This is a genomic window from Streptomyces sp. NPDC002144 (genome assembly GCF_053593695.1).
This window is the reverse complement of record NZ_JBSFDB010000026.1, coordinates 56,401-158,601: the sequence shown is the minus strand read 5'-3', so window position 1 is coordinate 158,601 and position 102,201 is coordinate 56,401. Positions and strand designations below refer to the sequence as shown.

Sequence of the window (102,201 nt, the reverse complement as noted above, 5' to 3'; positions counted from 1 at the left end):
CCGGCCTGGGGTGGGGGCGGGGCCCCGGCGGGGGGCCCCCGCCCGAAGCGTGCCCGCGTCCGGGGAGGGGGGTGGAATCACCTGCAATCTGCCGCACCGGAGCACCCCGGGTCCATCGAGGTTTTCTTAAGCCGCGCCGCAGCCTGGCTTCACGCCTGCTCGTCGGGGCGGGAGGCGTGGTGGTGGGCGAGGTACCACTCCCCCACCCGGGTCGCCAGGACGCCGGCTCGACCTTCACGAGGCCGCCGGGGCCCATCGCCGGGCTGCGGACCGGCTTCCCGCACCACATGGTCGTAGAAGGACACACAGCAGCCTCGGGGCGGCGAGAATCGAGCAAGGACGCGGACGCTCTCGCCCCGCACTCGGCCAACTGACGTGGAGTCGCTCATGACCACCGCACGGGACCTCGCGATCGTCGCCCTCAAGGCGGCACCGGACCGGCCCGTCGAGCAGGGCGACCTGTCGCTCGCGCTCGCGGGAGCCGAGGTGTTCGACCTCATCGAGGCCAAGGCGCTCGTGCTGGACGGTGACCGGATCCTGCCGAGCGCCCAGGCGCCCACCGGTGACCGGCTGCTGGACGAGGCCGCCGCAACGCTCGTACGGCAGGAGCCGTACGAGTCGGTCGAGGACTGGCTGTGGCGCCGGGGCCGCGGACTGTCCTCCGCCTACGTCGCGGACTTCGAACGGATCGGACTGACCGCCCGCCCGCGCGGTCAGCGTCTTCCGCTGCGCACCTCGCGCACGGAGCTGGTCGACTCGGCGGCCCGACGGGAGGCGGAGGACCGCTGGGCGGCGGGCGAACCGGTCCTCGCCGCCCTGGCGGCCGCGGCCGGCATCCGGGACGAACCGGCCGAGGACGCGGAGGCCCTCGCCGGCGAGACGGTCACCACGGTCCTGGCCGCGGTTGGCGACGCGGTGATGGAACTGGAGGCCGTACGCCAGCGCAAGGCGATCGAGGACGCCGCGTTCGACAACGTGTGGCGGGGTTACTAGCGGAACCCGGTGAAGTCCGCCGCGGTTCGGTAGCGCCCCCGAAGGGGCGCGGGGAACTGCGCGACCAGCCACGACGGCGCCGCGGACGACCGGTCGGCCGGCGGTCGCGGCGCGCGTCAGAGCAGCGGCAGGCCGTCGGCCTCACGCCGTTCCAGCCGGGCCACGAGTTCCGCCGCCGAGGACTTGATGGTCTCCAGGCCGGGTTTGCCCCAGGGCCGTGGCGCGACGTCCGCCACGCACAGCGTGCCGAGCGTCATCCCCGTGCTGTCGATGAGCGGGGCGCCGAGATAGGAGCGGATGCCGAACTCGTCGACCATCGGGTTGCCCGCGAACCGGGGGTAGTCGCAGACGTCCTCCAGCACGAGCGCCTTGCGCCGGACCACCACATGGGGGCAGAAGCCGTGATCGCGGGCGAGTTCACGGCCCAGCACGGGCGTCGTGCCGTCGAGCCTCACGAACGGCGGTGCCACGTCCGGCAGATGCAGGCCCGCGAAGAACTGGCGGTGCTGGTCGATGAAGTTGACCATGGCGTACGGCGCCCCGGTGAGCCCGGCGAGCCGGCCGGCATAGGCGTCGAGATCGGGGTCCGGGCGTTCACCCAGGCCGAGTTGGCCGAGGCGCAGGGTGCGGGCGGGGGCCTCCTTGTCCTCCGGGGTGAGCAGCAGACGACCGGCGGGACGCGCGGGGTCGTACCTCATGGGCGGTCACTGGAGACGTGGGCGCCGTGGCTCGGGGCGGGGGCCGGGGCGTGCGCGATCAGATGCCGTACGAGCGTCAGCAACGTCTGCACCCCCGAACTGGAGATACGGGCGTCGCACCGCACCACCGGGATCTCCGGCGGCAGGTCGATGGCGGCGCGGACCTCCTCGGGGTCGTAGCGGTAGGAGCCGTCGAACTCGTTGATGGCGACGATGAAGCCCAGCCCGCGCTGCTCGAAGAAGTCCACCGCGGCGAAGCACTCCTCCAGGCGCCGGGTGTCGGCGAGGATCACCGCGCCGAGCGCGCCCTCGGAGAGTTCGTCCCACATGAACCAGAACCGCTCCTGGCCCGGCGTGCCGAACAGGTAGAGCACGTGTTCCGGATCGAGGGTGATGCGGCCGAAGTCCATGGCCACCGTCGTCTCGACCTTGTTCTCGATCCCGTCGAGACGGTCGGTCGCGGCGCTGACCGTGGTGAGCAGCTCCTCCGTGCTCAGCGGCGCGATCTCGCTGACCGCGCCCACGAAGGTCGTCTTGCCGACCCCGAAACCGCCCGCGACCAGGATCTTCAGTGCGGTCGGGAAGGGGTCAGAGCTGTCGTCGTAGTCCATCGAGCACTGCCTCCAGAAGGGCCCGGTCAGTCGGGTTGTGGTGGAACTCGGGGGGCTTGGTGGTCAGCGCCCCGCAGTCGACGAGGTCCGACAGCAGCACCTTGGTGACCACCGCCGGCAGCTTGAGATGGGCGGCGACCTCGGCGACCGACACGGGCGCGCGGCACAGGTCGAGCGCCTGCTGGTGCTCGGGGCCGAGATAGCCGAGAGGCGTGGCCCCGGTGGCCATCACGTGCGACAGGAGGTCGAGGGCGATGCTCGGCCGGGTGCGGCCGTTGCTGACCGTGAAGGGGCGCACCAGCCGTCCGGCCGCGTCGTCGAGCCAGGGCCCGTCGCCGGCCGTCACCACGCTCAAGGCCTCATCGCCGGGGGTTCGACGGCATGCTGCCGGGGTGCGGTGACCAGGTACGGACGGACGCTCTTGACCAGCATCGCCATCTCGTAGCCGAGGACCGCCGCGTCGGCCTCGCGGCCGGCCAGCACGGCGAGACAGGTGCCGGAGCCGGCGGTGGTGACGAACAGCAGGGTCGCGTCGAGCTCCACGACGACCTGGCGGACCTCGCCGCCGTCGCCGAAGCGCACCCCGGCGCTGCGGCCGAGGGAGTACAGGCCGGAGGCCAGCGCGGCCATGTGGTCGGCGCTGTCCGCGTCGAGGCCGTGGACCGACTTCACGAGCCCGTCGCAGGACAGGAGAACCGCACTGGTGGTGTGCGGTACGCGCTGCACGAGGCCGCTCATCAGCCAGTCGAGATCGGATACATGACCGGTCGGCGCATCGCTCGCCATGGTGGATCGACTCCTTGGGGTACGAAGGTCTGCGGGAGCGGCGGGGGTGAGTACGGGGGTGCGGGCTGGGCTCGTCATCCGGCTGGTGCGCTCCCGTCGTGCCGGGTGGGACGGTCATGGCCACGAGCCGCTGCCGGGCGCGCCTCCGCTATGTGCGCGGGGTCCATGCGCGGAACGTCCCTACGCGGTACGTCCATGCGGGATCCGTCCATGCGGGAGACATCCATGCGCGATACGTCCATGCCGTGCGGTGGAGTGGTGGCGGAGGCGTCCGTGTGGGCACCGGCCGTGTGGCGGACCGCCGTGTGGGAGGCGTCCGGGTGCCCCGATGCGGACGTGTGCTGGGCGGACATGTGGGCGCCCCCCATGTCGTCCAGGGCGTCCACATGGGAGCGCTCCATGGGCGGCGCCGCCATGGGGTCCGAGCCCATGTGGTCCGCCTCCAGGTGCTGCTGGGCCTCCGCCAGGCCGATGCCCCGTTGGAAGGCGGCCATCAGGCCCGGGTCGTGGCCGGTGTGGGCGTCGGTGTCCTGGCGGGGCGCGGGACCGTCGCGCAGCTGGGGTGCGATGTGCTCCTGGGCGCGGCGGCGCGGGAGTTGGGGCTTGCCCATGGTGCCGCGAACCGTCCCGGTGCGGGGCGTGGCCGGGGCGGCCACGTTCTCCGCGACGACCCGCCGGTCGTCGGGCCGGATCCCGGGCACGGCCTCCGCGGGATTGGGCCGCTCCCCCTGGGCATCCCGCACGGGCAGCGGCGCGGGCCCGCTCCCCTCCCCCGTGGTGTGACCACCGCGCGCGCCACCCGCCGTACCGCCGCGCGCGACGGAGAGGTCCGCCCCGGAGCCGTCCGCCAGACCGCCGTCGGCCGTGCCGCTGTCCAGGCCGGAGCCACGCGGCACGGCGCCGCCGGTGGTGCCGTCGCTCGTCATGGAACCGTTCACCGAGGTGCCGTTCGCAGCGGCGCCGACCCGCGTACCGCCGCTCGGCGTGGCGGCCGCGGTACCCGTGCTCTGCCACGGCTCTGCACGTCGCGGTGTCGGCGGTGGGGGCACGACACGGTGGCCGCCGGTCGCGGGACCCGGGCCGGACGACTGTGCCGGCGTCGCCGTGGCGCCATGCGGACGGGGTACGGCCCCGGGGAGGCCCTGCGTCGGGCCCAACAGGCCCTGCGGTACGACGAGTACGGCCTGGACGCCACCGTAGATGTTGGTCTGCAGCCGGACGTGGATGCCGTGCCGCCGCGCCAGCTGCGAGACGACGAACAGCCCGATGCGGCCGTCCGCGAGCAGGCTCGCGACATTGACCTGGTCGGGGTCGGCGAGCAGCGCGTTCATCTTCTTCTGCTCGGCGACCGGCATGCCCAGACCCCGGTCCTCGACCTCCACGGCGAGCCCCGAGGTGACGAGATTGGCCCGCAGCAGGACCTGGGTGTGCGGGGCGGAGAACACCGTGGCGTTCTCGACCAGTTCGGCCAGCAGATGGATCACGTCGGCCACGGCGTGCCCGCGCAGGGTGCCGTCGATCGGCGGCACCAGCTTCACCCGGGAGTACTGCTCGACCTCGGCGATGGCGGAGCGCAGCACCTCCGTCATGGACACCGGATGGCTCCACTGCCGGCGGGAGACGGCACCGCCGAGGACGGCGAGGTTCTCCGCGTGCCGGCGGATCCGGGTGGCGAGGTGGTCGACGTGGAAGAGGCCCTTGAGGAGGTCGGGGTCCTCCATCTCGTTCTCCAGCTCGTCGAGGATCGAGATCTCCCGGTGCACCAGCGACTGCAACCGCCGGGCGAGGTTGACGAACACCTCGAGCTTCTGTTCGCTGCCCGCCTGGCTGGACAGCTGCGCGGCCTGCACGACGGCGGTGACGGCGCCGTCGTGCGCCCGGCTCAGGTCGGCGGCGAGCAGTTCGAAGTCGTCCGCGTCGTCGGCGGGCGTGCCGCGCGGTGTGCGCTGGGGCGGGGCCTCGCCGCGGCGCAGCGCCTCGACGAGCGCGCGCAGATCGGCCTCGCCGCGCGCGGCGCTGCGGCGCAGCGCCGCGACGCGGTCGCTCACGGTCCGGGCGGCCCGGTCGGCGGCCACGGCCGCGGTCACGATGCCGGCCAGCGCCACCGAGACCGCGCCGCCCAGCACTCCCCACAACGTGAGCCCGGGCCGGACCCCGGCGGAGCGGACCGTGAACAGCACGGCCGCGCTGGCGCTCAGGGCGACCGCGATGGGGGGCAGCACGGCGAGCCGGAGCAACTGGGGCCGTATGTGGGTCTCGGGCAGCGAGGCAGCGGTGCGGGCGACGGGCCGTCCGTGCCGTCCGCCCTCACGGCGGTCTGCGCGTGCGGCCGGTGCGCGGAGGTGAGACATCGGTGTCCTCGTCGTACGGGTCCGTCGGTGCCCGGGGCGCGGGCTGCGCGGTTCGGGCAGGGGTTGCCCGATGGACACTCACAGTAGTCGCCAAGGCATCATGTGCGGTGGGCAGTTGACAAAGTCCCACGCGAAGCGTCCTGCTCTGGTATGAGGCGTCGTACGACAGACCGATAAACACAGCGGACAGTCGATCTGGCTCGAGAACGGATCGATCAGTGCTGGTCACAAGTGGTCGACAGAAATGATCGAGGGCCGGGGAGCCATCGCTCCCCGGCCCTCTCCGATTGCCGGCGATTGCCGCCGTCCGCCCGCTCGCCGACCGGGCCGGACCGTTTCGGACGCTCCCCGAACCCCGGCGAGTCACCCCCTGAACGTCACTGTCCGTGTCAACGGTCGGCGCGTACTCACGCCTTCGGCTGGGTGAAGCGGATGCTGTTGCCGAAGGGGTCCCGCAGGCCGCAGTCGATGCCGTACGGGCGCTCGGTGGGCTCCTCGGTGAACTCGACGCCCTTGGCCCGCAGCGTCTCGTAGGTCTTGCGGCAGTCCTCCGTGCCGAAGATGAGGAAGCCGCCCGTCGCTCCCTTGGTGAGCAGTTCGCGGACCTGCTCCGCGGTCTCCTCGGACAGGCGCGGCGGGCCGGGCCGCTCCAGCAGGACCTCGCGGTCGGGCTGGCCGGGGACGTTGACGGTGAGCCAGCGCATGAAGCCGAGGTCGGCGTCGGTGTTGACCTCAAGGCCGAGCTTGCCGACGTAGAAGTCGAGGGCCTCGTCCTGGTCGAGTACGTAGATCTGCGAGTGCGTGATTCCTGTGAACATGGGCATCACGCTACGAGCCCCGCCCTGCGAAAACTTATCCAAAACTGCTCAGTCGCCGACTGCTCGGTCGCCCGGACGCCGGGCAGACCGCGACCGCGGGCCGGCCGTCGGGCGGCGGTCAGGCGCTCGGCCGCATCCACGCCATGGTGAAGCAGGTCGGCACGTCCAGGGCCACGGCCTCCTTGCGGTACTCGCGCGGCGAGCGGCCGACGACGTCGCGGAAGGTGCGGCTGAAGGTGCCGGGGCTGCCGAAGCCGACCTCGAAACAGATGTCCGTGACGCTGCGGTCGGTCTCGCGCAGCAGGAACATCGCGCGTTCCACGCGCCGGCGCTGGAGGTAGCGGTGCGGGGTCTCGCCGAAGGTGGCGCGGAAGGTGCGGGCGAAGTGGGCCGGTGAGACATGGGCGATCCGCGCCAGGGCCGGTACGTCCAGGGGCTGCGCGTAGGCGCGGTCCATCGCGTCCCGGGCACGGAGCATCCGGCGGTTGGTCTCTTCGGCGGCGCGGCTCACGGCGCCATCACACCACGGGTCCGCTCAGGGCGGCGAGGTCGGGGCCGGGCAGGTGGATCCAGCCCTCCCGCAGGGCGGCGGCACGCTCGTCCGCGGAGGACGGCCACCGGGTGTCGCCCACCAGCACGGCACGGGCGACCAGGGCGCAGACCAGTGCGTCGAGGTGGTCGTGGCTGGCGGCGCACCGCGTGCGCACCTCTTCCGGCAGCGCCCGCCCCAGCCCCGCCTCGAGGGACCCGAGCACGTACTCCCGCACCGCCCGTGCGTCGGGTGTGGCGTTCTTGTAGCTGCCGGCGGGACGGATGCCCCACAGCCGCAGCGCGGCCGCGGGGTACACCTCGGCGACCGGTCCGGAGCCGTCCCGCGGCACGGATCCGGTGCCGAGGGCGTCCAGGAGGCGGGCCGCCCGGAGCGCGACCACGCCGAGGAGGTCGGTGGAGACCGACAGGGGCGGCCGCATCGCGGTCGCCTTCCAGGTGAGGTCGTCGGTGAGCCGGAAGCGCAGCGGGTCCAGTCCCGGCCTGCCGTCCGTACGATCCCCGAAGCGGGCCGGGGACGGCAGCGGCAGCCCCTGATGGTGGGCCGCGATCGTGTCCACGAAGCCGGTCGGCCAGCCGAGCGGACAGTCAAGACCCGTCTTGTCGGCACCGCGGACCAGGGCCAGCAGTTCCTCGTCCCCGTCCGGCACGACGAACTCCACCGTCGGCGCGCCCACGTGGACCCACTCCACCCGGCACACAGCGGTGCGCCGAGCGCTGGCGGCGAGATCGACCCCGAGGGTCACGACCTGCCGACGCGGCATTCCGGGCCCCTCCCGCACCTGCTCAGCCGACACCCCGCACACTGACGCCCCGGCGTCCCTCCGTCGAGCACCATCACGACCCCGGGATCACGGCCCGGACGACCTCCCCGTGGTCCCCGTCGCTCGCCGCAGCCCGCCTCACCCGGCCGGCACCGTCTCCGGATCCCCGCTCCCCTCGGCGCCCCTCGCGTCGGCCTGTTCCTTCGCAGCCGAGTCCGCGGCCGTCTTGATCGCGGCCCCGGCGACGGCCTGCGCCGTCGGCCAGCCGCCCGCCGGCTCCTGGGCCACCGCACGCCACCAGGGGTCGCCGGGGAGGGTCTCGGCGGTGGGTTCGAAGGGCTCTCCGGGACGGGGCAGGGCGATACGGGAGCCGGTGGCGTGGGCGGCGGCGACCGTGCCCTCGCCGGGCTCTGCCCAGGGGTGGGTGGCCAGGTTGAAGGTGGCCCAGTGGATCGGCATCATCACGCCGTGCGGCGCTCCGCCCTGGAGGTCGAGGTGGGCGCGCATGCCCTCCTCGGGCGTCATGTGGATGTCCGGCCAGAAGTCGGAGTACGCGCCGATCTGGATCATCGTGGCGTCGAACGGACCGTGCGCGGCACCGATGTCCTTGAAGCCCTCGAAGTACCCGGTGTCGCCGCTGTGGTAGACGCGGTGCTGGTCCCCGGCGACCGCCCAGGAGGCCCAGAGCGTGTGCTGGGTGTTGCGCATTCCCCGTCCGCAGAAGTGGCGGGCCGGGGTGGCGGTGAGGGTGAGGCCGCCGATCCTCGTCTCCTCGTGCCAGTCCAGCTCGCGGATCCGGTCGGCGGAGACGCCCCACAGCTCCAGGTGCTCGCCGACGCCCAGCGGAACGGCGAACAGGGTGTCCGTGCCGGCCAGCGTCTTGATGCTGGGCATGTCCAGGTGGTCGTAGTGGTCATGCGAGATGACGACGACGTCGACCGGGCCGAGCGCGGCGAGCGGCAGCGGCACGGGGTGCAGTCGCTTCGGGCCGACGAAGGAGAACGGGGAGCAGCGCTCGCCCCAGACGGGGTCGAACAGGACCCGGTGTCCGTCGATCTCCGCGAGCACGCTGGAGTGCCCCATCCAGGTCAGCCGCAGCCCGGTGGCGGGCGGCCTGGCGATGTCCGCGAGCGTGGTGGCGTGCACCGGGATGTTTCCCTTGGGGGCGCGGCGGGGCCGCTCCTCCTTGTCGAAGAAGACCTTCGCGAACTCCGTCATCGAGCCGGAGGGCCGGGTCCGGGCGGTGCCTCCGGGATTCTGGAAGACCCCGTCCTTGAAGTGGGGCGATCTGCGGATGCGCGCCATGCGCTCACCGCTCGGGTCCGCGCCGAAGGCCGCGGGCTGCAGCGCGCGGAGCCCGGAGCTCAGGGAACGGAAACCGGACACGGTACCTCCAGGTGGAGTCGGTGAGGCACTCCATTATGGTCGCCCCCTCGGACAACACCGGGATCGTCCCGTTCCTGCCGGACGGTTTCCAAAGAAAACCCAAAGAAACGAACCCTTCGCCGGCGGTCCCGGACCGGGCGGCGGCCCCGTTGACACGGGACCCGACCGCTCCCGATACTGACCCGCGATTCAGTAGTTTTCCCGGCGGCCCGCTGGAGGCACCGTGTCCGACCTGCCCACCGAGCTCGTCCCGCTCAGCCCGGAGCAGTACGACATCGCGGACCTCACCCGCGCGTTCGCCCGCGAGGACCCCGAGGCGGACCGGCTCGGGGCGGAGGGAGAGGGCTTCCACGGGCTGATGCGGACCTTCGACATCTCGCGCACGGTGCCGGGGGCGGCCGCGACCGGCGTGGCGCGGGCCGCGTACGAGTACGCGCGCGACTGCGCGCGTGAGCGGCGGCAGTTCGGCAGGCCGATCATCGAGCACCAGGCGGTCGCCTTCCGGCTCGCGGACATGCGCACGCGCGTGGAGCAGGCCCGGCTGATGACCTGGCGGGCCGCGCGCCGGCTGGACGCCGGTCTGGGGGCGACCGCCGAGGCGGCGATGGCGGAGCTGACGGCCTCAGAGACCGCCGCCCACTGCACCTGGGCGGCCGTGCAGACGCTGGGCGGCTGGGGCTGTTCGCGCGAGTTCCCCGTCGAGCAGTGGACGCGCGACGCCAGGCTGGAGGAGATCGAGGAGGGCACGTCCGACATCATGCGGCTCGTCATCTCGCGAAACCTGTGACGAGCGACGGCCGCACCCGCGGGGGGTGCGGCCGAGCGTCCCGGCGGCGCGCACACGTACACGCGCGTGCGCGCCGCCCCTCCCTGAGCCCCCGTCCGCCCCACCCCTGATCACCCCTGTCGAGGAGACCGCATGACCGCCCCCCTGATGTCGCTCACCTGGACCGACCACCTCACCGGACGCCAGGGGTTCCTCGTCGTCGACCGGCTGGTGCGCGGCGTCGCCAGCGGCGGGCTGCGCATGCGCGCGGGCTGCACCCTCGAGGAGGTCGCCGGGCTCGCGCGCGGGATGACCATGAAGGAGGCGCTGCACTACAACCCGGAGGGCCGCTACATCCCGCTGGGCGGGGCGAAGGGCGGCATCGACTGCGATCCCCAGGACCCGGGGGCGTACGGGCTGCTGGTGCGCTATCTGCGCGCCATGAGGCCGCACATCGAGAGCTTCTGGACCACCGGTGAAGACCTCGGTCTCACCCAGGACCTGGTGGACCGGGCGGCAGCCGAGGCGGGGCTGGTCTCCTCCATCCAGGCCGTGTATCCGCTGCTGGACGACGAGGCGACGGCCCGGCGGCGGCTCGCGGACGCGTTCGCGGTCGAGGTCGACGGCATCGGGCTGGACGAACTGGTCGGCGGCTGCGGGGTCGCCGAGTCGGCGCTGGCGGCCCTGGACCGGGCCGGTGTGCCGTACGCGGGCACGCGGGTCGCGGTGCAGGGCCTCGGCACCATGGGCGGGGCGACGGCGCGCTTCCTCACGCGCGCGGGGCTGACCGTCGTCGCCGTCGCCGACATCAAGGGCACGATGGTCAACCCGGCGGGCCTGGACGTGGAGACGCTGCTGGCCGCCCGCGACGCCTACGGCACCGTCGACCGCGCCGCCCTGCGCCCCGAGGACCGTGAACTGCCCGGCGACGCCTGGCTGTCCGCCGACGCGGAGGTGCTGGTGCCGGCGGCCGTGTCGTACGCGATCGACGCCGCCGAGCAGGAGCGGATCACCGCCCGCTGGATCGTCGAGGCGGCCAACATGCCGGTGCTGCCCGAGGCGGAGGAACTGCTCGCCGCCCGCGGGGTGACCGTGCTGCCGGACGTCGTCGTCAACTCCGGTACGAACGCCTGGTGGTGGTGGACCCTGTTCGGGGACATCGGCGCCGACGCGGACGAGGCGTTCGCCCACACCCGGCGCTCGATGCGGGCCCTGGTGGAGCAGATGCTGGCCCGCGCGGAGGCGGACGGGACGACCCCGCGCGCGGCGGCCCACGCCATCGTCGCCGACCGGCTGCCGGTGATCGCGGAGCGGTTCGGATGGTATCGGTGACACCGGCCGACCCGGCCGGTGACGGACCGGGCGTACGCGCCCTGCGGGACGCCCTGTTCGACCCCGCTTCCGTGGCCGGCGTGGGCGCCTCCGACAACCCGGAGAAGTGGGGCTACTGGCTGGCGGAGGGCGCCCTCCGGAGCTGCGCCACGCGTCCCTGCTGACCGGCTGGCGCGGCGCCCCGCCCGTCGACCTGGACGCGGCGGCGGCCGCCGTGTGCGCCGCGGCACGGGCGGCGGCGGAGGATCCGGAACTGGCCGAACTGGAGGTCGATCCCCTGCTGGTCCACCCCGTTGGGGCGCTCGCTCTGGACGCGCACGGCGTGCCGGGGGCCGGATAGGGTCGGGCGGCGTGACGGTTCGACTGTGTTGTCTGCTGTGGGCCCGGCCAGGTGCCGGCGAGGCCCTGGGCGCGTACGAGGACAAGGTGCTGGCGCTGCTGGGCGAGCACGGCGGGCGGGTGCTGCAGCGGGCCCGCGCCGACGGCGCCGAGGGGCGTCCGGACGAGATCCAGCTGATCGAGTTCGACTCGCAGGCCGGTTTCGACGCCTTCATGGCGGACGGGCGGCGCACCGCCCTGGCCGGCGAGCGCGACGCGGCGGTCGCGCGGACCGAGCTGTACCCGGTTGAACTGGTCGGACAGCGGCCCGACCCCGCGCCATCAGCGGCGACGGAATAGGGTGACCGCGTGGCGAGAGTGCGGTTGAGCGTGGCGGAGCGGCGTGAGGAGTTGCTGCGGGCCGCCATCGAGCAGATCGAGGCGCGGGGCGTGGCGGCGGTCAGGATCGCCGACGTGGCCTCGGCGCTCGGCGTGAGCAACGCGCTGGTGCTGTATCACTTCTCGACCAAGGAGAAGCTGGTGGCCGCCGCGTTCACCCACGCGGCCGAGGACGACCTGGCCCATCTGCGCAAGCTGCTCGGCCGGCGCACCACGGCGCTGCGGCGGCTGCGCTCGGCCGTGCGCTGGTACGCGCCGACCGGGCAGGCCAAGGGCTGGCGGCTGTGGATCGAGGGCTGGGCGGCCGCCCTGCGCGAACCCGTGCTGCAGGAGGTCACCCGCGACCTCGACCGGCGGTGGAAGGCGGCGCTGGCCGAGGTCATCGCCGAGGGCGTGGCCGCGGGCGAGTTCCGCTGCCCCGACCCGTTGGGTACGGCCCTGCGGCTGACGGCGCTGCTGGACGGGCTCGCCGTACAGCTGACGTCCTACCCGGGCGCGGTGTCACGGGCCCGCGCCCAGGAGTGGGTTGACGAGGCGCTGGCCCGCGAACTGGGGCTGGAGCGGGAGGCGTTGACCGCGCCGGAGCGGTGAGCTCCCGCACGCGTCGCTCTCAGGCCACCGGGGCGATCCGCATCTTGATGTCGTCCGGCGACAGCGCGCCCTTGGCCGTCACATGGTCGCCCGAGGACTCCCCGCGCAGCCGGCGCCCGATCCACGGCACCAGGTACTCGCGCGCCCAGTGCACATCGTCCCGCCGCACCTCGAGGGTGCCGCGCGGCGGCAGCGGAGGCCAGGGCTGGTCCGGGTCGGCCGGGACCTCCAGGCCGAGGACCTGACCCGCGCGCAGCGCCACGCGCGTGTGCCCCTCGGGCGAGAGATGCAGCCGGTCGTCGTCCCAGGCCCTGCGGTCCTGCACGGTCTTGAGGGACCACAGGTCGAGCACGGGACAGCCGTACCGGTCGGCGATGGCCCGGACATGTCCGTTGTAGGTGGCGATCTTGCCGCGCAGGTGCTTGAGCACGGGCACGCCACGGGTGTCGAAGCCGGTCGTCACCATGACGGTGCCGGCGGCCCGGGTGAGCCGGGCGACCGCGCGCTCGAAGCGCTCGGCGACCTCGTCCGGGTCGGTGCCGGGCCGGATGATGTCATTGCCGCCGGCACAGAAGGAGACCAGGTCCGGGGCGAGTTCCTCGGCCTGCGGGACCTGGTCCGCCACGATCTGGTCGAGCAGCTTGCCGCGCACGGCGAGGTTGGCGTAGGCGAAGTCGCCCTCGGGCCGCCGGTCCGCGAGCAGCACGGCGAACCGGTCCGCCCAGCCGACCATGGCTCCGTCGGGGCCGGGATCGCCGACGCCCTCGGTGAAGCTGTCCCCCACCGCGACGTACGACCCGATCACTGCCCTGCTGTCTCTGCTGTCACTTTTCGAATCGTCTGCCACGGCCGCCATGATTCACCTTCGAATGTGACCTACGCGACCGTAAGAATGAGTTGACGGTCGGTGAGATAAGCCACGTCCAAAGGGTTGCCCAAGGCAGGAATAACTCTCGCATCACCGACGTTGGACAGCCGACGACCGCAACACCGAAGGCCGGACCCGGGGATCGGGGTCCGGCCTTCGGCAGCGTGTCAGGCGCGCGGTCGGCGGGGGGTCAGCCGACGGCGACGCCCTTCGAACGGAGGTAGGCGACCGGGTCCACGTCGGAGCCGTAGTCCGGCGTGGTGCGGATCTCGAAGTGCAGGTGCGGGCCGGTCACGTTGCCGGTCGCACCGGAGAGACCCAGCTGCTGACCCGCGCTCACGCTCTGGCCGACCGAGACGGAGATCTGGGAGAGGTGGCCGTACTGCGCGTAGTGGCCGTCGGCGAGCTTGATGACGACCTGGTTGCCGTACGCGCCGCCCCATCCGGCGGTGACGACGGTGCCCGCGCCCACGGCCTTGACCGGGGTGCCGGTCGGGACGACGAAGTCGACGCCGGTGTGGTAGCCGCTGGACCACATGCTGCCGGCGACGTGGTAGCCGGTGCCGATGGTGCCGCCGGTCACCGGGAGGGTGAACCCGGTGCTGGTCGACTCGGCGGCCTGGGTGGCCTTCGTCGCCTTCGTCGCCTCGGACGCCTTCGACGCGGAGGAAGCGCTCGACGAGGAGGAGGACGAAGCAGCGGAGGTGGAGGACTTGGTGGCGCCGGTCGTCGCCTTGCCGCCGAGGGTGAGCTTGAGGCCCGGGTGGATCAGCGACGGGTCGTCGCCGACGGCCCGGCGGTTGTCCGCGTACAGCTTCTGCCAGCCGCCCCGGACGTGCTGCTCGTCGGCGATCTTCGCGAGGTAGTCGCCGGCCCGGACCGAATAGGTGCGCACACCCGTGTTGTTGGCGTTCGCCTTCTTCTCGGTCGCCTTCTTCTCGGCGGCCGGAAGCGACTGGACGGTCTTTTCGGAAATCGACTGGGAAGCCGACTGCGCGGTGGCCGCGTGGGCTCCGGTGGCCCCTATGAGCGGGAGGGCGAGAGCGGCGCCGCCGGTTCCGGCGACGGCGATGGAGCGGGTGAAGCGCTTGGGCTTCGGGCGGCGGTGCTTACCCTTCGCGGGCATGGCGAATTCCTCTCCGTCGCCTGCGAGGTGAGCTGTCGGGTGCGGGCTGGAGATGCCCGGCCGCGTTTTTCGGCGCGGCTTTACCCCTAGCCGTTCCGGAGACCGGAACAGGCGTCGTACCTGTGGGTCCCCCGCTCCTGCCGTTCACGGGTGAGTTGTGCGGGCTCCGGGCGGCGGCAGGACTGGGCGTCCGTCCGGATTGGTGGCGAACGTAAGCGACCAGGACGCAAAGGGACAAGCGGCGGTTCCCTGTGCATGCGTTTCTGTTGATCGACTGCGGGAATTCACGGTCACCCTCCGTGAATTACAGCTCCATCCCTTTGTCCAAAGCCCCTTGAAACCCTTATGAATTACGTGAACATGACGGGCCACGCACCGTCACGGATATGACGCTCCTCACGTGACGGTGCTCCAGCATTCCCCATTCCAGAGCGAGTTGGAATGAAGGCTCCAATTCGGGCAGAAGACTCAGATGCGACGCAGCCGGACGACTTTCGCATCGAGGTCGCCGCGCAGCCCGGTGTCCAGTCCGTGATGCAGTAGTACGGCCCCACGGTGAATTTCGCCCGTTTCAGGGCATTCGTAGGAGGCTGTCGGGTCGAGTCCGCGCAGCCGCAGGGCCGGTACGGGCTCGCCGTAGCTCTGTGCCTGGAGCCAGGCCAGGACGACCGACTCGTCCCCGCGCACGTACTGCACGGCGCTGAGCCCGCCCGTCGGGGGCCGCAGCCGGTGGAGGTCGCCGTGCTGCACCAGGGGCCGGATCTCCTTGTAGAGGCTCACCCAGTCACCGGCCTCGGCGAGCTCCTCCTCGGTCCACTGGGTGAGGTCTCCGCCGACGCCCAGCACACCCGCCATGGCGCTGACGAACCGGAAGCGCAGGGAGCTGACCCGGTCGTTGAGCTGGGTGTTGGGGCTGTCGGTGACCCAGGCGGCCATCACGCGCGCGGGGTGGATCTGGCTGAAGCCGTGCTGGATGGCGAGCCGGTCGAGCGGGTCGGTGTTGTCGGAGGTCCACACCTGGTCGGTACGGCTCATGATGCCGAGGTCGATCCGGCCGCCACCGCCCGAGCAGGACTCGAAGACGACGTCCGGGTGGGCCGCCCGCAGCCGGTCCAGCAGCGCGTACAGCGCGCGGACGTGGTCGACCCACAGGCGCTGCGGGTAGGGGTCGCCGGGCCAGCCGGCGTCGGTGAAGCAGCGGTTGAAGTCCCACTTGACGTAGTCGACGGGGGCGCTGGACAGGAGCGTGTCGAGCTGCTGCCAGAGGTACTCCTGGACGTCCTCGCGGGCCAGGTTCAGTACGAGCTGGTTGCGGAACTCCGTGCGCCTGCGGCCCGGCTGGAACTGCACCCAGTCGGGGTGGGCGCGGTAGAGGTCGCTGTCCGGGTTGACCATCTCGGGCTCGACCCAGATGCCGAACTGCATGCCGAGGGCGTGCACATAGTCGGCGAGCGGCGCCAGGCCCTTGGGGAAGCGGTCGGGGTTGGGCGTCCAGTCGCCGAGCCCGGCACGGTCGCTGGTGCGCTTGCCGAACCAGCCGTCGTCGACGACGAACAGCTCGACGCCGATGGCGGCGGCCCGGCGGGCGAGCGCCCCCTGCTGCTCCTCTGAGATGTCGAACTCCGTGGCCTCCCAGGAGTTGAACAGCACCGGACGGTCCCGGTCCGCGTCCGGGATGACGTAGGCGCGCTGGTAGGCGTGCCAGGCGCGGCTCGCGCCGCCGAAGCCGCCGTCGCTCCACAGCCCGGCGAAGACGGGGGTGGTGTACGACTCCCCCGCGCCCAGGAGCAGCAGCCCGGAGTCGTCGTACCCGGCGCCGCCGGTGATCTGCACGCGCGCGTCCGGGAGCTGCGCCACCGCGATCCGCCAGGAACCGGACCAGCCGAGCGCGCAGCCGTAGACCTCGCCGCGCTCCTCGGTGGCGTCGGTGTCGAGGGCGACCCAGGGCAGGTGCTGGTGCCCGGTGTGGCCGCGGCGGCTGCCGATGACCTTCTCGCCGTGGGTGAGCGGCGCGGCGGTCAGCAGGGACTCGGCGGCCCAGCGGCCGTGCAGCTGGGAGAGCCGCCAGCCCTCGCGGTCGGGCAGCGTCCAGGTGGCGGCGTCGGCGCGCAGCAGCTCCAGGGGCGCCGGTCCCTCGTTGTCGAGGCTCACCCAGCGTTCCACGACGTCGTGCCGCATGCGGTAGTGCAGCGTGATGACGAGCCCGCCGTCGCGGAAGCGCAGCCGCAGATGGTCGCCCTCCGTCTCGTGCGCCTCGAAACGCCACTCGGTGCCGCGCCGCTCCTCGGTGCGCACGGACAGAGCGGGCCGCGCGAACCGGGGGCCGCCCTCGACCGGGTACTCCTCCCGGCCGTCCAGCGGCGACTCGAAGGGCCGGTAGACCGGCAGCGGGCGCACGGCGAGCGCCTCGGCGTCCGCGAGGGCGATCCGCGGGCCCCAGTGCAGGTGCAGCAGCTCGTCGTCCTCGGTCAGATGGACGGCGTACCCGCTGGCCGGACCGGTCAGGAGCCAGGTACGGCCGTTGTCGGAGATCTCCAGCATCAAGCCCTCACACGTTCGAACAGGTCCGATCAAGCGGCAACATCATCAACGTCAGCGGGCCTCGGCGGCAACGCCTGTGGACAACTCATTGCCTGGGGAACCCATGTCGTATCGTCGAGGAGGTGCCCGTCGTCGAGCCGCGCCGGCGGGGCCGACCCCGAGGAGGCCCCGTGACGCAGCAGGTCCCGTCGACCGAGCCCGAGCTGACCGCCGTGCGCAACTTCCGCGACGTCGGCGGGCTTCCGACGGCGGACGGGCGGCGGGTGCGGCACGGAGTGCTGTTCCGCAGCGGCCATCTCGCGCACGCCACGGAGGAGGACGCCGCGTTCCTCTCGTCGCTGGGACTGCACACGATCTTCGACTTCCGCAACGCGGCGGACCAGAAGCTGGAGGGCCCGGACGTCGAGCTGCCGGGCGTGCGCAATGTGAACCTGCCGCTGACGGATCCGGCGGACGGCTCCCGGTTCTGGAAGATGGTCCGGGACGGCGAGATCGACCAGCTGCGGGAGATCCTCGGCGACGGCAAGGCGGCCAACCGCATGATCGTCTCCTACCGCACGATCATCCGGGAGCGCACCGCCGAGCACGCGCGGGTGCTGCGTTCGCTCGCCGAGGACAGCGTGCCCGCGCTGATGCACTGCGCGGCGGGCAAGGACCGCGCGGGCCTGTCCATAGCCGTGACCCTGCTCGCGCTGGGCGTCGAGCGGGAGGCGATCGTCGCCGACTACCTGGAGTCCAACGCGAGGCACCGCCGCTACAAGGTGCGGCGCAGCAGCTCCTCCGGCGCCGGCTACTCCCCCGAGGTCATGGAGCTGCTCAGCCCCCTGTTCGAGGCGCGCGTCGAATACCTGGAGGCGGCCTTCGAGACCATTGAGGAGACGTGGGGCGGCGTCGAGGCCTATCTGGAGCAGGGGCTCGGGGTGACACCGGAGATCCGCGAGCGGCTGCGGGAGCGGCTGCTCGACTGACCGCGGGCTACTTGGCGCCGAGAGCGAACAGCAGATAGACGAAGGCCGCGAACAGGTGCCCGACGGCGATGTAGATGATCAGCCGCACCCACAGGGCGCGGGGGAACTTCTCTTCCATGTTGCTGTTGCTCATGGCATGTCTCCGGTGACGGGGCCCAGGCACAGCGCGGCCGTGGGACTCTGCAGCAGGGTGTGGACGAACAGGAGCTCGACGCCGTCGGCGTCCTGGGCGGCGATCCGGTGCGGGGTCAGCGAGTCGAAGTGCGCGCTGTCCCCCGGTCCGAGCCGGTGCGTGGTGTCGCCGAGGCGCAGCCGCAGCCGTCCCTGGAGGACGTACAGCCACTCCTCGCCGGGATGCACCCGCACGATGTCGCCCTGCGAGCCGTGCGGCACGCGCACCCGCAGGGCCTGCATCCCGCGCCCGGACGCACCGGTCTGCCAGTACGTCCAGCCGCCCGCGACGGTCGGTTCCATGTCGGCGGCGCGTACCACGGCGTCCCGTTCGGCGACCGTCTCGCCGAGCAGCTCCGAGACGGTCGTACCGTAGATACGGGCGAGGGCGAGCAGCACCGGCAGTGAGGGCTGGCGCTGCCCGGTCTCCAGCCGGGAGAGATGGGCCGGCGACAGCCCCGCGGTGCGCGCCGCCGACTCCAGGGTGAGGGCGGCCCGCCGACGCAGGGCGCGGAGCTGCGGCGCGACGGCGGGCAGGACCTCGTCCGGCCCGGCCGGGGGCTCGGTCTCGGGAGAGCTCATGCTCTCCATTCAGCACCACTATTGCCTGTGCGGCAAATTCATTGCCTCAGAGGCAAAAGCGCCTCGGGAGATCACTCCGAAACGGTCGTCGTCTCGTACGCCTTGTGCCGTACGTCGGGGTCCGGGTGCCTGCGCAGCCGCCGCAGCAGCGACCGCCACTCCTCGGGCCAGCCGAAACTTCCGGCCGTTCCGGAGACCAGCTGTGCCGCGAGCAGGCCGCGGGCGGTGCCGCCGTCGTCGGCCAGTCGCTCGGCCGCCGCCAGCACGACCGCGCCGCGCTCCGGCCGGGCCCGGTGCGCCCAGCCCGCCTCCAGCCGGCTCGCCACCTCGAGCGCGACGGCCGTTCCGGTGCCCTCCAGCGCCTCCGCGAGGTCCAGCAGCCGCCCGAGCAGCCGGTCCGGTTCCTCGGTGAGGTCGACCAGCCGGCGCAACTGGCCCGCGCGTTCGGCCGCCAGCAGCGGTTCCGGCGCCAGCAGCGCGACGATCTCCTCCAGGGCCTCCGGCGGCTCGGCGCCGCTGAAGGACGGTGCGACAAGTTTCCTGAGCCGTTGCAGCGCCGGCAGGTCACGGTCCTCAAGCGCCTCGGCCCCGCCCTCGGGCGTGTGCATCGCGGCCAGCAGCCCGGTCACCGCGTCCCGGTAGGCACTGCCCGGAGCCACGCCACCCACCGGATGCGGAACGTCGGAGAGGGCCAGCTCACGCAGCACCCACGCCGCGTACTGCCAGTGCTCCCGGCCCCCCAGGTCGCACACCGTGCCGACGATGCGGCCGATCAGCCCGGGTGCGTAGCGGGCCCAGGGAGCCACATCCCGGAAGAAGCCGTAGGCGACGAGGCCGTCGTAGGACGCGAGGGCGGCGTCGTAGACCGCGTCGACCACGGCCGCGTACCGGCCGCGGTGCGCCTCGGCCAGTTCCCAGGGCACCACCTCCGTCAGGGACCAGAGCACCGTCGGGGTGTCGTCCCGTGCGGCCGCGTCCAGCAGGTGCCAGGCCTCCGGCACGCCCAGCAGGGGCGGAAGCGCGCGGATCACGGCGGTCCGGACGTCGGGGTGCGTGTCGGGGGCGAAGCCGCGCGCGAGCAGCGCCACCGCCTGACGCGGCGGCAGGAAGCGGGCCGCGAGGCGCACGGCCTCCTTGCGGGAGGTCACCTTCGCGGGCCGCTCCCCCGTCAGCAACGGGCTGAGGGCGGCGGCGAGTTCGGAGGGGGCGGTGAAGCGGGCGGCGCGGCTCGCCGCGTACACCGCGACCCGGGCCCGGTCACCGGCCGCCTCTTCCAGGAGCACCGGCAGGGCGTCCTGCGGACGGTCGGTCCAGGGCAGCGCGGCGAGCGCCGCCTCGGCGACGACCACCTCCTCGTCGTCCTTGTGCCGCATGGCGAGGGCCAGGCCCAGCTCCGGCACCGGGGCGGCGGCGCGGAGCGCGGCGGCCCGGTCGTCCAGGGACCGGGAACGGTCCTCGGTGATCTGCTCCGCGAGCCGTGCCGCGACCCGCTGCTGGCGGGGCAGCCAGCGGTCGGCGGCGCCGAGGTCCGGCAGCGGACGCGCCGCCCCGGCGACCAGGAAGCGCCCGTACGGCGGGGTGTCGGCCAGCAGGGCGTCCAGCAGGTCCGTGCGCTCGCGGGACAGTACCCGCCGTACCGGCGCCAGGACGACCGCCGACGGCTCCCGTCCGACGATCCGGCCCGCCCGTTCCCCGCGGGTGGCCGGTGCGGCCAGCCACAGTGTCGCGGCCGCCTCGAACGTCATGTCGTCGCCGCGCTCCAGCGCAAGGGCGAGCATGTCCTGCAGCGCGGGCATCCGCCGGGCCCGCGGGCCGAACGCGGCGGCCAGGCCGAGGAGCAGCCGGAAGTCGGACCGGTCCGCCGCCGCCTCCAGCCAGGGGCGCAGCGCCTCGAACACCTCGTGCTCCTGGCCGCGCCGCAGGACGCGGTGCAGCGGTCCGAAGTCGGGTACGCCGACCCGGCCCGTGATCCGCTCCAGCGTGCTCAACGCCCAGGCGCGCAGGGCCGTTTCGTCGTCGCCGGCATGCTCGACGAGGACGCGCTCGGCGAGGGTGCGCAATGCCTTCAGGGTGCCGGCCGAACAGTCCCGGGCCTGAAGGGTGTCGAGGGCGACACGGCCGAGCGGCTCGGCGTCCGCGGAGGTGAACAGGCGCGGATGCGTCTCGGCGAGCGCCTCCAGCGCGGCCGAGCGCACGAGGTCCTGGTCGTTGCGGAGCCGGCCCGCCGCCTCCAGCACCTCGGTGATCGCCTCCCGGCCGCCGTCCCGGGCCGCGCAGGCCACCAACAGCGGCCAGGCGGCGGCGCGGTCGTCGGCGTCGGGCCGCCGGATCGCGGCGATCAGGAAGGCGCGTGCCTCGTCGTACGGGCCGTGGGCGAGCGTGTCCAGGTCGTCCCAGGCGTCGACCCGCTCGCCGAACTCGGCGGCCGCCCTGCGCACTTCGGCCCAGCGGCGCTCGCGCGGCAGCAGGCCGAACACGGACAGGGCCGGATCCCAGGCCGTCCCGTCCGCGGTGACCGCGTCGAGGAAGGCCGTCCGCCGTCCCGGGGCCATGGCCCTGAGCAGCCCGGCGAGGTGGTCGCGGCGCTGTATCCAGTGGCGGCCCAACCGCGGCAGGGACGGCGGCTCGGCGCGCACCAGCCGGCGCAGCACGCCGGGCGGCGGCACCGGCTCGTGGCGCGGTGGGTCCCGGCGCGGGGAGATGATCCAGCGCACGACCCGCTCGGCGTCGGCGTCGACGAGCGCGCCGAGGCCGCCGAACAGGCCGGGCGGCAGGGCGGCAGGGCCGTGCCGTTCCAGCAGGGCCAGGACGCCCTCGGGCAGTCGTGGGGCGAGTGCCGCGACCGTCGTGGCGTTCAGCCGCCACCACTCCTCCCGGGTCCGGTGGTCGGTCCGGTCGGCCAGGGCGCGTTCGGCGTGGGCCAGCACCGGGCCGGGGTGGCGCCGGGCGAGCCGTGGCCAGTTGTCCACGGCGTGCGCGAGCCGGGGCAGTTCCTGTGCGACGAAGGGCGTGGAGCAGGCGGGCAGCAGACGTGCGGCCTCGGCCTCGCCCCACTCCTCGCCGAGCCGCGTCACCAGCCGCTCGGCGAGCGCGCCGCGGCCACCGGAGGCGAGCAGACGGGCCAGCCGGCCCCGCAGCGCGGCCGGTGCGTCGTCGTACGCCGCCTCCACCGCCGCGTCGGGCACGGGCAGGGTGCGGGCGGCGCGCTGGGCGTACCCGGCGACGACCGCGTCCGGGTCGGCGAGCCGGGCGGCGAGGAAGCCTGCGTCCCGGCCGACGAGGGCGGCCAGCGCGGCGAGGCGGCGCCCGTAGGGACCGTGGGCGTCGAGTTCGGTGAGGAGCGGAGCGAGTTCCCCCTGCGCCACGAGCCTGCGCGCGGTCTTGGCGGTGAGGGCGAGACGGGCCGGGAAAGACAGTCCTTCGAGTGCGGAGAGCAACTGCTCCGCGGTGGTCGGCATCCGGCGATTGTGTCGCACGGTGATCGCTCGCGCGATCGATTATTCGGGCGGCCGGGGGCCGTGCAGGAACCCCGGCCGCCCGGCGCGTCAGCGATGGGCCACGGCCTGCTTCACCAGCGTCTTGCTGAAGTCCCACATCAGCCCGCCGCCGCTGTGCGCGTCGTCCATGACGGCCGTGAAGGCGTCCACGAACCGGTCGACCTCCGGCTCGCCGACGACCAGCGGCGGGATCAGCTTGATCACCTCCAGGTGGTCGCCGGAGACCTGGGTGAGGATCCGGTGCCGCTGCAGCAGCGGTACGACGACCATCTGCGCGAACAGTCCCTTGCGGGCGGCCTGCAGCATGGTCCAACGGCTGCGCAGCTTCAGCGACTTGGGCCTGCCGAACTCGATGCCGATCATCAGGCCCCGGCCGCGTACGTCGGCGAGCAGCTCGTACTTGTCGATCAGCGCCGCCAGCCGGGACTTCAGGAGGTCGCCCGTACGGCGGGCGTTCGCGACGATCTGCTCGTCCTCCATGACCGACAGCACGGCGAGGCCGGCCGCCATGGCCTGGGCGTTGGAGCCGAAGCTGGCGGAGTGGACCAGCACCCGGTCCATGGACGAGTAGACCTTCTTGAAGATCCAGTCCTTGCCGAGGGTGGCGCCGACGGGGACGTACCCGCCGGACAGGGCCTTGGCGACGCAGACCAGGTCCGGTTCGACGCCCTCCTCGTGCTGGTAGGCGTAGAAGTCGCCGGTGCGGCCGAGGCCCGTCTGGACCTCGTCGGCGATGAGCAGCGCCTTGTGCCGGCGCAGGAGTTCCTGGGCGGCGCGCAGATAGCCGGGCGGGCTCTCGTACACACCCTTGCCCTGGATCGGCTCGACGATCAGGGCGGCGACGTCGCCCTTCTTCAACTCCCTCTCCAGCGCCTCGAGATCACCGAGCGGAACGGCCGTGTCGGGCAGCAGCGGGGCGAAGCCGTCGCGGAAGCCGTCCTCGCCGTTGACCGACAGCGAACCGGTGGTCAGCCCGTGGAAGGCGTGGTCGCAGTACAGGACGCGCGGCCTGCCGGTGGCGAAGCGGGCGAACTTCAGCGCTGTCTCCACCGCCTCCGTACCGCTGTTGCCGAAGAACACCCGGTCCAGGTGCGGGCTGTACGTCAGCAGCTTCTCCGCGAGCAGTCCCGGCAGCGGCTGGCAGTCGAAGCGGGTGAGGTCGGCGAGAGAGGCGTCGAGGACGTCGTGCAGCGCCTTGCGGACGACGGGGTGGTGGCGGCCGACGCCCATCACCCCGAACCCGGCGAGCATGTCCAGGTAGTCGTTGCCGTCCGCGTCCCAGAAATGGGCGCCCTCGGCCCGCTCGTAGACCTTGTCGAAGCCGATCGTGTGCAGCATGCGCGGGAGTTGGTGGTTCAGGTACTTCCCGTGCAGCTCGTAGCGCTCGGCTCCGCGCTCGGCCAAGAGTGCGCCGAGGTCGAACTCCTTGGTCATTCAGCCCTCTCCTTGACGGTGCCGTCCGCCTGTTCCTTGACGGCCAGGGTGTCCTCGGCCTCCTTGACGGCGAGGCTCGCGCTGATCCGGCCGGCCACCTCCACCGGCGTGAGACCGATGTCGGCCAGCACCTCACCGCGCTTGGCATGCGCGAGGAACTGCTCCGGGATGCCGAACCGCCGTACGGGGACGTCGACTTCGGCGTCCGAGAGGGCGAGCGCGACCGCCGAGCCCACTCCGGCGGAGCGGCTGTTGTCCTCGACGACGGCGACCAGCCGGTGCTCGGCGGCGAGCCGCACGAGCGCCGGGTCCACGGGCTTGACCCAGCGAGGGTCGACGACCGTGCAGGAGATCCCGCGCGCCCGGAGCAGTTCGGCGGCCTGCAGACACACCGGTGCCATCACACCGACGGCGACCAGCAGCACCTCCGGGGTGCCGGGGCCGCGGTGCAGGACGTCGAGGCCGCCGACCCGGTCGACGGCCGGGATCTCGGGTCCCACCGACTCCTTCGGGAAGCGGACCAGGGTCGGCGCGTCGTCGACGGCGACGGCCTCGCGCAGCTGGGCGCGCAGTTGGTCGGCGTCGCGCGGCGCGGCGATCCTGAGGCCGGGGACGACCTGGAGGATCGACATGTCCCACATGCCGTTGTGGGAGGGCCCGTCGACGCCCGTGACGCCCGCCCGGTCCAGCACGAACGTCACGCCGCAGCGGTGCAGGGCCACGTCCATCAGCAACTGGTCGAAGGCGCGGTTGAGGAAGGTGGCGTAGACGGCGACCACGGGGTGCAGGCCCCCGGTCGCCAGACCGGCCGCGCTCACCGCCGCGTGCTGCTCGGCGATGCCCACGTCCCACACCCGGTCCGGGAACCTGGCGGCGAACTTGCCGAGACCCACCGGGTGCAGCATCGCCGCGGTGATCGCGACGACGTCCTCCCGCTCCTCCCCGATCCTGACGATCTCGTCGCCGAACACCGAGGTCCAGGACGGGGAGCCGGCCGGCGTGAGCGGCTCGCAGGTGAGCGGGTCCATCACGCCGACGGTGTGGAAGTGGTCCTCCTCGTGGGCGAGGGCGGGCTCGTAGCCGCGGCCCTTCTCCGTGAGGCAGTGGACGAGGACCGGCCCGTGGAAGCGTTTCGCCCGCCGCAGCGCGGACTCCACGGCGCCGATGTCGTGTCCGTCGATCGGGCCGACGTACTTCAGGCCCAGGTCCTCGAACATCCCCTGCGGGGCGAAGGCGTCCTTGAAGCCCTTCTTCGCGCCGTGCAGGGACTCGTAGATGGTGTTGCCGACGACGGGCGTGCGCAGCAGCACGTCCTTGCCCCAGGCGAGCACCTTCTCGTAGCCGTCGGTGGTGCGCAGGGTGGCCAGGTGGTTGGCGAGGCCGCCGATGGTGGGCGCGTAGGAGCGCTCGTTGTCGTTGACGACGATGATCAGCGGCCGGTCCTTGGCTGCCGCGATGTTGTTCAGCGCCTCCCAGGCCATGCCGCCGGTCAGCGCGCCGTCGCCGATGACCGCGACGACATGCCCGTTCTCGCCCTGCACCTGGCGGGCCTTGGCGAGACCGTCGGCCCAGCCGAGCGCGGTGGAGGCGTGGCTGTTCTCGACGATGTCGTGCTCGGACTCCTCGCGCGAGGGGTAGCCGGACAGGCCGCCCTTGCCGCGCAGCTTGGAGAAGTCCTTGCGCCCGGTGAGGATCTTGTGGACGTAGCTCTGGTGGCCGGTGTCCCACACGATGCGGTCGACGGGCGACTCGAAGACCCGGTGCAGCGCGATGGACAGTTCCACCACGCCCAGGTTGGGCCCGAGGTGCCCGCCCGTCCTGGCCACCGCGTGCACCAGGAACTCCCTGATCTCCTCGGACAGTTCGCGAAGTTCGCTCTCGGACAGCGCCTTCAGGTCTCGTGGTCCCCGGATGTTCTCCAGAATGGTCACGGTCGGGCCCCCTTCGGTCCGTGCTGTTCAACTCACGGTGACGGCCGGCTCCCCCGACGCGACGCCGTCCTGTTCCATCTGCTCGGCGATCTTCATCGCCTCCTCGATGAGGGTCTCCACGATCTTCGACTCGGGGACGGTCTTGACGACCTCGCCCTTGACGAAGATCTGCCCCTTGCCGTTGCCGGAGGCGACCCCCAGGTCGGCCTCCCGCGCCTCACCGGGACCGTTGACCACACAGCCCATCACGGCTACCCGCAACGGGACTTCCATGCCCTCCAGGCCCGCCGTGACCTCGTCGGCGAGCTTGTAGACGTCGACCTGCGCCCGACCGCAGGACGGACAGGACACGATCTCCAGCCGCCGCTGCCTGAGGCCCAAGGACTCCAGGATCTGGATGCCGACCTTGACCTCCTCGGCGGGCGGGGCCGACAGGGAGACCCGGATGGTGTCGCCGATGCCCTGGGAGAGCAGCGCCCCGAAGGCGACCGCCGACTTGATCGTGCCCTGGAAGGCGGGACCGGCCTCGGTCACGCCCAGGTGCAGCGGGTACTCGCACTGGGCGGCGAGCTGCCGGTAGGCCTCGATCATCACGACCGGGTCGTTGTGCTTGACCGAGATCTTGATGTCCCGGAAGTCGTGCTCCTCGAAGAGCGACGCCTCCCACAGCGCCGATTCGACCAGCGCCTCGGGTGTCGCCCTGCCGTACTTCTGCAGCAGCCGCTTGTCGAGCGAGCCCGCGTTGACCCCGATCCGGATCGGCGTGCCGTGGTCCTTGGCGGCCCGCGCGATCTCCTTGATCTGGTCGTCGAACTTCTTGATGTTGCCGGGGTTCACCCGCACTGCCGCGCAGCCCGCCTCGATGGCCGCGAAGACGTACTTCGGCTGGAAGTGGATGTCGGCGATGACCGGGATCTGCGACTTGCGGGCGATCGTCGCGAGGGCGTCCGCGTCGTCCTGCGTGGGGCAGGCGACGCGGACGATCTGGCAGCCGGACGCGGTGAGTTCCGCGATCTGCTGCAGGGTGGCGCCGATGTCCGACGTACGGGTCGTCGTCATCGACTGCACCGACACCGGGGCCCCGCCCCCGACCGGCACCGGCCCGACATGGATCTGCCGCGACACGCGCCGCTCGGCGATCGGCCGGGCCGGTACCTCGGGGACGCCCAGGGAGATGGCGCTCACGTCGTCACTCCCGGTTTCCCGCGACCGTCTCGCGCATCGCGCGCAGGGACTCCTTCAGCGACCCCATGGTCGCGAGGACGGCGGTGGGCTCGTAGCCGCAGTGCGCCATGCAGTTGGCGCAGCGCGGGTCCTTGCCGCGGCCGTACTTGTCCCAGTCGGTCTTCTCGATGAGTTCGCGGTACGTCGGCACGTACCCGTCGCTCATCAGGTAGCAGGGTCGCTGCCAGCCGAACAGGGAGTAGTTCGGGATCGCCCATGCGGTGCACGGGAAGTCGACCTTGCCCTCCAGGAAGTCCAGGAAGAGCGGGGAGTGGTTCAGCCGCCACTTGCGCCGGTTGCCGCCCGCGAAGGCCTTCTTGAACAGCTCGCGGGTCTGCTCCACGCCCAGGAAGTGCTCCTGGTCGGGCGCCTTCTCGTAGGCGTAGGCGGGCGAGATCATCATCTCGTCGACCTCTAGGTCGTCGTTGAGGAAGTTGAGCACCTCGATGATGGTCTGAGGGGTGTCGGTGTTGAAGAAGGTCGAGTTGGTGGTGACCCGGAAGCCGCGCCGCTTGGCCTCCTTGATCGCCTCCACGGCCTCGTCGAACACGCCCTCCTTGGCCACCGACTCGTCGTGCCTCTCCTGCAGACCGTCGATGTGCACCGTGAAGGCGAAGTACGGGGAGGGCTTGAACTTGTCCATCTTCTTGCGCAGCAGCATGGCGTTGGTGCAGAGGAAGACGTACTTCTTCTTGGCCACCAACTGCCGCACGATCTCATCGATCTGAGGGTGCATCAGCGGCTCGCCGCCGGCGATGGACACCATCGGCGCACCGGACTCCAGCACCGCGCCCACGGCCTGCGCGACCGGCATGCGCTGCTTGAGCACGCCCGCCGGGTGCTGGATCTTGCCGCAGCCCTCGCACTTCAGGTTGCATGCGAAAAGAGGTTCCAGCTCCACGATGATCGGGAACTTGTCCCGCTTGCGGAGCTTCTGTTCGGCCAAGTATGTAGCGACCTTGATGGACTGGCGCAGCGGCATGGCCATCTGGCTCACCTCCGGGGGAGCAGCAAAGAACGGTGCCATTCGAAGAAAGCGGGAAGTACGGAACGAAGGACGCGGAAGGCTGATATTCCACCGCGCACCGTGCCGATCCGGACGAGTTCATGTTCAGGAGCGTCCACGACCACCCGTACGGCCGCAACTGGGCGCTCGCGGGTGCGCACGGCGCTCAGGAGCGTCGCCGCCGATTCCATGTCGACCGCGATCGCGCCGGTCGCGAGCAGATCCGACCGTTCCTGACCGCGGACGACATGATCGGAGCCGGTGAGCGGCCCGGTGTGGACGGTGCGGCCGGGCACGGCGCGCACCAGTGCCTCGACCAGCAGCTCGGTGCCGACGCACGGGACGGTCCCGCGCGGATGCCGGGTCTCCTCGGCGACGACCAGGTCGCCGGGGTGCATGCCGGGGGCGAGGCCGGCGCAGAAGCCGGTGGCCAGGACGGCGGCCCCGGCGAGCTGCGGCCGGGACAGCACCCGGGTGGTGGAGACCTCGGCCGCCTCGGGCCCCATGCCGGTGCGCAGCACGGTGACCGGCCCGCCGGCCCCACCCGGGTCGCTCGTGCGCAGGGCGAAGCGTTCGATGCCGAGCGCGCAGGCGATCAGCAGCGGGGCGGGGGCGGGCTCGGTGGTCATCAGCCCCCCTTGCCGACGGCTGCCACCACGGAGGGCTCTCCGTGGACGTACCGGCCGAGGGCGGTCAGCGGGAAGACCTGCCGGTAGAGGTGGTAGTTGATGGAGAAGTCCCAGGGGAAGCCGGTTCCGGTGAAGTACGGCTCGTCCCAGGAGCCGTCCTCGCGCTGAGTGGCCGCGAGCCATGCGACGCCGCGCTCGACGGCCTTGGACTCCTGCTCCCCCGCCGCGAGCAGGGCCATCAGCGCCCACGCGGTCTGCGAGGCGGTGGAGGCGCCCTTGCCGCTCCACTTCCTCGCGTCCTTGTAGGAGCGAAGATCCTCGCCCCAGCCGCCGTCGTCGTTCTGCACCGACTCCAGCCAGGCGACCGCACGGCGGATCGCCGGGTGTGAGCCGGGGAAGCCGGCCGCGACGAGGGCGGGGACGACGGACCCGGTGCCGTAGACGTAGTTGACGCCCCAGCGCCCGAACCACGAGCCGTCCGGCTCCTGTTCGGCCAGCAGCCACTCGATGCCGCGCCGGGTGCGCGGGTCGTGGGAGAGGCCCTCGACGGCCAGCATCTCCACCACATGGGCGGTGACGTCGGCGGACGGAGGGTCGATGACCTCGCCGAAGTCGCAGAACGGCAGCCGGTTGGGGAAGGGACTGGTGTTGTCGACGTCGAAGGCGCCCCAGCCGCCGTTCCTGGACTGCATGCCGAGGTTCCAGCGCACCCCGCGCCCGATGGCCTTCTCCACCCGCTCCGGGTCGTGGTGTCTGACCCGGCGCAGCGCGAGGATCACCTCGGCGGTGTCGTCGATGTCGGGATAGTTGTCGTTGTGGAACTCGAACGCCCAGCCGCCGGGCGGCAGTTGGGGTCGCTTGACCGCCCAGTCGCCGGGCCGGACGATCTCCTCGCCGAGCATCCAGTCGGCGGCCCTGACGAGTTGCGGGTGGTCGGCCGGGACGCCCGCGTCGACGAGGGCGATGGTGGCGAGGCAGGTGTCCCACACCGGCGACTGGCAGGCCTCGATCATCCGGGCCCCGTCCTCGCGCCACACCGCGAAGCGGTCCAGGGACGCCAGCCCCTCACGGATGACCGGGTGTTCGAGGTCATAGCCGAGCAGGTACAGGGCGATGACCGAGTAGACGGCCGGCGGCTGGATGCCACCCCAGCAGCCGTCGTTCTCCTGCCGCTCGATGATCCAGCGGGCCGCGGAGTTCATCGCCGCCCTGCGCAGCCGGCGCGGCACGACCTTGCGCAGCTGGTGCAGCGCCTTGTCGAGACGCTGGAAGGCACCGTCCCAACTGGCCATCGGGGCAAGGGGTCTGGGCGGATTGGGCTGGGCCGGGTCGGTGTGCAGTTCGTCGAGCGGGAAGGGCGCGGGCCGCACCGGCCGCTTCGCCGAGACGATCGTCAGCGGGACGATGGTCTGCCGGGCCCAGCACCCGAAGTCGTAGATGTTCAGCGGCATCCACTGGGGGAAGTAGATCAGCTCCGGCGGCAGTTCGGGCAGGTCCTCCCACTTCCACCAGCCGAACAGGGCGAGCCAGATCCGGGTGAAGACACGGGCCGCGGCGATGCCGCCCTGGTCCCGGATCCAGGCGGAGGCCTTCGCCATGTGCGGGGCGTCCGGCTCGTCGCCGGCCAGGCGCAGGGCGACGTACGCCTCGATGGTGGTGGACAGTTCGCCGGGTCCGCCGTAGAAGGTGGCCCAGGTGCCGTCCGCGCGCTGCTCGCCGCGGATGAAGAGTCCGGCGGCGTGCCGTGTGGAGTCGTCGAGGATGCCCAGGAACTGCCGCAGCAGCAGGTCCTCGGCGTCCATCGTCACATTGGTCTCGAGGTCGCCCTTCCACCAGCCCTGGGCGTCCTGCCGCGACAGCAGGAAGTCGGTGGAGCGTTGTACGGCGCGTACGGCGGCGTCGCGTACCCCCGCCGCCACGGGGGTGGTGCTGTCGGTTTCGCTGGCCGAGGCAGCTCGGGGCGACACGGCCCCGGTGCTTCCGTCGGTCGTCGCTGTCATGGCTTCCCCTTCGTGCAGTCGTGCGAGTCGTGCTGCTGTGGGTCCGCCGTCGGCCGGTGCCGGAAACCTCCTGCCGGCACCGGCCGGCGACTACGCGAGGGCTATTCGACCGATAATGATCATCTCTTCCGTACGACGACGAAATCGGCGAGCGCCGCGAACCGGTCCCGCACCGGGTCGGGCATGTCGATGGCGTGCAGGGCCTCCACGGCGACCGTGTGCTGGCGGCGGGCCTCCTCGGCCGTCCACTCGCGGCCGCCCGCCTTCTCGATGAGGGCGGCGCGGGCGGCGAACTCCTCCTCGGAGAAGTTCTCGAAGTCGCTGCTCTTGGCGTCGGCGGCGAGGATCTCGCCGAGCCGCTCGGAGGCCGGGCCGCCGGCCGCGAGGGCGGCCACCACCGGCAGGGACTTCTTGCGCTGGCGCAGGTCGCTCCAGGTCTGCTTGCCGGTGGAGACCGGGTCGCCCCAGATACCGAGCAGGTCGTCCACGGCCTGGAAGGCGAGTCCGAGGTGGTAGCCGTACTTCTCCAGCGTGTCCGCGGTGCGGTCGTCGGCGCCGCCGAGCACCGCGCCGATGGAGGAGGCGCAGGCGAGCAGGGCGCCGGTCTTGTTGCCCTCCATCTCCAGGCACTCCTCGACGCTGACGCGGTCGCGGTGCTCGTAGGAGATGTCCTGGGCCTGGCCGTCGATCAGGGCGCGGGTGGCGGTGGTGAGGCGTCGGGTGGCGCGGCCGGCCTCGACCGAGCCGAGTTCCAGGAGGACCTCGTTGGCGAGGGCGAACAGGGCGTCGCCGACGAGGATCGCCTGGGCGGGGCCGTGCACCTTCCACACGGTGTCGCGGTGGCGGCGCTGTTCGTCGCCGTCCATCAGGTCGTCGTGCAGCAGGGAGAAGTTGTGGACGAGTTCGACGGCGACGGCGCCGGGGATGCCGACCTCGGGCGCGGCGCCGGTGACCTCGGCGGACAGCACGGCAAGGGCGGGGCGCACGGCCTTGCCGCCGTCGCCGTCGGCGGGGTTGCCCTGCGCGTCGATCCAGCCGAAGTGGTAGGCGGAAACGGTGTCCATGGGAGGGGCCAGACGGTCCACGGCCGCCCGCAGTACCGGTGTGGCAAGGGTCCGGCCGCGCTCCAGGAGCGCGGTCACGTCCACTGCGGTCGCTCGATCGGCCGTCTCGGCCGGGGGCACAGTGGGCACAGTCTCTCCTCTTGTTGCGGTACCGGGGGTGCGGGGGCCGCCTGCCGCCTGCTGATCGAGCATCACGCGGCCTCCTCGACGTCGAAGAGGTGGTGGGGGCGGGGCCGGCCCAGGGCGGAGAGCGCGGCGTCCGCCGCGCTCACACCGCTGCGGACCGCACTCTCCATGGTCGCGGGCCACCCGGTGGCGGTCCACGCTCCGGCCAGGTAGAGGCCGGGGGCTTTCGTACGGGCGCCGGGCCGCAGCCGTCCGACGCCGGGGGTCGGAGCGAACGTCGCCGTGCGCTCCCTGGTCACGAAGAAGTCCCGCACCACGGCGCCGCGGGCACCGGGAAGCAGTCGCTCCAGTTCGGGCAGGTACCGCTCGCGCAGCGCCGCGACCGGTTCGTCGATCTCGTCCTGCGCCGCCGACTGCGACAGCGCGAGGTACTGGCCCTCGCGCAGCCCGGAGGCGTCTGTGCGGTCGAAGATCCACTGCACGGGGCTGCCGAGGGCCGCGAAGAAGGGCTTCGTGAGCACCTTGCGGTCGTAGACGACATGGACGTTGAGGATCGGCGCGGTGCCGATGCGCAGAAGATTTTCCGGAGCGTCGAGCGCGCCCTCGGGCAGCAGGTCATGCGCCTCGCGCTGGGGTACAGCGAGCACCACGGCGTCCGGTGTGAACGTCTCGCCGGGAACCTGAACGCGCGGGTTCCCGTTCTCGTCAGTAGAGATGGAGGTGACGCGTGTACGGACCTCGGTACGCACGCCCGCGGAGTCGAGCGCCTTGCGGGCCAGCCGGTCGTGCAGTTCGCCCAGCGGGACGCGAGCCCATCCGATGTCGGCCGCTCCCGGGTCGGACAGCAGACCGGTCTTGAACACCATCGCGGCGAGCCCCAGCGAGGCGTCGCCCGCGACCGCGTTGAGGGTGGCGACCCCGACCAGGTCCCACAGGGCCTCGACGGCACGCGCCGACTGACCGTGCGCGGTCAGCCAGCTGCCGAAGTCCTGCGTGTCCAGGGTCGGATCGGCGAGGTCGAGCCCCTTGAGCGCGAGCGCGGCACGGCCCACCCTGGCGCGCTCGGCGAGCGAGAGATGCGGATACGTCGCCAGGCTGCGCCCCAGATGCAGCGGCACCGGCAGGGCGTCGCGCCGCAGCCTGCCCAGCCGCCGTCCCTCGGGCTTCGCGAGGTCGAGCACCGGCACGTCGAGACGATCCTGCAGCGGTGCGAGCTCCGTCGCCTCGATCCGGTCGAGGAACCAGCGGTAGGCGGTGCAGCAGCGCAGATAGACGTGCTGTCCGTTGTCGACGGTCAGGTCGCCGCGCTGGAAGGAGAAGGCGAGCCCGCCGAGGCGCGGCCGGCCTTCGAGCAGGGTGACGCGCACGCCGGCGTCGGCGAGGGCGAGGGCAGCGGTGATGCCGGCGAGACCGCCGCCGATCACGACGGCGTCCCGCCCGGGTCGTCCCGGGATGTCGGCGACCAGTCCCTCGGACCGCGTGCCGTCGTTCATCGTGCGCCCTCCCCTGCGCGACCGCCGTGGTGGAACCGTGCACGGTCGGCCGTCGCAGTCAGGGACGCCGTCTCCCGGCGGAGGGTTGCGTGCCGCTTTTCTCCGCCCGCATCACCTTGGACCGGATTGTCCATCAGGCGCGCCTCCTGACGGTCCGCCGTGTCACGTTCCGGGCGTCCAGGCCGGACAGCCCGCGCACGGCGACGTAGGCCTTCTCCCGGCCGGGCAGCGAGACCCGGCCGCGCAGCACGGCCTCCGGGTCGCGCTCGATGCGGTCGAGCAGTCGGCGGTAGATGCCGGCCATGGCGGCGACACAGGCGCCGCTGCGCCGGTCGAGCATGGGCAGCAGCCGGTAGCCCTCGGCGAAAAGGGCGCGGGCCCTGCGCACCTCGAAGTGCACGAGGCCCGCGAAGTCGGAGCCCTCCGGCGGGGTCGGGCCGTCGAACCCGGCCGAGCAGCCGAACTTCGCGAGATCGTCGGAGGGCAGATAGGTGCGGCCGCCCTCGGCGTCCTCGCGGACGTCTCTGAGGATGTTCGTCAGCTGCAGCGCGAGGCCCAGGGTGTCCGCGTACTCCGGGGCGCGCTCGGCGCCGCGCGCCCCCGGTTCCGTACCGAACACGCCGAGTGAGAGACGGCCGATCGCGCCCGCGACGCACCGGCAGTAGACCTTCAGGTCGTCCCAGGTCTCGTAGGTCTCGCCGCGCACGTCCATCAGCACGCCGTCGATCAGCTCGTCCAGGCCGCCGAGCGGGACCGGGAAGGCCTCGGCGGCGTGCGCGAGGGCGACCGCGACGGGATCGGTGTCGTCCTCGGCGACCTCCCCCTCGCGCACCCGGGTCAGCAGCGCCCGGGTGTCCTCGAGTCTCGCCGCCTTGACCTCGTCCGCCAGGTCACCGTCGCCGATGTCGTCGACGCGCCTGGAGAACGCGTACAGCGCCGACATCGCGCGCCGCTTCGGCGTCGGCAGCAGTCTGATGCCGTACGCGAAGTTGCGCGCCTGATGTCCGGTGACGGCCTCGCAGTAGCGGTAGGCGGCGAGTACCGGTGCGGACACGTGTTGTTCGAACTCCACGGTCCGGATCACCCCTCTCCTCGCAGAGTCACGCCCACCTCGCGCAGCAGCTGGACCTTGCCGGGCTTGGGCGGGCCGGGAAGTACGTCGTATTCGGCGGCGGCGATCGCGCGGACCGCCGCCCTTCCCCCCGCCACGAACCCCGCGAGCAGCAGCTTCAGCCTGCCCTGGACGCTACCCACCAGGGGAGCGCCTTCATTCAGGAGAACGCGGGCGCGTTCTGTTTCGTATGCGACCAGTGCGCGCACCGATGCGCCCGCGGTGGCCGTGGCGAGATCCGCCTCCTGGACATGGAACCGCTTCATGTCCTCGGCGGGCAGATAGATGCGGTCGCGGCCCAGGTCCTCGGCCACGTCCTGCAGGTGTTCGACGATCTGGAGTGCGGTGCAGACCGCGTCGGAGAGGCGGATGCGCTCGGGCGTCGAGGTGCCGGTGACGGACAGCACCAGACGGCCGACGGGGTTGGCCGACAGTTCGCAGTAGGCGAGCAGGTCGTCGTAGGTCTCGTAGCGGCTGACGAGCTGGTCCTGGCGGTTGGCGGCGATCAGTCCGCGGAAGGGCTCGGGGGTGAGCGAGCGGCGGCGGACGGTGGACTGCAGGCGGCGCAGGAGGGGGTGGCGGGGTTCCCCGGTGAAGACGCGGTTCAGGTCGGCCTCGAAGGCGTCCAGGAGCAGCAGCCGGTCCTCGGCGTCGGCAGGCGACACGCCGAGCAGCCTGGCGTCGGCGCCGCCGGGGGCGAGGTCGCCGTCGCCGATGTCGTCGACGAGGCGCGCGAAGCCGTACACGGCCATGAGGTCGTCGCGCCAGGCCCGGGGCAGGAAGAAGGGGGCCACGGGGAAGTTCTCGCCCGCGGCCTTGTCGAGCGTGCCGCGCTCCGTGTCGAGCAAGCGCGACGTGCCGGTTCCCGTCACCGCTCGCTGCCCGGGGCGGGGACGGCACAGGCTGCTGCGTTGAGCTGGGGAGTTTCCGTAGCCATTGCCGTCACATCTCCCGTTCTACACCGCCGACCCAATACACACTATTTCGGACACGCCGCCCGGCCATCCGTGCGACTGTCCCGCTTGAGGGTGTCGCGCATTATCGCCCCACTTTGCCGCGTTTCGGGACCGGTACAGCTTACGTTGTACAACGCAGCGAGCTTCCCTGGGGTGTCCTGCACATCACAACAACACACCGATTGGTGTCAAGATTCCTAAGGCGAGCCCGAGTTGACGTTTCCTTTGCAGACGCCGGGCCCCGCCGCTGGGGTTGCGGCGGGGCCCGGCGATCCGTCTGGCAGTTGTGTCCAGGCGGGAGTGGACTACTTGCCCGTGAACTTCTCGTACTCCTTGAGGACCTCTTCGGTCGGTCCGTCCATGCGCAGCTCGCCGCGTTCCAGCCACAGCACCCGGTCGCAGGTGTCGCGGATCGAGTTGTTGTTGTGGCTGACCAGGAACACCGTGCCGGCCTTCTTGCGCAGCTCGCGGATGCGTTCCTCGGAGCGCTTCTGGAACTTGCGGTCGCCGGTGGCCAGCGCCTCGTCGATCATGAGGACGTCGTGGTCCTTGGCGGCGGCGATGGAGAAGCGCAGCCGGGCCGCCATGCCGGAGGAGTAGGTCCGCATCGGCAGGGTGATGAAGTCGCCCTTCTCGTTGATGCCCGAGAAGTCGACGATCTCCTGGTAACGCTCCCTGACCTGCTCGCGGGACATGCCCATGGCGAGGCCGCCGAGGATCACGTTCCGCTCGCCCGTCAGGTCGTTCATCAGGGCCGCGTTCACGCCCAGCAGGGACGGCTGGCCGTTGGTGTACACCTTGCCGCTCTCGGCGGGCAGCAGCCCGGCGATGGCCCGCAGCAGGGTCGACTTGCCGGAGCCGTTGGAGCCGATCAGACCGACGGCCTCCCCGCGGTAGGCGACGAAGGAGACGCCCTTGACGGCGTGCACCTTGCGCACCCCGCGCTCCTCGCCGCGCTTGAGGATGCGGCTGAGGGCGGCGGTGGCGCTGCCCTTGCCGGTCTTGGCGCCGTGCACGCGGTAGACGATGTGCAGCTCGTCCGCGATGACGGTGGGGATCCGCTCCCCCTGCTGCTCGGTGCTCGGCTCAGCCACGGCCGTACCTCTCCTCCGCCTTCCAGAAGTACACGAAGCCGCCCAGGGCGAACAGCGCCGCCCAGCCCCCGGCGACCGCCCAGACGTGGTCGGGCAGGTTCTCGGCGCCGTAGCCGTCGATCAGGGCGAAGCGCATCAGGTCCATGTAGATCGCGGTGGGGTTCCACTGCAGGACGTTCGCCAGCCACTGCGGCTTGTCGGCCAGCATGACGGGGATGGAGAACATCACGCCGGACGCGTACATCCACGTCCGCATCACGAACGGCATGAGCTGCGCGAGGTCGGGGGTCTTGGCGCCCGCCCGGGCCATGATCAGCGCGAGTCCGGTGTTGAAGAGGAACTGCAGCGCCAGCACCGGGACGATCAGCAGCCAGGACAGGTCCGGCAGGCTGCCGAAGCCGGCGGCCACCGCGAACAGCACGATCATCGAGAAGAGCAGCTGCTGGAGCTGCTGGAGCGCGAACGAGATCGGCAGCGAGGCGCGCGGGAAGTGCAGCGCCCGCACCAGGCCGAGGTTGCCGGAGATCGCCCGCACGCCCGCCATCACCGAGCTCTGCGTGAAGGTGAACACGAACACGCCCGTCACCAGGAACGGGATGTAGACGTCGCGCGGCAGACCGCGGTTCGCCTTGAGGATCAGGCCGAAGATGAAGAAGTACACCGCGGCGTTCAGCAGCGGGGTCGCCACCTGCCACAGCTGGCCCAGCTTCGCCTGGCTGTACTGCGCGGTCAGCTTCGCGCGGGAGAAGGCCATGATGAAGTGACGGCGGTCCCAGAGCTGGCGGACGTACTCGGCGAGGGAGGGGCGGGCGCCGCTCACGGTCAGCCCGTACCGTGCGGCGAGCCGGCTCGCCGTGAGGCCCTCGTCGGGCGACACGGCCGCGCCGAGGGCGACCCTGTCGTCGTGCGTTGTCTCACTCACTGGTGGATAACCTTCGTCTTCCTGATGCCCGGCCTGTGCGGGCACGTCATCAGCCCGGTACCCCGCTGGGGCCCGAACGCTCTCGGGAACACTCGCTTCCGTAGGAACGAGCTTGTCAGATCACGGGGGGCCGTCCCAGTCGGGTCAGCCGCCACACGGTACGCCACTTCATGGGCCGGCGCGGGCCGCACGGGGTGCTCCAGCCCTCCCGGAACCCGCCGAACCAGGCCCTCAGCGCGGGCCGCGAGGGGCGGCGGACCAGGGTGAGCAGCATCCACACCCCGAGGTAGACCGGGACGAGGGGCGCGGGGAGGTTGCGGCGGGCGAGCCAGACGCGGTTGCGGGCGACCATGCGGTGGTAGACCGCGTGCCGCGAGGGAGCGGTCGTGGGGTGGTACAGCACCATGTCGGAGCGGTAGTCGATCATCCAGCCCGCGTCGAGGGCCCGCCAGGCGAGGTCGGTCTCCTCGTGGGCGTAGAAGAACTCGTCCGGCAGTCCGCCGACCTCGGCGAAGACCCGGGTACGGACGGCGTTGGCGCCGCCGAGGAAGGTGGTGACCCGGGAGGAGCGCATCGGGTCGGCGGCACGCAGCCGCGGGACATGCCGGCGCTGGGTGATGCCGGTGTCGGGGTCGGCGATGCGGAAGCTGACGATGCCGAGCCTCGGGTCGGCCGTGAAGGCCTGCCGGCACAGCTCGGCGGTGTCGTGGCCCGCGAGGAGGCCGTCGTCGTCGAGGAACATCAATATGTCGACGTCCCGGCCACCGGGGCCGAAGGCCTCGATGCCGACGTTGCGGCCGCCCGGGATGCCGAGGTTCTCGGGCAGCTCTATCGTCCGGACGCCGTCCGGGACCTCCGGCACGGGCGAGCCGTTGCCGACCACGACCACCTCGACCGGGTCGCCGTCCTGCTTGGCCACCGAGTCGAGGAGGGCGCGGAGTTCGTCGGGGCGGTTGCCCATCGTGATGATGACCGCGCCGACCTTCATCCCGCTCACTTCAGCCTGCTGGAGGCGAGGATGGACACCAGGTGCAGCAGGGTCTGCAGCAGCGCGATGCCGGCCAGGACGGCCACACCGAGCCGGGAGAAGAACAGGTCGCCGCGCGCCTGGTCGACGACGGCCAGCACCAGGATCAGCAGGGACGCCTCGATGCCGAGGATCAGCCGGTGGAACTTGAAGGCCGCGGCGGCCCGGCGGGCCAGCGCCATGCCGGAGGAGCGCATCTCGGCGGCGGCCTCCTTGACCGGGGGCAGACCGCCCTGGTGCCGGGCGACCTGGACCAGGTCGGTCTCGGCCTTGATCAGGATGGCGCCGAGCGCGGCCAGCGTGCCGAGGAACGCCCACAGCCAGTCGATGCGGCCGCCGCCCCACAGGTCGGCGGCGCGCAGCCCGAAGCCGACGAGCACGGCGGCGTCGGTGAGGTAGGCGCCGACCCGGTCGAGGTAGACACCATTGAGGGAGTACTGCTTCTTCCAGCGCGCGATCTCGCCGTCGACGCAGTCCAGCAGCAGATACATCTGCACGCAGAACACGCCGAGCACGGCGCCCGCGATCCCCGGCACCAGGAGCGCCGGGGCCGCGAGCACGCCGAAGACGGTCATCAGGTACGTGAGCTGGTTGGGCGTGACCCTGGTGTTCACCAGGTAGCGGTCGACCCGCAGGGACACCTCACGCATGTAGAGGCGTCCCATCCAGTGCTCACCGCTGCGCCGGTCCTTGACCCCAGCGGGGTGGACGACCGGACGGAGTTCAGCTACCGATGGCCTTGACATAGTCGGCGTAGATGTCCTTGATCTGGTCGGTTTTCAGGTCGAGGTGTTCGAGGATGGTGTAGCGGCCGGGCCGGGTCTCCGGCGCGAACTCCACGGCGCGGACGAACTCGTCCACCGTGAAGCCGATCTCCTCCGGCAGCACCGGAAGCCCGTGCCGGCGCAGCACCTCGGCCATGTCGGCCGACTCCTCGTGCGCGCCCCGCAGGAACATGGCGAAGGCGGCACCGAGGCCGCACTGCTCGCCGTGGCTCGCCGCGCGCTTGGGGTAGAGCAGGTCGAAGGCGTGGTTGATCTCGTGACACGAGCCCGACGCCGGACGTGAGTCGCCCGAGATGGACATGGCGACACCGGTGAGGACCAGCGCCTCCGCGAGCACCTGGAGGAAGCCGTTGTCGCCCACTCCGCCCGGGTGCCGGAGCACCGCCTCGCCGGCCTGGCGGGCCATGGCCGCGGCGAGACCGTCGATCTTCTCGCCCTTGATCCGGTTGGCCAGCTCCCAGTCGGCGATCGCGTTGATGTTGGAGATCGCGTCGCCGATGCCCGCGCGCACGAACCGCACCGGGGCCTCGCGGATGACGTCGAGGTCGATGACGGCCGCTATCGGGTTGGGCACGCCGTACGATCCGCGGCCCGCGTCGTTGTCGAGGGTGGCGACGGGCGAGCACAGACCGTCGTGCGCGAGGTTCGTCGGTACGGCGACCAGGGGCAGCCCGATCCGCGCCGCGGCGAACTTGGCACAGTCGATGATCTTGCCGCCGCCGAGCCCCACGACCGCGTCGTAGTGGCCGGCCTTCATCTCGCCGGCCAGCCGGATCGCGTCGTCGAGGGTGCCCCCGCCGACCTCGTACCAGGTGGCGCCGGGCAGTGAGGGCTCCAGCCGCTCGCGCAGCCGGGCGCCGGAGCCGCCGCTGACGGCGACCGCCAGCCTGCCGGAGTGCGAGATGCGCTCGTCGGCGAGCACACAGGCCAGGTCGTCGAGGGCACCCGCGCGGATGTCCACGACGACCGGTGAGGGAATCAGCCTCGTCAGTACTGGCACGCGATCTCCCGTCCGCGGGCGAGATCGTCGTGGTTGTCGATCTCGACCCACTTGACGTCGCCGATCGGCGCCACGTCGATCCGGAAGCCGCGGTTCACGAGCTCCTGGTACCCGTGCTCGTAGAACTGCTGCGGGTCGCTCTCCCAGACGGTTTTCAGGGCGTCGGCCAGCTCCGGTGCGGCGTCGCCCTCGATGAGGGTGACGCCGATGTACTCGCCGGTGGCCTCGGCGGGGTCCATCAGCTTGGTGATCCTCGTCATGCCCTGGTCGGGATCGACGACGACCTTCATCTCCTCGTCGGCGAGGTTCTTCACGGTGTCCAGGGCCAGGATGATGCGCCGGCCCTCGCCGCGCGCGGCGAGCAGGGTCTTCTCGACGGAGACGGGGTGGACGGTGTCGCCGTTGGCGAGGATCACCCCGTCCTTGAGGGCGTCACGGCCGCACCACAGGGAGTAGGCGTTGTTCCACTCCTCGGCCTTGTCGTTGTCGATGAGGGTGAGCTTGAGGCCGTACTTCTGCTCCAGGGCCGCCTTGCGCTCGTACACGGCCTCCTTGCGGTAACCGACGATGACGGCGGCCTCTTTCAGGCCGATCTCGGCGAAGTTGCCGAGGGTCAGGTCGAGCACCGTGATCGAGTCCTCTATGCCCGCGGGCCCCACCGGCACCAGCGCCTTGGGCAGGCTGTCGGTGTAGGGGCGCAGACGCCGCCCGGCGCCCGCCGCCAGCACGAGGCCGATCATGCGGTTTCTCCTTCGTCGTGTACGGCGGGCGCCCCAGCGGACACCCAGAAGCGGATGCTCTCGACGAGCACCACCAGGGCGACGGCCACGGCGAGGACCGTGAGCGCGGCCTTGAACTGCGAGGCGGTGAGCGCGGCGGCCAGGACCGTGACGAGCAGCGTCCGTCCCTCGTGCCCCCCGACGGCGCGCACCAGCCAGGCCGGGGGCGCTCCGGCATTGCCACGGATGCGGTACACCGTGTCGTAGTGATGGTAGGCGACCGCGGCCACCAGCCCGAAAGCCGCGGGCAGCGCTCCGTTTACCCCGGATTCGGCCGCCAGCACCAGGACGGTGCCGTACTCGGCGGCGCGGAGGACGGGGGGAACGAGCCAGTCGAGGGCGCCTTTGAGGGGACGGGAGACGGCGACGGCGGAGAGCAGGACGTAGCCGACGGCGGCCAGTGCGGTGGGCCAGGCGGCGCCCCAGAGTGCGGCGGAGATCACTACGAGGAGACCGCCGGCGACGGCACCGACGGATGCCGGGACGCGGGGGGCGACCCGGGCCGTCAGTTCGGCGAGCGGCCCGCTGTCCGCGAGGTCCGCCAGCGCCCGCGCGGCCCGGTCGGTGCGCCGTGCCTTGCGCGTCAGCGACCGCAGGACCCGGCCCGCCGTGGTGTAGGTCGCCGCGAACGCGCAGCCGATGAGCAGGGCGTAGAAGGTGATCCGGGGAGTCGTGGCCGCCGTGAGGACCGCGATCATCGCCCAGCGCTCGCCGATCGGCAGCACGATCATGCGCCGTACCCACACCGTCCAGCCGACGCCGTCGAGCCTGTCCGAAAGGGCCGCCGTGGGGCTGGTGTTGGCGGTGGCGTCGTGGTTGGCCTCGTTGAAGGAGAAGTCCACGACGTGCCGGCAGGTCTGCAGGACCATCGCGCCGAGGGCCAACGCCCATACGTCGTCGCCGCCCCGGGCCGCTCCCAGCGCGAGCCCGGCGTAGTACGCGTACTCCTTGATCCGGTCGAAGGTGGCGTCCAACCAGGCGCCCAGCGTGGAGTACTGCAGGGAGTAGCGGGCCAACTGGCCGTCGGTGCAGTCCAGCACGAAGGACGCGATCAGCAGGACGCCGGCCGCGACGAACCCGGGCCGGGTGCCGGTGGCCGCGCACCCCGCGGCGATCAGCGCGGTGAGCAGGGAGGCGGTGGTGACCTGGTTGGGGGTCAGTCCGCGGCGGGCGCACCAGCGGGCGATGTAGCGGGAGTAGGGGCTGATGAAGAAGGTGGTGAAGAAGCCGTCCCGGGACTTCACGGCCGACTTCAGGCGTACGGCCTCGTCGTCGACGGCGGCGACGGCCTGCCGTGCCTCGTTGCGGTCCTGCGGGTCGGCGGGGACGGCGGCGACCAGGCTGCCGAGTTCGGGGCGGTGCACCTCGGCGCCGTCGTGGGCCAGGGCGGTGACGACACGGTCGGGGAGGCTGTCCACGGCCAGGGCGATGCCGCCGCCGGTGGAGTTCACCGCGGCCAGGGCCGCGCCGCCGCCCGTCGGGTTCTCCTCGGCCAGGGCCCTGATGAGGGCCGCCCGGCCCTCGGGCTGTGCGGTGACGGCGCCGGGGACGGCGGCGAGGGCGAAGCGCGGGTCGGTCAGACCGAGGCGCAGGGCGTGCCGATGGCCGACGAAGCGGGCGTCGACGAGGGCCACCCGCTGGTCGTACGGCGTCTCGGCGACGAGCCGCTCGGCGTCGGCGGCGTCGACGGCGGTCCGCACGTCGAAGCCGAGTGACCGCAGATCGCCCTCGATCGACGATCCGGGGACCGGCTGACCGGTGAGGATGGCGGTCGACAACCGAACTCACTCCCTGGGTGCCGACGCGGGGCGCCGGTCATGTGCACGGTGGGGCGCCCCTTGGCTGCACCAGGCGGGCGGCATGTCGGCAGAGGCTATCGGATGCTTGGAGTACGCCGTTCACCGGCCGTTCATGAGCCGATCAACGCCGTCTCCCCCGGCCTTTGCCGCGATCATCATCGGTGATCCGGGGTCCCGCCCACAAACCGCGCTTCACAGACCGGGCATCCCGGACATCGGGTCCGCCCCGCGGCCTCGGCATAGGGTGGGCGTCCATGACATGGCTGATCACAGGCGGGGCGGGATACATCGGGGCCCATGTGGCGCGGGCGATGGCCGGGGCCGGGGCCGGGGACACGGTCGTCGCCCTCGACGACCTCTCGGCCGGGTACCCCGGGCGGCTGCCGGCCCACGTTCCGCTCGTCGAGGGGTCGGCGCACGAACCCTCCCTGCTCAAGCGGGTGTTCGCCGAGTACGACGTGACGGGCGTCGTCCATCTCGCCGCGCGCAAGCAGGTCGCCGAGTCGGTGGCGCGGCCCACCCGTTACTACGAGGAGAACGTCGGCGGACTCGCGAGGCTCCTGGAGGCGACCGCGGAGGCGGGGATCAGCCGGTTCGTGTTCTCCTCCTCGGCGGCCGTGTACGGCGACCCGGACGTGGAGCTGATCACGGAGGACACCCCGTGCGCCCCGGTGAACCCCTACGGCGAGACCAAGCTCACCGGCGAGTGGCTGGTGCGGGCGGCGGGCCGGGCGCACGGCATCGCGACGGTGTGCCTGCGCTACTTCAACGTCGCGGGGTCCGCCGCGCCCGAGCTGGCCGACACGGGTGTCTTCAACATCGTGCCGATGGTCTTCGACCGGCTCACCCGTGACGAGGCCCCGCGGATCTTCGGCGCCGACTACCCGACACCGGACGGCACCTGCGTCCGCGACTACATCCATGTCGCCGACCTCGCGGAGGCGCATCTGGCCGCGGCGCACCGCCTGGAGGCGGGCGCGAGCGGCGATCTCACGGTCAACATCGGTCGCGGCGAGGGCGTTTCCGTGCGCGAGCTGATCACGGTCATCGGCGAGGTGACCGGCGACGACCGGGCTCCGGTGATCGAGGGCCGCCGCCCCGGCGACGCCCCGCGTGCCGTCGCCTCCGCCGCGCGGGCCGCCGAGGAGCTGGACTGGACGGCCCGGCTCGGGGTGCGGGAGATGGTGGAGTCCGCCTGGCGGGGCTGGCAGCACCACCACGGCGCATGAACCGGCCTGCGACCTGTCCGCGCCGCGCCTTCCGGCCGGCACCGGGCGGCCATGCGGAACGCGAGGCGGGGCTGTGCCACTGAGGCCGGTGGTGCGCCCCCGGAGCGGAACGCAGCCGTCCGGCGCGCACGCGCGTCCTTAAGGACCCCTGAGCCCCACAGCCCCACCCCGGACGGTTCCCCGCCGACCGCACCGGGCACGATCACCTACCGGGCCCCTCGTCCGGCGTCGACCGGTGACGGCCGTGGCCCGCGGAGCGCGCGGGACATGCGGGCGTGCCGGGAAGTGCCGGGAGTGCCGGATTCGTGCGGCACACTTGGGGCGCGAAGACCGATGCGAAGGATGGGTATGCCGATCACACCTGCCACCGCGACGCACAGTCCGTCGAACGGCACCGCAGACGCGATTTTGCTGGAACTGGTCGACGAGGACGGCGTCACGATCGGCACCGCGGAGAAGCTCGCCGCCCACCAGCCGCCGGGCCGGCTGCACCGCGCCTTCTCCGTCTTCCTCTTCGACGAGCACGGCCGGCTGCTGCTGCAGCAGCGGGCGCTCGGCAAGTACCACTCCCCCGGTGTGTGGTCCAACACCTGCTGCGGTCACCCCTACCCCGGCGAGGCGCCCTTCGCTGCGGCGGCCCGGCGGACGTTCGAGGAGCTGGGGGTCTCCCCGTCGCTGCTCGCCGAGGCGGGCACGGTGCGCTACAACCACCCGGACCCGGACTCGGGGCTGGTCGAGCAGGAGTACAACCACCTGTTCGTCGGCATGGTGCAGACCCCGCTGCGGCCCGATCCGGAGGAGGTCGGCGAGACCGCCTTCGTGACCCCCGCCGAGCTGGCCGAACGGCACGCCAAGGACACGTTCTCGTCCTGGTTCATGACCGTGCTCGACGCGGCCCGCCCGGCGATCAGGGAGCTGACGGGCCCGTCGGCCGGGTGGTGACCCCCGTCAGGGCACCCGCGCTGGCTTGAGCGGCAGGGCGGCCCAGATCACCTTGCCGCCGGCCGCCGTGTGCTCGACGTCGCACACCCCGCCCGCCTCCCGGGCGATCTCGCGGACCAGCAGCAGCCCCCTGCCACCGGTCTGCCCGTGGTCCGCCTCCAGGGCGGTGGGACGGTAGGGATGGTTGTCCTCCACGGACACCCGCACCCACTCGGCCCCGACGGCGACCTCCACGGCGAGCATCGGCGACAGCAGCGCCGCGTGTTTGACGGCGTTCGTGACCAGCTCCGAGACGATGAGCAGCAGACCGTGTGCCAGGTCGTCGGAGACGGGTACGCCCTGGCGGTGCAGCAGGTCCCGGACGGCGTGCCGGGCCTGCGGGACCGAGGCGTCCACGGCGGGGGCGGTGAACCGCCAGACGCCCTCGTAGGGCAGTGGATCCGGCGGCTTTGGACCGGACCCGCCCCCGTGGTTCTCCATCGTCCGGTCGCCACCCTCGCGCTCGATTGTCACCACACGTCGAGTGTTGGTAACGAGACGCATCGCTCCCGAGTACTGAACAGAAGTCAGCGACTATCGAGCGTTCGCGACCGTCCGCGCACGAGCCGGTCGGTTCTCGGACCGCTCTTGTCGCCCCCGGGTGTCGTAACTCTCGCCGATCCCTTCTTGATCACGCACCCGACGTCACGGTTAGCATCCGGCCATGGAGCCCCAGCTGCTGCACACCGTCGCCGACGCGGTCGCCACGGTCGTCATCCGTCATCCGGCGAAGCGCAACGCCATGACGGCCGCGATGTGGGCGGCCCTGCCGCCGCTGCTCGACACCCTCGCCGCCGACCCGGAGGTGCGTGCGCTGGTGCTCACGGGAGAGGGCGGGACGTTCTGCGCCGGGGCCGACATCTCCACGCTGCGGGAGGCGCCGGAGGAGGCGCAGCGGCTGGCGGTGCGGGCGGAGGAGGCCCTGGCGGCGTTTCCCAAACCGACGCTGGCCGCGATCCGCGGGCACTGCGTGGGCGGCGGGGCGCAGCTGGCGGGCGCCTGCGATCTGCGGTTCGCCATGGAGGGCGCGCTGTTCGGGGTGACGCCGGCCAAGCTCGGGATCGTGTATCCGGCCTCCTCCACCCGGCGGTTGGTGTCGCTGGTGGGACCGGCGACCGCCAAGTACCTGTTGTTCTCCGGGGAGTTGATCGACACCGACCGGGCGCTGCGCACCGGCCTGGTGGACGAGGTGCTGCCCGAGGGCGAACTCGCCAAGCGGGTCGCGGAGTTCACCCGGATCCTGGTCTCGCGCTCGCAGCTGACGCAGGCCGCGGCGAAGGAGTTCGTCAGCGGGCGGACCGACCGGGACGCGCACTGGAGCGAGCAGGCCCGCACCGGCGGCGACACCGAGGAGGGGGTCGCCGCGTTCCTGGAACGCCGTCAGCCGCGCTTCACGTGGTCGGCTCCTGGCCGAGGATGAACCGGCTGCGTGAGCGCATGAGGTCGACGACGTCCGCGGGCGCCTTCTGCGGGGACCCCGCGTCGTAGGGCGGCTGCGGGTCGTACTCGATCCCGAGCTGCACGGCCTGCGCGACGAAGTCACCGGCGACACGGCCCAGCAGGGCGAGGCCCATGTCGATGCCGGAGGAGACCCCGGCCGCGGTGACGTACTTGCCGTCCGTCACCACCCGCTCCCCCGTCGGCTCGGCGCCGAGCCGCTTCAGCTCGTCCAGGGCGAGCCAGTGCGAGGTGGCGCGGCGCCCGCGCAGGAGGCCCGCGGCGGCGAGCAGCAGGGAGCCGGTGCACACGGACGTGGTCCAGGTGCTGGTGGCGTCGGCGGCGCGGATCCACTCGAGCAGGGCAGCGTTCTCCATCTGTGGGCTCTGCCCGGGCCCGCCGGGGACGACCACGACGTCGGGGGCCGGCACGTCGGCGAAGGTCCGGTCGGCGGTCAGCGCGAGCGTGCCGTTGTCGGTGCGTACGGGGCCGCACCGCTCGGCGACGAAGAGCAGTTCGGCGTCGGGGAGCCGGCCGAGGGTCTCGTAGGGGCCGACGGCGTCGAGGGCGGTGAAGCGGTCGTAGAGGACGATGGCGATCTGCATCGGGAGCCTTTCAGCCGGCGGGTACGGGACGGAAGCGGCGGCGGTACTCCGCGGGCGCCGTGCCGAGGGTTCTGACGAAGGCGCGGCGCATGGCCTCGGAGGTGCCGTAGCCGCAGGCGCGGGAGATCTCCTCGACCCCGTCGGAGGTGTCCTCCAGCAGGCGCCGGGCGTGTTCCAGCCGGACCCGGTCGACATAGCGTCCGGGTGTCATGCCGGTCTCGGCCTGGAAGGCGCGGGCGAAGTGGCGCGGCGACAGGCTCGCGCGGGCTGCGAGGGCTTCGACGCCGAGGTCGCCGTCGGGGTGCTCGGTGATGAACTGCTGGACCTCCCTGAGCGGTTCACGACGGGCCGTCTGCGCGGCGAGCTGGGCGCTGAACTGGGCCTGGTTGCCCGGCCGGCGCAGGAAGACGACCAGGTGCCGGGCGATGGACAGGGCGGTCTCGCGGCCGGTGTCCTCCTCGACCAGCGCGAGGGCCAGGTCGATGCCGGAGGTGACGCCGGCGGAGGTGGCGAGGTGTCCGTCGCGGATGTAGATGGGGTCGGGGTCGACCTCGACGGCCGGGTGGTCACGGGCGAGCATCCCGCACACCGACCAGTGGGTGGTCACCCGGCGGCCGTCCAGCAGGCCGGCCCCGGCCAGCAGCAGCGCGCCCGTGCACACGGACACCAGCCGCTCGGCCCGCGGGCCGTGCTCGCGCAGCCAGTCCACCACCCGCGGATCCGGGTCGCGGGTGCCCGCGCCGCCCGGGACCAGCAGGGTGTGCGCGGCGGGGGCGTCGGCGAAGGAGTGGTCCGGTACGAGCGTGAGCCCGCTGGAGGTCCGTACGGCCCGGCCGTCGGCGCTGACGGTGCGGATCCGGTAGGTGCCCGGGCGGTGCAGTTCGGCGCCGTTGAAGACCTCCACCGGGCCGCTGACGTCGAGGCTCTGCACGTCGTCGAAGAGAACGACCAGGACGGTTCGCATACCGTCCATCCTTGGGCGCCGCTCCGATGGCCGCAACGACGAGCACCCCACCTTTTCTGCCATCCCGTGGGGCGGGCCGCGGAAGCTGGGTACCCGCATCTTTCCGGCCGTGGCGGCCGGGAGAGGAAAGGGGAAGTTCCGTGTTCCGTGCGATAGCCGACGTACTGCGCCAGATCGGTGGCGCCATCGCCACCGTCGTGACGCTGCCCTTCCGGGCCCTGGCCCGGCTCTTCGGCGGGGCCTCGGGCTCCGCGCGGGGGCACCGAGCCTGATCCCGCCCGTCGCGGCCCGCCACGTGCCGCCCTGATCCCCGACTGTCGGTGCCACCTGCCACAATTGCGGCGCAACCTCAGTGAGAAGGCGGTACGGGATCGTGACGACACCCGGGTCTGCGGCAGCAGGGTCCATCGAAGGCAGGATCGCCGAGGAGCTCGGCGTACGGGAGCGGCAGGTCAGGGCCGCCGTCGAACTGCTCGACGGCGGTTCGACGGTGCCCTTCATCGCCCGCTACCGCAAGGAAGCGACCGAGATGCTCGACGACGCGCAGCTGCGCACGATCGAGGAGCGGCTGCGCTATCTGCGGGAGCTGGAGGAACGGCGGGCGGCGATCCTGGACTCGGTGCGTGAGCAGGGCAAGCTCACCCCCGAGCTGGAGACGCAGATCCGGGCCGCCGAGACCAAGGCGCGCCTGGAGGACATCTACCTGCCGTACAAGCCCAAGCGGCGCACCAAGGCGCAGATCGCGCGCGAGGCGGGCCTGGAGCCGCTCGCCGAGGGGCTGCTGGCGGACCCGACGGTGGAACCCCTCGCCGCCGCGGCCGCGTTCGTCGACGCCGACAAGGGCGTCGCCGATCCGCAGGCCGCCCTCGACGGCGCGCGGGCGATCCTCACCGAGCGGTTCGCGGAGGACGCCGACCTGATCGGTGAGCTGCGCGAGCGGATGTGGGTGCGGGGGCGGCTGGCGGCGAAGGTGCGGGAGGGCAAGGAGGAGGCGGGCGCCAAGTTCGCCGACTACTTCGACTTCGCCGAGCCGTTCACCGAGCTGCCCTCGCACCGCGTCCTCGCGATGCTGCGCGGCGAGAAGGAGGAGGTCCTCGACCTCGTCCTGGAGCCGGAGGAGCCGACGGACGGGCCCTCGTCGTACGAGGCGATCGTCGCCTCGCGGTTCGGGATCGGCGAGCGGGGCCGGCCGGCCGACAAGTGGCTGATCGACACGGTCCGCTGGGCCTGGCGGACCCGCATCCTGGTGCACCTCGGCATCGACCTGAGGCTGCGGCTGCGGACGGCCGCCGAGGACGAGGCCGTCCAGGTGTTCGCCGCCAACCTCCGCGACCTGCTGCTCGCCGCCCCGGCCGGCACGCGCGCGACGCTGGGCCTGGACCCCGGCTTCCGTACGGGTGTGAAGGTCGCCGTGGTCGACGCGACCGGCAAGGTCGTCGCGACCGACGTCATCTACCCGCATGTCCCGGCCAACAAGTGGGACGAGGCGATCGCCAAGCTCGCCCGCCTCGCCAAGGAGCACGCGGTCGAGCTGATCGCGATCGGCAACGGCACCGCCTCCCGCGAGACCGACAAGCTCGCGGGTGAACTCATCACCAGGCACCCGGAGTTGAAGCTCACCAAGGTGATGGTCTCCGAGGCCGGCGCCTCGGTGTACTCGGCGTCCGCGTTCGCCTCGCAGGAACTGCCCGACATGGACGTGTCGCTGCGCGGCGCGGTGTCCATCGCGCGCCGGCTGCAGGACCCGCTCGCCGAACTGGTGAAGATCGACCCGAAGTCGATCGGTGTCGGCCAGTACCAGCACGACCTGTCCGAGGTGAAGCTCTCGCGCTCGCTGGACGCGGTGGTGGAGGACTGTGTGAACGGCGTCGGCGTGGACGTCAACACGGCCTCGGCCCCGCTGCTCGCCCGGGTCTCCGGCATCACCTCCGGGCTCGCCGAGAACATCGTGGCCCACCGGGACGCCAACGGGCCGTTCAAGTCCCGCACCCAGCTCAAGGGCGTCGCGCGGCTCGGTCCCAAGGCGTACGAGCAGTGCGCGGGCTTCCTGCGGATCCGGGGCGGCGACGACCCGCTCGACGCGTCCAGCGTGCACCCGGAGGCGTATCCGGTCGTGCGGCGCATGGTGAAGACGTCCGGACAGGAGGTGGCCTCGCTCATCGGCAACACGGGCGTGCTGCGCTCGCTGCGGCCGGTGGACTTCGTGGACGAGACGTTCGGGCTGCCGACGGTCACGGACATCCTCAAGGAGCTGGAGAAGCCGGGGCGTGACCCGCGGCCCGCCTTCAAGACGGCCACCTTCAAGGAGGGCGTCGAGAAGATCTCCGACCTGTCGTCCGGGATGGTGCTGGAGGGCGTGGTCACCAACGTGGCGGCCTTCGGTGCCTTCGTCGACGTGGGTGTGCACCAGGACGGACTGGTGCACGTCTCCGCGATGTCGAAGAACTTCGTGAAGGACCCGCGCGAGGTGGTCAAGCCCGGGGACATCGTCAAGGTGAAGGTGCTGGACGTCGACATCCCGCGCAAGCGGATCTCGCTCACCCTGCGACTGGACGACGAGCCGCCCGCGCAGGGCGGCCGGCAGGGCGACGGGGGTGAGCGTCGCCAGCGGGGCGGACGTCCGCCCCAGCAGCGCCAGCAGGGACGCGGCGCGGGCGGTGGCGGTTCTCGCCAGGCACCGCCGCCGGCCAACAGCGCGATGGCGGACGCCCTGCGCAAGGCCGGGCTGCTCGATCCCAAGAAGCGGTAGCCGAAGGGTTCGTGACCGTGATGTCCGATTCACGTGCCATCACCTGGGAAGTGGCCGGCAGCCGGGGCTACGAGACCGCGTGGGTCGACTTCGGGGACGGTGAACTGCGCGCCCGTGGGCGGGCCGTGGGGACCGTCCCGGAGCCGTACTGGGTGACGTACGAGCTGGAGACAGGGGCGCGGTTCGTGACGCGCCGGCTGCGGGTGACGGCGGAGACGGAGGCGGGGGCGCGGACCCTGGATCTGGTCCACGACGGGCACGGCCGGTGGACGGCGGACGGTGAACCGCTGCCCGGTGTCGACGGCGCGCTCGACTGCGACCTGGGGCTGTGCCCGCTCACCAACACCATGCCGGTGCTGCGGCACGACCTCCATCTGGAGCCCGGGGAGCGGGAGCTGCTCATGGCGTGGGTGTCGGTGCCGGGACTGGTCGTACGGCCGTCGCTGCAGACGTACACCCACCTCGGCCGGACCAACGGCGGTGGGCACGTCCGCTTCGCCTCCGGTGACTTCCGCATGGAGTTCGACGCGGACGGCTGTGTCGTCGACTATCCGGGGCTGGCCCGGCGACTGCGCCCGGGCGCCTGAGCGGGCGAGGCCCCGCCCCTTGCCGCTCAGCTCCCTGCGGGGGGCTGGGCGGTTCCGTTCATCCGGGCCCGGTTCTCCGCGAGCAGTTCCTGGACCCGGCGTTCGACCTCCACCGGGTCCACGCCCAGCGCACGGCCCATGTGCACGGACCAGACCTCCGAGCGGACATTGGTCTCGAAGTCCAGGTCGGCGCGGACGTTCTCGCGGGCGGCCTGGCGGTTCTGGCTCACCATGACGAAGGTGGACAGGAAGATCGCCTCCAGACTGACGATCATGGTGAGCAGGCCGAAGGGGTACGGGTCCCAGACGGCCCCCTTGCCGAACGCCCCCTCGTTGCAGACGATCCACACCGCGAACCACGCGGCGTGCAGATAGACGAAGGTCATGGTCCCGGCGAACGCGGTGATCGCGTCCGCGATGCGGTCCTGGGTGCCGCGCATCCGCGCGACGACGACCTGTTCGTGCTTGATCCGCACCGTCGGCCGCTTCGCCGAAGGTCCCATGGCCTCTCCCTGACTCGAGCCGCTAGCGTTCGGTGACCTTGCCCGCCGACACGTCCAGACGGCGGGTGACACGCACCGCGTCCAGCATGCGGCGGTCGTGGGTGACCAGGAGCAGGGTGCCCTCGTAGGAGTCGAGGGCGGACTCCAGTTGCTCGATGGCCGGCAGGTCCAGGTGGTTGGTCGGCTCGTCCAGGACGAGGAGGTTGACGCCCCGGCCCTGCAGCAACGCCAGGGCGGCGCGCGTGCGTTCACCCGGTGACAGGGTCGCCGCCGGGCGCAGCACGTGCTCCGCCTTCAGGCCGAACTTGGCGAGGAGGGTGCGTACCTCGGCCGGTTCGGTGTCCGGAACCGCGGCGGAGAACGCGTCCAGCAGGGACTCCGTGCCGTGGAACAGCCGGCGGGCCTGGTCGACCTCGCCGACCAGGACGCCGGAGCCGAGGGCCGCCGCGCCGGCGTCCAGGGGGACCCGGCCCAGCAGGGCGCCGAGCAGGGTGGACTTGCCGGCGCCGTTCGCGCCGGTCACGGCGACCCGGTCGGCCCAGTCGATCTGCAGGGAGACCGGCCCGAAGGTGAAGTCGCCGCGCCGTACCTCGGCGTCCCGCAGGGTGGCCACGACGGACCCCGAGCGCGGGGCCGACGCGATCTCCATGCGCAGCTCCCACTCCTTGCGGGGCTCCTCGACGACCTCGAGGCGTTCGATCATCCGCTGGGTCTGTCGAGCCTTCGCGGCCTGCTTCTCACTGGCCTCGCTGCGGAACTTGCGGCCGATCTTGTCGTTGTCGTTGCCCGCCTTGCGGCGCGCGTTCTTCACGCCCTTGTCCATCCAGGAGCGCTGCGTCTGGGCCCGGTCCTGGAGGGCGGCGCGCTTGTCGGCGTACTCCTCGTAGTCCTCGCGGGCGTGCCGGCGGGCGACGTCCCGCTCCTCCAGATAGGCCTCGTAGCCGCCGCCGTAGAGGTTGATCTGCCGCTGTGCGAGGTCGAGTTCGAGGACCTTGGTGACCGTGCGGATGAGGAACTCGCGGTCGTGGCTGACGACGACGGTGCCGGCGCGCAGGCCCGCGACGAAGCGTTCGAGACGTTCCAGGCCGTCCAGGTCGAGGTCGTTGGTGGGCTCGTCGAGGAGGAAGACGTCGTAGCGGGACAGCAGGAGGGAGGCGAGGCCCGCCCGGGCCGCCTGGCCGCCGGACAGGGAGGTCATCGGCTGGTCCAGGTCGACGGCGAGGCCCAGTGAGTCGGCGACCTCCTCGGCCCGCTCCTCCAGGTCGGCGCCGCCGAGGTTCAGCCAGCGGTCCAGGCTCGTCGCGTAGGCGTCGTCGGCGCCGGGCGCCCCCTCCACCAGCGCCTGGGTGGCCTCGTCCATGACGCGCTGGGCCTCGGCGACTCCGGTACGGCGGGCGAGGAAGGCGCGGACGGTCTCGCCGGGCCGCCGCTCCGGCTCCTGCGGGAGATGCCCCACGGTCGCCGTCGGCGGGGACGGCCGCAGCTCGCCCTGCTCGGGTGCGAGCAGCCCCGCGAGCATCCTGAGCAGCGTGGACTTGCCCGCTCCGTTGGCACCGACCAGCCCGATCACGTCGCCGGGGGCCACGACGAGGTCGAGCCCGGAGAACAGGGAGCGGTCACCGTGCCCGGCGGCGAGGTTCTTGGCGACGAGAGTGGCGGTCACAGGGGGCGATCCTAGTCGGCGGGCGACCCTGGGCGCTTCGCGCCCCGACGGGGCGCGGGGCTGCGTCCGGCATGCGGCCGCCTCCGCGGCGTCACCGCGTCATGGCCTCCACCAGCACGCTGCCCGTCGTCCGTGCCACCACGAAGGACTCCCCTCGCACCGCCTTGGCGTCCAGGGCGATGCGGTGCCGGCCCGGTTCGAGGATGCCGTCGAAGATCTCCTGGACGTGGGAGCGGTAGAGGCGGTCCAGGCGGTACGCGGTGAGGCGGACCCGGCAGGGGGAGCTGACCTCGATGCCCGCCTCGCCGTCGGCGGCGACCAGCCGGGTCAGCCGGCGCTGTTCCACCGGCCTGCGGTCCAGGGCGTTCTCGATCTGGGCGACCAGGAGCGGGATGATCGGTGCGAGGCCGTCGACGTAGGCGACCTGGACACCGGCGTGCTCGAAGGCGCGGCGCACGGCGGCCCGTTCCTCCTGGGTGACCGCGCGGCCGAAGGCCACGGCTCCGTAGGACCGCAGTTCGTCGGCGTGGACGTCGGTCGCGTCATGGGCGATGTCGGCGCCGATGCCGATGGTGCGCAAGGCCGCCGCGAGTTTGGCCAGTACGGCGACACGGGCGCCGATCAGCAGGACGCGGCGCCGCCCGCCCTGTGCCTCGGCGGCGAGCAGGGCCTGCCGGTACTCGGCGCCCCGGAACCGGAACGGCCCTATGCCGTGGTAGCCGTTGAGCTCCAGGTCGGCGTGCTCGTCGGTCTGCCAGGCGAAGTCCCGCCAGACGTAGTCCTCGCCGTCCCGGTCGATGACCGCGGTGACGGCACCGCAGGCGAGGTCGGCGCACTCGGGGCAGCCGTAGATGACGTGCCGGCCGCCCGGAAGCGGGGCCCGAGCCTCCAGCAGCAGACCGCGGACCTGTTCGGTGAAGATGGCGGGCGGGATGTCGGAGGCGAGCGGGGAGACGGCGTCGAGGTCGGAGAGCCGGAACAGCAGCGGGCGTCCATCGACGAGGAAGTCCACGAAGTCCCGGTGCACCTGGTAGTCACCGTTGGCGAGGACGTCACCGGCACGCATCGCCGGTGCCAGGCCGAAGGTCGCGTACTCGGCAGACATGCTGTGAGTATTCCCGCCCCGGAAGCACTCCGTGCACGGCATGGGACATTCCGCTGCCGTCGGTGGGGAGCGCGTGCCGCAGGCGGCCGGAGCGGTGGCTCCGGCCGCCTGACGCTCGCTCAGCCGTGCCGGCCCGCGGGGCCGGGAACGCGGTGCGTGCCGCTCGGCTCGCGTACGCCGTCCAGGCGCCGGGGTGACGCGGTCGCCGCCTTGCCCGAGGTGGCCCGGGCGAAGGCCGCCGCGCCACCGACGAGCGGGACACGGGCCGAGGTGCGGGACAGGTCCACGGTGAGGGTCGGCTTGTCGGCCGGCGGGTCGATGAGGTCCTTGTCGGTGCCCGCGACGATCAGCGCGAGACGGTGGCCGGCCGGGACGACATGGTCGGTGGCCGCGAGGTCCAGGGTGATGGTGTACGCCTTGCCCGGGGTGAGCGGGACCCCCTTGCGGTCGGAGGCGTAGTTGCCGAGGTCCGCCCAGCCGCGGCTGAACACGGTGTAGTCGACGCTCGCCTTCTTGGCCGCGGTGTTCCGGAAGCAGGCGCTGTCGCCCGAGGTGCTCGCGCCCCAGCAGGAGCGGTCGGTGAGGGTGGTGATGCCCTCGGCGGCGTCCGCGTAGTCCCGGACGGTGTCGGGGCCGAGGTCGACCAGGACGGCGGAGAGGTGGGCCGTCGGGGTGGTCGGGGTCGCGGTGACCGTCACCTTCGAGGAGCCGGACAGACGCAGGTCGCGCGTGAGGGGCTTGGTGATGAAACCGGCCTTGTCAGGGGTCGCTCTGTCGATCTGCGCCGCCCAGTCGGTCTCGCTCAGCTGGGGGTCGTCCGTGAAGGTCGCGGTGCCGGAGCCGCTGGTCAGACCGAGGGTGCCGACGCCCGGCTGGGTTCCGGCGGCCGGGCGCAGGGTCGTGGTGGCCGTGCCCCGCGGCGGCCAGACCGTGGAGGTGACCCACTGGTCCGGGTGGCGCTCGATGTCGGCCATCGGCTCACGGTCGACGCCGTTGTCGTAGCCGAGGAGTTCGTGGTCGAACCAGCGGTGCAGGGTGTCGACCCAGGCGCCGCGCCGGTAGTCGAAGGGGTCGACGTGGCCGGTCTGGGAGAGCCAGATCTTGCGCTCGACGCCGCGCTTGGCCAGCGCGTCCCACCACTGCCCGAAGTGCTTGGTGCGGACGTTGAGGTCCTGCATGCCGTGCACCAGGAAGACGCTCGCCCTCACCTTGCCGGCGTCCTTGACGTAGTCCCGCTCGGTCCAGAAAGGGGTCCAGTCACCGGTGCGCGGAGCCCCGGCGACGATCTTCTGCTGGACGGCGGCGCACTGGGCGCGGGCGCCCGGGCTCTCGACGTAGTCGGAGAGCCAGTCGGGGCCGGAGTCGTACAGCGGGGCGCCCTTGGCGAAGTAGTAGTCGTACCAGGAGGAGATGGCGCTGATCGGGACGATGGTCTTCAGGCCCTTGACGCCGGTGGCGGCGACGCCGTTGGCGATGGTGCCGTCCCAGCTCTTGCCGATCATGCCGGTCCTGCCGTTGGTCCAGTTCGCCGTGGCGCGGACGGTTCCGGTGCGCGTCGTGTACGCCCTGGCACGGCCGTTCAGCCAGTCCACGACGGCCTTCGCGGACTGGATGTCGCTGCGGCCGCCGACGTCCACGCAGCCGTCGGAGCGGTTGGTGCCGGCGAGGTCGACACCGACGAAGGCGTAGCCGCGCGGGACGAAGTAGTTGTCGTAGAAGAGCGGCATCTGGACGACGTCGCCGTTCGCGTCGTACGTCTTCTTCTGGCTCTCGTTGCCCCGGCCGCAGCAGGAGTAGTAGGGGCTGGCGTCCATGATGACCGGGACCCGGCGGTGGTGCTGGGCGGGTTCGCGGGGGCGGACGATGTCCACGGCCACGCGGTCGGTCTTCCCGTCGCCGTCCGCGTCGAGGCCGGTGTCCACCCATACGGCCTCGCGGACGGCGTTCGCATAGGAGTAGACGGGTTGGCTCTCCCGTGGGGCCGCGTGGGCCGCCGCCGGGGTGAGGAAGGCTGCCATCAGGACGGCGATGGCCGCCGTCGCGAGCGGTCTCCAGGTCGTGAAGCGCGTGCGTGTCGGCATGCGCGGGACGCTACATCGGTCAACTCCCGTACAGAAGAGGGCAGTAGACGGCCACGTGGGGCGGGTGTGGCCGAATGACGCCCCTGGCACGGCATCGCGCGTGACGGCCGAATGGCGATCGTGTGACACATGCGGCGATGGACATGCTCCGACCCACAGGGACTCAATAGGCTCCGCACATCCGAACAGACCCATGTGCCCCTACCACTTGGAGCTTTCGTGCACCGCAGACTCATCGCGCCGGGCGCCCTCGCCGCCGCCACCCTGATGCTGGCGATCCCGGCGTCGGCCGCGAGCCACACCCCCGGCGCTCCGGGCATCGGCGATCCCTACTACCCGGCCTACGGCAACGGCGGATACGACGTCTCCCACTACGACCTGCGCCTGCAGTACCAGCCCGCCACCGACGAGTTGGAGGGCACGGCGACGATCCTCGCGAGGACCACGCAGGACCTGTCGAGCTTCGACCTGGACTTCCTGCTGGACGTCAGCGAGGTGCGGGTCAACGGCGCGAAGGCCTCCTTCACCACCTCCGGCCAGCACGAACTCGTGATCACGCCGAAGACGCCGCTGGACAAGGGCACGTCGATCACCGTGGTCGTGCGCTACAGCGGGGTGCCGTCGACGAAGAGCGCGTACGGCTTCAACACCTGGCACCGGACGCCGGACGGGGCGGTCGCCGCGGACGAGCCCGAGGCGGCCTGGTGGTGGTACCCGAGCAACGACCACCCGCTCGACAAGGCGACGTACGACGTGTCGGTGGCGGTGCCGGACGGGACGCAGGTCATCTCCAACGGGCTGCTGCAGTCGACGAGTTCGAAGCTCGGCTGGACGCGGTACAACTGGCGGGAGAACAAGCCGCAGGCGACGTACCTCACCACGCTGGCGATCGGGAAGTTCGACATCACGACGAGCACCTCCGAGGGCGGGGTGCCGGTCGTCAACGCCTACAGCAAGGACCTCGGCGACAACGACGGAGCCGCGCGGGCGAGCGTGGAGCGCACCGGGGAGCTCGTCGACTGGCTGAGCGGCTACTTCGGGCCGTATCCGTTCAGTTCGGCGGGCGGGTACGTGCCCAACACGACCACCGGGTACGCGCTGGAGACGCAGACGCGCGTGTACTACAGCCCGAAGCAGTTCGCGAACGGCTCCAACACGTCCGTGGTCGTCCATGAGTTGGCGCACCAGTGGTACGGGGACAGCGTGTCGCTCAAGGGCTGGAAGGACATCTGGATCAACGAGGGGTTCGCGCGGTACGCGCAGTGGCTGTGGTCCGAGCACGAGGGTGAGGGGACGACGCAGCAACTGGCCGACTACGTGTACGACTCGCATCCGGCCGGCGACGCGTTCTGGACCGTCAAGCCGGGGGATCCGGGGCCGGACGACCAGTTCGACATCGCTGTCTACGACCGGGGGGCGCTGGCGATCCAGGCGCTGCGGAACGCGGTCGGTGACGATGCGTTCTTCGCCATTCTGAAGGGGTGGCCCCGGGAGCACGCGTACGGCAACGCCTCCGTGGCCGACTTCGAGGCGTATGCGGAGCGGGTGTCGGGGAAGTCGCTGGGGGCGTTGTTCGACACGTGGCTGTTCCAGCCGTCGAAGCCGGGGTCGCCTGCGGCGCGGGGGGCGGCGATCGCTCGGTCCGCGGTAGCTGTGCAGCCGAAGTCATGGAAGAAGATCGCGGCTACGAACAGCGTGCACTGAGGGGGTGCCGGGTTCGGTTGTGTGGGGGCTGCGGGGCCGTTGTGGTTGGTCGCGCTCGCGCGGCGGCAGCCGCAGGTCAGACGCAGCCCCGCCCCCCCTATGGGGCGCTGTGGTCGTAGACGGTGACTTTGATGCCACGTTTTGTCAGGCGCTCGGTGATCAACGGCTCGATCCGTGACCACTTGCCGCCTGCCAGACCGCAGCCGATGCGGGGCATGTGGACGGAGGCGCCGAGTTCCAGGGCCTTGTCGGCGAGTCCGGCAAGGGCCGTGTCGATGGCCTCGTAGCGCACCGGGACGCCCTTGCTGCCGGTCCTGATTCCGCGCTGCCCGATCATGTTGGCGAGACCGACGGAACGGTGGCGTCACCCCGGACGTAAGCGATCTCCGACATGGCGCCACCGTACGGCCCGGCACTGACAACGGGCCTCTGGTCATCGCGTGGGCTGTTCGCTGTCCGCGCCTGCTTCGACGCGGCGGCGGACGCCGAACCAGCCCGCTACCAGCATCGCGGCGATCAACGGGATGAGGAGCAGGGTCTTGCGGCCCACCTCGGGGTCGTTCCACATCAGGGCGAGGACGGCGAGGAGGAAGGCGATCGTGGTGAGCTCCGTGACGGGGCTGCCGGGGAGGCGGAAGGACGGGCGGGTGAGCCGGCCCGACCGGGCCCGGCGGACGAAGACCAGATGGCAGATCATGATGATCACCCAGGTCGACACGATGCCCAGCGAGGCGACGTTCAGCACGATCTCGAAGGCCTGGCTCGGCATGAGGTAGTTGAGACCGACGCCGAGCACGCACACCGCGCAGGTCAGCAGGATGCCGCCGTAGGGGACCTGGCTGCGGTTCATGCGGGCGGTGAACCTCGGCGCCGAGCCCGCCGTCGCCATCGAGCGCAGGATGCGGCCCGTGGAGTACAGGCCGGAGTTCAGCGAGGACATCGCAGCCGTGAGCACGACCAGGTTCATCACGTCGCCCGCCGCCGGCACGCCGATCCTGGACAGGACGGTGACGAAGGGGCTCTCGTCGGCCGAGTAGACCGAGCCGGGCAGCAGCAGGGCGAGCAGGACGACCGAGCCCACGTAGAACAGGCCCACCCGCCACATGATCGAGTTCACCGCGCGCGGGACGACCTTCTCCGGCTCCGCCGTCTCGCCCGCGGCGACGCCGACCAGTTCCAGTGCGGCGTATGCGAAGATCACGCCCTGCATGACGAGCACCACCGGCATCACGCCGTGCGGGAGGACGCCGCCGTGGCCGGTGATCATGCCGACGCCGGGCGTGTGGCCGCCCACCTCGTGCCGGGTGGCCAGCAGGAAGACGCCGATCAGCATGAAACCGACGAGCGTGGCGACCTTGATGATCGCGAACCAGAACTCCATCTCGCCGAAGATCTTCACCGAGATCAGGTTCACGGCCAGGACCACCGCCAGCGCGGCCAGCGCCAGCACCCACTGCGGGATGCTGGTGAACAGGCTCCAGTAGTGGGTGTAGAGCGCGATGGCGGTGATGTCGGCGATCCCGGTGGTGGACCAGTTCAGGAAGTACATCCAGCCGGCGACGTACGCGCCCTTCTCGCCGAGGAACTCACGCGCGTACGACACGAAGGAGCCGGAGGAGGGGCGGTAGAGGACCAGCTCGCCGAGGGCGCGGACCACGAAGAAGGCGAAGACGCCGCAGACGAGGTAGGCCAGCGCGAGCGCGGGTCCCGCGGTGTGGAGGCGGCCTCCGGCGCCGAGGAAGAGGCCGGTGCCGATCGCGCCGCCGATGGCGATCATGTTGACGTGGCGGGCCTTGAGGTCCTTGCTGTAGCCGGCGTCGCCCGCGTCCGCGGGCGCCTGGGCCGCGTCGGTGCGGGACCCTGCCGTTGCCGTGGTCACGGCGTCCTTGCTCACGTGGATCCACTCTCTGGTGCGTCCGAGCGGATCACGCTCGGCTGTCCGGACGTACGAGGCCGGCGCTCCCGGTGGGGCGCGGACCATCTCGCCGCCTTCCCAGGCGCCCGGCGCCCAAGCGATGGCATGGATCACTTGGCGGCACTTCTCACAGGCCCCTCACGTCTCCGGCACAAGGTTTCGCAGCACTGGTGTGACAGCGATACTGCTGCACATGACGACCGACACCGGGGAGCCGACGCTCACCATCGACGAACTGGCCGCGCGGGCCGGCATCACGGTCCGCACGGTGCGGTTCTACAGCACCAAGGGCCTGCTCCCGCCCCCGGTGATCGGTCCGCGGCGGGTCGGCCACTACGGGCCACAGCACGTGGCGCGGCTGGCGCTGATCGAGGAGCTGCAGCACCAGGGCATGACGCTGGCGGCGATCGAGCGCTACATGGAGCAGCTGCCGGCCGACCTGAGCCATCACGACCTGGCGATCCACCGGGCGGTGGTGGCCTCCTGGGCTCCGGACACCGTGGAGACGGTGACGCCCGAGGAGCTGCGGCGCCGGGCGGGCCGGGCGCTGAGCGGGGACGAGGTCGAGCGGCTCGCCGCGATGGGCGTGGTACGGGCCGACGGGGACGCCTACCGCGTCGACTCGGGGCTGCTGCGGCTTGCCGTGCAGCTGCTGGACGTACCGCTGTCCGAGGAGGCGATCCTGGCGGCGCGCACGGTGCTGATCGAGCACTCGCGGGCGGCGGCGCACGAGCTGTCGCAGCTGTTCCGGGGCGAGGTGTCGGAGCGGGCCGAGGAGGACGTGAAGTCGCTGTCCGCGCACATGCAGCCGCTGGTGGTGCAGGCGCTGCTGACGACGTTCCAGCGCTCGCTGAAGGAAGAGGTGCTGGGCTGGCTCACGGACGCGCAGGACGGCCGGCCCGCCTGACCCGCCTGACCCGTGCGGGCCCGATCACGTCCGCACGGGTACGTCGACCAGCAGCGGGCCCGTCAACCCGCCCGCGCCCGCGACGAGTTCGCGCAGATGATCGGCGCTCTCCGCCCGTACCGCGTCGACGCCGAAGAAGCGGGCCGCCTGGGTGAAGTCGAGGTGCCCCAGGTCGGTGCCCGGGCAGGGGCCCTGGTGGCCCATCGCCTCGTAGGTCTCCTGCACGGTGCGGTAGGCGCCGTTGCTCATGACGACGAACAGGACGGGGGCGTTCTGGCGGGCCGCGCTCCACAGGCCCTGCAGGCCGAAGAGGCTGGACCCGTCGCCGAGGACGGCGACGACCGGGCGGCCGGGTTCAGCGAGGGCGCGGCCGACCGCGGCGCTGATGCCCCAGCCGAGCCCGCCGCCCACGGTGTGGGTGTAGCTGCCGGGGCGTTCGAGGCGGACGAGGCGGCGGACCAACAGGCCGGCGGTGATGGCCTCTTCGACGACCACGGCGTCGGGCGGGAGTCCGCGGGCCACGGCGTGGGCGGCGGCCCAGGGGGCGAGGGGAGCCGGGGAGTAGGCGGCGCGGGCGGCCGACTCGGTGCTGTCGCGTTCGACGGTGTGCCGTTCGCCGACGCGGAGGATGCGGGACTTGGCGGTGTGGGCCGGGACGCGCTCGCGCAGGAGGTCGGCGAGGTGGTCCAGGGAGAGGGCGAGGGCGCCCACCAGCCCCAAGGCGGCCGGGAAGTTGCGGCCGATCTCGTCCGGGTCCGAGTCGAGCTGGACGACGGTGAGACCGGGCGGAAGTGCCGGACCGGGGGTGTAGGCGTGCGGGGTGAAGGCGTGCGCTCCGGCGATCAGCACGGTGTCGTACGGGGCGAGGGCGGCCCGGATGGCGTCGTGCCGGGGCGGCAGCATGCCGGCGTACAGGGGGTGCGTGGTGGGGAAGTTCAGGCAGTCGGCCATGGGTTGGTGGTGCACGACGGCTCCGCACGCCTCGGCCGTGCGGACCAGTGCGTCGAGGGCGCCCTCGCGGCCGACGCCGTCCCCGGCGACGATCGCGGGGCGGGTGGCGGCGCCGAGGAGAAGGGCGGCGCGGTCCAGGCCGGCGGCCGGGGCGAGCGGTGGCGTGGGGGTGCGGGCCGGGACGTCGACCTCGGTGTCCTCGGCGTACAGGTCCGTGGGGACGGACAGGAACACCGGTCCGGCGGGCGGCCGTACGGCGAGGGCGAAGGCCCGGCGGAGGGCGAGCGGCAGGTCGTGGGCGTGCTGGATGTCGTACGCCGCCTTCACGGCGGGGGTGGCGATGGCGATGACGTCGCCGGAGAGCATGGGGTCCTGCTGGAGGTGGCGGCGGTCCTGCTGGCCGGCCGTCACGACGAGGGGGGTGCGGGAGCGGCGGGCGTTGAGCAGGCCGATGAGGCCGTTGGCGAGGCCCGCCGCGATGTGCAGGCTGACGAAGGCGGGGCGCCCGGTGCCGCGGGCGTAGCCGTCGGCCATGGCGACCACGGAGCCCTCGTGGACGCCGAGCACGTACTCGGGTGCGTTGGAGGTGTCCGACAGGGCTGCCAGGAAGGGCAGTTCGGTGGTGCCGGGGTTGCCGAAGACGCGGTCCACGCCCTCGTCGCGCAGGATGTCCAGGACGGCGAGGGCGGGACGGTATCCCATGGGGGGCTCCTTTGGGGGGACCTCGGGACCGGTTCACGGATCAGGGTGCGGGGGTCGGGCACCGGGGGACAAGGCGCCGTACGGCCAAGCTGTAACGGCTTGCCCACGACGGCCCTCGCCCCGTCCGGCCCTTGCCCCGCCGCCGGTCCGCTCCCGTCAGGCGTCAGTGAAGCGCTCCCCCTTCTCCGCCTTCTCCACCAGCAGGGCCGGCGGGGTGAAACGCTCCCCGTAGCGGTCCGCCAGCTCCCGCGCGCGGGCGACGAACCCGGGCAGGCCGACACCTGCCCCGGCGCCGCCGTCGTAGCCGTTGATGTACTGCAGGACACCGCCCGTCCAGCCGGGGAAGCCGATGCCGAAGATCGACCCGATGTTGGCGTCGGCGACGGACGTCAGGACGCCCTCCTCCAGGAGCCTGACCGTGTCGAGTGCCTCGGAGAAGAGCATGCGTTCCTGCATGTCCTCGAACGGGATCTGGTGGCCCGGCTTGGTGAAGTGCTCGCGCAGGCCCGGCCACAGACCCGCGCGCTTGCCGTCGTCCCCGTAGTCGTAGAAGCCCGCTCCCCCGCTGCGGCCGGTGCGGCCGAACTCGTCGACCATGCGGTCGATGACCGCCTCGGCGGGGTGCGTGGCCCAGGTGCCGCCCGCTTCCTCCACGGCCCGCTTCGACTCGTTGCGGATCTTGCGCGGGAGCGTGAGGGTCAGTTCGTCCATGAGGGACAGGACCTTGGCCGGGTAGCCCGCCTGCGCCGCCGCCTGCTCGACGGAGGCCGGCTCGATGCCCTCGCCGACCATCGCGACGCCCTCGTTGATGAAGTGCCCGATCACCCGCGAGGTGAAGAAGCCCCGGGAGTCGTTGACGACGATCGGGGTCTTCCTGATCTGGCGGACCAGGTCGAAGGCGCGGGCAATGGCCTCGTCGCCCGTGCGCTCGCCCTTGATGATCTCGACGAGCGGCATCTTGTCGACCGGCGAGAAGAAGTGCAGACCGATGAAGTCCGCCTGGCGCTCGACGCCCTCGGCCAGCGCGGTGATGGGCAGGGTGGAGGTGTTGGAGCACAGCAGCGCGTCCGGCTCGACGATGTGCTGGATCTCCTGGAACACCTTGTGCTTGAGCTCGGGGTTCTCGAAGACGGCCTCGATCACCGCGTCGCAGCCCGCCGTGTCGGCGGGATCGGCGGTGGGGGTGATGCGGGCCAGCAGAGCGTCCGCCTTCTCCTGGGTGGTACGGCCCCGGGAGACGGCCTTGGCGCACAGCTTCTCGGAGTAGCCCTTGCCCTTGAGGGCGGCCTCGAGCGACACGTCCTTCAGGACGACCTCGATGCCTGCCCGGGCGCAGGAGTAGGCGATGCCGGCGCCCATCATCCCGGCGCCGAGGACGGCGACCTTGCGGACCTGGCGGGGCTCGCCCTGGGGGCGGTTGGCGCCGGAGTTGACGGCCTGGAGGTCGAAGAAGAACGCCTGGATCATGTTCTTCGAGGTCTGGCCCGCGGCCAGTTCGACGAAGTAGCGGGCCTCGATGACCTGGGCGGTCTCGAAGTCGACCTGGGAGCCCTCGACGGCCGCCGCGAGGATGTTGCGCGGGGCCGGGTAGGGGGCGCCGCCCGTCTGCTTGCGGAGGCTGGCCGGGAAGGCGGGCAGGTTGGCCGCGAACTTGGGGTTGGCGGGGGTGCCGCCCGGGATGCGGTAGCCGGGCTTGTCCCAGGGCTGCTGCGAGACGGGGTTGGCGTCGATGAAGGCACGGGCCCGGGCCAGCAACTCCTCGGGCGTGTCGACCACTTCGTCGACGAGACCCTGGGAGAGCGCGCGCCGCGGGTCGTACTGGGTGCCCTGGAGCAGCACCTTCAGCAGCGCGTCGGCGATGCCGAGGAGGCGGACCGTGCGGACGACTCCGCCGCCGCCGGGGAGGAGGCCCAGGGTGACCTCGGGGCAGCCGATCTTGGAGCCGGGCGCGTCCAGCGCGATCCGGTGGTGGCAGGCGAGGGCGATCTCGTAACCGCCGCCGAGGGCCGCGCCGTTGATCGCCGCGACGACCGGCTTGCCCAGGGTCTCGATGCGGCGCAGGTTCCGCTTGATCGCCATGCCGCCGTCGAAGAGGTCCTGCGCGGTCTCGGGCGTGACACGGATGAGGTCGCGCAGGTCGCCGCCCGCGAAGAAGGTCTTCTTGGCGGAGGTGAGGATGATGCCGCGGATGGAGTCCTTCTCGGCCTCCAGGCGGTCGGTGATCACGGCGAGGGAGTCGCGGAACGCCTGGTTCATGGTGTTCGCGGACTGGTCGGGGTCGTCGAGGACGAGAGTGACGACGCCGGTGCGGTCCTGTTCCCAGCGGATGGTGGTGGGCTCAGTGCTCATGAGGGTGTGCTCCGTGTGATCCGTGGGAGGGGGTCAGATGCGCTCGACGACGGTGGCGATGCCCATGCCGCCGCCCACGCAGAGCGTGGCGAGGCCGTACCGCTTGTCCTGGCGCTCCAGTTCGTCGACGAGCGTGCCGAGGATCATCGCGCCGGTGGCGCCGAGCGGGTGGCCGAGGGCGATCGCGCCGCCGTTGACGTTGACCTTGTCCAGCGAGAGACCCATGTCCCTGACGAAGCGCAGGACGACGGCGGCGAAGGCCTCGTTGATCTCGACGAGGTCGATGTCGTCGATGGTCAGCCCGGCCTTGGCGAGCGCCTTGCGGGTGGCGGGCGCGGGGCCGGTGAGCATGATGGTCGGCTCGGAGCCGGAGACGGCCGCGGAGACGATCCGCGCACGCGGGGTGAGCCCGTAGCGCTCGCCGATCTCCTTGGTGCCGATGGCGACCAGGGAGGCGCCGTCGACGATGCCGGAGGAGTTGCCGGCGTGGTGGACGTGGTCGATCCTCTCCACCCAGTGGTACTTCTGCAGCGCGACGGCGTCGAAGCCGCCGAGGTCGCCGATGTCCGCGAAGGACGGCTTCAGCTTGGCCAGGGAGTCGGCGGTGGTGCCCGGGCGCAGGTGCTCGTCGTGGTCGAGGACGGTCAGGCCGCTGCGGTCCTTCACCGGGACGACGCTGCGGTCGAAGCGGCCCTCCTTCCAGGCCGTGGCCGCCCGCTCCTGGGACAGGGCCGCGTACTCGTCGACGTCCCGGCGGGAGAAGCCCTCGATGGTCGCGATCAGGTCGGCGCCGATGCCCTGGGGCACGAAGTTGACGGCCAGGTTGGTCATCGGGTCGTTGAACCAGGCGCCGCCGTCGGAGGCCATCGGCACCCGGGACATGGACTCGACGCCGCCCGCGAGAACCAGGTCCTCGAAGCCGGAGCGGACCTTGGCGGCGGCCATGTTGACGGCCTCCAGGCCCGACGCACAGAAGCGGTTCTCCTGCACGCCGGCGACGGTGTCCGGCAGGCCCGCGGCGATCGCGGCGATGCGGGCGATGTCGGAGCCCTGGTCGCCGACCGGGCCGACGACGCCGAGCACGATGTCGTCGATCGCGGCCGGGTCGAGGTCCGGGAAGCGGCCGCGGATCTCGTGGATGAGTCCGACGACCAGGTCGATGGGCTTGGTGCCGTGCAGGGCGCCGTTGGCCTTGCCGCGGCCGCGCGGGGTGCGGATCGCGTCGTACACATACGCTTCGGTGCTCACGTGGAACGCCTTTCGAGGGTGAGGGTCAGCCCAGCAGGGAACGGCCGATGATCTCTTTCATGATCTCGGTGGTCCCGCCGTAGATGGTCTGGATACGGCCGTCGGTGAAGGCCCGGGCGACGGGGTACTCGCTCATGTAGCCATAGCCGCCGTGCAGTTGGAGGCAGCGGTCGGTGACCCGCTTCTGCAGTTCGGTCGCCCACCACTTGGCCATGGAGGCGTGCACGGCGTCGAGTTCACCGTTCGAGTGGTCCTCGATGCAGCGGTCGAGGAAGGTCCGGGTGACGGCGCACTCGGTGGCCATCTCCGCTATCTCGAGCCGGACGTGCTGCTTGGTGGCGAGCGGCCGGCCGAAGGCCTCGCGCTCCTTGACGTACTCGGTGGTGATCTCCAGCAGGTGCTCGGCGGCGGCGATCGCGGAGACCGCGATGCTGAGGCGCTCCTGCGCGAGATTCGTCATCAGGTGGCCGAAGGCGCCGTTCGGCTCGCCCAGCAGGTTCTCCTTGGGGACGCGCACGTCGTGGAAGAACAACTCGGCCGTGTCCTGCGCCTTCTGGCCGATCTTGTCGAGGTTGCGGCCCCGCTCGAAGCCCTCCGTGCCCCGCTCGACGACCAGCAGCGACAGCCCGTGCGCACCGCCCTCGGGGCTCGTCCTCGCTACGACGATCACCAGGTCGGCGAGGATCCCGTTGGAGATGAACGTCTTGGAGCCGTTGAGCACCCAGTGGTCGCCGCGGTCCTCCGCGTGCGTGCGGATGCCCTGGAGGTCGGAGCCGGCGCCGGGCTCGGTCATGGCGATCGCGGTGATCAGCGTGCCGTCGCAGAAGCCGGGCAGCCAGCGTGCCTTCTGCTCCTCGGTGGCGAGCGAGGTCAGGTAGGGGCCGATGATGTCGTTGTGCAGGCCGAGGGCGAGCCCGGGGGTGCCCGCGCGGGAAAACTCCTCCGCCAGGACGGCGCTGTAGCGGAAGTCGGCGGTGCCTCCGCCGCCGTACTCCTCGGGCACGGCGAGCCCGAGCAGCCCCTGCTTGCCGGCCGCCCGCCAGGCCTCGCGCGAGACGATGCCGTCCTTCTCCCACTGCGCGTAGTGGGGCAGCACCTCCCTCGCCAGGAAGGCGCGCACGGTCTCGCGGAACGCGTCGTGCTCGGGGGCGAAGATCAGCCGCTTCATGCGGGGCCTTTCAGCAGGTCCGGTACGTCCCAGTCGCGCGCCACCTCGGCGGTGTCCGCGCCGGGCCGGGCGGGGCCGGTGCGCACGGCCGTCGGGGTCGCGGAGAAGCGGGGCGCGGGCGCCGGCTGGGTGATGCCGCCGTGGTCGGTGAAGGATCCGCGGGCGGCCAGATGCGGGTGGCCGGGGGCCTCGCGCAGCGACAGGACGGGCGCCACGCACGCGTCGGTGCCCTGGAACAGGGCCGTCCACTCGTCGCGGGTACGGGACTTGAAGCGGGCCGCGACCGCCTCGCGCAGCTCGCCCCAGCGGGTCCAGTCCTTGCGGTCGCCGGCGTGCTCGGGAAGGCCGAGCAGGGTCACGAACTCCTGGTAGAACTGCGGTTCCAGGGCGCCGACCGCCATGTACCCGCCGTCGGCCGTCTCGTAGGTGCCGTAGTACGGGCAGCCGCCGTCCAGGAGATTGGCGCCGCGCCGGTCCTGCCAGCCGCCGGCGGCGAGCATGCCGTGGAGCATCGCGGAGAGGTGGGAGGTGCCGTCGACGATGGCGGCGTCGACGACCTGGCCGGTGCCGCCCGCGCGCGCGTGGTGGAGGGCGGCGAGAACGCCGACGACCAGGTAGAGGGAGCCGCCCGCGTAGTCGCCGAGGAGGTTGGCGGGAACGGCCGGAGGGCGGTCCGGTTCGCCGATCAGGCCGAGGGTGCCGGTGACGGCGATGTAGGCGATGTCGTGGCCGGCGCGCGGGGCGAGCGGGCCGTCCTGGCCCCAGCCGGTCATGCGGCCGTAGACGAGCCCCGGGTTGCGGGCGCGGCAGGCCTCCGGGCCCACGCCGAGGCGCTCCGCCACGCCCGGGCGGTAGCCCTCGACGAGGATGTCGGCTCGTTCGGCCAGGTCGAGGACGCGCGCTGGGCCGTCCGGGGCCTTCAGGTCGACGACCACCGAGCGTTTGTTGCGGTTGGTGACGTCGCATTCGGGTGTGATCGCGAGGCCCACGCCGCCGGGGCGGTCGACGCGCACGACGTCGGCGCCCAGGTCGGCGAGGAGCATGGCGGCGAACGGGCCCGGCCCGATGCCGGCCAGCTCGACCACGCGCACGCCGGTGAGCGGGCCCTGCCCGGGCGGCGTCCCTGCCGTTGCCATCCAGCCCCCAGCGCTGTGACACAACTGATGTAACACCGGTGATGCTAAGAACACGTTCCACTGAACACAAGACCCGGGCGAGCAAGCGCTTAGCCAATTACCGGGGTCAGCGTCGGCTCCGCCCTCTCCTCACGCTAGCCTCGGCCACCGACAACGGCGCGTGGTGCGGACCGAGGAGTGTCATGAGCAGGCTGAACGGGACGGAGCGTCCGTACGACATCGTGCTCTTCGGAGCCACGGGCTTCGTGGGGACGCTGACCGCGGAGTATCTCGCCGCGCACGCCCCCGAGGGCCTGCGCTGGGCGGTCGCGGGACGCAGCGAGCGGAAGCTGGAGCAGCTGCGCGAACGGCTGCCCGCCGGCGAGAAGGTCGGGGTACTGCGCGCGGACGTGGCGGAGCCGGACTCGGTGCGCGAACTCGCCGAGCACGCGCGCGTGGTGGCCACGACCGTGGGGCCGTACGTGAGCTACGGCGAGGACCTCGTCGCCGCCTGCGCGGACACCGGCGCCGACTACCTGGACCTGACCGGTGAGCCGGAGTTCGTGGACCTGACCTACGTCCGGCACGACGCACGCGCGCGGGAGACCGGCGCCCGGCTGGTGCACGCCTGCGGATTCGACTCGATCCCGCACGACCTGGGCACCTATTTCACCGTCCGGCAGCTGCCGGAAGGGGTCCCGCTGACGGTCGACGGGTTCGTCACCGCCGACGCCACCTTCTCGGGCGGCACGTTCGCTTCCGCGCTGAACCAGTTCTCCCGGCTGGGGCCGATGCTGGCCGCCGAGCGGGACCGGCGGCGGCACGAGCCGCGCCTGGTGGGCCGGCGGGCGGCGGCGCCGACGGGTGCGCCGCGGTTCGCGAAGGAGATCGGCGCGTGGGCGCTGCCGCTGCTGACGATCGACCCGCAGATCGTGCACCGGTCGGCGAAGGCGCTCGACCGCTACGGTCCCGACTTCCGCTACCGCCACTACGCGGCCGTACGGCGTCTGCCGATGGCGCTCGGCGGGGTGGCGGCGATGGGCGCGCTGGTCACGGCGGCCCAACTGCCGCCCGCCCGGCGCTGGTTGTCCGACCGGGTCAAGCCGGGGGACGGGCCGAGCGCGGAGAAGCGCGCCAAGAGCTGGTTCTCGGTGCGTTTCGTGGGCGAGGGCGGCGGCCGACGGGTGTTCACGGAGGTCGCGGGCGGCGATCCCGGCTACGACGAGACGGCGAAGATGTTCGCCGAGTCGGCGCTGTCCCTGGCCCTCGACGACCTTCCGGAGACGGCCGGCCAGGTCACCACGGCGGTCGCGATGGGCGACGCCCTGACCGAGCGGCTGCGCCGCGCCGGGATCACCTTCCGGGTCGCCGCGAGCCGCTGACGGGCCCTACAGCGACCAGCCGGCCACGGTGTAGATCATCCCGAAGATCCACCCCAGCCCCGCCAGCACGGCGAGGACCAGCGCGACGTTCACGGCCCGCTCGACGGGACGGTTCGGGTCGGCGAGGGGCCGGGGCTTGGCGGCCCGGGCACGGTGTGTCGTCATGCGCCCCACTGTGCCGAGAGGCCCCACGCGCCCACATCCGTACAGGTACTCAGTCCGGCTACTCAGACCACCCGGGCGCCGGGTGCCTGCCCTGCGCCGGGGACGGGGGCAGGGGCGGCCGGAGGAGGCTCCCCCAGGACTTCGGCGATCCGCTGCCTTGCGGCGGCGTCGTCGGTGCCGGCGGCGAGACGCCGCGCCAGCGGGCCGATCTCCCACCCCGCGTGGTGGTCGAAGTACGGCGGGGGCCCCGCCACGTTGTGGGCGAGCTTGCCCACCAGCTCCGCGAGCCGGAACAGGATCCGCTCACTCTCGGCCGGCTGCTCGCTGTCGAGCGGCCTGGCTCTCCGCACCAGTTCGAACACCTCGCGCCCCCGGTGCCACCGGTCGCGATCGCCGGCCAGCTCCAGGGCGGCCCGGATGCCCGGTGCCGGATCAGGGCCGGCCGCCGCCGCGAGCACCCGGCCCGCCCAGGTCACCGGGTCGCGACGGCTTTCGAACAAAGCGCGCCCCCAGGCCCGGGTCGGATCGGCCGCCGCCGCTTCCGCGACCGGCTTGGCCGGCGAGGTCGCCTCCCGCAAAGCCCGGCGGCACAAGGCGTCCGCTCTGCGGGTTGTTTCCGGGAGGCGGTAGGCGGGGGTCAGAGCGAGGACCTGGGCGCAGGCGTTGTCGAGGGTGGTGCGGTGGCCCACGGAGACGAAGACCGGCTTGACGGACTCCCGGGTGCGCAGGGCGCGGCCGACCTCCTCGGTACCCGCGAGGAGCGGGGAGGCGCTGCCGCGCGGGGCGGACGGGTCGTCGTAGGCGAAGGTGAACGGGTTCTTCGCCACGCCGATGGTGGGCAGGCCGGTCAGGACCCCGAGGTGGCTGGCGAGGCCGAAGCGGCGGGGGTGGGCCAGGCCGTAGCCGTCGCAGACGACCAGGCCGGGCTCGCACGGCAGGCTTTCCAGGGCGGCGAGGACCGTGGGGAGCTCGCGGAAGGCGAGCAGGCCGGGGACGTACCCGAAGGAGACGCGGCCGACCGCGGTGGACTCGGCGACCACGTCGAGGGTCGCCGCGTCCAGGACCACCGCGGCGGCCGCCACGAGGTCCAGCTCGTCGTCGTAGGCCACGTCGACGCCGGTCACCCGTCCCCTACCGGGCGGCGGCCCGGCCTCGTCCAGCACCACCCGCGCCCGCAACTCGTCCTGCACGGCACGGGCCTGGTCCTCGGTCGCGGGCCAGCCCGCGGGAACGCTTACGGTCGTCATGATGCGACCGAGCCTACGGTCCCGCGCCGGCGCCGCGTAGGCTCGCGATCATGTTCGTACTGGAGTTGACCTACACCGCCCCGCTCGACGCCGTCGACGCCCTGCTCCCGGCCCATGTCGCCTGGCTGGACGAGCAGTTCGGCAAGGGCGTCTTCCTCTTGGCCGGGCGCAAGAACCCCCGCGACGGCGGGATCATCCTCGCCCTCGCCGAGAACCGCGCCCAGGCCGAGGAGATCGCCGCCGGCGACCCGTTCGCCACCGGCGGCGTGTGCACGTACCGCGTCACCGAGTTCGACGCGACGAGGACGGCCCCGGCCCTGGAGCGGTTCCGCGAGACCGAGGGCTGAAACACGCGGCTCAGCTCTTCTTCGAGTTCAGCGCGCGCTGCAGCTGGTCCTTGTTCATGTTCGAACGGCCTTCGATCCCGCGCTGCTTGGCCTCGTTGTAGAGCTGGTCCCGGGTCGGCCCCTGGGAGCCGGTCCGGTTGCCCGACCGCTGGCCGCCGCGCCTGCTGGAGGACATGTCCTTCGTCGAGCTGCGGCTGGCGGTCTTCGACTCGCCGGACCGGGCGCGTTCCTTGTTGACCGTGCGGGCCGCGATCTCCTTGGCGCGTCCGGTGCTCTCGCCACGGTCCTCGGCGCTCTTCTTGATGTGCTCGTACTGACGTTCACGCTTGGGGCTGGAACCTGCGGGCATCGTCGCTCACTCCTTTCGCAGACGGTGCCCGGGTACCCGGATTGCGGCACGTCACCGCTCCAGACGTGCCACCCGCCCCTGCTCCCCCGCCGCCCAGCAGCCATGACCGGCGCAGTCCACGGTGTCGTACGAGCCGGTGTCGACCGTCCGCCAGGTGCGGCCGCCGTCGGTGGTGAGGTCGGTGCCGGTGGGGCCGACGGCGAGGGCGGCGGTGCGGCTGTGCGGCAGCCAGGCGACGCCGGAGCGGTAGGCGGGCGGCGGCCGGTCGGCCGGCTGCCAGGTGCGGCCGGCGTCGCCGGTGCGGGCCGCGGCCTGCGGAGAGGTCTGGTCGGGGCGGTAGTCGCCGCCGACCGCGAGGCCGTGGACGCGGTCGCGGAAGGCCAGCGCGAAGACGCCCTTGGCGGGGTCGCCGGCCGGGATCGGCGTGTCGGCGGCCGTCCAGGTCAGTCCGCGGTCGCGGGAGTGCAGCACACGCGCGCGTGCCCCGCCTCCGGTGGCCAGCCACACGTCCGACGGTCCGGAGGCGACCAGGCACTGTCCGCTCGCCGCGAAGCCCGCCTCGCCGTCGAGGGCGGCCGGCATGCCCTTGCCGGGGAGGACCTTCCAGGAGCGGCCGCCGTCGCTCGTCGAGAGAATGCGGAACCTGCCGCCGACCGGGTCGCTCATCGCGAGGCCGTGACGGGGGTCGAAGAAGGTGAGGCAGTCGTAGAAGGCCACCGCGTCGGTGTTGCGGAAGGACTCGGTCCAGGTCGCGCCGCCGTCGTCGGTGCGGTAGACGCGGGACGCCTCGCCCTCGCCGATGGCCAGCACCACGGCCCGCCGCGCGTCGAAGGCCTCGACGTCCCGGAACTGAAGGGCCGCGGCGCCCGGCGGGGAGACGTCGCGCCAGTTCGCCCCGCCGTCGGTGGTGCGCAGCACGGTGCCCCCGGTTCCCGCCACCCACGCGGTGTCCCGGCCCACGGCCGACAGCCCGCGGAAACGGACGTCCGGTTTGCCGGTGTCCTTGAGCTGCCAGTGCGGTGCCCGGTGTCCCGGCTCGTGCGCCTGCGCCGGTACGGCGGTCAGGGCCGCCAGTGCCGCCGAGCACACGGCCACCGCCGCCATCGCCCGAACCGTCCGTCTCGTCCCTCGTGTCTTCCCCGAGCGCCTCATGGCGGGCGAAGCTAGCCGACCGCCCGGACGGCGTCCAGAGGGCCGCGCGGGCCACAAGTGCCCACCGGGGCACGGGAGGTGGGACTCGTCACTTCTGTGAATGAACGCGGTGACGGAGGTCACTCGACATTCATGTGCACGGATCGGCCGGTTCCGGCGTCTCTAGCAGTACCCGGACCGATCAGTCCGCCAGGCCCGTCCAGCCGCAGCAAGGGAGCAAGGCGTTGTCCACCGTCATCGAGCAGCCCGTCGAGGCCCGCCTCGTGGCCGCCGCGCCGCGTATGCCGAGCATCCCGGCCACCCTGCACTACGACCGCCGCGACCCGTTCGCGGTCAGAATGACCTTCCCGGCGCCTGCCACGCTGGAGGGCGTGGAGGTCTGCTGGACCTTCTCGCGCGAGTTGCTGTCGGCCGGCCTGGAGGAGCCGGAGGGCCACGGCGACGTCCGGGTGCGGCCGTACGGGTACGACCGCACCGTCCTGGAGTTCCACGCCCCCGAGGGCACGGCCGTGGTGCATGTGCGCTCGGAGGAGGTACGGCGCTTCCTCGGCGCGGCGAACGAGCTGGTGCCCGTCGGCCTGGAGCACCTGCAGCTGGACCTGGACAACGGCCTGGCAGAGCTGATGCGGGACGCCTGAGCGTCAACGCGCCCCGCCCAGCAGGGCGTTGAGCTCGCCGTACTCCAGCACGGCGACCAGTGACCCGTACGTCCCCGCGGGGCCCCGGTGGCAGGTGTCGATCCGGGCATCGCTGAACCGGGGCAGGCCCGCCTCGTCGGCGTCCGCGCGGGCTGCGGCGATCCGCTCCGCCTGCTCGGCGACGGGACACAACGCCGGGGCTCCCGGCTCGTAGAGCGCGTCTTCGATGACCGCGCGGATCGTGTCGGCGACGCCCGCCGAGTCCCTGCACAGCCGACCTCCAGGGCCCAGGCCAGGCCCGCGCCGGTGGTCGCGACGGCTGCGGCACCCGCGTCCGCCACGGTGGGGGCACCTCCCGCTCGAGCGAAGGTCGAGAAGGGATCCGGCATCAATGCGGCACGGTTGCGAGGGCGGAGCACAGCTCGGTCAGGATCCCGCTCACCCCTGTTCGTCCGATCAGTTCCTCGACGCGATCCTTGTGACGCTCCCGGTCCCCGTCCGGCAGCAGCGCGGGCAGTCCTGCCGCGACCGCCAGGGCCACGGCGGCCGCCTCCTCCTCCGAGACCTTCGCGACCGGCGTCGTCCGCTCCAGGAGGCCTCGCGCCTCCTCCCGCAGCGACTCCACGACGTCGGCGCGTTCCAGTACGTGATCCACGCTCGGGAAGACTCCGAGGACCCGTTTCCGCTCCGCCCGCAGACAGCCGTCGGCGGTCAGCTGCTCGCGTACCGCGTCGGACGTCACGCGCGCGTGCAGCGTCACCCAGGTGCGCCACCGGTGCGGCAGGGACTCGCGGACGAGTTCCAGGAGACCGTCGAGGACCGCGTCCGCGGTGAGGCTGTCCATGTCGGCCGGGGTGGCGATGCCGTCCTCGTCGGTGAGCAGGCCACGCCGGGCCAGTTCGGTGAGGGCCCCGGCCCGCACCAGATGGGCGGTGCCCATGGCCTCGGGCATGGAGTCCCAGGCCAGCAGGCACAGCCGGGCAGGAAGCGAGAGCGAACCGTGCGGCACGAGGTCTCCTTGGTGCGGTGCGATCGGCGGGGCGATCCGGGGGGCACGTTAATTCGTTGACAGCGCTCGGCGGCGCTCGTACGGTGTATGACGGTTCTGTTGCCGTCGATCGGAGAAGGACGTTGCTCCTCTGAGGTCCTGAGACACCGTGTCACCCACCACTGGTGTGTGCTGTGTGCGACCTCGGCAGGTGAGCCGTCCCCGACGGAGCAGGGCTTTCTTCATGCCCCCTCCCTTGCAGGGCTCTTTCGGCCGTCCGTGGTCGCCGGTGTCTCGATACGCGTTTGCCCCTGACCGCATCGAGCAACCGCGAGGTCCTGTATGTCTGCTTCCATCACTGTCACGTCCCTCTCCTTCGCCTGGCCCGACGGCAGCCCCGTCTTCGAGGGCCTGGACGTCTCCTTCGGCCCCGGCCGGACCGGGCTCGTCGGCGTCAACGGGTCCGGAAAATCGACCCTGTTGAAGCTGATCGCCGGTCAGCTCACCCCGGCCGACGGCCTGGTGCGCGTCGCCGGCGAGGTCGGGTACCTCCCGCAGAACGTCACGCTCGACACCCGGCTGCGGGTCGACGAGGCGCTCGGCATCGCCGAGCGGCGGGCGGCGCTGCACGCCATCGAGGCGGGTGACGTGGCCGAGGAGCACTTCGAGACGGTCGGCGACGACTGGGACGTGGAGGAGCGCGCGCTCGCCACCCTGGGCGAACTCGGGCTCGGGCACATCCAGTTGGACCGCACCATCGGCGAGGTGTCCGGCGGCGAGTCGGTGCTGCTGCGGCTCGCGGCCCTGCTGCTGCGCCGCCCGGACGTCCTGCTCCTCGACGAGCCGACCAACAACCTCGACCTGTACGCGCGGCGGAGGCTGTACGCGGCCGTGTCCGCCTGGCCGGGGGTCATGGTGGTGGTCAGCCACGACCGTGAACTCCTCGACCTCGTCGACCAGATCGCCGATCTGCGCTCCGGGGAGGTCACGTGGTACGGCGGCAACTTCTCCGCCTACGAGGAGGCGCTGGCGATCGAACAGGAGGCGGCCGAACGGATGGTGCGCGTCGCCGAGGCCGACTTCCGCAAGCAGAAACGCGAACTGGCCGACGCCCAGGTCAAACTGGCCCGCCGCAAGAGGTACGGGCAGAAGATGTGGGACCAGAAGCGCGAGCCGAAGATCGTCATGGGGGCGCGCAAGCGGGCGGCGCAGGAGTCCGCGGGCAAGCACCGCATCATGCACGAGGAGCGGCTCAGCGAGGCGAGGGAACGGCTCGACGAGGCGGTGGAGGCGGTACGGGACGACGACGAGATCCGCGTCGACCTGCCGTACACGGCCGTCCCCCCGGGCCGTACCGTGCTCACCCTGCTGGACCTGGAGCTCGCGTACGGCGCGCGCGTGGCGGGCGGGCTCGATCTGCGCGGGCCGGAGCGGGTCGCGCTGATCGGGCGCAACGGCGCGGGCAAGACGACCCTGCTGCGCACGATCGCCGGTGAGCTCGCGCCCGTGTCGGGCGAGGCGCACGCGCAGGTGCCGCTCCGCTTCCTGCCGCAGCGGCTCGACGTGCTCGACGACGAGCTCACGGTCGCCGAGAACGTGGCCCGGTTCGCGCCGGGGGCCACCAACAACCGGGTGCGGGCGCGTCTTGCCCGCTTCCTGTTCCGGGGCGCCCGGGCCGACCAGAAGGCGGCGACGCTGTCCGGCGGCGAGCGCTTCCGGGCGGCCCTGGCGGCGCTGATGCTCGCCGAGCCGGCCCCGCAGCTGCTGATGCTCGACGAGCCGACGAACAACCTCGACATGGCGAGCGTCCGGCAGCTGACCACGGCCCTGGAGTCGTACGAGGGGGCGCTGATCGTGGCCAGTCACGACCTGCCGTTCCTGGAGTCGATCGGGATCACCAGGTGGCTGCTGCTCGACGGCGAGCTGCGGGAGACGGCGCCGGAGGAGGTGGGCCGGCCCGGTCTCAACAGGGGCACAGCCTGACCGTGGGGGTTTTGTCTGCGCGGATCCGCCCTGCATGATGGCGGACCGGGTCCCGTACGGAGCCCGGTCCACTGTCCCGCCGATACGGAGTCCCGTCGTGCCCAGCAAGAAGGCCCTCGTCCGCCGCCCCAGCCCGCGCCTCGCCGAAGGTCTGGTGACGCACATCGAGCGGGAGAAGGTCGACACGGACCTCGCGCTGGAGCAGTGGGAGGGCTACGTCGAGGCGCTGCGGGAGCACGGCTGGGAGACGGTCGAGGTGGACCCGGCCGACGACTGCCCCGACTCGGTGTTCGTCGAGGACACGGTCGTCATGTACAAGAACGTGGCGCTGATCACCCGGCCCGGCGCCGAGTCGCGGCGCGAGGAGACCACGGGGGTCGAGGAGGCCGTGGCCCGCCTCGGCTGCTCGGTGAACTGGATCTGGGACCCGGGCACCCTGGACGGCGGTGACGTGCTGAAGATCGGCGACACGATCTACGTCGGCCGCGGCGGACGCACCAACGCGGCCGGGGTGCAGCAGCTGCGCGCCGCCTTCGAACCGCTCGGCGCCCAGGTCGTCGCCGTACCGGTGAGCAAGGTGCTGCACCTGAAGTCGGCGGTCACCGCGCTGCCGGACGGGACGGTCATCGGGCACATCCCGAAGGTCGACCGGCCCTCGCTGTTCCCGCGTTTCCTGTCGGTGCCCGAGGAGGCCGGCTCCCATGTGGTGCTGCTCGGCGGCGGCAAGCTGCTGATGGCCGCGAGCGCGCCGAAGACGGCCGAGTTGCTGGCCGACCTCGGTTTCGAGCCCGTTCTGGTCGACATCAGCGAGTTCGAGAAGCTCGAAGGCTGTGTGACATGCCTCTCGGTCCGGCTCAGGGAGCTGTACGCCTGACGGGTGAACGACTCACCCCTTGAGCCCCGGACCTGCGGGTCCTGGGACTCCCCGGAACACTCCCGGATGCCGTTTGACACGGGCCTGATCAGCAATCTTTACAGCGCGCTTAACCTACGGAATCGTAACCTACGGATTCGTAGCCTACGATTCCGTAGGTTCCGGCACCGCTCGCCGGTGATTCCCCTGTATCGCCCGTTGTCGCCCGTCCCCCTGGAGTCCCCGTGACGATCACTTCCCCGCACCTCGGCAGCCCTGCCGTCTGGACCGACGCCCGGCTGCTGTACGCCCTGGAGGAAGTGGTCGAGCAGGAGCTCAACCGGCATCTGAAGGTCGCCAAGGACTGGATGCCGCACGAGTACGTGCCGTGGTCGGACGCCCGTAACTTCCCCGGCCTCTTCGAGGACGGCGAGGCCTGGGACAAGGAGCAGTCGAGCGTCACCGAGATCGGCCGCATCGCGCTCGTGGTGAACCTCCTCACCGAGGACAACCTGCCCAGCTACCACCACGAGATCGCCTCGCTCTTCGGCCGCGACGGCGCCTGGGGCACCTGGGTGCACCGCTGGACCGCCGAGGAGGGCCGGCACGGCATCGTGATGCGGGACTACCTGCTCGCCTCCCGCGCGGTCGACCCGGACAAGCTCGAGCAGTTCCGCATGGCCCACATGAGCGAGGGCTTCGAGTCGGACAACCGCCACTCGATGCTGCACTCGGTGGCCTACGTCGCCTTCCAGGAGCTCGCGACCCGCATCTCGCACCGCAACACCGGCCACCAGTCCGGCGACCCGGTCTGCGACCGGATGCTGGCCCGTATCGCGACCGACGAGAACCTGCACATGGTCTTCTACCGCAACCTCCTCAAGGCCGCGTTCGAGCTCGCGCCCGACCTGACCATGCAGGCGGTCCGGGACGTCGTCGTCAACTTCCGCATGCCCGGCCACGGCATCCCCGGCTTCGAGCGGGCGGCGGCGCAGATGGCGATCGGAGAGGTCTACAACCTGCGCATCCACCACGACGACGTCCTGCAGCCGGTGCTGCGCTTCCTGAAGGTCCTGGACATCGACGGCCTCGGCGGCGAGGGCCGCCAGGCGCAGGAGGAGCTCGGGATGTTCATGGGCGGCCTCGACGCGGAGGCCTCGAAGTTCGACGAGAAGCTGGCGGCGCGCAAGGCGCGGATGGCGGCGCGGGCGGCGGGCTGACGACGGCCGCCACGGCCGTCGAATTGCGGTGCGGGGCGCCGATCGTCTGCGTCATCATGCGGCCATGCATGACAGCGGCACGACACAGCGGGCGGTCGGCTTCCTGCTGCGCCTGATCGACACCGAGGACGCCGCCGGGGTACGGCGGCGGATCGGCGTGCCCGCGGCTGCCGCGGAGGAGCGCCGGATCACCTACGCCGTCCTGAAGCAGTCCTGGGTCCCGGCCTCGGTGCTGCTGTGGATCCTGGAGCAGGACGACCCGGAGCTCAACGCCGTCGTGTACGGGCACGCCTGGGCCGACCCGGCGATGCGCCGGGCGGTTCTGCGCGGTATCCCGTTCGGGCCGGGCCGCACGGACACCCTGCCCGTGGACGACGCACTGCTCCGGCACGCGGACGAACCGCCGGAGCCGGAGGGTTTCGCCGGGCGGGGACTCGTCGCGACCCTGCGGGCCGTCACCGCCATGAAACCCGCCAGACAGGCGGCGTCGATGGTGCTCGGACACCGCGACTGGCGGACGGTCACCGAGGCCGACCGCGAGCAGCCGCTGCCCGGGTACGCCCGCTGGGCGCTGTCGCTGCGCCCGGACTGTCCGCCGGACCTGCGCGCGCAGTTCGGCAGCCACGCCAAGTTCACCCACCGCGTCCGCGAGGCCGGGATCCTCACCGGCCCCGGGGAGTACGCGACGGCGCACGGCCCCGCCGCGCAGGTGCTGAAGGTGCTCTCCCTCGGGCCCGTGATGTTCCCCGCGCGCGTGGGCGAGGCGGAGGACGCGCTGCGCCCGCTCGTGCGCGACCACCTGGCCGGCCGCGAGGAGGCCTGGGCGGTGCTGGCCCAGCTCCTCGGGACGTTCCACGGGACCGCTCCGGAACTGATCATGACGGCGGGAGCGATCGCCTGACCCGCGTCAGGAGGGGGCGGGGCGGCTGGATTCGAACCAGCGTGTCCCGGTTCTGGAGACCGGTGCGCCTGCCTCTGCGCTACGGCCCCGCCCTTGCCGCCCGAGCGTAATGCGTTGGCCCGTTGTCAGTGGGCGCTGCTACCAATGAGGCACGGGGGAGATCCGGTACGGGGGGCTCGTCATGGTGTACGGAGAGCGGGGGCGGCGTGTCCCCGTGGTCGACCTGGCCGACCGCAGGGCGCTGGAGCGGTACCGCCCGGCGGACGTGGCCGTGATCGAGGAGGCGCGGCGGCTGAAGGAGGCCGCGCTGCTGGACTTCGGGCTCACGGAGTCGGCGGTGGCGTCGTGGCTGTACGCCAAGTGCCATCACCAGATCCCGACCACCGCCGTCGACACGGCGGCCGTGGTGGCCTCCGGCGACGGCTCCTGCCTGCTGCTCTACAACCCGGACTTCTTCGCCGGACTCGGCCTGGACGGCGTCAAGTTCGTGCTGTTCCACGAGGCACGTCATCTGGTGCAGCGGCATCTGTTCGCCGACCCCGAGCTGCGCGCGGACCCGGTCTTCGGCCTGGCCTGCGAGGTGTCCATCAACCATGTGGCACTGGTCCGGCTCGGGCGGCGGGACCTGCCGCTGCTGGCGGGCCGGCCCACGGGCGTCGACCCGCGCGCGGTGTACGAGGCGTACGTCGCGGACCTGACGGCGCACGGCCTGGAGCCGGTGCCGTACGACACGTTCACCGAGACCGACATGCGGGTGTACGGCGAGCTGAAGCGGATGCACCGCCCGCCGGTGCCCGAGCGCCGGCTGTGCGTGCACCTGCTGGACGGGGCCGTCCCCACCGACCAGGAGACCGTCGACGCGGTGGCGTCCTCCGCGCTGCTGAACTCCCTGCTGGCGGCCCGGCGGGGGCACGCGGGCGCGGAGCGGGAGCTGCTGGACCTGATGGGCCGCACCGAGGACGGCAACACCCGGGCGGCGCGGATCTGGGGCAGTCTCGGCGCGGGCGCGCTGCGCGGCGAGACCACCCGCACGGGCACGGTCCACTGGTGGCAGCGCTGGCTGGTCGACGTGCTGGGCTCCAAACTCCGGGACGGCGAGCGGCTGGTGTACCCGAAGAAGCGGGGCGCGCTGCTCGCCGCGCTGGGCCAGGACCCGATGCTCTCCCGGCGCGGCCCGGTGCGGGAGAAGGTGCTCGTCATCGCCTACGACACCTCGGGCTCGATGCCGGACCACGTGGTCGAGTGGCTGACCCGGCTGGTGGGGCGGATCGACGGGGTCGAGGCGCACTGGCTGTCCTTCGACGGGCAGGTGATGCCGTTCAGACCCGGCGAGCGGGTCCACGGCGGAGGCGGCACCAGCTTCCAGGCCGTCGCCGACTACGTGGAGGGGCGCACGGAGGTGAACGGGCGACGGTTCGACGTCACCCCGGACGCCGTCGTGATGCTCACCGACGGATACGCCCAGCCGATCACGCCCGCCGAGCCGGACAAATGGATCTGGCTGATCACGGAGGGCGGCAGCGAGTGGCCCGAGACGCACGACCCGGCGATGGACTGCCATCGCGTCACGACCGGATCGAGGTGAGGGACGGATGACCACCGAGGCACGGCCGTCAGGGACGGCCGCGGACGGGCGCGGGCCCGGGGAGGTCTCGCGCCTCGAGGCCTTCATCGACGCGATGATCGACATGGAGCAGACGGGGCAGGTCTTCGGCGAGCACGGCATCGGCAAGACAGCGACGTTCTTCTCGCACATCGCCCGCGCGTATCCGGACACGAGCCTGGTGTACGTCCCGGCGGCGAACCTGACCCCGGACGACCTGCTCGTCAACGCACCGGTGCGTGACCCGCACACCGGCGAACTGGTGCTGCGGCAGCTCGTGATGAGCCAGCTCAAGCCGGGGCGGCCCTTCGTGCTGCTCATCGACGACTCCCTGCAGGCGGGCGAGACGATCCAGTCGCAGCTGATGCAGATCGCCTGCAACTGGACGCTCGGCGAGCACGATCTGCGCGCCCTGGGCTGCGTCGGCGTCTTCCTCACCGACAACGAGTCGCTGGCCGAGACCTCCGCCCGGCGCAGCGACCTCGCGCTCCTGGACCGCATGGTGACGCTGCGGATCACGGCCAACGACACCGCGTGGCGGCGGCACCTGTCGGCCAAGTACCGCGGCTGGGACCTGCGTCCGGTGTTCTCGCTGTGGGCGTCCCTGTCCCCCGCGCTGCGCGAGCTGCTGTCCCCGCGCACCCTGGACCACGTCCTGGCGAACGCCAGGGAGGGCTTCCCGCTGCGCTGGGGTCTGCCCCTGGTCGACGGGGAGCGGCTACGGCTGGCCGAGCCGGGCCCGGACGGCAGACCCGGCCAGAACCGTACGGCCGAGATCCTGGACCGTGTCGCCGAGGCGCTTGGCGTGCCCAACCCGGCGACGGTCCCCGACCCGGTGCGCCAGGTGGTGCGGGCGGCGCTGCGCAACCGCTGGACGGTCCTGCTGCAGGGGCCGCCGGGCTGCGGGAAGACGGAGCTGGTACGGGAGACGGTGCGGGCGGGGCTGGGCCGTGACGCGCTGTACTTCTCACTGCCGGTGACGAACGTCGAGGACCTGTGCGCGCCGATCCCCTCCGCCGACGGCACGCTCGACAACCTGCTGGCCGCCAAGTTCACCGGGCCCGAGCCCAAGGCGATCGTGTGGGACGAGTACAACCGGCCCAAGGACAAGGCCGCCTTCGCCAAACTCATGGAGATCACCCAGGAGTGGTCGCTGGCGGGCCGGCGGATCGAGAACCTGCGCGCTCAGATCGCGGTGCAGAACCCGCCGTACCATCTGGGCCGCAAGATGCTGGTGTCGCGCAACAACATCGCCCAGGCGACCCGTTTCACGGCCTCGCTTCAGGTGGAGCCGGAGGACATCCCGGCCAACGAGTGGCTGCTGGCCCGTTACGGCACGGACGCCGAGACGGTCCTGGAGTGGTGGAAGCACGACATCGACGACGACGGACGGGCGTGGATCACCAAGCGCACCCTGGAGCGGCTGATCAAGCTGCACCGGCGCGGTCTTCCGCTGGAGATGGGCACGGTCTACCTCGGCGACGGCGAGTACGCGCCGGTGCCGCTCACCGCGCTGATCGACCGTTTCAAGGGCCGCCCGGTGACGGGCCTGCGCGAGCTCGCCCGCGACGCGGAGCTGTGGGAGGCACGACTGCGCCGCGCCGCCGGCCACTCCACGGAGGGCGGCGACGACAGCGACCTGGTCCACCAGATCCTCGCCAACGCCGAGCTGTCCCAGCTCAAGAAGCACCGGGGCGTGGTGACCCGTCTGGTGGCCCTGCTGCCTGCGAAGCTGCGGGCCACCTATCTGGTGGGGGCGTCCGTGCCCCAGCAGCGCTTCTGGACGGAGGTGTTCATGGCGATGCGGCGGTGACGCCGTCAGCCGCGGGCCGGCGGCGGGGTGCGGTGCACGCTGCGTACGGCCGCCACGTCCGCCGGGACCGACGGCGGCGGGACATGGGCGCTGAGGGCGTCCAGCCGGCGCTTGACGCTGGCGGCGACGCCCCGGCCCAGGACGAAACGGGTGGCCGTGGTGGCGCGCGGGGCGGTGTCCAGGAGGCGGTGGGCCTCGCGGCTGCGCATGCCGGTGTGGCTGAGGACCAGATGGGTCAGCCGATGGCCGGGGGTGTCCGCGAGGGCGTCGGCGACGGACTGGGCGGCGGCGAGGTCGAGGTGGTTGTCCGCCGCGCCGAGCACCGCGGCCGCCCGTACCCGGCCGAGGTCCAGCAGCCGCACCCCGGCGGCGGTCGCCGCCGTCACCAGCCGGGCCGCCGCCGAGGGGCCGATGCCGTTGCTCGCGACGGACAGACGGGTGAGCCGTCCGTGCGGCGCCGCTTCCAGGGCCTCGGCGAGGCAGACCGCCCCGCCGTCGCCCAACCGGGCGGCGGACACGTACAGTTCGTCGATCGCGCCCGCCCTGATCGGTTCGGCGAGCGGCCGTGCTCCGGCCTCTCCCAGCGGGTTGCCGCCGACGAAGAGCCGCTCGATCCGGCGGCCGTTGCCCGCCGCGGCCAGCAGGGCGTCCGCGAGAACGGCGGCGCCCGTCGCGTCCAGGCCGGTCTGGACGAGGTCGAGGGTGCGCAAGGACCGTGCGGCGTCGATGAGTTCGGCCGCCGCCCGGCCGCCCCCCGCGCCCAGTGGATTGCGCTTGAGCCACACCCCGGTGACGACCTGCGGCGAGGCTCGCAGCTGGTCGGCGATCCGGCAGGCGCCGCCCTCGGTGATCTGGTTGCAGCCGAGGTAGAGCGTCTCGACGCCGGTACCCGAACCGGCCACGGCGGCCGCCCCGTCGTCGCCCAGCCCGTCGGTCCCGAGCAGCAGATGCTGTACCGGCGAAGCCCCCTGGGCGAGCGCGTCGGCGACCAGGGCGGCGCCCTCCGCGCCCAGCCCCTGCTTGCACAGGTCGAGGCGCCCGTCGGGCAGCGCCGTGCCCGCGGTGAAGTCCAGCCGCTCACCGGCGGGGCGGCCGGCGCGCAACCAGTCGAGCAGCGGGGCCAGTTCGGCGGCCGGGCGGGGCACGACGGACGGCACTCCGGCGAAACCGGCGGACGCCGCGTCCTCGCCCTCCTCCAGGAGGTCCTCGGGTCCATCGCTCACCACTCCGCCTCCCGGTAGTCCTTCAGGAACACGCCCGACACGGGATCGCCCGCCTCGCCGCGCACGATCGGGTCGTACACCCGCGCCGCCCCGTCCACGACGTCCAGCGGCGTGCGGAAACCCGCGTCGGCCATGCGCCGCTTCTTCGGGGCCGGGTTCTCGTCGGTGATCCAGCCGGTGTCGACGGAGCACATGTGCACGCCCTGCTCCGCGAGTTCGGCGGCGCCGGTGCGGGTGAGCATGTTGAGGGCGGCCTTGGCCATGTTGGTGTGCGGGTGGCCGGCCATCTTGTTGCGGACCGCGAAACGGCCCTCGACGGCCGTCACGTTGACGACGTAGCGGCGCGGGTGCGGCGAGGCGAGCAGCAGGGGCAGCAGGCGGTCGCACAGCAGTGCCGGGGCGAGGGCGTTGACCAGCTGCGTCTCCAGGACCTCGGCCGGGTCGAGCGCGCCGAGCCGGGCGGACCAGGAGTTGTCCGGGGACGGGTCGGGCAGCAGGCCCGCCTCGTCGGCCTCGCGCAGGGCGGCCGGCAGCGACGCCGCGCCGCCCGTCAGCGCCCGCATCGGCGTGAAGCCCGGCGCCCGTCTGGCCCCCTCGGGCAACGCGTCGTACTCGTCCCCGGCCAGCAGCGCGTACGACTCGGGCGGTCGGCGCACCGTCTGGGCGGCGTTGTTGACGAGGATGTCCAGCGGCTCGCCCTCCTGCCGCAACTCCTCGCACAGGCCCAGTACTTGACGTGGGTCACGCAGGTCGACGGCGAGGACGGTCAGCCGGTCGAGCCACTTCGCGCTGCCCGGCTCGGCCCGGAAGCGGCGCACGGTGTCGTGCGGGAAGCGGCTCGTGACCAGCAGCTCCGCGCCGTCGCGCAGCATCATCAGGGCCAGCTGGAAGCCGATCTTCACCCGGCCGCCGGTGAGCAGCGCGCGGCGCCCGCTCAGATCGGTGGACAGGCCCCGGCGGGCCGTGTTGTCCGCGGCGCAGCGGGGGCAGAGCCGGTGGTAGAAGGCGTCGACCTGTCGATAGGGCGATTTGCAGACGTAGCAGCTGCGGGGCTTGCGGAAGCGGCCGGCGTCGCCGGGGACGGCCAGGGGCGCGTCCTCGCGCCGGTCGCGGGCGCCGGTCGCGGTCGCCGCCATCGTCTCGGCGTCGGCGGCGGAGGTCTCGGCGCCGCGCGCCTTGCGGCGCCGCAGCCGTCCGTCGCGGGCGAAGGACGCGGCGACCTGCTCGGCACGCAGGCGTACGGGGTCGTCGACGGGCAGCTCGCGCAGCCTGCCGACCGTGCGGTGGAAGGCGGCCAGCTCCTCGTCGCCGATCGCCGCGCCGTCGTCCATGGGTCCCGCCCCCGTTCGTGCCGTGCCGTGGGGCGGACCGGATTCGAACCGGCGTGTCCTTCATGCCTTGACTTCTCCCCCAGCTGAAGCAGGGAGATTCTCCCCTCACGGGTTGAGCTTTCTGCTTCCCAGACAGCAGCTGCCCCGAACTAACGGCAAGGGACGTGGGTACGCCCAGCAGTCTTACGCCAGCTCCACAGACCTGACATCCCGCCAGCCCGGCGGTAGGCCCGGCCAGCTTGGTTATCGCCGACCGGACGCCAAACAAACTACCACTTACCCGAGGGTAGTTGGCGGCGAACCCCGCTCCGCCCCGGTGGCGAATCGGCTGTCCCTGCCCTGCTCCGCAGGAGTCCGTTTCCTCCCCTGCCTGAAGGCGGGGGTATCCACGGAGGAATCCCGATGAAGGTGCGCCTGCCACTGCGCTACCGCCCCCTGTGCGGTCGCGGCCCCGGCCGGATTCGAACCGGCGTATCCACCCTGACAAGGTGGCGAGTCTGCCTCTGCTCTACGGGGCCCCGTACGCAGCCCGGGGACCGGATTCGAACCGATGTCTTCCGCCTGGGCAAGGCGAGTGCGCCTGCCTCTGCGCTACGCCCGGGTGCGCCCCCGGATCGTAGCCGGTCCCCCGCCCCGGCAGCTCACCGGTTTCCGTGCCGCCTGAGCTCCAGCCGCTCCTTCTCCGACAGCCCGCCCCAGACACCGAACCGCTCGTCGTTGCGCAGGGCGTACTCCAGGCAGGCCGGGCGCATCTCGCACATGCCGCAGATGCGCTTCGCCTCGCGTACCGAGCTGCCCGGCTCGGGGAAGAAGAAGTCCGCCCCGGTCTGCGCGCACAGCGCCTGGGCGTGCCAGTCGAGGTCGGCCGGGATGATGGTGTCGATGTGCATGGACGGGATCGTGCCGGGCGGCGAAAAACGTTCGATCAACGCGGGATCAACGACGCCGTTCACGGCCTCCGGCCACCCGATGGTGACGTGTGCGCACCACGCGGCGCACGGCGGCGCGCGGAACGACCCGGAAACCGTGCGGTCCCGCACGGTGACCCACGGTCATCCCTCACTCCGCTCCGGTCCTTGGCGTGGCTCCGGCAGCGCGTTGTCAGTGGGCGGTGCGAGACTCGGCAGAACAGAGAACGGGACCCTTCCGAGGAGGGCGATGATGCTCACCACCCGTTTCGTCAACGGCGCTCCCAACTGGATCGACGTCGGTACCTCCGACATCGACGGCGCCACTTCCTTCTACGGCGGTCTGTTCGGCTGGACGTTCCGGTCGGCGGGACCGGACGCCGGCGGTTACGGCTTCTTCCAGCTGGACGGGAAGACCGTGGCCGGCGGCATGCAGACCACGCCCGAGCAGGGCCCGCCCTCCTGGACCGTCTACTTCCAGAGCGCGGACGCCGAGGCCACGGCCAAGGCCGCCGAGCAGGCGCACGGCAGCGTCCTGATGCAGCCCATGGACGTCATGGGCGAGGGGCACATGGCGATCCTCGCCGACAAGGCGAGCGTGCCGTTCGGCATCTGGCAGCCGGGGCGCACCAAGGGCATCGACCGGGCGAACGAGACCGGTTCCCTGTCCTGGGTCGAGCTGTACACCCCGGACATCGCGGCGGCGGCCTGGTTCTACCACGAGACGCTCGGCCTGGAGACGGCGGCGGTGCCCTTCCCGGGCGGCACGTACACCACGTTCAACCCCGCCGGGGGCGGCGAGGACTCGATGTTCGGCGGGCTCGTGCCGCTGGCCGACGACCCGTCCGAGGACAGCGCCTACTGGCTGCCGTACTTCGAGGTCGCCGACACGGACGCCACGGTCGCCGAGGCCGAGCGACTCGGCGGCACGGTCCGCCTGCCCGCCACGGACATCGAGGGCGTGGGCCGCTTCGCCAAGCTCGCCGACCCGTACGGCGCCCGTTTCGCCGTCATCAAGAGCGCACCGCCGCAGGGGTAAGGGGGGCGGGTCAAGAAACGGTCCTCCGACGGGAGCGCCTAGGCCGAGGCTCGCCGTACCAGTGTCGTCGGCAGTACGACACTGGACGGCGTGCCCGCGCCGTCCGTCTCGACGCCCTTGTGCCCGAGCCGGCGCAACAGCAGCCGCGCCATCAGCCGCCCCATCTCCTCGATGTCCTGACGCACCGTCGTCAGCGGCGGATCGGTCTGCTCGGCGACCGCCACCATGTCGTCGAACCCGATCACGGCCACGTCCTCGGGCACCCGCCGCCCCCGCTCGCGCAGCACCCGCAGGGCACCGGCGGCGGTGAGGTCGTTCGCCGTGAACACGGCATCCACGTCGGGATGCCGGTCCAGCAGCCGGCGCATCGCCCGTTCCCCGCCGGCCGGGGTGAAGTCGCTCTCCACGACCAGCCCCGGATCGATGTCGCCCATGACGTCCCGGAAGCCGTCCAGCCGGTCCGCCGCCGAGGTCTGGTCGAGGGGGCCGGTGATGTGCGCGATCCGGGTGCGGCCGAGGCCGGCGAGGTGACGTACGGCCTCGCGGGCACCGCCCCGGTTGTCGCTGTCGACGTACACCGCACCACCGCGCCCGTCGCTCCAGCCGGGTCGCCCGCCGAACACGGTCGGCACCCCCGCGTGGTGGATCAGTCCCGGCAGCGGGTCGTCGAGGTGCAGCGAGAAGACCAGCGCGCCGTCGACATGGCCGCCGGCGAGGTAGCGGCCGACGCGGGCGTGGTCGTCGCGGCCCTCCGTCAGCAGCAGGACCAGCTGGTTGTCGTGGGCGGTCAACTCCTTGCTGATGCCGCGGAGCTGCAGGGCGAAGAAGGGGTCCGCGAAGACGCGGGTCTCCGGTTCGGCGATGACCACGGCGACCGCGTCGTGCCGCTTGGTGACCAGACTGCGGGCGGCCTGGTTGGGCACATAGCCGAGTTCCTCGACGGCCCGGCGCACCCGGGCGACGAGCGGCTCCCTGACCCCGTCCCCGCCGTTGACCACCCGGGAGGCGGTGGCCCGCGACACCCCGGCCCGGGCGGCCACGGCCTCCAGGGTGGGACGCGGCGCTGTGTCGGTCACTTCGAGGCTCCTCATCGGCGGGTGCGGATCAGGATAGCTCCGGTGGGACGGCCCGGTGAGAGCGCTCTCGGATCGCGGCGGCCCGGCATCACGCCAGAGGACGACGAATCACGGGGATCCGGTCTCACGCCAGCAGATCGATCCGCCGCCCGGCCCCCTCCCGCTCGGCCCGCCGGTACGCCGTCCACGCCAGCGCCAGGTCCTGCCAGGGCAGCCCCACCGGCGCGTACACGGTCCGCTCCTCGACGCTTCCCCGGCCGGGGTGCTCTCCGCGAATCACCTCGCCCAGTGTCGCCGCGACAGCCGTGTCAGGAAGGCCGGAGGACGCCAACACGCCGGTCTGCGAGGCCAGTTCCCTGTCGTCGACGACGAGCAGCGCCGCCTCCAGGAGATCCGCCGCCAGCTCCCGCTTGCCCGGCTCGTCCACGCCCAGGCTCGTGAAGTGCTGCCCGGCCCTCGTCTCGCCCGTCCCGAGCAACGGCTCCCGCGACCAGGTCGCCAGCACCACCACATCGGCGGCAGCGGCGACCTCCGCCGCCGACCCCAGCACCCGTCCCCCGTGCCGCGCGGCGAACTCCTTTGCCCGCCCGCCGTCCGTGTCGTGGACGACGAGGGCGCCCGGGCCCCGCAGCGCCACCAGCCCCCTCAGGACCAACTCCGCCTGCGCGCCCGCTCCGACCACCCCCGTCACCTCGCCGCGCCCGGCGAGGAGATGCGTCCCCAGGGCCGCCGCCAGCCCGGTGCGCCAGGCCGTCACCGTGGCGGAGTCCAGCAGGGCGAGCAGTTCACCGTCCGCGCCGCTGTGCAGGCAGATCACCCCGCGCAGGGCGGGCCGCGCGCCGGGGAACTTGGCGTTGACCTTCACCGTGTACGCCTCGACGCCGGGCAGCAGGCCGGGAAGCAGGGCGGTGGCCGTCCCCGGGAACGGCAGATCGGCCCGCACCCGCAGCCCGGCCACCGGCACGGCGCCCGCCGTACGGAAACCCTCCCGCAGCGCGTCGAGACAGTCGTCGACGTCCAGGAGGGCCCGCAGGTCACCGTGGGTCAGGAGAAGCGTCACCCGTCCATGATCGGTCAACGGGTCCGCGCGAGAGCGCCTCAGGCACCCGCGGGCCCGTCCTTCCTCGCCCGGCTCGGCTGTACCCGCTTGGGCTCGCCCGGCATCTTGGGGTACTCGGGCGGGTACGGCAGATCGCCGAGCCCGTGCTCGTGCTCGTCCCGGCGCGCCAGTTCCAGCAGCGCCTCCAGGGAGTAGCGGTGGTCGTCCATGTCGGCGTGCACGTCGCCGAGTTCGGCGAAGCGCGCGGGCATGGACGCGATGTCGAAGTCCCGCGGATGCGCGACCCCGACCTCGTCCCAGCGCAGGGGCGCCGACACGGGGGCGTGCGGGCGGGGCCGTACGGAGTAGGCGGAGGCGATGGTGCGGTCGCGGGCGGTCTGGTTGTAGTCGATGAAGATCTTCTCGCCCCGCTCCTCCTTCCACCACTTGATCGTCACGTGGTCCGGCATCCGGCGTTCCATCTCCCGGCCCACGGCGATGGCGGCACGGCGTACCTGGGTGAAGGTCCAGCGCGGCTCGATCGGCACGAAGACGTGCAGTCCGCGTCCGCCGGAGGTCTTCGGGAAGCCCTTCAGCCCGCCGAACTCGTCGAGGACGGCGCGCAGTTCGTGGGCGGCGCGGACGGCGTCGTCGTAGTCGGTGCCGGGCTGCGGGTCGAGGTCGATGCGGAGCTCGTCGGGGCGGTCGACGTCGTCGCGGCGGACCGGCCAGGGGTGGAAGGTGAGGGTGCCGAACTGGGCGGCCCACAGCACGGCGGCCTCCTCGGTGGGGCACATCTCGTCGGCGCTGCGGCCGCTGGGGAAGGTGATGTGGGCGGTCGGGATCCAGTCGGGCATGTTCTTCGGAGCCCGCTTCTGGAAGAAGGACTCGCCGGTCACGCCCTCGGGATAGCGCTCCAGGGTGGTGGGCCGGTCGCGCAGGGCGCGCAGGATGCCGGGGCCGACGGCGACGTAGTACCGGGCGAGGTCCAGCTTGGTGAAACCGCGCTCGGGAAAGAAGATCTTGTCCGGGCTGGAGAGCCGGATCGTGCGGCCGCCCGCCTGAAGTTCCACCGCTTCGCCCATGCGGCCACGGTAGGCGCACCGCGCACACCGCGCACACCGGGCGAGAGCCGCCGTATGCGCGCAGAATCGGAATCATGGATCTGCCCGTGATGCCGCCCGTGAAGCCGATGCTCGCCAAGTCGGTGGCGAAGATCCCGCCGGGCATGCAGTACGAGGCCAAGTGGGACGGCTTCCGGGCGATCGTGTTCCGCGACGGCGACGAGGTCGAGCTCGGCAGCCGTACCGGAAAGCCGCTGACCAGGTACTTTCCCGAGCTGGTGGCGGCGCTGAAGGACCGGGTGCCGGGGCGGTGCGTGCTGGACGGCGAGATCGTGATCGCCCGGGAGGGGCGGCTCGACTTCGACGCGCTGACCGAGCGCATCCACCCGGCCGACTCCCGGGTGCGGATGCTCGCCGAGAAGACCCCGGCCTCCTTCGTCGCCTTCGACCTGCTGGCGCTGGCGGACGAGGCGCTGACGGGCGTGGAGCTGACCGAACGGCGGGCGTTGCTGACCCGGGCGCTGGCGGGGGTCACCGCGCCGGTCCATCTCGCGCCCGCGACGACCGACATCGAGGTGGCGCGGGGCTGGTTCGAGGAGTACGAGGGGGCCGGCCTCGACGGGGTCATCGCCAAGCCGCTCACCCTGCGCTACCGCCAGGACGAGCGGGTGATGTTCAAGATCAAGCACGAGCGCACCGCGGACGTCGTCGTCGCGGGCTACCGCTTCCACAAGAGCGGCCCGGTCGTCGGCTCACTGCTGCTCGGGCTGTACGACGACGGGGGCCGGCTGCAGCACGTGGGCGTGTCGGCCGCGTTCGCCATGAAGCGGCGCGCCGAACTGGTCGAGGAGCTGGAGCCGCTGCGGATGGACGACGTGGCGGGGCACCCGTGGGCGGCCTGGTCGGACGAGGCGGCGCACGAGACGGCCCGGCTGCCGGGGGCGCCGAGCCGCTGGTCGGGCAAGAAGGACCTGTCATGGGTGCCGCTGCGGCCGGAGCGGGTGGCCGAGGTGGCGTACGACCACATGGAGAACGGGGCGCGCTTCCGCCACACGGCCCGGTTCCGCCGCTGGCGGCCGGACCGTGTGCCGGAGAGCTGCACCTACGCGCAGTTGGAGGAGCCGGTGCGCTATGACCTGGACGAGATCCTCGGCTCCCCCGGCTGAGTCCGCTCCCCCGGGGGAGTCATGGCGTCATCAGCACCTTGACGGCGCCGTCCTGCTTCTTCTGGAACATCTCGTACGCGTGCGGGGCGTCCGAGAGCGGCACCCGGTGGGTGGCGAACTCGTCGACGCCGAGCTCGTCCTCGTCCGTCAGATACGGCATGATCTCGTCGCTCCAGCGGCGCACGTTGGCCTGCCCCATGCGCATCTGGATCTGCTTGTCGAAGAGGGTGAGCATCGGCATCGGGTCGGCCGTCCCGCCGTAGACGCCGGTCAGCGAGATGGTGCCGCCGCGGCGGACCAGCTCGATCGCGGTGTGGAGCGCGGCGAGCCGGTCGACGCTGAAGCGTTCGGCGAACGGTCCGCTGATCTTGCGCGGCAGCATCGCAGAGGCCTGCTGGGCGAGCCGGGCGGCGGCGCTGCCGTGGGCCTCGGTGCCGACGGCGTCGATCACGGCGTCGGGGCCGCGGCCGTCGGTCTCGGCCCGGATCGCCTCGACCAGTTCCTTCTCGTTGTCGAAGTGCCTCAGGTCGTACGTCTCCACGCCCCTGGCCCGTGCCCTGCGCAGTCGTTCGCTGACCAGGTCCACGCCGAAGACCTGCCCGGCGCCGCGTACCCGGGCCACCCGGCAGGCCATGTCGCCGATCGGTCCGAGGCCGAGCACGGCGACGCTGCCGCCGTCGGGGATGCTCGCGTACTCGACCGCCTGCCAGGCGGTGGGCAGCACGTCGGAGAGGTAGACGAAGCGGTCGTCGGGCGGGCCCTCGGGGACCTTGATCGGCCCGAACTGGGCCTGCGGGACCCGCAGGTACTCGGCCTGGGCGCCCGGGACGGCGCCGTAGAGCCGGGTGTAGCCGAACAGCGCGGCACCCATGCCCTCGCTGGTGACCTGGGTGGTCTCGCACTGGGTGGGCAGCCCGGTCAGGCACATCCAGCAGTTGCCGCAGGCGATCTGGAACGGCACCACCACCCGGTCGCCCGCGGCCAGGTCCGGTACCCCGGGTCCGACCTCCTCGACGATGCCCATCGGTTCGTGTCCGAGGATGTCGCCCGGTGTCATGAACGGGGTGAGCACCTCGTACAGATGCAGATCGGAGCCGCACAGACCGGAGGACGTGATGCGGATGATCGCGTCGGTCGGCTCCTGGATCTTCGGATCGGGCACGTCCTCCACCCGCACGTCCCGCTTGCCCTGCCAGGTCACAGCCTTCATCGCGTGGGCTCCCTCCGTCGCGTCGGGGTGTCCGGTGGCATGGACGGCCCGAGTACCCCGGCCCCTCCGCGCCGAAGCGCCGCCCTGTACGCCCATCGGGGTCGTTCGGAATCATTCGGGGTATTCAAACGCGCGCAACCAGAAGCGAGCGGGTATGGCCACCAATGAACCTATAAACGCACAATCACTGACACGGGATGTGGGGCCACAGTGGGCAGATCGCAACGGCGGGCGCGCAGACGGCACGCCTCGATGACGGTGGCCCTGCTGGCCGCCACGGCAACCGCAGCGCTCGCGGCGGGCTGCGCACAGTCGCACCCCTCGGACGACGGCCGCGGCCGCACCAAGCCACCGAGCCCCGTCCCGACCTCCCCGACCCCGACCCCGACCAGGAGCGCCACCAGCCACGGCCACGTCCTCGCCGTCAAGATCGACAACGCCCCCGACGCCCGTCCCCACACCGGGCTGCGGCAGGCCGACGTCGTCTACGTCGAGCAGGTCGAGGGCGGACTGAGCCGGCTGATGGCGGTGTACGCGAGCACCCTGCCCAAGGCCGTCGGCCCGGTGCGCAGCGCCCGCGAGTCCGATCTGGAACTGCTGCGCCAGTACGACCATCCGACGCTCGCCTTCTCCGGGGCACAGCACAAGCTGCTGCCGCTGATCGCCAAGGCCCCGCTGAAGGCCGAGCCGCCGGAGAAGGCGTCCGACGCCTACTTCCGCGGCAGCGACCGGGCCGCACCGCACAACCTCTATCTGCGCCCGGCCCGTCTGATGCGCACCGCCCCCGGCCCCGGCGCGCTGACCAACGGCTTCCGCTACGGCCCCGCACCGGACGGCGGACGACCGGACACCTCACTCACCGTGCGCTATCCCGCCGCCCGCTTCACCTTCACCTGGTCCGCGAGCCGCCACGGCTGGCTGGTCGCGATGGACGGCAGGCCCAGCAGGACGACCGACGGGCAGCCGGTGGCCCCGGCGACGGTCGTCGTGCAGTACGTGACGATGCGCAAGTCCCGCTTCCACGACTTCCTCGGCAACAACACGCCCTTCACCGACACGGTCGGCTCGGGCCGGGCGAAGGTGCTGCGCGACGGCAAGGCCTACGATGTCGACTGGAAGCGCGCCAAGGCCACGGACGGCACGGACTTCACGACGAACGACGGCAGGCCCGTCGACTTCGCCAAGGGCCAGGTCTGGGTCGTCTTCGCGAAGGCGTCCTGATCGGCCCCACGCGCTCAGCCCTGCGCCACCAGGGGCTCCGCGGGGTTGCGGAGCCCCTCGGCCGCGTCCGCGACCCGCTGGATCAGCTCGAAGAACACCGTCTGCTCGGCGGCCGACAGCGGGGCGAGGAAGACCTGGTTCATCCGGGCGGTGCGCACGGTCAGCTTGCGGTGGGTGCGCACCCCGTCCTCCGTCAGCCGCAGCAGGAACCGGCGGCCGTCCCGCGGGTCGCGCACCTTGTCCAGCAGGCCGCGCCTGCCGAGCCGGCTGATCACCTCGGCGATCGTGGACCGGTCGAGTCCCACCCGCTCCCCCACCGTGCGCTGGTCCAGGCCCGGCTCGGCGACGAGCGCGTTGAGCACCGCGAACTGGGGCGAGGTGATCTCCTCCGAGACCATCGTGTTCCACAGCAGGTAGTGGGCCTGCTGCAGGCGCCGGGCCAGATGCCCGGGGTGGGTGGCGAGGTCCACCGCTGCCATGTGCGCTCCCCCCGTCGAATTCGTTGGTGCACTGAACGATACCTGGCGGCCATTGCCCTGTCTTCAGCCTGCGCTCCCCTGTTTGACCTTGTTGTTCTGCGGGGTCTTGACGCCGGACGGCTCGGGTGGCAGCGTGAAGGAAACTTCACCAAAATACTCAGTGCCCTGATTAATTACCGGGGAAGCCGCCATGACTCTCACCCAGCACGACATCGACCAGGAGATCGCGGCCGAGCACGCCGCGTACGAGAAGCGAGTCGCCGACGGCGCCCCCGTCGAGCACCATCCGCGCCGCGACTACGCGCCGTACCGCTCCTCGGTGCTGCGCCACCCCAAGCAGCCGCTGGTCGCCATCGACGTCAGCAAGGACCCGGAGCTGGTGGAGCTGCACTCCCCCGCCTTCGGCGAGCGGGACCTCGGCGCCATCGACAACGACCTCACCCGGCAGCACACGGGTGAGCCGGTCGGCGAGCGCATCACGGTCTCGGGCCGGCTGCTGGACCGGGCCGGGAAGCCCGTGCGCGGCCAGCTCATCGAGATCTGGCAGGCCAACTCGGCCGGCCGCTACGCCCATCAGCGTGAGCAGCACGACGCCCCGCTGGACCCGAACTTCACCGGTGTCGGCCGTACGATCACGGACGCCGAGGGCCGCTACCACTTCACCACCATCCAGCCCGGCCCCTACCCCTGGCGCAACCACCTCAACGCCTGGCGGCCGGCCCACATCCACTTCTCCATGTTCGGCACGGCGTTCACCCAGCGGCTGGTGACGCAGATGTACTTCCCGGCCGACCCGCTCTTCCCGTACGACCCGATCATCCAGTCGGTGACGGACGACGCGGCGCGGCAGCGGCTGGTGGCCACCTACGACCACGACCTGTCCGTGCCGGAGTTCTCGATGGGCTACCACTGGGACATCGTGCTGGACGGGCCGAACGCCACCTGGCTCGAGGAAGGGCGCTGACCTGCCATGACGAAGATCGACACCAGCAGGCCGGAGAGCGTGCTGCCCACCCCCTCGCACACCGTGGGCCCCTTCTACGGATACGCGCTGCCCTTCCGCGGCGGCGAGGAGATCGCGCCCGTCGGACACCCGGACACCGTCACCGTCCACGGGTACGTCCTGGACGGGGAGGGCGAGCCGCTGCCCGACGCCTTCGTGGAGCTGTGGGGCGCGGACCCCGACGGCAACGTGCCGACCACCGACGGCTCGATCCGCCGCGACCCGGCGACCGGCGGCTATCTGGGCCGCAACGGCGTGGAGTTCACCGGGTGGGGGCGCATCCAGACCGACGCGAATGGCCACTGGTACGCACGCACCCTGCGGCCGGGCGCCCGTGGGCGCAGCGCCCCGTACCTCAGCGTGTGCGTGTTCGCGCGCGGGCTGCTGGTGCACCTGTTCACCCGGATCTACCTGCCGGGCGACGAGACGGCGCTGGCGGCCGACCCGCTGCTGGCCCGGCTGGACGGTGCGCGACGCGACACGCTGATCGCGCGGGACGAGGGCCACGGGACCTACCGTTTCGACATCCGCCTTCAGGGCGAAGGCGAGACGGTCTTCCTGGAGTTCACGTGACCTCTGTCGATCCCGACGACACGGGCCTGCTCGCCCCCGGGTGGGCGGGCTCCCCGGCCGCCTCCGCGACCTCCGACACGGCCTGTCTGCAGGCCCTCCTCGACGCGGAGGCGGCCCTCACCCGCGCCCAGGCCGCGCTGGATCTCGCCCCGCACGAGGCGTCGGCGGCGGTGACCGAGGCGGCCGACGCCGGCCGCTTCGACCTGCGCTCCCTCGCCGGGCGCGCCCGCTCCGGCGGCAACCCGGTCATTCCGCTGGTCGCCGACCTGACGAAGGCCGTGGGCGAGGAGCACGGCCCCCACGTCCACCGGGGCGCGACCAGCCAGGACATCATGGACACGGCGTTGATGCTGGTCGCCGTGCGCACCCTGGACCTCGTGCTCGCCGACCTCGCCCGTACCGAGCAAGCCCTGGCCCGGCTCGCGGCCGAGCACCGCGACACCGCGCTGCCGGGACGCACGCTCACCCAGCACGCCGTACCGACGACGTTCGGGCTGAAGGCGGCCGGCTGGCGGTCACTGGTGCTCGACGCACGGGACCGCGTCCGGACGGTACGGGACGGCCTGCCCGCCCAACTCGGCGGCGCGGCCGGAACCCTGGCCGCCTTCACCGCCTACGGCGCCGCGGACACCCGGGCGCTGACGGCCGCCTTCGCCCGCGAACTCGGCCTGCGGGAACCCCTTCTGCCCTGGCACACCCTGCGCACCCCGATCGCCGACCTCGCCGGCTGTCTGGCCTTCACGGCCGGGGCGCTGGGCAAGATCGCGGCGGATGTGCTCGTCCTCGGCCGCACCGAGATCGCCGAGGTCGCGGAGGGCAGCGGCGGCGGCTCGTCGGCCATGCCGCACAAGGCCAACCCCGTACGCTCCACGCTGATCGCGGCCGCCGCGCGACGGGCGCCCCTGCTCGCGGCCACGCTCTACGGTTCGATGGCCGCCGAGGACGAGCGGCCCGCCGGTGCCTGGCACGCCGAGTGGGAGCCGCTGCGGGATCTGCTGCGGCTGGCCGGCGGGGCCGCCCGGGACGCCGCCGAACTGGCCGAGGGACTGCGGGTGAACGCCGACGCGATGCGCGAACACCTGGGCCTCACCCACGGGTTGATCGTATCGGAGCGGCTCTCCGCCGAGCTGACGCCGGTGCTGGGCCGCGCCCGCGCCAAGTCCGTGCTGACGGAAGCCGCCCGTCGCACCTACACAGAGGGCCGTTCCCTGGGCGAACTCCTCGCCGAGGTGCCCGAGTTGAAGGACGTCGACCTGACCGGGTCCACCGACCCCGCCCACTACACCGGCTCCGCCGGAGACCTCACCGACCGTGCCCTGGAGCGACGTTGACCGAGAAACTCCTCAATCACCGCACGGAGGGCGCCGCTTCCGCGCCCCCGCTGCTGCTCGGGCCCTCGCTCGGGACGTCGTACGCCCTGTGGGACAAGGTGGCGCCCGAGCTGTCCGCCGGCCACCGGGTGGTGCGCTGGGACCTGCCCGGGCACGGCGGTTCCGCGCCCGGGCTGATCGGTCCCGGCGCCACCGTCGGTGACCTCGCCGACCTGGTGCTCGCGCTCGCCGACTCGCTCGGCCTCGAACGGTTCGCCTACGCGGGTGTGTCGCTGGGCGGGGCCGTCGGTCTGCATCTCGCCGTGCACCATCCGCAGCGGCTGTCGTCGCTCGCGGTGATCTGCTCCTCCGCCCACTTCAACGGCGCGGGGCCGTGGGAGGAGCGGGCCGAGCGGGTACGGCGGGAGGGACTGGAGTGGCTCGTGGAGAGCGCTCCGGCGCGCTGGTTCACGTCCGGTTTCACCGTTCCCGAACTCGTGCGGGACCAGGGGGCCGCCGACCCCGGGGCGTACGCGGCCTGCTGTGACGCGCTGGCCGCCTTCGACCTGCGCGACCGGCTCGCCGACATCTCCGTGCCCACCCTGCTGATCGCCGGACGTGAGGACCGGGCGACCCCGCCGCCGCATCTGCGGGAGATCGCGGACGCCGTGTCCGGCTCCACCCTCGTCGAACTGCCGGGCGCCGGCCACCTCGCCCCCGCCCAGTGCCCCCGGGCCGTGCTGACGGCGCTGCGGGCGCACCTCGGCGGGGGCTCCGGGCGTGGCATGGAAGTGCGGCGGGAGGTGCTCGGGGACGAGCACGTGGACCGGGCGCAGGCCCGCCAGACGCCCTTCACCGCCCGCTTCCAGGACTTCATCTCCCGCTACGCCTGGGGCGAGATCTGGACCGACCCCACCCTCTCGCGCCGCGAACGCAGCATGATCACGCTGACCGCGCTGGTAGCGCACGGCCACTACGACGAGCTGGCCATGCATGTCAGGGCGGCCCGGCGCAACGGGCTCACGCCTGAGGAGATCGGCGCGGTGCTGCTGCAGACGGCGGTGTACTGCGGGGTGCCCGCGGCGAACTCCGCCTTCACGACGGCCCAGCGGGTGCTGGCCGAGGAGGACGACGACCGAGGGTGACCCTGCTGGTCGTAGCTCCGGCAGCACCTCGCTCATGCCCCCGCCGCGTGCCTACGGTGGGGACATGTCCACGATTCTCATCACCGGCGCCACCTCCGGTCTCGGCCGGTACGTCGCCTTCGAGCTGGTCCGCTCGGGCCATGTCGTCCTCGCGCACGGCCGCGATCCGGACCGTACGGAGCGGCTGGTGGAGGAGCTGCGCACGGAGGGAGACGCCGAGGGCTTCGTCGCCGACCTCGCCTCGCTCGCGCAGGTCCGCGGGCTGGGGGCGCACGTGGCCGACGCGCACCCCGACCTGGACGTCCTGATCAACAACGCGGGCGTGGGCGCGGGCGCCCCCGGCACGGGCCGCGAGCTGAGTGTCGACGGGCACGAACTGCGGCTGGCGGTCAACTACTTGGCGCCCGTCGTCCTCACCCGGGCGCTGCTGCCGGTACTGCGCGCGAACACGCCCGCGCGAATCGTCAACGTCGGCTCGGTGGGCCAGGAACCGGTCGACTTCGACGACATCGAGTTCCGGCGCGGCTACGCCGGCTTCGCCGCCTACTGCCGTGCCAAGTTCGCCCTGGCCGCGCACACCTTCGCCCTGGCCGAGGAACTGGCGGGCTCCGGGGTCGCGGTGAACGTGCTGCATCCGGCGACCTTCATGGACACGGCCATGGTCCGCGAGGGCGGCATCGCCCCCTGGAACACGGTCGCCGACGGCGCCCCGGGCGTCCTGTCCCTGGCCACCGAGGACCGGGGCACGGGCGGCTACTTCGACGGCACGACCCCCTCGCGGGCGCACGAGTCGACGTACGACCACGAGGTGCAGGGGCGCCTGTCGGCGGTCACGGACCAGCTGCTGGCGCTGTGACCGACCGGACCGACTGCCCCGACTCCAGCGCCTGACGCGCCTGCGCCACCAGCCCGTCCGCCCCGCACGAACGGGCCAGCGCCAGACCCCGTTCGAGGTCGGCGTCCTGCCGTGCGGCGATGCCGTACTCGATCCGTGCCGCCGCGTGCTCGTACTGGCAGGGTGAGGCCTCCAGGTAGGCCACCGCCTGGGCGGCCAGCCGGACCGCGCGCTGTCCGCTCTCCAGCGCCGCGGCACACCGGAGGGCCTCGCCGATCGCCGTGTCCGTGCCGAACCGCTCGGCCTGCCGCCGGGCGTCCGCGGCGAGCCGGGCGGCCCGGTCCGGGTCCTTCGTGGCGAGGGCGCGCGCGAGGTCCAGCGCCCAGGGCACGATGACCGGGTTGTGCCGGCCGCGGGCGGCCGCCGCCTTCTGCGCCGCCTCCAGTTCGGCGATGCCGTCCTCGGTCCGGCCGACGGCGAGCAGCAGACGGCCCCGCACGGACCGGGAGTCCGGCATGGCGATCGTGGACGGGTACGGCGGCGCGAACCCGTACTGCTCGGCGATCTCCCACGCCTGCTCGACGTGTCCGCGGGCGAGCAGGGTGTCGACGAGGTTGCAGGTGGCGTTCCAGTACAACGGCAGCCCGCGGCCGACCCGTTCGGCGAGCCGCAGCGACTCGCGCAGGGATGCCTCCGCCTCGCGCAGGCGGCCGCGCCGCCGGTGGCCGAGGCCCACGCAGGCGTGCGCCAGGGCGAGGTGGCCGCCGCTCCAGCCGGCCGACTCGTAGGCGTGCAGGGCCTCGTTGTAGAGGCTGTCGGCGCGGTCGAGACGGTCGGTGAAGGCGTAGCAGTTGCCGAGCATCAGCAGCAGTTCGAAGCCCCACTCGGTGTCGGTCCAGCCGAGCCCGGGCGCGAGTCGGCCGTTGACCAGGGAGCGGTCGCAGAACTCGACGACCTCCTCGGCGCTCTGACCCTGGATCAGGGCGTCGAAACCGCGCAGCATCAGCAGGGCGCGCTCGGAGTTGTCGCGGCCGGCGCAGGTGCCCGCGAGCGCCGCCAGACGCTCGGAGCGGTCCGGGGAGATGGCCTCGCCGACGTAGATGGCCTCCCACATGAAGTGCACGGCCTGCAGCCGCCGTTTGGCGGGCCCCTCCTCGTGCCGGGCGGCCTCCGCCTCGGCGGTGCGGACGGCCTCCTCCAACTGGTCGTTGTGCATGAGCGCCTGGGAGAGCCGGAAGACGGCGTCCACCCGCTCGGCGCCCTGGAGTCCGGGCATGGCGAGCGCGTCGCGGAGGTGGTCGATGGTGGTGGCGGGCGGCGCCGTGAGCAGGGTGGCGCAGCCGAGTTCGTAGAGCACGTGCGCGTGGACGTCCGGGGTGGGCGGTTCCAGCAGGGCGCGTTCCAGGCAGTGGCGGGCCGCGTCGGGCGCGCCGACGGCGAGGTGCTCGCGGGCCGCCTCGCGCAGTTGCGCGACGAGTTCCTCGTCGTCGTCCGGGTGGACCCGCAGCAGATGCCGGGAGGCCATGGCGGCGCCGAGGCCGGAGTCCGTGATGACCTGGGCGGCGATGCCGTGCATGGCGGTGCGCAGGGCGTCCGGGATGGAGTTGTAGACGGCGGAGGCGATCAGCGGGTGGACGAACTCCAGCTCCCCGCCGTCCCCTTGGGTGCCGGCGGGGTCGGGCGCGGTGAGGATGCGGGCGCCCTGGAGCAGTTGGGCGCAGCGCGCGGCGTCGTCGCGGTTCATGGTGGCGAGCCGGGCGACCAGGTCGACGGTGATGCCGGTGCCGAGGATGGCGGCCGCCCAGGCGAACCGGGTGGCGTCGATGCCCAGTTCCTCCAAGCGGGCGACGAGGCCGCCGCCGCGGGCCGAGCGGTTGAGCGCGCGCAGTTCGGCGGCGCCGGTCTCGGTCGGCTCCAGCTCGCTGTCGCGGACCTTGGCGAGGAGTTCGACGGTCTCGTACGGGTTGCCGCCGGTGACGGCCCAGACCTCGCGGCAGAAGGGGGCGTCGGCGTGCGCGCCCAGGGTGGCGCGGGTGAGGCCCGCGGTGGCCTCCGGGGTGAGGGCGTTCAGTACGGCGGCGGGGCTGGCCGCGGCGGCGACTGCCTCCAGGTGGCGGGCGCTCTCACCGCTGACGTCGGCCGGCCGGCGGGCGACGACGACCAGCACCGACAGGTCCTCCAGACGCTCGGCGAACGCGGCGAGCCAGCGCAGGGTCTCCTGGTCGGCCCAGTGCGCGTCGTCGATCAGCAGCACCAACGGCCAGTCCCGCCGGGCCAGTCGGCGGACGGCGGTGACCAGACCGTCGTAGACGCCCTGCGGGTCGGCCTGGCGCTCCCCCGGTTCGGTGATGCCGAGGGCGGGGCCCGCGACGTCGTACCAGTCGCCGAGGTACTCGCGGGCCTCCTCGGGCATCAGCGAGATCAGCGCGGGCTGTAACAGCTGGCGCACCACGTTGAACGGGACGGACCTGAGGGTCTCG

93 protein-coding genes, 4 tRNA genes, 2 pseudogenes and 1 riboswitch (1 of these 100 only partly in view) are annotated in these 102,201 nt (G+C 72.2%); of the genes and pseudogenes, 33 read left to right on the top strand and 66 right to left on the bottom strand.

The window, feature by feature from the left end; all coding sequences use genetic code 11:
• Positions 1-387 precede the first annotated feature (387 nt).
• Positions 388-993, top strand: a complete 606-nt coding sequence (locus tag ACWCQ1_RS33330) for a GPP34 family phosphoprotein (RefSeq protein WP_358597048.1) — start codon at positions 388-390, stop codon at positions 991-993.
• Positions 994-1,109: 116 nt separating this feature from the next.
• Here the strand turns inward: ACWCQ1_RS33330 and ACWCQ1_RS33325 are convergent, their stop codons facing one another.
• The 9 genes from ACWCQ1_RS33325 to ACWCQ1_RS33285 all read right to left on the bottom strand — a co-directional run bounded on the left by ACWCQ1_RS33325 (position 1,110) and on the right by ACWCQ1_RS33285 (position 8,956).
• Positions 1,110-1,691, bottom strand: a complete 582-nt coding sequence (locus tag ACWCQ1_RS33325) for a GAF domain-containing protein (protein ID WP_358597045.1) — start codon at positions 1,689-1,691, stop codon at positions 1,110-1,112.
• Entirely contained in the window at positions 1,688-2,302 is a 615-nt protein-coding gene (locus ACWCQ1_RS33320; RefSeq protein ID WP_133042107.1) for a GTP-binding protein, read from the bottom strand. Before ACWCQ1_RS33320 ends, ACWCQ1_RS33325 begins: the two co-directional genes overlap by 4 nt.
• On the bottom strand, positions 2,280-2,651 hold the full coding sequence (locus tag ACWCQ1_RS33315; RefSeq protein WP_133042168.1) for a DUF742 domain-containing protein: 372 nt from the start codon (positions 2,649-2,651) through the stop codon (positions 2,280-2,282). The genes ACWCQ1_RS33320 and ACWCQ1_RS33315 overlap by 23 nt, the downstream gene beginning before the upstream one ends.
• A gap of 2 nt (positions 2,652-2,653) precedes the next feature.
• Positions 2,654-3,088, bottom strand: coding sequence for a roadblock/LC7 domain-containing protein (locus ACWCQ1_RS33310; RefSeq protein ID WP_133042106.1), 435 nt, complete (start codon positions 3,086-3,088; stop codon positions 2,654-2,656).
• A gap of 74 nt (positions 3,089-3,162) precedes the next feature.
• Positions 3,163-5,439, bottom strand: coding sequence for a sensor histidine kinase (locus ACWCQ1_RS33305; protein WP_358597041.1), 2,277 nt, complete (start codon positions 5,437-5,439; stop codon positions 3,163-3,165).
• A 407-nt stretch (positions 5,440-5,846) separates the two neighbouring features.
• Positions 5,847-6,257: a VOC family protein gene (locus ACWCQ1_RS33300; RefSeq protein WP_133042104.1), complete on the bottom strand. Its 411-nt coding sequence runs from the start codon at positions 6,255-6,257 to the stop codon at positions 5,847-5,849.
• A gap of 118 nt (positions 6,258-6,375) precedes the next feature.
• Positions 6,376-6,768, bottom strand: coding sequence for an AraC family transcriptional regulator (locus ACWCQ1_RS33295; protein WP_358597038.1), 393 nt, complete (start codon positions 6,766-6,768; stop codon positions 6,376-6,378).
• 7 nt (positions 6,769-6,775) lie between these two features.
• Positions 6,776-7,570: a DUF429 domain-containing protein gene (locus ACWCQ1_RS33290; RefSeq protein WP_451028061.1), complete on the bottom strand. Its 795-nt coding sequence runs from the start codon at positions 7,568-7,570 to the stop codon at positions 6,776-6,778.
• A 138-nt stretch (positions 7,571-7,708) separates the two neighbouring features.
• Complete coding sequence (locus tag ACWCQ1_RS33285; RefSeq protein WP_451028060.1) at positions 7,709-8,956, bottom strand: MBL fold metallo-hydrolase; 1,248 nt, start codon at positions 8,954-8,956, stop codon at positions 7,709-7,711.
• 223 nt (positions 8,957-9,179) lie between these two features.
• Between ACWCQ1_RS33285 and ACWCQ1_RS33280 the strand changes: the two genes are divergently transcribed.
• From ACWCQ1_RS33280 to ACWCQ1_RS33255, 6 genes are all read left to right on the top strand, one after another.
• Positions 9,180-9,743 carry an acyl-CoA dehydrogenase family protein gene (locus ACWCQ1_RS33280; protein WP_451028059.1) on the top strand — a complete coding sequence of 188 codons (564 nt, stop codon included), beginning with the start codon at positions 9,180-9,182 and terminating at the stop codon, positions 9,741-9,743.
• 132 nt (positions 9,744-9,875) lie between these two features.
• Entirely contained in the window at positions 9,876-11,054 is a 1,179-nt protein-coding gene (locus ACWCQ1_RS33275) for a Glu/Leu/Phe/Val dehydrogenase dimerization domain-containing protein (RefSeq protein ID WP_451028058.1), read from the top strand.
• Positions 11,042-11,218 (top strand): hypothetical protein, encoded by a 177-nt coding sequence (locus ACWCQ1_RS33270; protein WP_358597023.1) that lies wholly within the window; start codon positions 11,042-11,044, stop codon positions 11,216-11,218. Before ACWCQ1_RS33275 ends, ACWCQ1_RS33270 begins: the two co-directional genes overlap by 13 nt.
• Entirely contained in the window at positions 11,161-11,394 is a 234-nt protein-coding gene (locus ACWCQ1_RS33265) for an acetate--CoA ligase family protein (protein WP_358597020.1), read from the top strand. The genes ACWCQ1_RS33270 and ACWCQ1_RS33265 overlap by 58 nt, the downstream gene beginning before the upstream one ends.
• A gap of 11 nt (positions 11,395-11,405) precedes the next feature.
• Complete coding sequence (locus ACWCQ1_RS33260; RefSeq protein ID WP_358597017.1) at positions 11,406-11,732, top strand: DUF1330 domain-containing protein; 327 nt, start codon at positions 11,406-11,408, stop codon at positions 11,730-11,732.
• Positions 11,733-11,741: 9 nt separating this feature from the next.
• Entirely contained in the window at positions 11,742-12,362 is a 621-nt protein-coding gene (locus ACWCQ1_RS33255) for a TetR/AcrR family transcriptional regulator (RefSeq protein WP_358597014.1), read from the top strand.
• Positions 12,363-12,381: 19 nt separating this feature from the next.
• Here the strand turns inward: ACWCQ1_RS33255 and ACWCQ1_RS33250 are convergent, their stop codons facing one another.
• The 3 genes from ACWCQ1_RS33250 to ACWCQ1_RS33240 all read right to left on the bottom strand — a co-directional run bounded on the left by ACWCQ1_RS33250 (position 12,382) and on the right by ACWCQ1_RS33240 (position 16,897).
• Positions 12,382-13,167 (bottom strand): SGNH/GDSL hydrolase family protein, encoded by a 786-nt coding sequence (locus ACWCQ1_RS33250; RefSeq protein WP_358597406.1) that lies wholly within the window; start codon positions 13,165-13,167, stop codon positions 12,382-12,384.
• 253 nt (positions 13,168-13,420) lie between these two features.
• Complete coding sequence (locus tag ACWCQ1_RS33245) at positions 13,421-14,356, bottom strand: M23 family metallopeptidase (protein ID WP_451028057.1); 936 nt, start codon at positions 14,354-14,356, stop codon at positions 13,421-13,423.
• A gap of 4 nt (positions 14,357-14,360) precedes the next feature.
• Positions 14,361-14,519: riboswitch (cyclic di-AMP (ydaO/yuaA leader) on the bottom strand.
• 305 nt (positions 14,520-14,824) lie between these two features.
• On the bottom strand, positions 14,825-16,897 hold the full coding sequence (locus tag ACWCQ1_RS33240; protein WP_133042098.1) for an alpha-galactosidase: 2,073 nt from the start codon (positions 16,895-16,897) through the stop codon (positions 14,825-14,827).
• 170 nt (positions 16,898-17,067) lie between these two features.
• Here ACWCQ1_RS33240 and ACWCQ1_RS33235 point away from each other — a divergent pair, with 170 nt between their 5' ends.
• Entirely contained in the window at positions 17,068-17,865 is a 798-nt protein-coding gene (locus ACWCQ1_RS33235; protein WP_451028056.1) for a tyrosine-protein phosphatase, read from the top strand.
• 7 nt (positions 17,866-17,872) lie between these two features.
• Here ACWCQ1_RS33235 and ACWCQ1_RS33230 read toward each other — a convergent pair whose 3' ends face one another.
• The 21 genes from ACWCQ1_RS33230 to ACWCQ1_RS33130 form a co-directional block, all read right to left on the bottom strand.
• Positions 17,873-17,998, bottom strand: a complete 126-nt coding sequence (locus ACWCQ1_RS33230; protein ID WP_133042096.1) for a DUF6126 family protein — start codon at positions 17,996-17,998, stop codon at positions 17,873-17,875.
• Positions 17,995-18,618: a helix-turn-helix domain-containing protein gene (locus ACWCQ1_RS33225; protein ID WP_451028055.1), complete on the bottom strand. Its 624-nt coding sequence runs from the start codon at positions 18,616-18,618 to the stop codon at positions 17,995-17,997. The genes ACWCQ1_RS33230 and ACWCQ1_RS33225 overlap by 4 nt, the downstream gene beginning before the upstream one ends.
• Positions 18,619-18,689: 71 nt before the next feature.
• Entirely contained in the window at positions 18,690-22,076 is a 3,387-nt protein-coding gene (locus ACWCQ1_RS33220) for a hypothetical protein (RefSeq protein ID WP_451028054.1), read from the bottom strand.
• 87 nt (positions 22,077-22,163) lie between these two features.
• On the bottom strand, positions 22,164-23,549 hold the full coding sequence (locus ACWCQ1_RS33215) for an aspartate aminotransferase family protein (protein ID WP_133042093.1): 1,386 nt from the start codon (positions 23,547-23,549) through the stop codon (positions 22,164-22,166).
• Positions 23,546-25,480 (bottom strand): 1-deoxy-D-xylulose-5-phosphate synthase, encoded by a 1,935-nt coding sequence (gene dxs / locus ACWCQ1_RS33210; protein ID WP_451028053.1) that lies wholly within the window; start codon positions 25,478-25,480, stop codon positions 23,546-23,548. Before dxs ends, ACWCQ1_RS33215 begins: the two co-directional genes overlap by 4 nt.
• A gap of 27 nt (positions 25,481-25,507) precedes the next feature.
• Positions 25,508-26,665, bottom strand: coding sequence for a flavodoxin-dependent (E)-4-hydroxy-3-methylbut-2-enyl-diphosphate synthase (gene ispG, locus ACWCQ1_RS33205; protein WP_358596997.1), 1,158 nt, complete (start codon positions 26,663-26,665; stop codon positions 25,508-25,510).
• Between the two features lie 4 nt (positions 26,666-26,669).
• Positions 26,670-27,692: an adenosyl-hopene transferase HpnH gene (gene hpnH, locus ACWCQ1_RS33200; RefSeq protein ID WP_133042090.1), complete on the bottom strand. Its 1,023-nt coding sequence runs from the start codon at positions 27,690-27,692 to the stop codon at positions 26,670-26,672.
• A gap of 5 nt (positions 27,693-27,697) precedes the next feature.
• Positions 27,698-28,339, bottom strand: coding sequence for a 5'-methylthioadenosine/S-adenosylhomocysteine nucleosidase family protein (locus tag ACWCQ1_RS33195; protein ID WP_451028052.1), 642 nt, complete (start codon positions 28,337-28,339; stop codon positions 27,698-27,700).
• On the bottom strand, positions 28,339-30,339 hold the full coding sequence (gene shc, locus ACWCQ1_RS33190; RefSeq protein ID WP_451028051.1) for a squalene--hopene cyclase: 2,001 nt from the start codon (positions 30,337-30,339) through the stop codon (positions 28,339-28,341). The genes ACWCQ1_RS33195 and shc overlap by 1 nt, the downstream gene beginning before the upstream one ends.
• Positions 30,340-30,458: 119 nt before the next feature.
• Positions 30,459-31,523: a polyprenyl synthetase family protein gene (locus ACWCQ1_RS33185; RefSeq protein WP_165954752.1), complete on the bottom strand. Its 1,065-nt coding sequence runs from the start codon at positions 31,521-31,523 to the stop codon at positions 30,459-30,461.
• Between the two features lie 71 nt (positions 31,524-31,594).
• A complete protein-coding gene (hpnE, locus tag ACWCQ1_RS33180; protein WP_451028050.1) occupies positions 31,595-33,022 on the bottom strand; it encodes a hydroxysqualene dehydroxylase HpnE in 1,428 nt (475 codons plus the stop codon).
• Positions 33,019-33,156, bottom strand: a complete 138-nt coding sequence (locus ACWCQ1_RS33175; RefSeq protein WP_358596987.1) for a DUF6380 family protein — start codon at positions 33,154-33,156, stop codon at positions 33,019-33,021. The genes hpnE and ACWCQ1_RS33175 overlap by 4 nt, the downstream gene beginning before the upstream one ends.
• Complete coding sequence (gene hpnD / locus ACWCQ1_RS33170; protein WP_133042085.1) at positions 33,156-34,106, bottom strand: presqualene diphosphate synthase HpnD; 951 nt, start codon at positions 34,104-34,106, stop codon at positions 33,156-33,158. Before hpnD ends, ACWCQ1_RS33175 begins: the two co-directional genes overlap by 1 nt.
• The gene (gene hpnC, locus ACWCQ1_RS33165; RefSeq protein WP_358596984.1) at positions 34,103-35,005 is read right to left on the bottom strand and encodes a squalene synthase HpnC; all 903 of its coding nucleotides are present in this window, start codon (positions 35,003-35,005) and stop codon (positions 34,103-34,105) included. Before hpnC ends, hpnD begins: the two co-directional genes overlap by 4 nt.
• 389 nt (positions 35,006-35,394) lie before the next feature.
• Complete coding sequence (locus ACWCQ1_RS33160; protein ID WP_133042083.1) at positions 35,395-36,183, bottom strand: ABC transporter ATP-binding protein; 789 nt, start codon at positions 36,181-36,183, stop codon at positions 35,395-35,397.
• Entirely contained in the window at positions 36,176-37,105 is a 930-nt protein-coding gene (locus tag ACWCQ1_RS33155; protein WP_133042082.1) for an ABC transporter permease, read from the bottom strand. The genes ACWCQ1_RS33160 and ACWCQ1_RS33155 overlap by 8 nt, the downstream gene beginning before the upstream one ends.
• Positions 37,106-37,220: 115 nt before the next feature.
• A complete protein-coding gene (locus ACWCQ1_RS33150) occupies positions 37,221-38,093 on the bottom strand; it encodes a glycosyltransferase family 2 protein (protein WP_133042164.1) in 873 nt (290 codons plus the stop codon).
• Positions 38,094-38,098: 5 nt separating this feature from the next.
• Positions 38,099-38,878 carry a CDP-alcohol phosphatidyltransferase family protein gene (locus ACWCQ1_RS33145; RefSeq protein ID WP_133042081.1) on the bottom strand — a complete coding sequence of 260 codons (780 nt, stop codon included), beginning with the start codon at positions 38,876-38,878 and terminating at the stop codon, positions 38,099-38,101.
• Positions 38,856-39,917 carry an iron-containing alcohol dehydrogenase family protein gene (locus ACWCQ1_RS33140; protein ID WP_133042080.1) on the bottom strand — a complete coding sequence of 354 codons (1,062 nt, stop codon included), beginning with the start codon at positions 39,915-39,917 and terminating at the stop codon, positions 38,856-38,858. Before ACWCQ1_RS33140 ends, ACWCQ1_RS33145 begins: the two co-directional genes overlap by 23 nt.
• Positions 39,905-40,657, bottom strand: a complete 753-nt coding sequence (locus tag ACWCQ1_RS33135; RefSeq protein ID WP_133042079.1) for a phosphocholine cytidylyltransferase family protein — start codon at positions 40,655-40,657, stop codon at positions 39,905-39,907. Before ACWCQ1_RS33135 ends, ACWCQ1_RS33140 begins: the two co-directional genes overlap by 13 nt.
• Positions 40,654-42,474 (bottom strand): DUF5941 domain-containing protein, encoded by a 1,821-nt coding sequence (locus ACWCQ1_RS33130; protein WP_358596976.1) that lies wholly within the window; start codon positions 42,472-42,474, stop codon positions 40,654-40,656. The genes ACWCQ1_RS33135 and ACWCQ1_RS33130 overlap by 4 nt, the downstream gene beginning before the upstream one ends.
• A gap of 275 nt (positions 42,475-42,749) precedes the next feature.
• Between ACWCQ1_RS33130 and galE the strand changes: the two genes are divergently transcribed.
• Both galE and idi read left to right on the top strand, forming a co-directional pair.
• The gene (gene galE / locus ACWCQ1_RS33125) at positions 42,750-43,724 is read left to right on the top strand and encodes a UDP-glucose 4-epimerase GalE (RefSeq protein WP_451028049.1); all 975 of its coding nucleotides are present in this window, start codon (positions 42,750-42,752) and stop codon (positions 43,722-43,724) included.
• 348 nt (positions 43,725-44,072) lie between these two features.
• The gene (gene idi, locus ACWCQ1_RS33120) at positions 44,073-44,666 is read left to right on the top strand and encodes an isopentenyl-diphosphate Delta-isomerase (protein WP_358596973.1); all 594 of its coding nucleotides are present in this window, start codon (positions 44,073-44,075) and stop codon (positions 44,664-44,666) included.
• Between the two features lie 6 nt (positions 44,667-44,672).
• Here the strand turns inward: idi and ACWCQ1_RS33115 are convergent, their stop codons facing one another.
• Positions 44,673-45,146 carry an ATP-binding protein gene (locus tag ACWCQ1_RS33115; RefSeq protein WP_133042162.1) on the bottom strand — a complete coding sequence of 158 codons (474 nt, stop codon included), beginning with the start codon at positions 45,144-45,146 and terminating at the stop codon, positions 44,673-44,675.
• A 223-nt stretch (positions 45,147-45,369) separates the two neighbouring features.
• Here ACWCQ1_RS33115 and ACWCQ1_RS33110 point away from each other — a divergent pair, with 223 nt between their 5' ends.
• Positions 45,370-46,125 (top strand): enoyl-CoA hydratase/isomerase family protein, encoded by a 756-nt coding sequence (locus ACWCQ1_RS33110; protein ID WP_358596970.1) that lies wholly within the window; start codon positions 45,370-45,372, stop codon positions 46,123-46,125.
• Here ACWCQ1_RS33110 and ACWCQ1_RS33105 read toward each other — a convergent pair.
• Positions 46,097-46,747 carry a DJ-1/PfpI family protein gene (locus ACWCQ1_RS33105; protein ID WP_358596967.1) on the bottom strand — a complete coding sequence of 217 codons (651 nt, stop codon included), beginning with the start codon at positions 46,745-46,747 and terminating at the stop codon, positions 46,097-46,099. The two genes, ACWCQ1_RS33110 and ACWCQ1_RS33105, sit on opposite strands and share 29 nt — an antisense overlap.
• 10 nt (positions 46,748-46,757) lie before the next feature.
• Positions 46,758-47,711: a GlxA family transcriptional regulator gene (locus ACWCQ1_RS33100; protein ID WP_358596964.1), complete on the bottom strand. Its 954-nt coding sequence runs from the start codon at positions 47,709-47,711 to the stop codon at positions 46,758-46,760.
• A 140-nt stretch (positions 47,712-47,851) separates the two neighbouring features.
• Here ACWCQ1_RS33100 and ACWCQ1_RS33095 point away from each other — a divergent pair, with 140 nt between their 5' ends.
• The 3 genes from ACWCQ1_RS33095 (at position 47,852) to ACWCQ1_RS33085 (ending at position 51,047) form a co-directional block, all read left to right on the top strand.
• Complete coding sequence (locus ACWCQ1_RS33095; RefSeq protein WP_260844787.1) at positions 47,852-47,983, top strand: LPFR motif small protein; 132 nt, start codon at positions 47,852-47,854, stop codon at positions 47,981-47,983.
• Positions 47,984-48,084: 101 nt separating this feature from the next.
• Positions 48,085-50,460, top strand: a complete 2,376-nt coding sequence (locus ACWCQ1_RS33090; protein WP_358596961.1) for a Tex family protein — start codon at positions 48,085-48,087, stop codon at positions 50,458-50,460.
• 20 nt (positions 50,461-50,480) lie between these two features.
• Positions 50,481-51,047 carry a putative glycolipid-binding domain-containing protein gene (locus ACWCQ1_RS33085; RefSeq protein WP_451028048.1) on the top strand — a complete coding sequence of 189 codons (567 nt, stop codon included), beginning with the start codon at positions 50,481-50,483 and terminating at the stop codon, positions 51,045-51,047.
• Between the two features lie 26 nt (positions 51,048-51,073).
• Here ACWCQ1_RS33085 and ACWCQ1_RS33080 read toward each other — a convergent pair whose 3' ends face one another.
• The 4 genes from ACWCQ1_RS33080 to ACWCQ1_RS33065 form a co-directional block, all read right to left on the bottom strand.
• Positions 51,074-51,550, bottom strand: coding sequence for a DUF1003 domain-containing protein (locus ACWCQ1_RS33080; protein ID WP_358596955.1), 477 nt, complete (start codon positions 51,548-51,550; stop codon positions 51,074-51,076).
• Between the two features lie 22 nt (positions 51,551-51,572).
• Positions 51,573-53,213, bottom strand: coding sequence for an ABC-F family ATP-binding cassette domain-containing protein (locus ACWCQ1_RS33075; protein WP_451028047.1), 1,641 nt, complete (start codon positions 53,211-53,213; stop codon positions 51,573-51,575).
• A gap of 91 nt (positions 53,214-53,304) precedes the next feature.
• On the bottom strand, positions 53,305-54,318 hold the full coding sequence (locus tag ACWCQ1_RS33070) for an oxidoreductase (protein WP_358596949.1): 1,014 nt from the start codon (positions 54,316-54,318) through the stop codon (positions 53,305-53,307).
• 119 nt (positions 54,319-54,437) lie between these two features.
• Positions 54,438-56,399, bottom strand: coding sequence for a Xaa-Pro dipeptidyl-peptidase (locus tag ACWCQ1_RS33065; protein ID WP_451028046.1), 1,962 nt, complete (start codon positions 56,397-56,399; stop codon positions 54,438-54,440).
• 219 nt (positions 56,400-56,618) lie between these two features.
• On the opposite strand from ACWCQ1_RS33065, the gene ACWCQ1_RS33060 reads away from it, so the two are divergent.
• Entirely contained in the window at positions 56,619-58,103 is a 1,485-nt protein-coding gene (locus ACWCQ1_RS33060) for a M1 family metallopeptidase (protein WP_358596943.1), read from the top strand.
• A 97-nt stretch (positions 58,104-58,200) separates the two neighbouring features.
• On the opposite strand, the pseudogene ACWCQ1_RS33055 reads toward ACWCQ1_RS33060, so the two are convergent.
• A pseudogene (locus ACWCQ1_RS33055) lies at positions 58,201-58,455 on the bottom strand (Appr-1-p processing protein); the annotation flags it as partial.
• A gap of 81 nt (positions 58,456-58,536) precedes the next feature.
• Positions 58,537-59,997, bottom strand: coding sequence for an amino acid permease (locus tag ACWCQ1_RS33050; protein ID WP_133042065.1), 1,461 nt, complete (start codon positions 59,995-59,997; stop codon positions 58,537-58,539).
• A 214-nt stretch (positions 59,998-60,211) separates the two neighbouring features.
• Between ACWCQ1_RS33050 and ACWCQ1_RS33045 the strand changes: the two genes are divergently transcribed.
• The gene (locus tag ACWCQ1_RS33045; RefSeq protein ID WP_165954744.1) at positions 60,212-60,925 is read left to right on the top strand and encodes a MerR family transcriptional regulator; all 714 of its coding nucleotides are present in this window, start codon (positions 60,212-60,214) and stop codon (positions 60,923-60,925) included.
• A 24-nt stretch (positions 60,926-60,949) separates the two neighbouring features.
• Here the strand turns inward: ACWCQ1_RS33045 and ACWCQ1_RS33040 are convergent, their stop codons facing one another.
• From ACWCQ1_RS33040 to ACWCQ1_RS33020, 5 genes are all read right to left on the bottom strand, one after another.
• Positions 60,950-62,578 (bottom strand): thiamine pyrophosphate-binding protein, encoded by a 1,629-nt coding sequence (locus tag ACWCQ1_RS33040; RefSeq protein ID WP_451028045.1) that lies wholly within the window; start codon positions 62,576-62,578, stop codon positions 60,950-60,952.
• A 156-nt stretch (positions 62,579-62,734) separates the two neighbouring features.
• Positions 62,735-64,927 (bottom strand): 3-hydroxyacyl-CoA dehydrogenase NAD-binding domain-containing protein, encoded by a 2,193-nt coding sequence (locus tag ACWCQ1_RS33035; RefSeq protein WP_358596931.1) that lies wholly within the window; start codon positions 64,925-64,927, stop codon positions 62,735-62,737.
• A 33-nt stretch (positions 64,928-64,960) separates the two neighbouring features.
• Entirely contained in the window at positions 64,961-66,175 is a 1,215-nt protein-coding gene (locus ACWCQ1_RS33030) for an acetyl-CoA C-acetyltransferase (RefSeq protein WP_451028044.1), read from the bottom strand.
• 25 nt (positions 66,176-66,200) lie between these two features.
• On the bottom strand, positions 66,201-67,343 hold the full coding sequence (locus ACWCQ1_RS33025; protein WP_451028043.1) for an acyl-CoA dehydrogenase family protein: 1,143 nt from the start codon (positions 67,341-67,343) through the stop codon (positions 66,201-66,203).
• On the bottom strand, positions 67,340-68,479 hold the full coding sequence (locus ACWCQ1_RS33020; RefSeq protein ID WP_451028042.1) for a CaiB/BaiF CoA transferase family protein: 1,140 nt from the start codon (positions 68,477-68,479) through the stop codon (positions 67,340-67,342). Before ACWCQ1_RS33020 ends, ACWCQ1_RS33025 begins: the two co-directional genes overlap by 4 nt.
• Positions 68,480-68,661: 182 nt before the next feature.
• Between ACWCQ1_RS33020 and ACWCQ1_RS33015 the strand changes: the two genes are divergently transcribed.
• Positions 68,662-69,840, top strand: coding sequence for a saccharopine dehydrogenase family protein (locus ACWCQ1_RS33015; RefSeq protein ID WP_451028041.1), 1,179 nt, complete (start codon positions 68,662-68,664; stop codon positions 69,838-69,840).
• Between the two features lie 6 nt (positions 69,841-69,846).
• On the opposite strand, the gene mmpA is transcribed toward ACWCQ1_RS33015, so the two are convergent.
• Both mmpA and ACWCQ1_RS33005 read right to left on the bottom strand, forming a co-directional pair.
• Positions 69,847-70,005 carry a morphogenic membrane protein MmpA gene (mmpA, locus tag ACWCQ1_RS33010; protein WP_165954743.1) on the bottom strand — a complete coding sequence of 53 codons (159 nt, stop codon included), beginning with the start codon at positions 70,003-70,005 and terminating at the stop codon, positions 69,847-69,849.
• A 563-nt stretch (positions 70,006-70,568) separates the two neighbouring features.
• Positions 70,569-71,252, bottom strand: a pseudogene (locus ACWCQ1_RS33005) (endonuclease V); the annotation flags it as partial.
• A gap of 50 nt (positions 71,253-71,302) precedes the next feature.
• Here ACWCQ1_RS33005 and ACWCQ1_RS33000 point away from each other — a divergent pair.
• Entirely contained in the window at positions 71,303-71,599 is a 297-nt protein-coding gene (locus ACWCQ1_RS33000) for a YciI family protein (RefSeq protein WP_358596919.1), read from the top strand.
• 10 nt (positions 71,600-71,609) lie between these two features.
• Here ACWCQ1_RS33000 and ACWCQ1_RS32995 read toward each other — a convergent pair whose 3' ends face one another.
• Entirely contained in the window at positions 71,610-71,948 is a 339-nt protein-coding gene (locus ACWCQ1_RS32995) for a plasmid stabilization protein (protein WP_358596917.1), read from the bottom strand.
• A gap of 51 nt (positions 71,949-71,999) precedes the next feature.
• Positions 72,000-73,052 carry a WD40/YVTN/BNR-like repeat-containing protein gene (locus ACWCQ1_RS32990; protein WP_451028040.1) on the bottom strand — a complete coding sequence of 351 codons (1,053 nt, stop codon included), beginning with the start codon at positions 73,050-73,052 and terminating at the stop codon, positions 72,000-72,002.
• Between the two features lie 272 nt (positions 73,053-73,324).
• Between ACWCQ1_RS32990 and ACWCQ1_RS32985 the strand changes: the two genes are divergently transcribed.
• Entirely contained in the window at positions 73,325-73,738 is a 414-nt protein-coding gene (locus tag ACWCQ1_RS32985; RefSeq protein ID WP_133042054.1) for a spore wall synthesis regulator SsgD, read from the top strand.
• Between the two features lie 3 nt (positions 73,739-73,741).
• Here the strand turns inward: ACWCQ1_RS32985 and ACWCQ1_RS32980 are convergent, their stop codons facing one another.
• Together ACWCQ1_RS32980 and ACWCQ1_RS32975 are read right to left on the bottom strand one after the other, a co-directional pair.
• On the bottom strand, positions 73,742-73,930 hold the full coding sequence (locus ACWCQ1_RS32980) for a hypothetical protein (protein WP_451028039.1): 189 nt from the start codon (positions 73,928-73,930) through the stop codon (positions 73,742-73,744).
• A gap of 196 nt (positions 73,931-74,126) precedes the next feature.
• Positions 74,127-74,747: a GOLPH3/VPS74 family protein gene (locus tag ACWCQ1_RS32975; RefSeq protein WP_451028038.1), complete on the bottom strand. Its 621-nt coding sequence runs from the start codon at positions 74,745-74,747 to the stop codon at positions 74,127-74,129.
• Positions 74,748-75,068: 321 nt separating this feature from the next.
• Between ACWCQ1_RS32975 and ACWCQ1_RS32970 the strand changes: the two genes are divergently transcribed.
• The 4 genes from ACWCQ1_RS32970 (at position 75,069) to ACWCQ1_RS32955 (ending at position 79,683) form a co-directional block, all read left to right on the top strand.
• Positions 75,069-76,709 (top strand): ABC-F family ATP-binding cassette domain-containing protein, encoded by a 1,641-nt coding sequence (locus tag ACWCQ1_RS32970; RefSeq protein ID WP_451028037.1) that lies wholly within the window; start codon positions 75,069-75,071, stop codon positions 76,707-76,709.
• Between the two features lie 97 nt (positions 76,710-76,806).
• Positions 76,807-77,583, top strand: a complete 777-nt coding sequence (gene ddaH / locus ACWCQ1_RS32965) for a dimethylargininase (protein ID WP_133042051.1) — start codon at positions 76,807-76,809, stop codon at positions 77,581-77,583.
• A 224-nt stretch (positions 77,584-77,807) separates the two neighbouring features.
• Complete coding sequence (locus ACWCQ1_RS32960) at positions 77,808-78,782, top strand: acyl-ACP desaturase (protein WP_133042050.1); 975 nt, start codon at positions 77,808-77,810, stop codon at positions 78,780-78,782.
• A 64-nt stretch (positions 78,783-78,846) separates the two neighbouring features.
• Positions 78,847-79,683 carry a hypothetical protein gene (locus tag ACWCQ1_RS32955; protein ID WP_451028036.1) on the top strand — a complete coding sequence of 279 codons (837 nt, stop codon included), beginning with the start codon at positions 78,847-78,849 and terminating at the stop codon, positions 79,681-79,683.
• A gap of 15 nt (positions 79,684-79,698) precedes the next feature.
• On the opposite strand, the gene ACWCQ1_RS32950 is transcribed toward ACWCQ1_RS32955, so the two are convergent.
• A tRNA-Trp gene (locus ACWCQ1_RS32950) sits at positions 79,699-79,774 on the bottom strand.
• A gap of 90 nt (positions 79,775-79,864) precedes the next feature.
• Here ACWCQ1_RS32950 and ACWCQ1_RS32945 point away from each other — a divergent pair.
• Together ACWCQ1_RS32945 and ACWCQ1_RS32940 are read left to right on the top strand one after the other, a co-directional pair.
• The gene (locus ACWCQ1_RS32945; RefSeq protein WP_451028035.1) at positions 79,865-81,268 is read left to right on the top strand and encodes a DUF2201 family putative metallopeptidase; all 1,404 of its coding nucleotides are present in this window, start codon (positions 79,865-79,867) and stop codon (positions 81,266-81,268) included.
• Between the two features lie 7 nt (positions 81,269-81,275).
• Complete coding sequence (locus tag ACWCQ1_RS32940) at positions 81,276-83,099, top strand: AAA family ATPase (protein ID WP_451028034.1); 1,824 nt, start codon at positions 81,276-81,278, stop codon at positions 83,097-83,099.
• 5 nt (positions 83,100-83,104) lie between these two features.
• Here ACWCQ1_RS32940 and ACWCQ1_RS32935 read toward each other — a convergent pair whose 3' ends face one another.
• The 6 genes from ACWCQ1_RS32935 to ACWCQ1_RS32910 all read right to left on the bottom strand — a co-directional run bounded on the left by ACWCQ1_RS32935 (position 83,105) and on the right by ACWCQ1_RS32910 (position 86,543).
• Positions 83,105-84,322: a ribonuclease inhibitor gene (locus tag ACWCQ1_RS32935; RefSeq protein ID WP_451028033.1), complete on the bottom strand. Its 1,218-nt coding sequence runs from the start codon at positions 84,320-84,322 to the stop codon at positions 83,105-83,107.
• On the bottom strand, positions 84,319-85,653 hold the full coding sequence (locus tag ACWCQ1_RS32930) for an SDR family NAD(P)-dependent oxidoreductase (protein WP_451028032.1): 1,335 nt from the start codon (positions 85,651-85,653) through the stop codon (positions 84,319-84,321). Before ACWCQ1_RS32930 ends, ACWCQ1_RS32935 begins: the two co-directional genes overlap by 4 nt.
• A 28-nt stretch (positions 85,654-85,681) precedes the next feature.
• Positions 85,682-85,743 (bottom strand) — tRNA-Ala (locus ACWCQ1_RS32925).
• A 356-nt stretch (positions 85,744-86,099) separates the two neighbouring features.
• Positions 86,100-86,171: transfer RNA gene (locus ACWCQ1_RS32920), tRNA-Asp, on the bottom strand.
• A gap of 9 nt (positions 86,172-86,180) precedes the next feature.
• Positions 86,181-86,255: transfer RNA gene (locus ACWCQ1_RS32915), tRNA-Gly, on the bottom strand.
• 39 nt (positions 86,256-86,294) lie between these two features.
• Positions 86,295-86,543 carry a WhiB family transcriptional regulator gene (locus ACWCQ1_RS32910; protein ID WP_207929668.1) on the bottom strand — a complete coding sequence of 83 codons (249 nt, stop codon included), beginning with the start codon at positions 86,541-86,543 and terminating at the stop codon, positions 86,295-86,297.
• A 271-nt stretch (positions 86,544-86,814) separates the two neighbouring features.
• On the opposite strand from ACWCQ1_RS32910, the gene ACWCQ1_RS32905 reads away from it, so the two are divergent.
• Positions 86,815-87,600: a VOC family protein gene (locus ACWCQ1_RS32905; RefSeq protein WP_358597401.1), complete on the top strand. Its 786-nt coding sequence runs from the start codon at positions 86,815-86,817 to the stop codon at positions 87,598-87,600.
• A 38-nt stretch (positions 87,601-87,638) separates the two neighbouring features.
• Here ACWCQ1_RS32905 and ACWCQ1_RS32900 read toward each other — a convergent pair whose 3' ends face one another.
• The 3 genes from ACWCQ1_RS32900 to ligD form a co-directional block, all read right to left on the bottom strand.
• Entirely contained in the window at positions 87,639-88,676 is a 1,038-nt protein-coding gene (locus ACWCQ1_RS32900; protein WP_358596888.1) for a LacI family DNA-binding transcriptional regulator, read from the bottom strand.
• Positions 88,677-88,800: 124 nt separating this feature from the next.
• A complete protein-coding gene (locus ACWCQ1_RS32895; protein ID WP_358596886.1) occupies positions 88,801-89,736 on the bottom strand; it encodes an ornithine cyclodeaminase family protein in 936 nt (311 codons plus the stop codon).
• Between the two features lie 38 nt (positions 89,737-89,774).
• On the bottom strand, positions 89,775-90,800 hold the full coding sequence (gene ligD, locus ACWCQ1_RS32890) for a non-homologous end-joining DNA ligase (protein WP_451028031.1): 1,026 nt from the start codon (positions 90,798-90,800) through the stop codon (positions 89,775-89,777).
• Positions 90,801-90,874: 74 nt separating this feature from the next.
• Here ligD and ACWCQ1_RS32885 point away from each other — a divergent pair, with 74 nt between their 5' ends.
• Positions 90,875-91,945, top strand: coding sequence for an ATP-dependent DNA ligase (locus ACWCQ1_RS32885; protein ID WP_451028030.1), 1,071 nt, complete (start codon positions 90,875-90,877; stop codon positions 91,943-91,945).
• A gap of 19 nt (positions 91,946-91,964) precedes the next feature.
• Here the strand turns inward: ACWCQ1_RS32885 and ACWCQ1_RS32880 are convergent, their stop codons facing one another.
• The gene (locus ACWCQ1_RS32880) at positions 91,965-93,155 is read right to left on the bottom strand and encodes a zinc-dependent alcohol dehydrogenase (RefSeq protein ID WP_133042041.1); all 1,191 of its coding nucleotides are present in this window, start codon (positions 93,153-93,155) and stop codon (positions 91,965-91,967) included.
• 252 nt (positions 93,156-93,407) lie between these two features.
• Here ACWCQ1_RS32880 and ACWCQ1_RS32875 point away from each other — a divergent pair, with 252 nt between their 5' ends.
• Positions 93,408-94,376, top strand: coding sequence for a DUF3048 domain-containing protein (locus tag ACWCQ1_RS32875; RefSeq protein WP_451028064.1), 969 nt, complete (start codon positions 93,408-93,410; stop codon positions 94,374-94,376).
• Positions 94,377-94,390: 14 nt separating this feature from the next.
• Here ACWCQ1_RS32875 and ACWCQ1_RS32870 read toward each other — a convergent pair whose 3' ends face one another.
• Positions 94,391-94,855 carry a MarR family winged helix-turn-helix transcriptional regulator gene (locus ACWCQ1_RS32870; RefSeq protein ID WP_358596878.1) on the bottom strand — a complete coding sequence of 155 codons (465 nt, stop codon included), beginning with the start codon at positions 94,853-94,855 and terminating at the stop codon, positions 94,391-94,393.
• Between the two features lie 190 nt (positions 94,856-95,045).
• Between ACWCQ1_RS32870 and pcaH the strand changes: the two genes are divergently transcribed.
• The 5 genes from pcaH to ACWCQ1_RS32845 all read left to right on the top strand — a co-directional run bounded on the left by pcaH (position 95,046) and on the right by ACWCQ1_RS32845 (position 99,742).
• Positions 95,046-95,819: a protocatechuate 3,4-dioxygenase subunit beta gene (gene pcaH / locus ACWCQ1_RS32865; RefSeq protein WP_133042039.1), complete on the top strand. Its 774-nt coding sequence runs from the start codon at positions 95,046-95,048 to the stop codon at positions 95,817-95,819.
• Between the two features lie 6 nt (positions 95,820-95,825).
• Entirely contained in the window at positions 95,826-96,431 is a 606-nt protein-coding gene (gene pcaG / locus ACWCQ1_RS32860) for a protocatechuate 3,4-dioxygenase subunit alpha (RefSeq protein WP_358596874.1), read from the top strand.
• A complete protein-coding gene (pcaB, locus tag ACWCQ1_RS32855; RefSeq protein WP_451028029.1) occupies positions 96,428-97,762 on the top strand; it encodes a 3-carboxy-cis,cis-muconate cycloisomerase in 1,335 nt (444 codons plus the stop codon). The genes pcaG and pcaB overlap by 4 nt, the downstream gene beginning before the upstream one ends.
• The gene (gene pcaDC, locus ACWCQ1_RS32850; RefSeq protein WP_451028028.1) at positions 97,759-98,886 is read left to right on the top strand and encodes a bifunctional 3-oxoadipate enol-lactonase/4-carboxymuconolactone decarboxylase PcaDC; all 1,128 of its coding nucleotides are present in this window, start codon (positions 97,759-97,761) and stop codon (positions 98,884-98,886) included. The genes pcaB and pcaDC overlap by 4 nt, the downstream gene beginning before the upstream one ends.
• 64 nt (positions 98,887-98,950) lie before the next feature.
• Complete coding sequence (locus ACWCQ1_RS32845) at positions 98,951-99,742, top strand: SDR family NAD(P)-dependent oxidoreductase (protein WP_358596867.1); 792 nt, start codon at positions 98,951-98,953, stop codon at positions 99,740-99,742.
• Here ACWCQ1_RS32845 and ACWCQ1_RS32840 read toward each other — a convergent pair.
• Positions 99,717-102,201 carry the 3' portion of an ATP-binding protein gene (locus tag ACWCQ1_RS32840; protein WP_451028027.1) on the bottom strand. It continues 227 nt past the right edge of the window, so 2,485 of the gene's 2,712 nt are visible here — the last part of the coding sequence; its start codon lies beyond the right edge, outside the window; it ends in the stop codon at positions 99,717-99,719. The two genes, ACWCQ1_RS32845 and ACWCQ1_RS32840, sit on opposite strands and share 26 nt — an antisense overlap.

What these genes read in the sequence shown, in the direction of transcription:
- ACWCQ1_RS33330 (WP_358597048.1), top strand. Translation starts at nt 388, where the DNA reads ATGACCACCGCACGGGACCTCGCGATCGTCGCCCTCAAGGCGGCACCG.
- ACWCQ1_RS33325 (WP_358597045.1), bottom strand. Translation starts at nt 1,691, where the DNA reads ATGAGGTACGACCCCGCGCGTCCCGCCGGTCGTCTGCTGCTCACCCCG.
- ACWCQ1_RS33320 (WP_133042107.1), bottom strand. Translation starts at nt 2,302, where the DNA reads ATGGACTACGACGACAGCTCTGACCCCTTCCCGACCGCACTGAAGATC.
- ACWCQ1_RS33310 (WP_133042106.1), bottom strand. Translation starts at nt 3,088, where the DNA reads ATGGCGAGCGATGCGCCGACCGGTCATGTATCCGATCTCGACTGGCTG.
- ACWCQ1_RS33305 (WP_358597041.1), bottom strand. Translation starts at nt 5,439, where the DNA reads ATGTCTCACCTCCGCGCACCGGCCGCACGCGCAGACCGCCGTGAGGGC.
- ACWCQ1_RS33300 (WP_133042104.1), bottom strand. Translation starts at nt 6,257, where the DNA reads ATGTTCACAGGAATCACGCACTCGCAGATCTACGTACTCGACCAGGAC.
- ACWCQ1_RS33290 (WP_451028061.1), bottom strand. Translation starts at nt 7,570, where the DNA reads ATGCCGCGTCGGCAGGTCGTGACCCTCGGGGTCGATCTCGCCGCCAGC.
- ACWCQ1_RS33275 (WP_451028058.1), top strand. Translation starts at nt 9,876, where the DNA reads ATGACCGCCCCCCTGATGTCGCTCACCTGGACCGACCACCTCACCGGA.
- ACWCQ1_RS33270 (WP_358597023.1), top strand. Translation starts at nt 11,042, where the DNA reads ATGGTATCGGTGACACCGGCCGACCCGGCCGGTGACGGACCGGGCGTA.
- ACWCQ1_RS33245 (WP_451028057.1), bottom strand. Translation starts at nt 14,356, where the DNA reads ATGCCCGCGAAGGGTAAGCACCGCCGCCCGAAGCCCAAGCGCTTCACC.
- ACWCQ1_RS33240 (WP_133042098.1), bottom strand. Translation starts at nt 16,897, where the DNA reads ATGCTGGAGATCTCCGACAACGGCCGTACCTGGCTCCTGACCGGTCCG.
- ACWCQ1_RS33230 (WP_133042096.1), bottom strand. Translation starts at nt 17,998, where the DNA reads ATGAGCAACAGCAACATGGAAGAGAAGTTCCCCCGCGCCCTGTGGGTG.
- ACWCQ1_RS33225 (WP_451028055.1), bottom strand. Translation starts at nt 18,618, where the DNA reads ATGAGCTCTCCCGAGACCGAGCCCCCGGCCGGGCCGGACGAGGTCCTG.
- ACWCQ1_RS33220 (WP_451028054.1), bottom strand. Translation starts at nt 22,076, where the DNA reads ATGCCGACCACCGCGGAGCAGTTGCTCTCCGCACTCGAAGGACTGTCT.
- ACWCQ1_RS33215 (WP_133042093.1), bottom strand. Translation starts at nt 23,549, where the DNA reads ATGACCAAGGAGTTCGACCTCGGCGCACTCTTGGCCGAGCGCGGAGCC.
- hpnH (WP_133042090.1), bottom strand. Translation starts at nt 27,692, where the DNA reads ATGGCCATGCCGCTGCGCCAGTCCATCAAGGTCGCTACATACTTGGCC.
- ACWCQ1_RS33195 (WP_451028052.1), bottom strand. Translation starts at nt 28,339, where the DNA reads ATGACCACCGAGCCCGCCCCCGCCCCGCTGCTGATCGCCTGCGCGCTC.
- shc (WP_451028051.1), bottom strand. Translation starts at nt 30,339, where the DNA reads ATGACAGCGACGACCGACGGAAGCACCGGGGCCGTGTCGCCCCGAGCT.
- hpnE (WP_451028050.1), bottom strand. Translation starts at nt 33,022, where the DNA reads ATGAACGACGGCACGCGGTCCGAGGGACTGGTCGCCGACATCCCGGGA.
- ACWCQ1_RS33175 (WP_358596987.1), bottom strand. Translation starts at nt 33,156, where the DNA reads ATGGACAATCCGGTCCAAGGTGATGCGGGCGGAGAAAAGCGGCACGCA.
- ACWCQ1_RS33150 (WP_133042164.1), bottom strand. Translation starts at nt 38,093, where the DNA reads ATGAAGGTCGGCGCGGTCATCATCACGATGGGCAACCGCCCCGACGAA.
- ACWCQ1_RS33145 (WP_133042081.1), bottom strand. Translation starts at nt 38,878, where the DNA reads ATGTCAAGGCCATCGGTAGCTGAACTCCGTCCGGTCGTCCACCCCGCT.
- ACWCQ1_RS33135 (WP_133042079.1), bottom strand. Translation starts at nt 40,657, where the DNA reads ATGATCGGCCTCGTGCTGGCGGCGGGCGCCGGGCGGCGTCTGCGCCCC.
- galE (WP_451028049.1), top strand. Translation starts at nt 42,750, where the DNA reads ATGACATGGCTGATCACAGGCGGGGCGGGATACATCGGGGCCCATGTG.
- idi (WP_358596973.1), top strand. Translation starts at nt 44,073, where the DNA reads ATGCCGATCACACCTGCCACCGCGACGCACAGTCCGTCGAACGGCACC.
- ACWCQ1_RS33115 (WP_133042162.1), bottom strand. Translation starts at nt 45,146, where the DNA reads ATGGAGAACCACGGGGGCGGGTCCGGTCCAAAGCCGCCGGATCCACTG.
- ACWCQ1_RS33110 (WP_358596970.1), top strand. Translation starts at nt 45,370, where the DNA reads ATGGAGCCCCAGCTGCTGCACACCGTCGCCGACGCGGTCGCCACGGTC.
- ACWCQ1_RS33105 (WP_358596967.1), bottom strand. Translation starts at nt 46,747, where the DNA reads ATGCAGATCGCCATCGTCCTCTACGACCGCTTCACCGCCCTCGACGCC.
- ACWCQ1_RS33100 (WP_358596964.1), bottom strand. Translation starts at nt 47,711, where the DNA reads ATGCGAACCGTCCTGGTCGTTCTCTTCGACGACGTGCAGAGCCTCGAC.
- ACWCQ1_RS33085 (WP_451028048.1), top strand. Translation starts at nt 50,481, where the DNA reads ATGTCCGATTCACGTGCCATCACCTGGGAAGTGGCCGGCAGCCGGGGC.
- ACWCQ1_RS33080 (WP_358596955.1), bottom strand. Translation starts at nt 51,550, where the DNA reads ATGGGACCTTCGGCGAAGCGGCCGACGGTGCGGATCAAGCACGAACAG.
- ACWCQ1_RS33070 (WP_358596949.1), bottom strand. Translation starts at nt 54,318, where the DNA reads ATGTCTGCCGAGTACGCGACCTTCGGCCTGGCACCGGCGATGCGTGCC.
- ACWCQ1_RS33065 (WP_451028046.1), bottom strand. Translation starts at nt 56,399, where the DNA reads ATGCCGACACGCACGCGCTTCACGACCTGGAGACCGCTCGCGACGGCG.
- ACWCQ1_RS33045 (WP_165954744.1), top strand. Translation starts at nt 60,212, where the DNA reads ATGACGACCGACACCGGGGAGCCGACGCTCACCATCGACGAACTGGCC.
- ACWCQ1_RS33040 (WP_451028045.1), bottom strand. Translation starts at nt 62,578, where the DNA reads ATGGGATACCGTCCCGCCCTCGCCGTCCTGGACATCCTGCGCGACGAG.
- ACWCQ1_RS33035 (WP_358596931.1), bottom strand. Translation starts at nt 64,927, where the DNA reads ATGAGCACTGAGCCCACCACCATCCGCTGGGAACAGGACCGCACCGGC.
- ACWCQ1_RS33025 (WP_451028043.1), bottom strand. Translation starts at nt 67,343, where the DNA reads ATGAAGCGGCTGATCTTCGCCCCCGAGCACGACGCGTTCCGCGAGACC.
- ACWCQ1_RS33020 (WP_451028042.1), bottom strand. Translation starts at nt 68,479, where the DNA reads ATGGCAACGGCAGGGACGCCGCCCGGGCAGGGCCCGCTCACCGGCGTG.
- ACWCQ1_RS33015 (WP_451028041.1), top strand. Translation starts at nt 68,662, where the DNA reads ATGAGCAGGCTGAACGGGACGGAGCGTCCGTACGACATCGTGCTCTTC.
- mmpA (WP_165954743.1), bottom strand. Translation starts at nt 70,005, where the DNA reads ATGACGACACACCGTGCCCGGGCCGCCAAGCCCCGGCCCCTCGCCGAC.
- ACWCQ1_RS33000 (WP_358596919.1), top strand. Translation starts at nt 71,303, where the DNA reads ATGTTCGTACTGGAGTTGACCTACACCGCCCCGCTCGACGCCGTCGAC.
- ACWCQ1_RS32995 (WP_358596917.1), bottom strand. Translation starts at nt 71,948, where the DNA reads ATGCCCGCAGGTTCCAGCCCCAAGCGTGAACGTCAGTACGAGCACATC.
- ACWCQ1_RS32990 (WP_451028040.1), bottom strand. Translation starts at nt 73,052, where the DNA reads ATGGCGGCGGTGGCCGTGTGCTCGGCGGCACTGGCGGCCCTGACCGCC.
- ACWCQ1_RS32970 (WP_451028037.1), top strand. Translation starts at nt 75,069, where the DNA reads ATGTCTGCTTCCATCACTGTCACGTCCCTCTCCTTCGCCTGGCCCGAC.
- ACWCQ1_RS32955 (WP_451028036.1), top strand. Translation starts at nt 78,847, where the DNA reads ATGCATGACAGCGGCACGACACAGCGGGCGGTCGGCTTCCTGCTGCGC.
- ACWCQ1_RS32945 (WP_451028035.1), top strand. Translation starts at nt 79,865, where the DNA reads ATGGTGTACGGAGAGCGGGGGCGGCGTGTCCCCGTGGTCGACCTGGCC.
- ACWCQ1_RS32940 (WP_451028034.1), top strand. Translation starts at nt 81,276, where the DNA reads ATGACCACCGAGGCACGGCCGTCAGGGACGGCCGCGGACGGGCGCGGG.
- ACWCQ1_RS32930 (WP_451028032.1), bottom strand. Translation starts at nt 85,653, where the DNA reads ATGGACGACGGCGCGGCGATCGGCGACGAGGAGCTGGCCGCCTTCCAC.
- ACWCQ1_RS32910 (WP_207929668.1), bottom strand. Translation starts at nt 86,543, where the DNA reads ATGCACATCGACACCATCATCCCGGCCGACCTCGACTGGCACGCCCAG.
- ACWCQ1_RS32905 (WP_358597401.1), top strand. Translation starts at nt 86,815, where the DNA reads ATGCTCACCACCCGTTTCGTCAACGGCGCTCCCAACTGGATCGACGTC.
- ligD (WP_451028031.1), bottom strand. Translation starts at nt 90,800, where the DNA reads ATGGGCGAAGCGGTGGAACTTCAGGCGGGCGGCCGCACGATCCGGCTC.
- ACWCQ1_RS32885 (WP_451028030.1), top strand. Translation starts at nt 90,875, where the DNA reads ATGGATCTGCCCGTGATGCCGCCCGTGAAGCCGATGCTCGCCAAGTCG.
- ACWCQ1_RS32880 (WP_133042041.1), bottom strand. Translation starts at nt 93,155, where the DNA reads ATGAAGGCTGTGACCTGGCAGGGCAAGCGGGACGTGCGGGTGGAGGAC.
- ACWCQ1_RS32875 (WP_451028064.1), top strand. Translation starts at nt 93,408, where the DNA reads ATGACGGTGGCCCTGCTGGCCGCCACGGCAACCGCAGCGCTCGCGGCG.
- ACWCQ1_RS32870 (WP_358596878.1), bottom strand. Translation starts at nt 94,855, where the DNA reads ATGGCAGCGGTGGACCTCGCCACCCACCCCGGGCATCTGGCCCGGCGC.
- pcaH (WP_133042039.1), top strand. Translation starts at nt 95,046, where the DNA reads ATGACTCTCACCCAGCACGACATCGACCAGGAGATCGCGGCCGAGCAC.
- pcaG (WP_358596874.1), top strand. Translation starts at nt 95,826, where the DNA reads ATGACGAAGATCGACACCAGCAGGCCGGAGAGCGTGCTGCCCACCCCC.
- ACWCQ1_RS32845 (WP_358596867.1), top strand. Translation starts at nt 98,951, where the DNA reads ATGTCCACGATTCTCATCACCGGCGCCACCTCCGGTCTCGGCCGGTAC.